At 72.5% G+C, this 99767-nt stretch carries 92 protein-coding genes, 1 tRNA gene and 2 pseudogenes; 31 read left to right on the top strand and 64 right to left on the bottom strand.

From position 1 onward, the window contains the following. Nucleotides 1–7: 7 nt before the first annotated feature. From B124_RS05800 to galU, 6 genes are all read right to left on the bottom strand, one after another. Complete coding sequence (locus B124_RS05800; RefSeq protein WP_496501545.1) at nucleotides 8–1225, bottom strand: SepX/GlpR family protein; 1218 nt, start codon at nucleotides 1223–1225, stop codon at nucleotides 8–10. A gap of 123 nt (nucleotides 1226–1348) precedes the next feature. Further along, complete coding sequence (locus B124_RS05795) at nucleotides 1349–1927, bottom strand: GNAT family N-acetyltransferase (protein ID WP_496501544.1); 579 nt, start codon at nucleotides 1925–1927, stop codon at nucleotides 1349–1351. A gap of 35 nt (nucleotides 1928–1962) precedes the next feature. Beyond that, on the bottom strand, nucleotides 1963–2496 hold the full coding sequence (locus tag B124_RS05790) for a MogA/MoaB family molybdenum cofactor biosynthesis protein (protein WP_496501543.1): 534 nt from the start codon (nucleotides 2494–2496) through the stop codon (nucleotides 1963–1965). After that, nucleotides 2493–2993, bottom strand: coding sequence for a cyclic pyranopterin monophosphate synthase MoaC (gene moaC, locus B124_RS05785; protein WP_496501542.1), 501 nt, complete (start codon nucleotides 2991–2993; stop codon nucleotides 2493–2495). The genes B124_RS05790 and moaC overlap by 4 nt, the downstream gene beginning before the upstream one ends. Nucleotides 2994–3115: 122 nt before the next feature. Next, nucleotides 3116–4426, bottom strand: coding sequence for a molybdotransferase-like divisome protein Glp (gene glp / locus B124_RS05780; protein ID WP_496501570.1), 1311 nt, complete (start codon nucleotides 4424–4426; stop codon nucleotides 3116–3118). A 101-nt stretch (nucleotides 4427–4527) separates the two neighbouring features. Then, entirely contained in the window at nucleotides 4528–5436 is a 909-nt protein-coding gene (gene galU / locus B124_RS05775; protein ID WP_496501541.1) for a UTP--glucose-1-phosphate uridylyltransferase GalU, read from the bottom strand. A 30-nt stretch (nucleotides 5437–5466) separates the two neighbouring features. Here galU and B124_RS05770 point away from each other — a divergent pair, with 30 nt between their 5' ends. Beyond that, the gene (locus B124_RS05770) at nucleotides 5467–6222 is read left to right on the top strand and encodes a 5-formyltetrahydrofolate cyclo-ligase (protein ID WP_496501540.1); all 756 of its coding nucleotides are present in this window, start codon (nucleotides 5467–5469) and stop codon (nucleotides 6220–6222) included. A gap of 29 nt (nucleotides 6223–6251) precedes the next feature. Here the strand turns inward: B124_RS05770 and B124_RS05765 are convergent, their stop codons facing one another. Continuing rightward, on the bottom strand, nucleotides 6252–8984 hold the full coding sequence (locus B124_RS05765) for a penicillin acylase family protein (RefSeq protein WP_496501539.1): 2733 nt from the start codon (nucleotides 8982–8984) through the stop codon (nucleotides 6252–6254). A 156-nt stretch (nucleotides 8985–9140) separates the two neighbouring features. Here B124_RS05765 and B124_RS05760 point away from each other — a divergent pair, with 156 nt between their 5' ends. From B124_RS05760 to mscL, 6 genes are all read left to right on the top strand, one after another. Continuing rightward, a complete protein-coding gene (locus B124_RS05760; RefSeq protein ID WP_496501569.1) occupies nucleotides 9141–10655 on the top strand; it encodes a potassium/proton antiporter in 1515 nt (504 codons plus the stop codon). A gap of 382 nt (nucleotides 10656–11037) precedes the next feature. Next, entirely contained in the window at nucleotides 11038–12306 is a 1269-nt protein-coding gene (locus tag B124_RS05755) for an MFS transporter (RefSeq protein WP_496501538.1), read from the top strand. 67 nt (nucleotides 12307–12373) lie between these two features. Beyond that, nucleotides 12374–12751, top strand: a complete 378-nt coding sequence (locus B124_RS05750; protein WP_496501537.1) for an FmdB family zinc ribbon protein — start codon at nucleotides 12374–12376, stop codon at nucleotides 12749–12751. Nucleotides 12752–12784: 33 nt separating this feature from the next. Next, nucleotides 12785–13633: an S-methyl-5'-thioadenosine phosphorylase gene (locus tag B124_RS05745; protein WP_496501536.1), complete on the top strand. Its 849-nt coding sequence runs from the start codon at nucleotides 12785–12787 to the stop codon at nucleotides 13631–13633. Nucleotides 13634–13990: 357 nt separating this feature from the next. Beyond that, nucleotides 13991–14725, top strand: a complete 735-nt coding sequence (locus B124_RS05740) for a hypothetical protein (protein ID WP_496501535.1) — start codon at nucleotides 13991–13993, stop codon at nucleotides 14723–14725. Nucleotides 14726–14839: 114 nt separating this feature from the next. Further along, a complete protein-coding gene (mscL, locus tag B124_RS05735) occupies nucleotides 14840–15352 on the top strand; it encodes a large conductance mechanosensitive channel protein MscL (protein ID WP_496501534.1) in 513 nt (170 codons plus the stop codon). Between the two features lie 92 nt (nucleotides 15353–15444). On the opposite strand, the gene B124_RS05730 is transcribed toward mscL, so the two are convergent. Next, nucleotides 15445–15603, bottom strand: a complete 159-nt coding sequence (locus B124_RS05730) for a hypothetical protein (RefSeq protein WP_496501533.1) — start codon at nucleotides 15601–15603, stop codon at nucleotides 15445–15447. 87 nt (nucleotides 15604–15690) lie between these two features. On the opposite strand from B124_RS05730, the gene B124_RS05725 reads away from it, so the two are divergent. After that, on the top strand, nucleotides 15691–16917 hold the full coding sequence (locus tag B124_RS05725) for a P1 family peptidase (protein ID WP_496501532.1): 1227 nt from the start codon (nucleotides 15691–15693) through the stop codon (nucleotides 16915–16917). A 271-nt stretch (nucleotides 16918–17188) separates the two neighbouring features. Here B124_RS05725 and B124_RS05720 read toward each other — a convergent pair whose 3' ends face one another. The 3 genes from B124_RS05720 to B124_RS05710 form a co-directional block, all read right to left on the bottom strand. Continuing rightward, nucleotides 17189–17911 carry an SDR family oxidoreductase gene (locus tag B124_RS05720; RefSeq protein ID WP_496501568.1) on the bottom strand — a complete coding sequence of 241 codons (723 nt, stop codon included), beginning with the start codon at nucleotides 17909–17911 and terminating at the stop codon, nucleotides 17189–17191. Further along, nucleotides 17839–18249 (bottom strand): hypothetical protein, encoded by a 411-nt coding sequence (locus B124_RS05715; RefSeq protein WP_496501571.1) that lies wholly within the window; start codon nucleotides 18247–18249, stop codon nucleotides 17839–17841. Before B124_RS05715 ends, B124_RS05720 begins: the two co-directional genes overlap by 73 nt. Before the next feature lie 165 nt (nucleotides 18250–18414). Next, entirely contained in the window at nucleotides 18415–19266 is an 852-nt protein-coding gene (locus tag B124_RS05710) for a sigma-70 family RNA polymerase sigma factor (RefSeq protein WP_496501531.1), read from the bottom strand. Nucleotides 19267–19358: 92 nt separating this feature from the next. On the opposite strand from B124_RS05710, the gene B124_RS05705 reads away from it, so the two are divergent. Then, nucleotides 19359–19730 (top strand): DoxX family protein, encoded by a 372-nt coding sequence (locus B124_RS05705; RefSeq protein WP_496501530.1) that lies wholly within the window; start codon nucleotides 19359–19361, stop codon nucleotides 19728–19730. Nucleotides 19731–19813: 83 nt separating this feature from the next. Here B124_RS05705 and B124_RS05700 read toward each other — a convergent pair whose 3' ends face one another. Continuing rightward, nucleotides 19814–20842 carry a sigma-70 family RNA polymerase sigma factor gene (locus B124_RS05700; RefSeq protein WP_496501529.1) on the bottom strand — a complete coding sequence of 343 codons (1029 nt, stop codon included), beginning with the start codon at nucleotides 20840–20842 and terminating at the stop codon, nucleotides 19814–19816. 455 nt (nucleotides 20843–21297) lie between these two features. On the opposite strand from B124_RS05700, the gene B124_RS05695 reads away from it, so the two are divergent. Beyond that, complete coding sequence (locus B124_RS05695; protein ID WP_496501528.1) at nucleotides 21298–22413, top strand: questin oxidase family protein; 1116 nt, start codon at nucleotides 21298–21300, stop codon at nucleotides 22411–22413. Nucleotides 22414–22431: 18 nt separating this feature from the next. On the opposite strand, the gene B124_RS05690 is transcribed toward B124_RS05695, so the two are convergent. The 3 genes from B124_RS05690 to B124_RS05680 all read right to left on the bottom strand — a co-directional run bounded on the left by B124_RS05690 (nucleotide 22432) and on the right by B124_RS05680 (nucleotide 25770). Further along, on the bottom strand, nucleotides 22432–23193 hold the full coding sequence (locus B124_RS05690; protein ID WP_496501527.1) for a dioxygenase family protein: 762 nt from the start codon (nucleotides 23191–23193) through the stop codon (nucleotides 22432–22434). 236 nt (nucleotides 23194–23429) lie between these two features. Then, nucleotides 23430–24944 carry an MFS transporter gene (locus B124_RS05685; RefSeq protein WP_496501526.1) on the bottom strand — a complete coding sequence of 505 codons (1515 nt, stop codon included), beginning with the start codon at nucleotides 24942–24944 and terminating at the stop codon, nucleotides 23430–23432. A 163-nt stretch (nucleotides 24945–25107) separates the two neighbouring features. After that, a complete protein-coding gene (locus B124_RS05680) occupies nucleotides 25108–25770 on the bottom strand; it encodes a TetR/AcrR family transcriptional regulator (protein ID WP_496501525.1) in 663 nt (220 codons plus the stop codon). A gap of 229 nt (nucleotides 25771–25999) precedes the next feature. On the opposite strand from B124_RS05680, the gene B124_RS05675 reads away from it, so the two are divergent. After that, a complete protein-coding gene (locus B124_RS05675; RefSeq protein WP_496501524.1) occupies nucleotides 26000–26428 on the top strand; it encodes an OsmC family protein in 429 nt (142 codons plus the stop codon). A gap of 97 nt (nucleotides 26429–26525) precedes the next feature. On the opposite strand, the gene B124_RS05670 is transcribed toward B124_RS05675, so the two are convergent. The 14 genes and pseudogenes from B124_RS05670 to B124_RS05605 all read right to left on the bottom strand — a co-directional run bounded on the left by B124_RS05670 (nucleotide 26526) and on the right by B124_RS05605 (nucleotide 40418). After that, nucleotides 26526–27833: a lytic transglycosylase domain-containing protein gene (locus B124_RS05670; protein WP_496501523.1), complete on the bottom strand. Its 1308-nt coding sequence runs from the start codon at nucleotides 27831–27833 to the stop codon at nucleotides 26526–26528. 48 nt (nucleotides 27834–27881) lie between these two features. Then, a complete protein-coding gene (locus B124_RS05665) occupies nucleotides 27882–28640 on the bottom strand; it encodes a hypothetical protein (RefSeq protein WP_496501522.1) in 759 nt (252 codons plus the stop codon). Nucleotides 28641–28785: 145 nt separating this feature from the next. Next, nucleotides 28786–29313: pseudogene (locus tag B124_RS05660) on the bottom strand (Rv1363c family protein); the annotation flags it as partial. An 11-nt stretch (nucleotides 29314–29324) separates the two neighbouring features. Further along, entirely contained in the window at nucleotides 29325–29855 is a 531-nt protein-coding gene (locus tag B124_RS05655) for a hypothetical protein (protein ID WP_496501521.1), read from the bottom strand. Continuing rightward, entirely contained in the window at nucleotides 29852–30394 is a 543-nt protein-coding gene (locus B124_RS05650) for an Rv1363c family protein (protein ID WP_496501520.1), read from the bottom strand. Before B124_RS05650 ends, B124_RS05655 begins: the two co-directional genes overlap by 4 nt. Beyond that, nucleotides 30391–31656 carry an MCE family protein gene (locus B124_RS05645; RefSeq protein ID WP_496501519.1) on the bottom strand — a complete coding sequence of 422 codons (1266 nt, stop codon included), beginning with the start codon at nucleotides 31654–31656 and terminating at the stop codon, nucleotides 30391–30393. Before B124_RS05645 ends, B124_RS05650 begins: the two co-directional genes overlap by 4 nt. After that, nucleotides 31653–33098, bottom strand: coding sequence for an MlaD family protein (locus B124_RS05640; RefSeq protein WP_496501518.1), 1446 nt, complete (start codon nucleotides 33096–33098; stop codon nucleotides 31653–31655). The genes B124_RS05645 and B124_RS05640 overlap by 4 nt, the downstream gene beginning before the upstream one ends. Further along, nucleotides 33095–34306: an MCE family protein gene (locus B124_RS05635; RefSeq protein ID WP_496501567.1), complete on the bottom strand. Its 1212-nt coding sequence runs from the start codon at nucleotides 34304–34306 to the stop codon at nucleotides 33095–33097. The genes B124_RS05640 and B124_RS05635 overlap by 4 nt, the downstream gene beginning before the upstream one ends. Next, on the bottom strand, nucleotides 34306–35331 hold the full coding sequence (locus B124_RS05630) for an MCE family protein (protein ID WP_496501517.1): 1026 nt from the start codon (nucleotides 35329–35331) through the stop codon (nucleotides 34306–34308). The genes B124_RS05635 and B124_RS05630 overlap by 1 nt, the downstream gene beginning before the upstream one ends. Continuing rightward, complete coding sequence (locus B124_RS05625; RefSeq protein ID WP_496501516.1) at nucleotides 35328–36359, bottom strand: MCE family protein; 1032 nt, start codon at nucleotides 36357–36359, stop codon at nucleotides 35328–35330. Before B124_RS05625 ends, B124_RS05630 begins: the two co-directional genes overlap by 4 nt. Next, complete coding sequence (locus B124_RS05620) at nucleotides 36356–37642, bottom strand: MCE family protein (protein ID WP_496501515.1); 1287 nt, start codon at nucleotides 37640–37642, stop codon at nucleotides 36356–36358. The genes B124_RS05625 and B124_RS05620 overlap by 4 nt, the downstream gene beginning before the upstream one ends. Next, nucleotides 37639–38520, bottom strand: coding sequence for an MlaE family ABC transporter permease (locus B124_RS05615; protein WP_496501514.1), 882 nt, complete (start codon nucleotides 38518–38520; stop codon nucleotides 37639–37641). The genes B124_RS05620 and B124_RS05615 overlap by 4 nt, the downstream gene beginning before the upstream one ends. Before the next feature lie 3 nt (nucleotides 38521–38523). Next, nucleotides 38524–39291 carry an MlaE family ABC transporter permease gene (locus B124_RS05610; protein ID WP_496501566.1) on the bottom strand — a complete coding sequence of 256 codons (768 nt, stop codon included), beginning with the start codon at nucleotides 39289–39291 and terminating at the stop codon, nucleotides 38524–38526. A 107-nt stretch (nucleotides 39292–39398) separates the two neighbouring features. Next, a complete protein-coding gene (locus tag B124_RS05605) occupies nucleotides 39399–40418 on the bottom strand; it encodes an ABC transporter ATP-binding protein (protein WP_496501513.1) in 1020 nt (339 codons plus the stop codon). 1028 nt (nucleotides 40419–41446) lie between these two features. Here B124_RS05605 and B124_RS05600 point away from each other — a divergent pair. The 5 genes from B124_RS05600 (at nucleotide 41447) to B124_RS05580 (ending at nucleotide 47943) form a co-directional block, all read left to right on the top strand. Beyond that, on the top strand, nucleotides 41447–42064 hold the full coding sequence (locus B124_RS05600) for a hypothetical protein (RefSeq protein WP_496501512.1): 618 nt from the start codon (nucleotides 41447–41449) through the stop codon (nucleotides 42062–42064). Nucleotides 42065–42181: 117 nt separating this feature from the next. Beyond that, the gene (locus B124_RS05595; RefSeq protein WP_496501511.1) at nucleotides 42182–43741 is read left to right on the top strand and encodes a DUF6801 domain-containing protein; all 1560 of its coding nucleotides are present in this window, start codon (nucleotides 42182–42184) and stop codon (nucleotides 43739–43741) included. A gap of 141 nt (nucleotides 43742–43882) precedes the next feature. Then, nucleotides 43883–44839 (top strand): hypothetical protein, encoded by a 957-nt coding sequence (locus tag B124_RS05590; RefSeq protein WP_496501510.1) that lies wholly within the window; start codon nucleotides 43883–43885, stop codon nucleotides 44837–44839. A gap of 276 nt (nucleotides 44840–45115) precedes the next feature. Next, the gene (locus B124_RS05585; RefSeq protein ID WP_496501509.1) at nucleotides 45116–46327 is read left to right on the top strand and encodes a PucR-like N-terminal domain-containing protein; all 1212 of its coding nucleotides are present in this window, start codon (nucleotides 45116–45118) and stop codon (nucleotides 46325–46327) included. 305 nt (nucleotides 46328–46632) lie between these two features. Continuing rightward, nucleotides 46633–47943 carry a PucR-like N-terminal domain-containing protein gene (locus B124_RS05580; RefSeq protein ID WP_496501508.1) on the top strand — a complete coding sequence of 437 codons (1311 nt, stop codon included), beginning with the start codon at nucleotides 46633–46635 and terminating at the stop codon, nucleotides 47941–47943. Between the two features lie 53 nt (nucleotides 47944–47996). Here the strand turns inward: B124_RS05580 and B124_RS05575 are convergent, their stop codons facing one another. Next, nucleotides 47997–48461, bottom strand: coding sequence for an SCP2 sterol-binding domain-containing protein (locus tag B124_RS05575; RefSeq protein ID WP_496501507.1), 465 nt, complete (start codon nucleotides 48459–48461; stop codon nucleotides 47997–47999). An 80-nt stretch (nucleotides 48462–48541) separates the two neighbouring features. Here B124_RS05575 and B124_RS05570 point away from each other — a divergent pair, with 80 nt between their 5' ends. After that, complete coding sequence (locus B124_RS05570) at nucleotides 48542–49189, top strand: TetR/AcrR family transcriptional regulator (protein ID WP_496501506.1); 648 nt, start codon at nucleotides 48542–48544, stop codon at nucleotides 49187–49189. Nucleotides 49190–49282: 93 nt separating this feature from the next. Here the strand turns inward: B124_RS05570 and B124_RS05565 are convergent, their stop codons facing one another. The 3 genes from B124_RS05565 to tnpB all read right to left on the bottom strand — a co-directional run bounded on the left by B124_RS05565 (nucleotide 49283) and on the right by tnpB (nucleotide 53218). Then, nucleotides 49283–50161: a MaoC family dehydratase gene (locus B124_RS05565; protein ID WP_496501505.1), complete on the bottom strand. Its 879-nt coding sequence runs from the start codon at nucleotides 50159–50161 to the stop codon at nucleotides 49283–49285. A gap of 1 nt (nucleotide 50162) precedes the next feature. Beyond that, nucleotides 50163–51512, bottom strand: a complete 1350-nt coding sequence (locus tag B124_RS05560) for a 3-oxoacyl-ACP reductase (RefSeq protein WP_496501504.1) — start codon at nucleotides 51510–51512, stop codon at nucleotides 50163–50165. Between the two features lie 248 nt (nucleotides 51513–51760). Then, nucleotides 51761–53218: an IS607 family element RNA-guided endonuclease TnpB gene (gene tnpB / locus B124_RS05555; RefSeq protein ID WP_496501503.1), complete on the bottom strand. Its 1458-nt coding sequence runs from the start codon at nucleotides 53216–53218 to the stop codon at nucleotides 51761–51763. Nucleotides 53219–53475: 257 nt separating this feature from the next. On the opposite strand from tnpB, the gene B124_RS05550 reads away from it, so the two are divergent. Then, nucleotides 53476–55386 carry an AMP-dependent synthetase/ligase gene (locus tag B124_RS05550; protein ID WP_496501502.1) on the top strand — a complete coding sequence of 637 codons (1911 nt, stop codon included), beginning with the start codon at nucleotides 53476–53478 and terminating at the stop codon, nucleotides 55384–55386. Nucleotides 55387–55442: 56 nt separating this feature from the next. On the opposite strand, the gene B124_RS05545 is transcribed toward B124_RS05550, so the two are convergent. Both B124_RS05545 and B124_RS05540 read right to left on the bottom strand, forming a co-directional pair. After that, entirely contained in the window at nucleotides 55443–56426 is a 984-nt protein-coding gene (locus tag B124_RS05545; RefSeq protein WP_496501565.1) for a hypothetical protein, read from the bottom strand. 165 nt (nucleotides 56427–56591) lie between these two features. Beyond that, nucleotides 56592–56699: pseudogene (locus B124_RS05540) on the bottom strand (DUF2510 domain-containing protein); the annotation flags it as partial. Nucleotides 56700–56886: 187 nt separating this feature from the next. Between B124_RS05540 and B124_RS05535 the strand changes: the two are divergent. Beyond that, nucleotides 56887–57843, top strand: coding sequence for a LysR family transcriptional regulator (locus tag B124_RS05535; protein WP_496501501.1), 957 nt, complete (start codon nucleotides 56887–56889; stop codon nucleotides 57841–57843). A 34-nt stretch (nucleotides 57844–57877) separates the two neighbouring features. On the opposite strand, the gene B124_RS05530 is transcribed toward B124_RS05535, so the two are convergent. After that, nucleotides 57878–58660 (bottom strand): oxidoreductase, encoded by a 783-nt coding sequence (locus B124_RS05530; RefSeq protein ID WP_496501500.1) that lies wholly within the window; start codon nucleotides 58658–58660, stop codon nucleotides 57878–57880. Between the two features lie 151 nt (nucleotides 58661–58811). Then, on the bottom strand, nucleotides 58812–60968 hold the full coding sequence (locus tag B124_RS05525; RefSeq protein WP_496501499.1) for a DUF6351 family protein: 2157 nt from the start codon (nucleotides 60966–60968) through the stop codon (nucleotides 58812–58814). Between the two features lie 182 nt (nucleotides 60969–61150). On the opposite strand from B124_RS05525, the gene B124_RS05520 reads away from it, so the two are divergent. Both B124_RS05520 and B124_RS05515 read left to right on the top strand, forming a co-directional pair. After that, nucleotides 61151–62017: a peptidoglycan recognition protein family protein gene (locus tag B124_RS05520; RefSeq protein WP_496501498.1), complete on the top strand. Its 867-nt coding sequence runs from the start codon at nucleotides 61151–61153 to the stop codon at nucleotides 62015–62017. Between the two features lie 53 nt (nucleotides 62018–62070). After that, nucleotides 62071–62143 (top strand) — tRNA-Arg (locus B124_RS05515). An 89-nt stretch (nucleotides 62144–62232) separates the two neighbouring features. Here the strand turns inward: B124_RS05515 and B124_RS05510 are convergent. From B124_RS05510 to B124_RS05465, 10 genes are all read right to left on the bottom strand, one after another. Beyond that, nucleotides 62233–63435 (bottom strand): site-specific integrase, encoded by a 1203-nt coding sequence (locus B124_RS05510; protein ID WP_496501497.1) that lies wholly within the window; start codon nucleotides 63433–63435, stop codon nucleotides 62233–62235. Next, nucleotides 63435–63659, bottom strand: a complete 225-nt coding sequence (locus B124_RS05505; RefSeq protein WP_496501564.1) for a helix-turn-helix domain-containing protein — start codon at nucleotides 63657–63659, stop codon at nucleotides 63435–63437. The genes B124_RS05510 and B124_RS05505 overlap by 1 nt, the downstream gene beginning before the upstream one ends. Then, complete coding sequence (locus tag B124_RS05500; RefSeq protein WP_496501496.1) at nucleotides 63659–64672, bottom strand: AAA family ATPase; 1014 nt, start codon at nucleotides 64670–64672, stop codon at nucleotides 63659–63661. Before B124_RS05500 ends, B124_RS05505 begins: the two co-directional genes overlap by 1 nt. Then, nucleotides 64669–65562 carry a bifunctional DNA primase/polymerase gene (locus B124_RS05495; protein WP_496501495.1) on the bottom strand — a complete coding sequence of 298 codons (894 nt, stop codon included), beginning with the start codon at nucleotides 65560–65562 and terminating at the stop codon, nucleotides 64669–64671. The genes B124_RS05500 and B124_RS05495 overlap by 4 nt, the downstream gene beginning before the upstream one ends. 86 nt (nucleotides 65563–65648) lie before the next feature. Continuing rightward, a complete protein-coding gene (locus B124_RS05490) occupies nucleotides 65649–66011 on the bottom strand; it encodes a hypothetical protein (protein ID WP_496501494.1) in 363 nt (120 codons plus the stop codon). Between the two features lie 10 nt (nucleotides 66012–66021). Further along, entirely contained in the window at nucleotides 66022–66213 is a 192-nt protein-coding gene (locus B124_RS05485; RefSeq protein WP_496501493.1) for a hypothetical protein, read from the bottom strand. A 17-nt stretch (nucleotides 66214–66230) separates the two neighbouring features. After that, nucleotides 66231–66482 (bottom strand): hypothetical protein, encoded by a 252-nt coding sequence (locus B124_RS05480; protein WP_496501492.1) that lies wholly within the window; start codon nucleotides 66480–66482, stop codon nucleotides 66231–66233. Nucleotides 66483–66623: 141 nt separating this feature from the next. Continuing rightward, complete coding sequence (locus B124_RS05475; RefSeq protein ID WP_496501491.1) at nucleotides 66624–68702, bottom strand: cell division protein FtsK; 2079 nt, start codon at nucleotides 68700–68702, stop codon at nucleotides 66624–66626. 94 nt (nucleotides 68703–68796) lie between these two features. Next, nucleotides 68797–69972 (bottom strand): hypothetical protein, encoded by a 1176-nt coding sequence (locus B124_RS05470; RefSeq protein WP_496501490.1) that lies wholly within the window; start codon nucleotides 69970–69972, stop codon nucleotides 68797–68799. Next, on the bottom strand, nucleotides 69969–70739 hold the full coding sequence (locus B124_RS05465) for a hypothetical protein (RefSeq protein ID WP_496501489.1): 771 nt from the start codon (nucleotides 70737–70739) through the stop codon (nucleotides 69969–69971). The genes B124_RS05470 and B124_RS05465 overlap by 4 nt, the downstream gene beginning before the upstream one ends. Before the next feature lie 318 nt (nucleotides 70740–71057). On the opposite strand from B124_RS05465, the gene B124_RS05460 reads away from it, so the two are divergent. After that, the gene (locus tag B124_RS05460; RefSeq protein ID WP_496501488.1) at nucleotides 71058–71846 is read left to right on the top strand and encodes a GntR family transcriptional regulator; all 789 of its coding nucleotides are present in this window, start codon (nucleotides 71058–71060) and stop codon (nucleotides 71844–71846) included. Nucleotides 71847–71851: 5 nt separating this feature from the next. Continuing rightward, on the top strand, nucleotides 71852–72610 hold the full coding sequence (locus B124_RS05455) for a glycosyltransferase family 2 protein (RefSeq protein WP_496501487.1): 759 nt from the start codon (nucleotides 71852–71854) through the stop codon (nucleotides 72608–72610). Nucleotides 72611–72887: 277 nt separating this feature from the next. Here the strand turns inward: B124_RS05455 and B124_RS05450 are convergent, their stop codons facing one another. Further along, nucleotides 72888–73481, bottom strand: a complete 594-nt coding sequence (locus B124_RS05450) for a DUF3800 domain-containing protein (RefSeq protein ID WP_496501486.1) — start codon at nucleotides 73479–73481, stop codon at nucleotides 72888–72890. Between the two features lie 372 nt (nucleotides 73482–73853). Between B124_RS05450 and B124_RS05445 the strand changes: the two genes are divergently transcribed. Genes B124_RS05445 through B124_RS05435 form a run of 3 tightly spaced genes read left to right on the top strand, consistent with a single transcriptional unit; the run spans nucleotide 73854 to nucleotide 75203 of the window. Beyond that, nucleotides 73854–74675, top strand: coding sequence for a GntR family transcriptional regulator (locus B124_RS05445; protein ID WP_496501563.1), 822 nt, complete (start codon nucleotides 73854–73856; stop codon nucleotides 74673–74675). Beyond that, entirely contained in the window at nucleotides 74668–74844 is a 177-nt protein-coding gene (locus tag B124_RS05440; protein WP_496501485.1) for a hypothetical protein, read from the top strand. Before B124_RS05445 ends, B124_RS05440 begins: the two co-directional genes overlap by 8 nt. Then, nucleotides 74841–75203, top strand: a complete 363-nt coding sequence (locus tag B124_RS05435; protein ID WP_496501484.1) for a hypothetical protein — start codon at nucleotides 74841–74843, stop codon at nucleotides 75201–75203. The genes B124_RS05440 and B124_RS05435 overlap by 4 nt, the downstream gene beginning before the upstream one ends. Before the next feature lie 79 nt (nucleotides 75204–75282). On the opposite strand, the gene B124_RS05430 is transcribed toward B124_RS05435, so the two are convergent. Beyond that, nucleotides 75283–76206 (bottom strand): FkbM family methyltransferase, encoded by a 924-nt coding sequence (locus tag B124_RS05430; protein ID WP_496501483.1) that lies wholly within the window; start codon nucleotides 76204–76206, stop codon nucleotides 75283–75285. 152 nt (nucleotides 76207–76358) lie between these two features. Between B124_RS05430 and B124_RS05425 the strand changes: the two genes are divergently transcribed. From B124_RS05425 to B124_RS05415, 3 genes are all read left to right on the top strand, one after another. Then, nucleotides 76359–76931, top strand: coding sequence for a hypothetical protein (locus tag B124_RS05425; RefSeq protein ID WP_496501482.1), 573 nt, complete (start codon nucleotides 76359–76361; stop codon nucleotides 76929–76931). Between the two features lie 347 nt (nucleotides 76932–77278). Next, nucleotides 77279–77437, top strand: coding sequence for a hypothetical protein (locus B124_RS05420; protein ID WP_496501481.1), 159 nt, complete (start codon nucleotides 77279–77281; stop codon nucleotides 77435–77437). A gap of 502 nt (nucleotides 77438–77939) precedes the next feature. Then, nucleotides 77940–78755: a bestrophin-like domain gene (locus tag B124_RS05415; protein ID WP_496501480.1), complete on the top strand. Its 816-nt coding sequence runs from the start codon at nucleotides 77940–77942 to the stop codon at nucleotides 78753–78755. Nucleotides 78756–78778: 23 nt separating this feature from the next. Here the strand turns inward: B124_RS05415 and B124_RS05410 are convergent, their stop codons facing one another. The 5 genes from B124_RS05410 to B124_RS05390 all read right to left on the bottom strand — a co-directional run bounded on the left by B124_RS05410 (nucleotide 78779) and on the right by B124_RS05390 (nucleotide 84154). After that, a complete protein-coding gene (locus B124_RS05410; protein WP_496501479.1) occupies nucleotides 78779–79651 on the bottom strand; it encodes a geranyl diphosphate 2-C-methyltransferase in 873 nt (290 codons plus the stop codon). 16 nt (nucleotides 79652–79667) lie between these two features. Next, on the bottom strand, nucleotides 79668–80897 hold the full coding sequence (locus B124_RS05405; protein ID WP_496501478.1) for a family 2 encapsulin nanocompartment cargo protein terpene cyclase: 1230 nt from the start codon (nucleotides 80895–80897) through the stop codon (nucleotides 79668–79670). A 32-nt stretch (nucleotides 80898–80929) separates the two neighbouring features. Beyond that, entirely contained in the window at nucleotides 80930–82348 is a 1419-nt protein-coding gene (locus B124_RS05400) for a family 2B encapsulin nanocompartment shell protein (protein ID WP_496501477.1), read from the bottom strand. Nucleotides 82349–82762: 414 nt separating this feature from the next. Then, nucleotides 82763–83428, bottom strand: coding sequence for a TetR/AcrR family transcriptional regulator (locus B124_RS05395; RefSeq protein WP_496501476.1), 666 nt, complete (start codon nucleotides 83426–83428; stop codon nucleotides 82763–82765). A gap of 237 nt (nucleotides 83429–83665) precedes the next feature. Next, on the bottom strand, nucleotides 83666–84154 hold the full coding sequence (locus tag B124_RS05390; protein ID WP_496501562.1) for a hypothetical protein: 489 nt from the start codon (nucleotides 84152–84154) through the stop codon (nucleotides 83666–83668). 261 nt (nucleotides 84155–84415) lie between these two features. Between B124_RS05390 and B124_RS05385 the strand changes: the two genes are divergently transcribed. Next, nucleotides 84416–84958 carry a DUF1707 SHOCT-like domain-containing protein gene (locus B124_RS05385; RefSeq protein ID WP_496501475.1) on the top strand — a complete coding sequence of 181 codons (543 nt, stop codon included), beginning with the start codon at nucleotides 84416–84418 and terminating at the stop codon, nucleotides 84956–84958. Between the two features lie 146 nt (nucleotides 84959–85104). Here B124_RS05385 and B124_RS05380 read toward each other — a convergent pair whose 3' ends face one another. From B124_RS05380 to B124_RS05355, 6 genes are all read right to left on the bottom strand, one after another. Beyond that, nucleotides 85105–86190 (bottom strand): hypothetical protein, encoded by a 1086-nt coding sequence (locus B124_RS05380; RefSeq protein WP_496501474.1) that lies wholly within the window; start codon nucleotides 86188–86190, stop codon nucleotides 85105–85107. Continuing rightward, complete coding sequence (locus tag B124_RS05375; protein ID WP_496501473.1) at nucleotides 86187–88217, bottom strand: ABC transporter substrate-binding protein; 2031 nt, start codon at nucleotides 88215–88217, stop codon at nucleotides 86187–86189. Before B124_RS05375 ends, B124_RS05380 begins: the two co-directional genes overlap by 4 nt. After that, a complete protein-coding gene (locus B124_RS05370; protein WP_496501472.1) occupies nucleotides 88214–88999 on the bottom strand; it encodes a toll/interleukin-1 receptor domain-containing protein in 786 nt (261 codons plus the stop codon). The genes B124_RS05375 and B124_RS05370 overlap by 4 nt, the downstream gene beginning before the upstream one ends. A gap of 53 nt (nucleotides 89000–89052) precedes the next feature. Next, nucleotides 89053–90396 (bottom strand): helix-turn-helix domain-containing protein, encoded by a 1344-nt coding sequence (locus tag B124_RS05365; RefSeq protein ID WP_496501471.1) that lies wholly within the window; start codon nucleotides 90394–90396, stop codon nucleotides 89053–89055. Nucleotides 90397–90564: 168 nt separating this feature from the next. After that, on the bottom strand, nucleotides 90565–92322 hold the full coding sequence (locus tag B124_RS05360; protein ID WP_496501470.1) for an ABC transporter ATP-binding protein: 1758 nt from the start codon (nucleotides 92320–92322) through the stop codon (nucleotides 90565–90567). Continuing rightward, on the bottom strand, nucleotides 92319–95564 hold the full coding sequence (locus B124_RS05355) for an MFS transporter (RefSeq protein WP_496501561.1): 3246 nt from the start codon (nucleotides 95562–95564) through the stop codon (nucleotides 92319–92321). The genes B124_RS05360 and B124_RS05355 overlap by 4 nt, the downstream gene beginning before the upstream one ends. Before the next feature lie 273 nt (nucleotides 95565–95837). Here B124_RS05355 and B124_RS05350 point away from each other — a divergent pair, with 273 nt between their 5' ends. After that, a complete protein-coding gene (locus tag B124_RS05350; RefSeq protein ID WP_496501469.1) occupies nucleotides 95838–96590 on the top strand; it encodes a TetR/AcrR family transcriptional regulator in 753 nt (250 codons plus the stop codon). Between the two features lie 57 nt (nucleotides 96591–96647). Here B124_RS05350 and B124_RS05345 read toward each other — a convergent pair whose 3' ends face one another. The 4 genes from B124_RS05345 to B124_RS05330 all read right to left on the bottom strand — a co-directional run bounded on the left by B124_RS05345 (nucleotide 96648) and on the right by B124_RS05330 (nucleotide 99603). Then, a complete protein-coding gene (locus B124_RS05345) occupies nucleotides 96648–96989 on the bottom strand; it encodes a thioredoxin family protein (protein WP_496501468.1) in 342 nt (113 codons plus the stop codon). Between the two features lie 71 nt (nucleotides 96990–97060). Beyond that, nucleotides 97061–97471 (bottom strand): MerR family transcriptional regulator, encoded by a 411-nt coding sequence (locus tag B124_RS05340; protein ID WP_496501467.1) that lies wholly within the window; start codon nucleotides 97469–97471, stop codon nucleotides 97061–97063. 49 nt (nucleotides 97472–97520) lie between these two features. After that, nucleotides 97521–98168: a class I SAM-dependent methyltransferase gene (locus B124_RS05335; protein WP_496501466.1), complete on the bottom strand. Its 648-nt coding sequence runs from the start codon at nucleotides 98166–98168 to the stop codon at nucleotides 97521–97523. 64 nt (nucleotides 98169–98232) lie between these two features. Continuing rightward, on the bottom strand, nucleotides 98233–99603 hold the full coding sequence (locus B124_RS05330) for a radical SAM protein (RefSeq protein WP_496501465.1): 1371 nt from the start codon (nucleotides 99601–99603) through the stop codon (nucleotides 98233–98235). Nucleotides 99604–99767: the final 164 nt, after the last annotated feature.

The following is a 99767-nucleotide window of genomic DNA, read 5'->3' as shown; positions in this document are numbered from 1 at the left end:
GGGCGTGCTACTCGTTGGCCGCGCGGCGGCGGGGGGGGGGGGGGGTTGCTCCGGGGGCGGGGGTGGGGTTTGCGGGGTCGGCGGGTGGGGTTTCCGGGTGCGGTTTGCGGGGTTCCGCCGTGCTGGAGCGGGCCGAGCTCCAGGTGTCCGGGGCGTCGAAGTCCAGGCCCCGGGTGGCGCGGGGGGCCACCGGGGCGGTGACGTACGTGGGCAGCGGGACCGGTACGGGGTCCCAGCCGGCGTCCGCGGGGCGGTCGCGCTCGCGCTGCTGGTCGACCCACTCGGCGTGGTCGGTCTGCTCCACCAGCGCCCTGCGGTCCGCCTCGTACGCCGCCGCCGGGGCGTCGAAGGGGGCAGTGGCGGACGGGTCGCCGGCGTCGGTGCCGTCCCCGGCCTCGCCGTCGCCCTCCCGGGGGTCGTCGGTGCTGTCGTGCGGCCGGCGGGCCGCGGCTTCGCGGTCCTCGTGCAGGCGGCGGGCCGCCGCCTCGCCGCGGGCCTGGTCCGCGGTGAACGTGCGGCGGCGGCGCTCCTGGGTGCGTACGCGGACGACGTACGCCGTGAGCAGCAGGCCCGGGACCACGACGGCCCACAGGAAGCGGGGGCCGCCCACCGAGGCCGCCACGGCGCCCGCGGTCAGCGCCACGAACAGCAGCGTGAGCGTGCGCCTGCGGCGCGCCAGCACCCGTGCCCGCGCCCGGCGTTCCGGGGTCGTCTGGGGTGGCTGGTTGCGCGCGGGGGCGGGCGGCTCCGCGGCGGGGGCGGGGGCGTCTTCGGGGGCGGGCGCGCCCGCCTGTGCGTCCGTACGCCCCGCCGGTTCCTCCTCCGCCCTGGCCTTCGCCGCCGCTCCCGGGCGCGCCACCGGCGCCGCCGGGGTCTCCTTGCGGGTACGGCGCGGGCGCGGGGCGGCGGCGCGGGGGTCGGTGACGGGCACGGCAGCGGCCCGGACGTCCACCACGCCGGGGGCGGCGGGTGCGGCGTCCGGGCTCTCGTCGTCGTCTCCGGCGTCCTGGCCGGAACCGGAGACCGGGCCGGAGTCGGAGTCGGAGCCGTCCTTGTCCTGGGCACGGTCCGCCCCGCCCCGCCCGGTCAGCAGCCGGATGGCGGTGCTGAAGCGTTCCGTCGGACGGGCTTCGTTCAGCTCGTCCTGCCTACGGAGCCACATCGGCACCAAGTAGGCGGCCCAGGCCCCGACGATCATTGCGTAGATGAGGCCGCTGCTGCTCACGCCTTACACGGTAGAGGCCGCGGCGACAGCGCATGGGCCAATTGGCTCGGTGTGTCGCACCATCTGGCTGATATCTCGACCTTTTCTTCTGACTTTTTACGGACGCGATATCGAATCTTTGTTTTATTTCTCGGAGTGGTGCAGCCCTCGCCACCGGTTGACCAGCCCCTCCGGCACTTCCTCGGCCGTCAGCGCGAACACCAGATGATCGCGCCAGGCGCCGTCGATGTGCAGGTAGCGCGGGCGCACACCTTCTTCACGGAAGCCCAGCTTTTCCACCACACGACGGCTCGGCATGTTCTCCGGGCGGATGCAGACTTCGATGCGGTGCAGCCCCACCGTCCGGAAACAGTGGTCCACGGCGAGCGCCACCGACGTCGGCATCACACCGCGGCCCGCGAAATCCCGGTCGATCCAGTAACCGACGTGCCCCGAACGCATCGAGCCCCACGTGATACCCGCCACGGTCAGTTGTCCGCACAGCGTGCCCTCGTACTCGATGACGAAGGGCAGCATCCGGCCCGCGCTCGCCTCGCTGCGCAGGTGCCGGACCATCTGCCGGAACGTGGGGCGGCGGGTGTGCGGGGTGCCCGGGGGCGGCGGCGGGAGGGTGGCCTCCCAGGGGCGCAGCCAGTCGCGGTTGCGCTGGTTGATCTCCCGCCAGGCGCGCTGGTCGCGCGCGCGGATGGGGCGGAGGGTCACCGGTCCCTCCGCCAGCACCGCGGGCCAGGACGCGCTCAGTGGGCACCGCCGGGGTGTCTGGGGCGGTCGTCCGCCGCCCGCGGGGCGTCGTCGGCGGCGCGCGCGTGGTCGCCGCCGTGCACCTGGTCGACCGCGTGCGGCAGCAGTTGCGCCAGCACCGCGAGCCCGTCGCGTACGCCGCCCGACGAGCCGGGGAGGTTCACGATGACCGTACGGTCCGCGACCCCGGCAAGTCCGCGGGAGAGCGCGGCGGTGGGCACCTTCGCGTACCCGTACGCCCTGATCGCCTCGGGCACGCCCGGCAGTTGGCGGTCCAGCACCCGGGCGGTCATCTCCGGGGTGCGGTCGGTCGGCGAGACGCCCGTGCCGCCGGTGGTCAGGACCACGTCGTAGCCGGCGGCGACCGCCTCGCGCAGCACCGCCTCCACGCTCTCGCCGTCCGGCACCACCCGCGGGCCGTCCGCGGCGAAGCCCATCTCGGTCAGGCCCGCCACGAGCAGCGGGCCGCCCGTGTCCGCGTACACCCCCGCGGCTGCCCGGTTGGACACCGTGACCGCCAGGGCCCTCACGACCGGCTCCAGTCGCCGGACTTGCCGCCGGTCTTCGTCTCGACCCGTACGTCCGTGATGACCGCCGCCTTGTCGACGGCCTTGACCATGTCGACCACCGTGAGCGCCGCCACCGACACCGCGGTCAGCGCCTCCATCTCCACGCCCGTACGGTCCGTGGTGCGCACGGTCGCCGCGATCTCCACCGCGTCGTCCGCGACGCGGAGGTCGACGGTGACGCCGGACAGGGCCAGCGGGTGGCAGAGGGGGATCAGATCGGAGGTGCGTTTGGCGCCCATGATGCCGGCGAGGCGGGCGGTGGCCAGGGCGTCGCCCTTGGGCAGCGTCTCGCCGGGCGCGGTGCCGCGGAGCAGCTCGACGACGTGCGGCGAGACGAGGACCCGGCCCGAGGCGCGGGCGGTGCGCGCCGTGACGTCCTTGGCGGAGACGTCGACCATGCGGGCGGCGCCCGTGTCGTCCAGGTGGGTCAGGCGGCTGTGCTGGCTCTGCTGGCTCATGGCGTCAGGAGCTCCCGGGGTGAATGCGCGCGGAGCCACCGTACCTCCACGGCCTGCCGTTCGGCTCCGCGCGTCTGCCCTGGTGCGGCCCTGGAGTGGCCCTGGCGCCGCCCTGGAGCGGCTCAGTCGAGCAGGACGACGTCGACGGCCGACCCCGGCGTCACCTCCGTGGTCTCCTCCGGCACCACGACGAGCGCGTTCGCGCGCGCCAGCGCCGCGATGAGATGCGACCCGGCGCCGCCCACGGGGGTGACCACGGCGTCGGGCGCCGCGCCGCCGTCCGTGCCCCCCTGCTCGTACCAGCCGCGGAGGAACTGCCGGCGGCCGGGCGGGGAACTCAGCGGCCCGTCGCCGGCGAGGCGCGCCCGCACCACCGGGCGGTGCACCGGCTCCACGCCCATCAGCCTGCGGATCACCGGCCGGACGAACATCTCGAAGGAGATGTACGCGCTGACCGGGTTGCCCGGCAGCGCGAACAGCGGGGTGCGGTCCGCGCCGATGCGGCCGAAGCCCTGCGGCTTGCCCGGCTGCATGGCCAGCCGCCGGAACTCCACGCCGCCGCCCGCCTCGCCGTCCAGCTCGGCCAGCGCCTCCTTCACCACGTCGTACGCCCCGACGCTGACGCCGCCGCTGGTGACCAGCGCGTCCGCGCGGATGAGCTGGTCCTCGACGGTGGCGCGCAGGGTCTCGGCGTCGTCGGCAACGGCGCCCACGCGGTAGGCGATGGCGCCCGCGTCGCGGACGGCGGCGGTCAGCGCGTAGCTGTTGGAGTCGTGGATACGTCCCGGGGCGAGCGGCTCGCCCGGGGGCACCAGCTCGCTGCCGGTGGACAGCACGACGACCCGCGGGCGCGGGCGGACCCGCACCGTGCCGCGGCCGATGGCGGCGAGCAGCCCGATCTGCGCCGGGCCGAGCACCGTGCCGGCGCGCAGCACCAGGTCGCCGGCGAGGACGTCGCTGCCGCGGGTGCGGACGTGCCGGCCGGCGCCGGCGGGCGCGTAGATCCGCACTTCGCCGCCGGCGCCCGCGGGCGACTCGCTGTGCGGGCGCATGGCGTCGACCCTGCCGCGGCCCGTGCCGCCGTCGGTCCACTCCACGGGGACGACGGCCTGCGTGCCTGGCGGCAGCGGGGCGCCGGTCATGATGCGGGCGGCCTCGCCGGCGCCGACGTGCGGCAACTCGGCGCCGCCGCCGGCCGGGACGTCGCCGATGACGCGCAGCACGGCGGGGAACTCGTCGCTCGCGGCCTCGACGTCCACGGTGCGCACCGCGTACCCGTCCATGGAGCTGTTGTCGAACGGCGGAAGGGCGACGGCGGCGGTGACGTCCTCGACGAGGACGCAGCCCTGGGCGTCGAGCAACTGCATCTCCAGCGGCTCCAACGGGCGGATCTGCCGCAGTATGTCGTCGATGTGCTCCTCGACGGACCACATTCCGGAGGGCCGGCGCCCCGGCCGGTCCTCCCGCGGGGTGGTCTCCCCGGCGGTCTCCGGCTCCTGCTCTCCCGCCTCCGTCGCGCCCTTCACGGCCTTCCTCAATCCGCCATCTCCTCGGCGACGTACTTCCGCAGCCATGCGCGCAGGTCGGCGCCGAGGTCCTCGCGCTCGCACGCGAGGCGGACGATCGCCCGGAGGTAGTCGCCGCGGTCGCCCGTGTCGTACCGCCGGCCCTTGAACACCACGCCGTGCACCGGGCTGGCGAGCTCCTGGTCCGTCGCCAGCCGCTGCAGCGCGTCGGTGAGCTGGATCTCGTTCCCCCGGCCGGGCTCGGTCGTACGCAGCACGTCGAAGACCGCGGGATCGAGCACATAGCGGCCGATGACCGCGTAGTTGCTGGGCGCGTCGGCGGCGGCGGGCTTCTCGACGAGGCCGGTGACCCGCACGACGTCGCTGTCCGCGGTGGTCTCCACGGCCGCGCAGCCGTAGAGGTGGATCTGCTCGGGGTCGACCTCCATCAGCGCGATGACGCTGCCGCCGTGGTCGGCCTGGGCGCGCACCATGCGGGCCAGCAGGGGGTCGCGCGGGTCGATGAGGTCGTCGCCGAGGAGGACGGCGAACGGCTGGTCGCCGACGTGCTCGGCGGCGCACAGCACCGCGTGGCCGAGGCCGCGGGGGTCGCCCTGGCGGACGTAGTGGATGTTGGCCAGGTCGTTGGACTCCGCGACCTTGGCCAGGCGCCCGTCGTCGCCCTTCCTGCGAAGGGCCTCCTCCAGCTCGTGGTTGCGGTCGAAGTGGTCTTCGAGCGGTCGCTTGTTCCGCCCGGTGATCATGAGGACGTCGGTGAGTTCGGCCGAGACGGCCTCCTCGACGACGTACTGGATCGCGGGCTTGTCGACCACGGGCAGCATCTCTTTCGGCGTCGCCTTGGTCGCCGGCAGGAAGCGGGTGCCGAGGCCGGCGGCCGGGATGACAGCCTTGGTGATCCGAGTACGCGAAGAATCCATGTTCAGCACCATAAGGGTAGGTACGGACAAGTGAGCAGCGACCAGGCCAGAAAGGCGGCGTTGCGCCGCACCCTACTCGCGGCGCGGGCCGCCGTGCCGCGGGGTGAGGCGGAGGCGGCGGGGCGGCGGCTGGCCCGGCGGGCGCTGGAGCTGCCGGAGCTGGCGGGGGCGCGGACGGTGGCGGCGTACGTGTCGGTGGGGCGCGAGCCGGGCACGCGCGAGTTGCTGGAGGCGCTGCGGGAGCGCGGGACGGCGGTGCTGCTGCCGGTGCTGCTGGCGGACGGCGACCTGGACTGGGCGGAGTACGGCGGGCCCGGGGCGCTGCGGGCCGCCGGGCGCGGGCTGCTGGAGCCGGCCGGGCCGCGGCTGGGGCCGGAGGCGGTGCGGGCGGCGGAGGCGGTGCTGCTGCCGGGGCTGGCCGTCGACGGCCGGGGGCTGCGGCTGGGGCGGGGCGGCGGGTCGTACGACCGGGTGCTGGCGCGGCTGGCGGCGGGCGGGGGCGAGTCGGGCGAGGCCGGCGGCGGTGGTGCGGACGGCGGCGGTGGTGCGGGCAGTGGCGGTGGTGCGGGCGGCGGCGGGGTTCCGGGGCGTACGGGCGCGGACCCCCGGCGTACGGGAGCGGACAGCGGCGCGTCCGCCGCCGGCGCGCCGTCCGCCGCCGGGCCCGCCCTCGTCGTGCTCCTGTACGACGGCGAAGTGCTCGACCACGTACCCGCCGAGCCCCACGACCGCCCCGTGACCGCCGCCGTCACGCCCTCCGCGGTGCACCGCTTCCCGCGGCCGTAGCCTTCTTCCGGCCGCCGGGCCCGTACGCCTCACGGCGACAGCGTCATCGTGTCCTTCGCGGCCTCCTGCACCGCCTTGTCCGAGAACGGCCACTCGTACAGCTCGCCCTTCGCCCACGCCGTGGTCTGGTCCGTGTAGTTCGGGTGGAAGGCGTGCCCCGAGGCGCCGGAGAGGTTGACCCAGCCCGAGGCGTCGAGGTCCGCCAGGTCCACCACCATCCGCATCGACGGCACCCACAGCACGTCGTATCCGCCCGCCGCGTTCCAGCCGGTGGCGTTGACGGCGGCCTCACCGCCGCTGAGGTTCCACGGGCCGCGGTTGAGCAGCCACTGCACGATGCCCGGCCCCTCGGTGCCCAGCGTCTGGTTGCGCAGCATCAACTGGTGCAGCCGGCCCCAGGTCCAGGTGTCGATGTCCTTGCCGAGCTCGGCGGTCAGCTCCCAGCGGGCGTCGTCCATGGCGTGCGCGAACAGCTCGTCGCGGTTCTCGTCGAGGGGCTCGCCGCGGCTGTCGGTGGTCTTCCACCAGCGGTTGTCCTCGTCCTTGAGGATGCTCCGTACGACCTCGAACCACCGGTCGCCGCCGTCCGGCTGGGCGGCGTCCGCGTCGCGCTCGCCGCACTCGCGCACGGTGGCGGGGCCGTCGGGGTTCGCCGCCGGATTGGCGGGCGGCACGCGCAGGCACTCGCCGTCCGGGCGCAGTTCCTTGGGCATCTTGTCGCCGAAGGAGAGCTTGAGGATGTTGCGGAAGACGGCGTTGAAGTACGCGGCGGCGGAGGAGTCGGTGTCCTGGCTGTAGTCCCAGTCCTTCAGCAGGTCCTGGGCCTCGCGCACCATCGGGTCGTCGATCTCGATCTCCAGCAGCAGCGGGGTGAGGAGTTCGGCGATCTCGCTGTGGTTGTCGAGCTGCATGGTGCGCATGTCGTCGGGGGAGATCTTCCCGCCGTCCTTGATCTTCTCCTCGATCAGGCGGGTGATGCGCTGGCTGCGGGTGCCGTAGCCGGGGTCGGTGGTCAGCCGGTACGGGTAGTCCCGCTCGTCGATGACGGCCTGGTTGGCGGTGACGATGTAGCCGCGGTCGGGGTTGAGCTCCCAGGGCAGCGCCTCGAAGGGGATGTAGCCGTTCCAGGAGTACGCCGGGTTCCAGCCGGGTGCGGGCAGGCTGCCGTCGCCGCTGCCGCGCCGCGGGATCTTGCCGGGCGCCTGGTAGCCGATGTTGCCGTCGGTGTCGGCGTAGACGAGGTTCTGCGAGGGCACGGCGAAGTCGCGGGCGGCGGCGCGGAACTCGTCGAAGTCCGCGGCCCTGTTGATGCCGAAGACGGCGTCCATGGTGCTGGACGGCTCCAGGGCGGTCCAGCGCAGCGAGACGGCGTAGCCGTCGCCGCGGTCGGGTGCGGAGTTGCCCACGGGGGCTTCCTTGCCGACCTCCTTCAGCTCGTCGCTGCGGTCGGAGATCACGGGGCCGTTGCGCGTGGTGCGTACCGTGATGCGCTTGTCCTCGCCGTCCGCGACCTTGATCAGCTCCTCGCGGGTGCCGAACTCGCGGGTCTCGCCGTCGTACAGATAGCCGTCGTCCTCGACCTTCTCCAGGTACAGGTCGGCGACGTCGGCGCCCAGGTTGGTCAGCCCCCAGGAGATGTCGGCGTTGTGGCCTATGACGACGCCGGGCATGCCGGAGAAGGAGAAGCCGCTGACCTCGTACGGGCACTCGTCGCTGACCCTGGTGCACTGCAGGCCCATCTGGTACCAGACGGAGGGCAACTGCGCGGCCAGGTGCGGGTCGTTGGCGAGCAGCGGCTTCTCGGTGGTGGTCAGGTCGCCGGAGACCACCCAGGAGTTGGAGCCGATGCCGCTGCCGCTGGGGCCGAGGAGGTCGGGGATGTCGTCCATGGTCTTCGCCAGCGAGCCCATCTGGCTCCTGAGGCCCTCGGAGGCGGCGCTGTAGGTGTTCTGCGCGCCCAGGTCCCCCAGCCCTCCGGGCGCCGTCTGCGCCCCTGTGGCGCTGCGCGGCTCGTAGCCGCCGGCGGTGGCGGAGCCGCCTTCGACGATGGGCTTGTTGCGCTTGTACGGGTACGGGGGGTAGAGGTCGGCGATCTCGCCCTCGTCGAAGCGCTGGGAGAGCAGCGCGCGGTCTGTCTCGTCCTCGACGTTGGCCCGCAGGTCCCACGCCATCGCCTTCAGCCAGGCGACGGAGTCGACAGGGGTCCACTTCTCGGGCTCGTAGTCGTTGACGAACCCCAGGGCGGCGTACTCCGCGGACAGGCTGGAGCCGCTGTGGTCCGCCAGATAGGCGTTGACCCCGTCGGCGTAGGCACGCAGGTATTTCTTGGTCTCGGCCGACAGCTCCTCGTCGTACTCCTTCTGCGCCACCTGCCGCCAGCCCAGCGTGCGCAGGAACTCGTCGGTCTCGACCTGCTCCGCGCCGAACATCTCCGCCAGCCGGCCCGACGTCATGTGCCGGCGGACGTCCATCTCCCAGAAGCGGTCCTGCGCGTGCACGAAGCCCTGCGCGCGGAAGAGGTCCTCGGCGCTGTCCCCGTAGAGCGTCGGCACCCCGCGGGCGTCGCGCTTGACGGTGACCGGGGAGGTCAGGCCGGGCAGTTTGAGCGATCCGGTGGTCTGCGGGAAGGAGTCGCGCACCGTGCTGACGGCCCAGAACGCGGCGGCGCCGACGCCCAGCACGAGCACGGTGGCGAGACCGATCGCGACGAAGATGAGGCGGCGCCTCTTGCCTGCCGTGCGGCCGTTCTCGTTGACGGGCATGCCTGTCCTTCTGGAGCCAGCGGAGCACTTGCTGGAGCAACCTTAGGCGCCCGGTCAAGGGCCTCCGTACGGCCCCTGGACTGTCTCCGGAGCGGCAGCCGGACGGACACTCCGGGTAAATTCTCCGTCAAGGCATAAAAGACGAGAGGGAGAAAGCTGTCAGTCGAGGAACTCAACAAGCTCGCGCTCGTCGCCGCCCTGGTTCTGCTGGTCGCCGTCGCGGCGGTCCGGCTCGCGTCCCGCAGCGGCCTGCCCAGCCTCCTGCTGTACATGGGCATCGGCGTCCTCGTCGGCGAGGACGGACTCTTCGGCTACGTCTACGACGACGCCGAGCTCACCCAGGTCTTCGGCTACGCGGCGCTCGCGCTGATCCTCGCGGAGGGCGGCCTCAGCACGACGTGGCGTGAGATCAGGCCCGCGCTGCCCGCCGCCGTCGTGCTGTCCACCGCCGGCGTCGCGACCAGCGTCCTGGTCACGGCGGCCGGCGCGTACTACCTCGTCGGTCTGGAGTGGAAACAGGCGCTCATCCTGGGCGCCGTCGTCTCCTCCACGGACGCCGCGGCGGTCTTCTCCGTCCTGCGCAGGGTCCCGCTGCCCAAGCGGGTCACGGGCGTGCTGGAGGCCGAGTCCGGGTTCAACGACGCGCCCGTGGTCATCCTGGTCGTCGCCTTCTCCACCACGGGGCACGTGGAGAGCTGGTACGTGCTCCTCGGCGTGATCCTGCTGGAGCTGGCCATCGGGGCGGCGCTGGGGCTGGCGATCGGCTGGCTGGGCTCCCTCGCGCTGCGGCACGTGGCGCTGCCGGCCTCCGGCCTGTACCCGATCGCGGTGATGGCCATCGCCATCGTGGCGTACGCCGTGGGCGCTCTGGCGCACGGCAGCGGCTTCCTGGCGGTCTATCTGGCGGCGATGGTCCTGGGGAACGCGAAGCTGCCGCACTGGTCGGCCACCCGCGGCTTCGCCGACGGGGTGGGCTGGCTGGCGCAGATCGGGATGTTCGTCCTGCTCGGGCTGCTGGTGACGCCGCACGAGCTGGGCGACGACATCGTGCCGGCGGTGGTCGTCGGGCTGGTGCTGACCATGGTGGCGCGGCCGGCGTCGGTGATCGTGAGCCTGCTGCCGTTCCGCATCCCGTGGCGGGAGCAGACCCTGATGTCGTGGGCGGGGCTGCGCGGCGCGGTGCCGATCGTGCTGGCGACGATCCCGATGGTGAACGACGTCCCCGGCTCCGGCCGGGTGTTCAGCATCGTCTTCATGCTCGTCATCGTCTACACGGTGGTGCAGGGGCCGACGCTGCCGCTGGTGGCGCGGTGGCTGCGGCTCGGGGACGGCGAGGGGGCGTACGACCTGGGCATCGAGTCGGCGCCGCTGGAGCGGGTGCGGGGGCACCTGCTGTCGCTGTCGGTGCCGGAGCAGTCGCGGATGCACGGGGTGGAGATCGGCGAGCTGCGGCTGCCGCCGGGGGCGGCGGTGACGCTGGTGGTGCGGGAGGGGGCGAGCTTCGTGCCGGCGCCGACGGACGCCCTGCGGCGGGGGGACGGGCTGCTGGTGGTGACGACGGACGAGGTGCGGGACGCGACGGAGCAGCGGCTGCGGGACGTGGGGCGGGGCGGCAAGCTGGCGCGGTGGCTGGCGGCGGACGAGCGGGGGGCGGGGCGGGGGCCGGGGTAGGCGGGGGTGCTGGGGGTGCGGGGGTGCTGCGCCGTCGCGGTCTTCGGGCGCCGGGTGCGTTCGGTAGGGTCAGGGTGGAATTCGTACGAACAGATGTCTCTGTCTGATGCAGGGCCGGCGCGCCTGACGGGTGCGTACAGCGGACGGCCCTCGGTGCGTACCGACGGGCTCGCTCCTCGCCCCCTCGCGGGCATGCGTGACCGGCGCGGTCGGTGCACTACCAGGCAGCAGGAAGGACCGGGCCGTGTCGCGCCCGCCCCAGCCTTCTCCCTCGGGATCACCTTCGGGACCGCCTTCGGAATCGCTCCCTGGTGCGCCGTCCGGCGCCACCCCGGATCGGCACCACGCAGCGCGCGCCGGTGCGCGGCCCGGCTACCGTCAGTTGTTGCGCACGCCCGGTGCCCGGAGCTTCGTCCTCCCCGGCTTCGCCGCACGGCAGCCGTTCGCGATGCTCACCATGAGCATCGTGCTGCTCGTGGAGCACACCTCCGGCTCGTACGCTCTGGCCGGCACGGTGGCCGCCGCGGCGGGCCTGTCCATGGCGCTCTGCGCGCCCCTCAGCGGCACGCTCGCGGACCGCTACGGGCAGCCCGCGGTGCTGCTGCCCAGCGTGCTGCTGCACGCCGCCGCGGCGGCCCTGCTGAGCGTGCTCGCGCTGGCGGGTGCGCCGGGGTGGGCGCTGGTGGCGGCGGCGGTGCCGACGGGTGCGTCCATACCGCAGATCGGGCCGATGGTGCGGGCCCGTTGGTCGCATCTGTTCGCCGCCGGGCCTGATCCGCGTACCCCGTTGCAGCACACGGCGACGGCGTTCGAGTCGGTGACGGACGAGTTCACGTTCGTCGTCGGGCCGGTGCTCGCCGCGGCGCTGTGCACGGGGGTGCACCCGGCGGCGGGGCTGGTGGCCGAGGGGGCGCTGACGCTGGCGGGCGGGCTGCTGTTCGCCGCGCGGCGCCGGACGGCGCCGCCGGTGGGGGGTACGGACCGCACGGACCGCACGGGCCTGCCGCGGGGGCGGCGGGCGTCCGCGCTGCGGGCGCCGGCGCTGCCGGTGCTGGTAGCGGCGTTCTTCGGGGTGGGGGCGGTCTTCGGCGGCATGCAGGTGTCGCTGACGGCGTTCAGCGAGTCGATCGGCCGCCCCGGGCTGAGCGGGGTCCTGTACGGGGTCTTCGCCGCCGGCAACATGCTCACCGGCGTGGCCATCGGCATGATCCACTGGCGCGGCCCGGCGCAGCGGCGCCTGCTCGTCGCGTACCCGCTGCTGGTCGCCACGGCCTCCGGGCTGTGGGCCGTGGCGGAGCTGGAGTCCGCGGCGGCGCTCGGCGGCCTCGGCCTCGCGGTCGGAGTGTGCATCGCACCGGCGCTGATCACGGGCTTCACACTGGCGGACGCGCTGGTGCCCCCTCAGGCGCGTACGGAGGCGTTCACGTGGCTGTCCGGCGCCGTCGCGCTGGGGCAGGCAGCCGCGACGACGGCGGCCGGCCGGCTGGCCGACGGGCCGGGTGGGCACGCCGGGTTCCTCGTACCGCTGGCGGCGACCGCGCTCGCGTGCGCCACACTGCTGCTGCTCCGCCGGCGGCTGCGGCCTGCGTACAGCCACGTGACAATCACGGTCCGTGGCGGCGGTCGGCCGGCACCCGCGCCGGTGGACTGACGGGCGGGAATGCTGCATGATGAAGCGTCGTTAGCACTCAACAGTTGAGAGTGCCAGGAGGAAGCACGTGCCGACCTACCAGTACCAGTGCACCGAGTGCGGCGAGGGCCTCGAAGCGGTGCAGAAGTTCACCGACGAGCCGCTGACGGTGTGCCCCGCCTGCCAGGGGCGGCTGCGCAAGGTGTTCTCCGCGGTCGGCGTCGTCTTCAAGGGCTCCGGGTTCTACCGGACAGACAGCCGCAGCGGGTCCGGTTCGAGCGGGTCGGGTTCCGGCAAGTCCGGGTCGGGGTCGAGCGAGAAGAAGAGTTCGGAGTCGTCGACTTCGTCTTCATCCTCCTCGTCGTCTTCTTCTTCGAGTTCTTCGGGTTCGTCGACTTCCTCGGCGTCTTCGTCCTCTTCTTCCTCGTCGTCGTCCAAGTCGTCCAGCGGCACGTCCGCGGCCTGAGGGCGCCGATCCGGCTGCGGTTATCGTTGCGGCATGGCTGAAGCAGCGGCAGGACAGGCAGAGATCGGCGTCATCGGGGGGTCCGGGTTCTACTCGTTCCTTGAGGACGTCACGGAGATCGCCGTCGAGACACCGTACGGACCGCCGAGCGACTCGCTGTTCCTCGGCGAGATCGCGGGACGGCGCGTCGCCTTTCTGCCCCGGCACGGCCGTAAACACCATCTGCCGCCGCACCGGATCAACTACCGTGCCAACCTGTGGGCGTTGCGCTCCCTGGGCGTACGGCAGGTCCTGGGGCCGTGCGCCGTGGGCGGCCTGCAGCCGGAGCACGGGCCGGGCACGCTGCTCATACCGGACCAGATGGTGGACCGTACGAAGTCGCGCGCGCAGACGTACTACGACGGCGAGCAACTGCCCGACGGCTCCACGCCGAACGTCGTGCACGTGAGCCTGGCCGACCCGTACTGCCCGGCGGGGCGCGGCGCCGCGCTCAAGGCGGCGCAGGAGCGCGGCTGGGAGGCGGTCGACGGCGGGACGCTCGTCGTCGTCGAGGGCCCGCGGTTCTCCACGCGGGCGGAGTCGTTGTGGCACCGGGCGCAGGGGTGGGCCGTGGTCGGGATGACCGGGCACCCGGAGGCGGTGCTGGCCCGTGAACTGGAGCTCTGCTACACGTCGCTGACGCTGGTGACGGACCTCGACGCGGGCGCCGAGACGGGCGAGGGTGTCTCGCACGAAGAGGTGCTGGAGGTCTTCGCGGCGAACGTGGGGCGGCTGCGGGACGTGCTCTTCGACGCGGTGGAGCGGCTGCCGGCGACGGCGGACCGGGACTGCTTGTGCGCGGGGGCGTTGGCGGGGATGGACCCGGGGTTCGAGCTGCCGTAGCGGCCGGTTGGGCTGCCCCGAGGAGGCTTGGGCGGCTTGGGCGGCCTGGGGCGGCTTGGGAGCCTCGGGCGGCCGGGTTATCCACAACCGGGGAGTTATCCACAGCCTGGAGCGGGGAGGGCGGGGATCAGGCAGAGTCGAGGGCGTTACGGAACGCGATCGACTTGTCACGAACAGGTGGTGGCCCTCATGTCTGCCCTGGCCCGCTCTCTTCCCGGCTCTTCTCTGACTCCTCCTCCCGGTTCTCCCGGCGCTGACGCCGGCCTGCGGCAGGGCGAAGCGGGCGCCGGTGGCGGCGGGTGGGCCGGCGCGGTGGCTGCACGCGAGGCCGGCGCGGTGTCTTCAGGCGAGGACAGATTGGCGGCTGCACGCGGGGGCGGCGGGTGGGCGGCGGGGCCGGGGCCGTTGCCGCGGGGGGCGCCGCCGCCGCGCGGGGTGCCGCAGTTCGCGCCGCTGCGCCCGGCGCACGGGGCCCGGCTGCGGCGGGCCGTGTCGAGCCGGCGACGGCTGCTGGCCGCCCTGCTCGCCATGGTGGCGGCGGCACTGGCCGCGGCGCCGCGCAGCGACGCGGAAGGTCCGCCGCCCGCCGCCGCCCCGGACGGACCGGAGAGCGGAGCCCCCGGTGACGCCGCCGCCCCGGCCGCCGAGGGGCGGGACAGGGGCGGCACCGCCGGCGCGGAGGTGCTGGCGCCGGTGCGGATCGCGGACGCCGGGGCGGTCGGGCTGCTGACGCCGGGCGATGTGGTCGACGTGCTGGCTGCCGACGGCGAGGACGGCGGCCCGGCGCGGGTGGTCGCACGGGCCGCCCGGGTGGCGGAGATCCCGGGGGCGGTGGGAATTCCAGCCACGGAGCAGGGAGCGGACGCGACGGGGACGGCGGAGGCGGGGGGAGCGACCGGGGCGCCGGAGTCCGCACCGGTGCCGGGCGGGGCTGCCGCGCCGGAGGCCCCGGAGGGGCAATGGCCCTCGGGAGCACCGGGGTTGACGGCGTGGGAGGACGGGACGCTGGTGGTGCTGTCCGTGCCACGGACGGCGGCTGCGGCACTGGCCGGCACGAACGCCGGCGAACGGCTGGCGGTGACGCTGCGATGACGACAGATGCACGGATCGCCACCGATATGAGGGTGAGGATTGGACAATCCTGCCGTATCTCTGCCATACCTTGCTGGGTCGGCCGACCCGTCGAGAGTGAAGCGAGGAAGGGCATTGAGCACGCAGGGCGCCGGGAGCACCTCGGACAAACAGGGCGTCATCGCCGGGTTCAAGCAGTTCCTGATGCGCGGGAACGTGATGGAACTCGCGGTCGCCGTCGTCGTCGGCGCCGCATTCACGAGCATCGTGAACGCGGTGGTGAAGGGCGTCATCAACCCCGTCGTCGGGATCTTCGGCTCGAAGAACCTCGACAAGTACCACTCGTGCTTCAGCGATGTCTGCACGACGAGCCCGGAGGGAGAGGTCACCGAGGGCGTCGCGATCCTGTGGGGCCCGGTGCTGAGCGCCACGCTGACGTTCGTGATGACGGCGGCCGTCGTCTACTTCGCGATGATCCTGCCGATGAACAAGCTCAGGGAGCGGCAGGCGGCGAAGGCGCCGGCCGAGGAGACTCCGGTGGAGCCCACGGAGATCGAGCTGCTGACGCAGATCCGCGACGAGCTGGTGGCCCGGCGCAACGGGGTGCCGCCGAGCCGCGACGGCGGCACACTGCCGACGCAGAGGTAGGGCTGCGGGCGGCCGTCCAGGAGTTGCGGGACCGGACCGGGGCAGGGCCCCCGGGCGGGGACCGGGCAGGACCGTGACGGGCCCGCGCGGGATCAGATGTGGTGCGGCGGCTTCTCGTCGAGGAAGCGGGCCAGATCGGCGGCGCTCCCCTCGGCGGCGGGCCGCTCCCCCCAGCCCTCGTCGGTGTCGTCCCGGCTCGGCTGCGTCAGCGGATCGTCGAAGACGAGCGGGTTCTCGGGCGCGGTACTCATGCACCCCAGGGTACGCGGCAGCCCCCGCCGGTGGGCGGGCCGTACGGGCGCGGTTTCGGTGCCGCCCGGCGCGGCTAGGGTGCGGGCATGAGCGTGGACGGGATCACGGATGTGGCGGGGGTGCGCGTCGGGCACGCGTCGCGGGCCGGGGACGGGTGGCTGACCGGGACCACGGTGGTGCTCGCTCCCGAGGGCGGCGCCGTCGCGTCCGTCGACGTACGCGGTGGCGGACCCGGCACGCGGGAGACCGACGCCCTGGACCCGCGCAACATCGTGCAGCGGGTGGAAGCGGTGGTGCTCACGGGCGGCAGCGCGTACGGGCTGGCCGCCGCCTCCGGCGTGCTGACCTGGCTGGAAGAACAGGGCCGCGGCTTCCGGGTGGGGCCCGACCCGGCGCAGGTGGTCCCGGTGGTGCCGGCGGCGGCCCTGTTCGACCTGGGCCGCGGCGGCGACTTCCGGGCCCGCCCCGACGCCGCGATGGGCCGAAAGGCCGCCGCCGCGGCGGCGGCCTCGGCGCCCGGCGCCCCCGTCGCCGAGGGCAACGTGGGCGCGGGCACGGGCGCGGTGTGCGGGGCGATGAAGGGCGGGGTCGGCTCGGCGAGCGTCGTGCTGCCGTCCGGCACCACGGTCGCCGCGCTGGCCGTCGTCAACGCCGCCGGCTCCGGCGTCGACCCGGCCACGGGGGCGCTCTACGCCGAGCTGTACGGCGATGCCGGCGGCACCGTGGACGATCCCGCGAAGCCCGGCGGGGCAAGGGGTGGGGATGGGGGGCGGGGGGTCCCCCCCGAGGGTTCTCCGAGGGGTCGTGCGGGGGGTCCTGCGGAGAGCCGCGCGGTCGCCCCGGTGCCCGTGGGAGGCCGGCCGGCGGCGGAGGTGCATGCTGCCGCGGTGCGGCGGCTGGCCGCGGCCCGGGAGGAGACCGCGCGGCGGTTCGCCGTCTCGGCCCGGCCGCCGCTGAACACCACCCTGGCCGTCGTCGCCACGGACGCCGCGCTCGGCAAGGCGCAGGCGCAGAAGCTGGCCGGTGCCGCGCACGACGGCCTGGCCCGCGCCGTACGCCCCGCGCACCTGCTCTCCGACGGCGACACCGTGTTCGCCCTGGCCACCGGCGCCCGGCCGCTGCTGCCCCCGGGCGATGTCGCCGCCGACCCGGCGTTCGCGGTGCACCAGGAAGCCGGCGCCCTCAACGAGGTGTTCGCGGCCGGGGCGGACACCCTGACCCGCGCCATGGCCAAGGCGCTCCGCGCCGCCGAGAGCATCGAAGGACCGGGCGGCGTCTTCCCGTCGTACAGCGACCTCTACGGCCCTCGCTGACGGCAGTTCTCGACGTCGCACCTCCGGCGTCAGTCGGCGGGTAGCCGCGCGCGATCCGGCTGGTGATGTCTCGCGCTGCCCACCCCGCCACGCCCTCCGCGTCGGCGAGTTGCTGCAGGAGCACCACCACGGCACGCGCCTCCGAAGCTGTCAGCAGCGGCTCACATGCTTCCGGTGCGTCTGCGCCGAGCCACTCCTGCAGCCAAGCCTCGTCGCTGATCGTCATACCCGGAACAACGCGCCCCGGGCGGAAGGTCACCCAAGGGGAGGTTCAGCGGGGCATGTTCGCGGTCCCAGCCGGCGTGGACAGGAACTCACGCGCGCCGCGCAGCCGGGTACGGAGCACACTCAGGGCAGCGCTGCTGTCCAAGCGGATGTCCTGTGCTCCGGAAGTGCCGGTGTCCGCCCGCCGGCCGGCGGGCAGGGCCGCGGCGTCGAGGCCGTCGCGGCGCGCGATCAGCAGGCCGAGTTCGCGTCGGCTGACCGCGTCTGGCCCGGCTGCGTGACGGACGCCGGAGTGCGCGGAGGACGCGAGTTCCAGTATCGCGGCGGCGAGGTCCGAGACGTGCACCGGGCAGCGGATGTCGTCGGTGAACAAGGGCCCGGCGGCTCGTCCGGCGGAGAAATCATGGACGAGCTTCTCGTGCTTGGAGCCGCCGTCCCCGATGATCAGTGAGGTTCGGACGATGAGGGCGGCGGGGCTCACCAGGCGGACCGCGGTCTCGGCCGCGGCTTTCGCGGCGCCGTACGAAGTGATCGGATCAGGTGTCGCGGCCTCGTCGTAGATGGTCTGCGCGCCGGAGAACACCGCGTCGCTCGACACATGAACCAGCCGGACTCCTCGGTCGACGGCAGCAACCGCGAGCCGGCCGGGGCCTTCGGCGGTCGTCGCCCAGTCGCCTCGCCGCGCGGCTGCGTTGATCACCAGTCGTGGCCGCGCCTTGTCGAGCACCACGGCAATGTCGTCGGGATTGCGAACGTCGAGCGGGACCAGTCGATATCCGGGAGGGGCCCGGGGGTGGTCGTAAAGGTGCCGGTGACGGTGTGCCTGGAGGCTGCCGCCTGCCGTGCGAGTTCTCCGCCGAGGAAGCCGCTGGGGAACATCCCGGGCCACAGTTTCCGTCCGGCGTCGAGTGCTGCGCCGGGGTCGCCGAGGGCCCAGTGGACGCCGACGGCGTACAGCTCGACCTGGGCGGGGGAAACGGGAAACACCCTGCCGGGCGGCGGCATTGCCGGCAGGGCGCGGGCGGCTCTCCTCGCCTCGGTGATCATCGCGAGGGCCTGGCCGCGGTCGTCGGCGTGCGCCGCGTTGTACGCGGCGGTGCAGAGCATCTGGGCATATGCCGCGGCCGCTCTCGGGGTGGTGGGGTGCGTCTCGTTGGGCAAAACTCGGGCCAGGTGGGCGATTTGATCCGGTTTTGAGGGTGGAGTACCGCGCATTTGTCACGGTGACGTTCACCGGGGCGGGCTGGATGGCGACTGGAGCGCTCCGAGGGGTCAGGGTGTCGCCGACGGCAGTGCGAGCGTCGTCCGTGCCGGGAGCCGATAGATGTCGATCCGGGTGACCAGGCCGTTCCGGACGGTGACGTCGATGGTCGCCAGTGCGTGGCCGCCCGGGGCGATGACGTGGGCTGGTCTGCCGGCGAGGAGCAGGCGGGTCGTGGCGCGGATCCTGGTGGTGAGGTGTGCCGTCTCACGGGCCACCGCGGCGGCGCCGGTGACGACGGCCGGTGCGCCGGGCGGCAGGAGTGCGGGGTCCGCGGTGCGTACGCAGGTGTCGCTCATCAGGGAGAGCAGGCGGTCGAGATCGCCGCCGGCAGCGGCGGCGAGGAAGGCGTCGACTACGGCGGAGTCGGCGGGCGTGGCCGCGGGTGCGGGCTCGCGTCCCCCGATGCGTCCGCGGGCCCGGCTGGCGTGCTTCTTCGCGTTGGCCGGGCTGGTGCCGAGGATCTCCGCCACCTCGCGGAACGGCACGGCGAAGAGGTCGTGGAGGACGTAGGCCACGCGCTGCGGAGGCGTCAGGCGGTCGAGGACCACCAGCAGGGCGCGGGAGACCTGCTCTCGCCGTACGTAGTGCTCGTCCGCCGCGAGCCGCCCGTCGGGGAGCACGTCGGCGAGCAGGGGTTCCTCGCGGCGGCGCTGCCGCGTGCGCAGGTGGTCGAGGCAGACCCGGGTGAGTACGGTCGTCAGCCACGCTGCCGGGTTGCGAAGGTCGCCGGGGGCCGCGGCCGATGCCTTGAGCCAGGTGGTCTGCACGGCGTCTTCGGCGTCGTGCAGGGAGCCGAGCAGCCGGAACGCCAACGCCGTCAACTGCGGCCGGGCCGCTTCGAACTCCGCAACCGGTACCACCGGGTGTCACCTTTCCTCGGCAGGAGACGTCGGGGGGACGAGATCACCACTCTCACGTCCGCATGCTCACCAGCCGAGAAAGTCTTCCGCCCATGAGCGTACACACCGCCCTGTTCCGGACCGCCGTGATCGCGTGCATCGCGGCGAACACGTTCATCGCCTTCGCCGACTACGCCAAGGCGGAGTTCGTGCTGAAGAACTCCGCCGAGACCCGTGTGCCGCCCGGTGCGCTGCCCTACCTCGCGGCGCTGAAGCTGGCCGGCGCGGCCGGGCTCGGCGTCGGGCTGATGGGGGTGCCCTGGCTCGGCCTCGCCGCCGGCGCCGGTCTGACCCTGTTCTTCGTCGGTGCGCTCGCCGCCCACGTCAGGGCGCGGGTCTTCTGCAACATCGCGTTCCCGGGGCTCTATCTGCTCCTTGCGCTGGCGTCCGCCGCCTGGATGGCCGATGAAGCGGCCGGCGCGTGACCCCGCCCCGCGGGCATGGGCCCGCGGGCGTGGGGGAGCCCCCGGCGCCGGGGGGAGACACCGAGGGCTGCTGTGGGGCGGCGTTACGCCGCTGATTCGAAGCCCGTGTCGCGGGCGAGCTTCTTCAGCTCGACCAGCGCGTGCTTCTCGATCTGCCTGATCCGCTCGCGGGTCAGGCCGTGCTGCTTGCCGACCTCGGTCAGCGTGCGCTCGCGGCCGTCGTCGATGCCGTAGCGCGCCTTGATGATCGACGCCGTGCGCGGCTCCAGCCGGCCGATGAGGTCTTCCAGCTCCTCGCGGCGCATCATCACCAGCACGGAGTCCTCCGGCGAGTCCGCGCCGGTGTCCTCCAGCAGGTCGCCGAACTGGGTCTCGCCCTCGTCGTCGACCGACATGTTGAGGCTGACCGGGTCGCGGGCCCAGTCGAGGACGTCCGTCACGCGCTCGGGCGTCGAGCCCAGCTCGGCGGCGACCTCGGCGGGCTCCGGCTCGCGGCCGTGCTCGCGGTTGAACTCCCGCTGCACGCGCCGGATCCGGCCCAGTTCCTCGACGAGGTGGACCGGCAGCCGGATCGTCCGGGACTGGTCGGCGATGGAGCGGGTGATGGCCTGGCGGATCCACCACGTGGCATACGTGGAGAACTTGAAGCCCTTCTTGTAGTCGAACTTCTCGACTGCGCGGACCAGGCCGGCGTTCCCCTCCTGGATCAGGTCGAGGAGCGGCAGCCCGCTGCGCGGGTAGCGGCGGGCGACGGCGACGACCAGGCGGAGGTTCGAGCGGATGAACAGGTCCTTGGCGCGGTCGCCCTGGGCCACGATCGCTTCGAGTTCCTCGCGGGTCGCCGACGCGCTCGGCGCGTCGACCGCCTCGGGCTTCGCCTCGCCGGCGAGCAGCTTCTCGGCGTAGACGCCGGCCTCGATGTCCAGGGAGAGCTCGACCTCCTTCGCGGCGTCGAGCAACGGTGTCCGCGCGATCTCGTCGAGGTACATCCCGACGAGGTCGCGGTCCGCGATCTCGCCGCTCTGGGCGCGGGCGGCACGAGCGCCGCGGGCGCTGCTTGCCGCGCCGGCCGGGGTTTCGGCCTGGCGGCGGGCGACGGCACGGGTTGCCATGCGTACTCCCTTGCGAGTGAGTTCCGGTGTCCGTTTCACCCTGTCCAACGGCGAGAATCCGGACAGAATTCCCCTCAGGTGCCCCGATTTTCGGGATCTTGCAGTATGCTGCCCCGCCTCACGGCAGGCTCGGGCGCCGTACGGAGCGCCGTACGGGTCGGAGAGTGCCTGGTCAGGACCGGCGGGCGGCGGCTGTGAGCGCCTTGGGCCGGTGTCGGCCGCCGCGGGATCGTGAGATGCCCGTCACCTTCGCCATCGTGGCCTTCCCCCCTGGGCGGCGCCGTCCTGGGCCGCCCTTCCCCTGTGAAGACGGCGCGCACGGCCTTCTGGTTGCTCCCGCGGCCGGAAAGTGCGGGTGGGGCGCCTCAGGCCGGGTGCCTGGGACCGCAGACCTACGGGGACCTAGGGCCCGCGGCCGTTACGGACCGGGCGGCGGCGCACGTAGCGTCCCCGGCATGGAGACGAGCCGACAGGACACGAAGACGGGCCCGGGCGGCACCCCGGACGACAGCGGGGTGCTCGACGAGGCCCTGGAGCGGCTGCACGCCGCCGGCCCCGAGCGGCAGGGCTGGCTGACCAACCACGGGCCGATGGCCGTGGAGGCCCTGGTGCACGGCGACCGGGCGGCCACGGTGCACCGCTGGCTGGACCGCTACCGCGACAAGCTGGAGGACATGCCGCCGGAGACCCGGCCCATCGACCCCGCCGCCTGGCAGGAGGCGCTCGGCGATCCGGAGCGGCTCGGCGACTGGCCGGCGTACTTCACGCGCGAACTGGCGGCCCGCCCGTGGCGCGAGGTGCTGGCCGAATGGTGGCCGCGGCTGCTGCCCGGGCTGGCCGGCGCCGCCACGCACACCGTGATCCGCGCGGGTCATGCCGTACGGACCCTGCAGGACACCGAGGCCGCCGGCCTGACCGCCACCGGGCCCCGCGTCACCGAGCTGGCGCACGCCCTGGGCTACTGGGCGGCCCGCTACGCCCGCCTGCCCAGCGCCCCCGTCCCCGCCGGCACCGCGGGACCGGACGCCGCGCTGGCCGCCGTGCCCGCGGTGCCCGCGCAGTCCGGCGGCATCCGCGCGCGGCTGGCGCAGCTCACCGGGGAGTCGACGCCCGGCTGGCCGGCGGCGGTGAGCGCCCTGGCCCCGGCGGACAGCCCCGAGAAGGCCCGCGAGGCGCTGGCCGGGCTGGTGCGGGCGGCGGTCCACCGCTATGCGGCGTACGGCCACGGCGAGCCGGTGATGCTGGTGCACGCGGCGACCGCGCCGAACGCCGTGCTCCGCGCCCTGCCCGCGCTCCCCCGCGACCTGTGGGTGCCCAGCTACGCCGCCGCGTGGGCGGCGAGCGCCGCCGTCACCGCCGCGTACGGGCCGGCAGGACCGCTGCCCCCGGAGCGCGTCCCCGCGCCGCCGGCCGGGGGTGCGGCGGAGGTCGCGGAGGAGCTGCTGACCCGGGCGGCGGCGCACGGCGACGAGCACACGATCAAGTTCGTGGACACCGCGCTGGACGTCGGCGACGACACCGCGCGGGTCGCCGCGCTGCAGTCCGTCGCGCTCATCGACCCGGCGTTCTGACGCCCCCGGGGCCGGGCGTCAGCCGAACTGGAGGGAGCGCTTGGCGAGCCCCATCCAGAAGCCGTCGATGACGCTGCGCTGGGTGGGCAGGTCGTCCTCCGCGGCGCCGAGGGTGACGAACAGCGGGGCGAAGTGCTCGGTACGGGGGTGGGCCAGCCGGCCGGCGGGCGACTTGTGCGCGAAGTCCAGCAGCGCGTCCACGTCCTGCGCCGCCAGCGCCTCGCGGCCCCAGGCGTCGAACTCCGCGGACCACGCCGGCGGCCCGTCGCCGGTGTGCCGCAGCGCGGCGAGGTTGTGGGTGAAGAAGCCGCTGCCGACGATCAGCACGCCCTCCGCGCGCAGCGGCGCGAGCCGGCGGCCGAGGGCGAGCAGCCGCTCCGGGTCGAGGGTCGGCATGGAGAGCTGCAGCACGGGGATTTCGGCGTCCGGGTACATCTCCACCAGCGGCACGTACGCGCCGTGGTCGAGGCCGCGGTCGGGGAAGTCCTGCACGCCGTCACCGGGGGTGCGCAGCAGCTTGCGTACGGACTCGGCCAGCTCGGGGGCGCCGGGGGCGGGGTAGCGGACGCGGTAGTAGTGCTCGGGGAAGCCCCAGAAGTCGTAGACCAGCGGGACGGTGGCGGTGGCGCCGAGGGCGAGCGGGGCCTCCTCCCAGTGCGCGGAGACCACGAGGACGGCGCGCGGGCGGGGCAGGCCGGCGGCCCAGGCGGCGAGTTCGGCGGGCCAGACGGGGTCGTCGGCCAGCGGCGGGGCGCCGTGGGAGAGGTAGAGCGCGGGCATGGTGGGCACGGTGGGTCACCGCCTTCCGGTCCCGCGGCAGTGCTCGTCCCGGGACCTAAAGTTTAGACTTCAACCATACTCGCACTCCCGGGCGCCCGGGGCCCCCGGCGCAGACAGAGCGCAAGGCATCGCGCAGGCATCGCGCAGACACAGCGAAGGCCCCTTTCCGTCCCGCGGAACGGAAAGGGGCCTTCACTCAGCCCTGAACTCTCCCTTGAGTCAGTGCATCAGCCCGGTCAGTGGACCATCACCGGCGCCTGCACCTTGTCCTCCGCGCCCGTGCCGTCGACGGCCTTCTCGTGCCCCGACTGGGCCCGGGCCGTGACGAGCGTGTACGCGATGGCGGCGGAGACCACCAGGATGCCGACCGCCCACCAGATCGCCGTCGAGTAGCCGTGTACGGCCGCGGAGTTCGCGAAGCCCGTACGGCCCAGGCTGCGGGCCTCGGCGGCGTGCGAGGAGATCCAGTCGTTGGTGGCGCTGGCCGCGATGGTGTTGAGCAGCGCGGTGCCGATGGCGCCGCCGACCTGCTGCGAGGTGTTGACCATCGCCGACGCGACGCCGGAGTCGCGCGGCTCGACACCGTAGGTGGCCAGGGACATGGCCGGCATGAACGCCGTGCCGAGCCCGAGGCCGAGCAGCACGAGGGCGGGCAGGACGACCGCGGCGTACGAACTGTCGGGCTCTATCTGCGAGAGCAGGCCCATGCCGAGCGCGCCCGTGAGGAAGCCGGGCACGAGCAGCAGCCGCGGCGGCACGCGGGTCATCAGCCGGGCGCCGATCTGCGTCGAGCCGGTGATCATGCCCGCGATCATCGGAAGGAACGCGAGCCCGGTCTTGACCGGGGTGTAGCCCTTCACGATCTGCAGGTAGTAGGTGAGGAACAGGAAGACGCCGAACATCGCGATGATCGCGAGGCCGAGCGACAGGTAGACCCCGCCGCGGTTGCGCTCAAGCAGGACGCGCAGCGGCAGCAGCGGGTTCCGGACCCTCGACTCCACCGCCACGAACGAGGCCAGCAGCACCACGGACGCGGCGAACATGACCAGCGTCAGGGTGTCGGTCCAGCCGGCGGACTCGGCCCGGGTGAAGCCGTACACCAGCGCCACCAGACCGGTGGTCGCCAGCAGCACGCCCGGGATGTCGAGCGAGGACCGGTTCCGGCTGCCCTTCGGGTCGTGGATGACGGCCGCGGCGCCGAAGATGGCGACGGCGGCGAACGGGATGTTCACGAAGAACGTCCAGCGCCAGTCCAGGTACTCGGTCAGCACGCCGCCGAGGATCATGCCGACGGCACCGCCGCCGCCGGCGATGGCGCCGTAGATGCCGAACGCCTTGGCGCGCTCCTTGCCCTCGGTGAAGAGGACGGCGAGCAGCGACAGCGCGGCGGGCGCGAGCAGCGCGCCGAAGACGCCCTGCAGCGCACGGGCGCCGAACATCATGACCTGGCCGGTCGCGGCGCCGCCGAGCGCGGAGGCGAACGCGAAGCCGGCGAGGCCGGTGATGAAGGTGCGCTTGCGGCCCCACAGGTCGGCGATGCGACCGCCGAAGAGCAGCAGGCCGCCGAAGGCGAGCGCGTAGGCCGTGATGACCCACTGGCGGTTGCCGTCGGAGATGCCGAGGTCCTCCTGCGCGGAGGGCAGCGCGATGTTCACGATGGTCGCGTCGAGGACGACCATCAACTGGGCTACAGCGATGAACGCGAGGGCTTTCCAGCGCCTCGGATCCGGCTGCAGAGCCGTTTCTGGCATGGGGGTACCCACCATTCGAGTTCAGGGTTGATCGATGTACTGGTCAGGACAGGCCGGTGGTGACCACCGTGCAGGATCCGGAAGAACCGGAAGAGTCAGAAGAAGATCGAAGAAGAAGAGTCTCGGTGATCACAACAGACTCACCGCCAGCGGATCACCTCATTTACGTGCCCTTCTCCAGCAGACTCTCCAGGGTGGCTGCCCTGCCGGACAGCGTTGACCTGGCAGGATTCAGCAGCCCGTCGAGGAACAGGTCCAAGTGCCGGTGCATGTACGTGTCGAAGGCCACACTGCATCGCACACCGGGCAGGGGCCGGGTGAGCTGGGCGAGCGCGACCATCAGGTCACCGATGCCGACGTCCGTGCGGAGGGTGCCCTCGGCGCGGGCCCGCGCCATCAGGCTCTCCAGCGCGCCGTCGAGCCGCGCGCGGGTGGCGGCCACCTCGGGCGCCGTGGGGTCGATGCCGTCGGTGAGGAGCGAGCACAGCGAACCGATCCGTTCGTCGGCGCCCCGGTGCACGAAGTCCCGCAGCGCCGCGAACGCCTCGGTGTCCGCGGCGAGCGCGGAATCCGCCAGCTCCGCGATGCGGCGCATGGATTCCAGGGTCACCTGGAGGATGAGCTCGCGGCGGTCGGCGAAGTGCCGGTAGACCGTCGCGTTGCCGACGCCGGCGCGGCGGGCGATCTCGTCGAGCGGGACGTCGGAGCCCCACTCCACGAACGCCTCCCGCGCTGCGCCGATGATGCGTTCGCGGTTGCGGGAGGCGTCCGCACGCAGCCGCGGCTGCGTCTGCTCGGGGAGCGTGGCGCCCTTGCCCGTGCCCATGGTTGCCTCCCTGTGGCTTCCGGGGAATCACTCCCCGCTTGCGTTCGACACCTGCTAAACGGGGAAGCACTCCCCGCTATTTCCCGGCTTCGCTGTGATCTGCGCCACGAGGACCCCGGGCCGTGGGCCGCGGGCCGGACGCGCTGGCGCCCCGGCGCCGGTATCCGCCCCGGCACCGATAACTTGGGGCACGTACCGTCTTCCGCTCCAGACTCGGAGGCTGACCGCCATGGCAACCACCCGCACTGCGAAGACCCACTGGGAGGGCAACCTGCTTGAGGGCAAGGGGACCGTCGCCCTCGAGTCCTCCAAGATCGGCACGTACGACGTGAGCTGGCCGGCCCGCTCCGCCGAGCCCGGCGGCAAGACCAGCCCCGAGGAGCTGATCGCGGCGGCGCACTCGGCGTGCTACTCCATGGCCTTCTCGCACGGCCTGGCGGGCAAGGGCCACACGGTCGAGGCCCTCGACACCAGCGCCGACGTGACCTTCCAGCCCGGCGAGGGCATCACCGGCATCGTGCTGACGGTGCAGGCGAAGGTGCCGGGGCTGTCCGAGGAGGAGTTCCAGGCCGCCGCCGAGGACGCCAAGAAGAACTGCCCGGTGAGCCAGGCGCTGGCGGGCGTGAAGAACATCACGCTCAACGCCACGCTGGTCTGAGCCGGGGCCGTACGCAGCCTCCGGCCCGGCTCCGCAGGTGCCGGGCCGGGGCGCGGCTCTCCGGGCACTCCCGCACCGTGCCCGGAGCGCCGGCCGGTCAGGGAGTGTCCGACGGGTCCGGTGAGGTGGAGTCGTCCGGGCACGGGGACGTGCCGGGGTCGTCGGGGCTGGGCGAGGGGGACTCGCCCGGGTCGGCGGAGCAACTGTCGCCGGGGTCCGGGTCACCGGGGTCGCCCGTGTCGCCGCCGGAGTCACCGCCGGAGTCGCCGGAGCCGCCGGTCTCCCCCGGGTCGCTGGGGCTGGGCCCCGGGCTCGGCTCGCCGCCGCCGGAGTCGCCTTCGCCGCCCGAGTCGCCCGTGCCGCCGGAGTCGCCCGTACCGCCCGAGTCACCGGTACCGCCGTCATCACCCGTACCGCCGGAGTCTCCGGAGTCTCCGGAGCCGCCGGAGTCGCCCGTACCGCCCGAACCGCCGTCCGTCGGGCTCGGCTTCGGCCCGACCTGGATGCCGCCGCCCGTCCCGTCAGAACCGACGCCCGGCGTCTTGCGGCTGCCCTTCTCCGGTACGGAGCCGGCGTTGCCAGCGCCGTCGCTGTCCGGCAGCACACCCGTCCCGTCCGGCACCGCGTGCACGCCAGAGCGGTAGAACCCGAGCCAGGCCAGCACGGTGTTGAGGTAGTCCCGCGAGTAGTTGTAGCTCAGGATCGCCCGGTCCAGATCCGCCGCGACCGTCAGGTCCCGCGCGCCCGCGCACAGGTAGTGGCCGGCCGCCTGCGTCGCGTCGAAGACGTTGTCGGGGTCCGAGCGCCCGTCGCCGTTGCCGTCCGCGGCCCACGACGCCCAGGTCGACGGGATGAACTGCATCGGCCCCACGGCCCGGTCGAAGCCGGTGTCGCCGTCGTACCGGCCGCCGTCGCTGTCGGCGATGTGCGCGAAGCCGTCACCGTTGAGCACCGGCCCGAGGATGGGGGTGAGCGTGGTGCCGTCCGCGTCCACCGCGCCGCCCCGGGCGTGCCCGGACTCCACCTTGCCGATGGCGGCCAGCAGTTCCCACGGCAGCCGGCAGCCGGGGTCGCTGGCCGCGAGCCGCCGCTCCGCCTGCCGGTACGCGGCCAGCACGGTCGCCGGGATGCCCGACTGCTGCTCGATCACGGCGGGCGGCGTCGGCTCCGTGCTGACGACCGGGTCCATGCCCCGCAACGGCGGGATCTCGGTGTGGTACTGGCCGTCGCCCGGCGTGCCGGGCGGCAGCACGGGCACCGTGTCCAGCCGGTCCTGCGCCCCGCCGTCTGCCGCCCGGCCGGCGGGCTCGTCACCCGGGGCCTGCGAGGCGGTCAGCGCCACCATCGCCGCCGCCGCGAGCGCCGCCGTCGCCACGCTGTGGCGCATCCTCCTGAGTGAAGCCATGGACCTGCCTCCCGGCGGAAGTCGTGGGGTGTGGGGGGTGCCGTCGCGTCAGCCGAAGGTGTCGATGTTCGAGATCCGCCACCTGTCGCCGTCCTTCACCGCGTCCACCGCGACCATCGCGGCACCGTACGACGTCTCGTCCGTGTCCGTACGGGTGTTGCGCTGGTCGGCGAAGACCAGCACGCGGGCCGCGTCGTCGCCGGCCAGCTCCACCGCCGAGTCGGTCACGGTGGTGGTGAGGACGAGCTTCTGCGCCGGGGCCTGCTCGCGGACGTCCGCGAGCATCTGCCGGTGCTGGCCGACGGCCTTGCCGGTGAGGTACGTACGGGCCGCCTTCCGGTTCTCGTCGAGGTCGGTGTAGTCGACGGAGAACACCGCCTCCACCGCCTCGCCGACGCTGCCCTTGACCTCGCTGGTCAGCGGCGCGTCCACGAGAGCGGCGTTGCCGGCGGCCGGGTCGTCGCCGCCGCTCGCCCGCACGGCCGCGTAGGCGGCGAAGCAGCCGAGCAGCACGGCGGCGGCGCCCAGCGCCGCGGCAAGCCGCCCGCCGCGCGGCGCCGTTGCGGAGCCGGCGCCGCGCTCCCCGGTGCCGCGCCGCGGCCGGCGGGACGCGGCCGGTTCCTGCTTCCCGGCGGGCTCCCCCGGGCGGGCGGCGGGCCGGGGCGCGGGCCGGGGGCGGGGCCTGGCCCGTACGGCGGACGCGGGCTGCCGACGGCCCGCCGCGGGGGCACCCTCGGCGGCGCCTGCGGCGGGGGGTGTGGGTGCGGTGCGGCGGCGCCGGTTGATCAGGTGGCGGGTGGTCGACATCTGTGCGGTCCTCTCCGGAAGTTCACTGTCCGGCTTCGCCGGCCCGGCCCGAGTCCGGGCCCGATCCCTGGGCTGCTCCCCGGGCTGCGCCCTGGTCTGCGCCCTGACCGGAGCCCGGGTCCGGGCCCCTGCCCGCGCTCGCGTCCCCGCCCGCGGACTCGCCCGTCGGCGCCTGCCCGAGTGCGCTGAGCTTCCAGCCGTCGCCGGTACGGGTGACCTCGCCGAGCATCCGGCTCTCCTTGGCCTGCGGCTTCTCCCCCGGCGCGGCAACCGTGACCCGGACCGCGACCAGCACGTCCGCCCGGCCGGCCCGGTCGTCCAGCTCGGTCAGGGCCGCCGCCAGGACCTCGGCCGTGGTCACGGTCTTCGCCGCGCGCACCTGCTCCTCGAACTCGTCGCGCCCCTGCTGGAGCTGGGCGAGGAGTTCGCCGGTGGCGGAGTCCTCCCAGCGGTCGAGCCCCTCGTCCAGCTCACGGTGGTCGAGGGTGTTGAGGTTCGTCACGGCCTGCCGGGCGGCGGCCAGCGCGTCGTCCCGGGAGGCGGCGAAGTCCGCCGCGTCGTCGTCGGCAGCCGCGTACCAGGAGGTCCCGGCCCACGCCGCGAGCACCGCCGCCAGCGCCGCCGCCACGAGGGCCAGCGCCAGCAGGGGGTTCTTCCTCAGGCTCACGTCGATCCGCCCTTTCGCTAACGGGACTTCAGGTCGGTGATGCGCCACTGCCCGCCCTGCCGCTCGGCGGTCACGGAGAGCTGCGCGCCGGCGCTGGTCGGGTCCTCGCCCTTGCGCTCGGTGATCTGGTCGAGGAAGACCAGCAGCGTGGCGTCGTCGCCGTCGAGCCGGATCACCCCGGCGCGTACGACGTGGGTCGTCAGCGTCAGCTCCTGCGCGACGACCCGCTGCTGGATCTGCCCGAAGAGCCCGCGGTACTGAACGCGGGCGCGGCCGGCGAGGAGTTCACCGGCGTCCCGTGCGGTGACGCCCGGGTCTTCCGGCGTGTACGAGAACACCTTGCTGAGCGCGTTGCTGACGGCGCCGGTGACGGCGGCGGTGCCGGTGGTGTCGGTCAGCGCCCGGTTGGCCACCGCGTCGTCGCCGTTGAGGCGCGCGGCCTGGACGAGGAGTCCGGTGCCGGCGAGGAGCAGCGCGACCAGCGCCGCGACGCCGCCGGCCCGCCAGCGGCGGCGGGCGGCGACCCCGGCTCTGCTGTCCCGGCTCATGTCCCGCTCCCCTCCACGGTGATCGCGGTGAGCGACGCGATCTTCCAGCCGTCCGCCGTCCGCTTGAGACCCGCCTCGAACCGCTTGCGGTCCGTACGCGCCCCGTCCGCCCCGCCGTTCGTCTCGACCCGCAGCGTGGCCAGCGCCTTCGCCGTGCCCGCGCGCGTGTCCAGCTCGGTGACGGCGGCCTCCGTGACCGTCGCGCGGGCCGTGCTGCCGGAGCGGTCGAAGGCGTCGGCGCTCGCGGCCCGCGACCGGCGCAGGTCCTCGTGGAGCGGGCCGGTGGTGGCGTCCAGCCAGCGCGCCAGGCCCGCGTCGGGGTCGGCGGCGTCGATGCTGTTGAGTGTCCCGACGTGCTCCTGGCTCGCGGCGAGCACGCGGTCGCGCTCGCGGCCGAAGTCCAGGTCGTCGCGGATCGCGGCCTCGGCGTAGCGCCAGGCGGAGAAGCCGGCGAAGGCCAGGACCAGCGCGACGGCGAGCGCGGTGACGGCGGTCCGCCGCCGCGGGGTGCCGCGGACGTCCTGCGGTCGGGTGCTCATCGCGCCTCCTCGAGGCCGAGCAGCCCGGCCATGTCGGTGGGCCCGTCGCCGACCGAGGGCAGCCCGAGCGCGCCGGGCAGGGCGCCGGGTGCCGCGCGGGTGCCCGGCCGGTCGTCGGCGAGGCCGGAGCCGGGCTGTGCGGGCTCGGGCACACCGCCGCCGCCCGGGGAGTGCGCGGAGCCGCGCACGCCCGTGCCGCTGGCGGCGGGGGCGGTGCAGCGGGCGGCGGTGTTGAAGCCCGCGGGGCTGGTCGTCAGCCCGTTGCGGTACGTCGTGGAGCCGTACCCCCGGGTGCAGGGCAGCGGGTCGAAGAAGCTGAGGGCCAGGCCGAAGCGCGCCCCGTCGGAGGTGATGGCGGTGGAGCCGGCGGCGGCCACCTGCGGCAGTTGGACGAGGAGCTGCTCCAGGCCGTCCTGCCGGGTCACGGCGATCTCCGACGTGGTGAGCAGGTTGGCCAGCAGCACGCTCAGGCTCGGGTCGAGGTCGCGCAGCAGCCCGGTGACCTGGCTCGCGGCGCCCGGCCCCGCCTCGACGACGCGGCGCAGGTCGCCGTCGGAGCGCTCCAGTTGCGCGGTCAGCTCCTCGGCGCCCTCGGCGAACTCCTTGAGCGCCTCGCCGGAGTCGTTCTGCGTGCGCAGCACCGTCTCGCCGTCGACCATGAGCCGGGTGCTGTACGGCAGCGCCTCGTCGGCGGCCTGGATGAACTCGCTGCCGGTGTCCAGGAGCCGCCGCAGGTTCTCGCCCTGCCCGGCGAAGGCGTCGCCGAGTTCGTCCACGACGGTGCGCAGCTCGGCGGTGTCGACGGCGGTGGCGAAGGAGTCGACGCTGGTGAGGAGGTTGGTGACGGGCGCGGGTGTCGCGGTGTGCTGGCGGCCGACGACGGCGCCGTCCGCCAGGTACGGGCCGGACGTGCCGGCGGGCTTGAGGTCGATGTACTGCTCGCCGACCGCGGAGTAGTTGGCGACGTCGGCCGACAGTCCGGTGGGGATCGGCGGCGCCGAGTCGCGGATCTGCAGTTCGGCCTCGACGCCCGTATCGGTCAGCTCGATCGCGCCGACCCGCCCGACCGACACCCCGCGGTAGGTGACCTCCGCGTGGGTGAACAGCCCGCCGGTCTCGGCGAGTTCGACGCGGACCGTGTAGTAGCCGCGCATGCCGACGTAGCGTCCGAGGTCGGCGTAGCGCACGCCGACGTACCCGATGACGAGCACCGCGACGACGGCGAAGACGATGTTCTTGACGATGACGGACCTGGTGATCACCGGTCCTCACCCCCGGGCGGCTGGCTGCTGCCCGGCGCCGCGGGCGACTCCGGCTCCGTGGCGGGCGGGCTGTCCGTCGGCGACGACGCCGGCGGCGTGCCGGTGCCGTCCGACGGGTCGCCGCCGGGCGGCGCGGACCCCGGGTCCTGTGTCCCGGTGCCGGCCGGCGCCGGATCGTCCGGGTCCGGGGACGCGGACGGCCCGGCCCCGGGCGCCGTGGGCGCCACGGACGGCAGCGGCAGCGGCAGCGCCAGGGCGGTGCCGGGCGGGGCGGCGAGCGGGTCGGTGGTGGTGCGCGGTCCGGTGGCGCCGGGGACGGACTCCTCGGTCAGCGGCGGGATGAGCTCCGTACCGCGGGGGGCGGTGACGTTGAGGTAGATGTTGAGGTAGTCGCCCTTGACGCCGTTCAGCACCTCGTCGGTGAAGGGGTACGTGAACAGCACCTCCAGGGAGTCCGGCAGCGTCTGCCCGGCGTCGGCGAGGTTCTTCAGCACGCGGCCCAGCGCCTCCAGGTCGGCGACCATGTCCTCCTTGCTCGCGTCGATGGTCTCCACCGCGACGTCGGAGAGCCGGTCCAGCGAGCGCAGCATGGTGACCAGCGCGCCGCGCTGCTCCTCCAGCACCTTCATGCCGGGGCTGAGGTCGTCGAGCACGACGCCGATCTCGGTCTTGCGGGTGGCGAGCGTGGCGGACAGCCGGTTGATGCTGTCGAGCGCGTCGGTGATGCCTTCCTTGTTGTCGTCGAGGCTCTTCACCAGGGTGTCGACGCGCTTGAGCATGGAGCGGACCTCCGGCTCGTTGCCGTCGAGCGCGTCGTTCAGCTCCCGGCTGATGGTGCGCAGTTGCTCGATGCCGCCGCCGTTGAGGAGCATCGACAGGGCGCCGAAGACCTCCTCGACCTCCGGGTTGCGGTTGGTGCGTGCGAGCGGGATGTCGGGTTCGCTGTCGTCGTCGGGGGCGTCGTCGGGGTCGGGGAGTACCGCCGTGGTCACGTCGCCGGGTGCGGTGCCGAGGTCGCCCGCCTGCTGCGCGTCGACCGGCTGCTTCTCCGGCGGGGCGAGGAGTTGGACGTACTTCTCGCCCAGCAGGCTCGACTGCTCGATACGGGCGTACGCGCCGGCCGGCAGCCGCACGTCGCCGTTGACCTTCATGGTGACGATGGCGGTCCACCTGTCGTCGGCGACCTCGATGCCGGTGACCCGGCCGACGGCCACGTCGTTGACCCGTACCGCGGACTGCGGCACGAGGCTCAGCACGTCCTCGAACTCGGCGGTGACCTCGTACGGGTGGTCGCCGAGGTCGGCGCCGCCGGGCAGCGGCAGGTCCTGGATGCCGGTGAACTCGACGTCGGCGCTCTCGTAGACCTCCATCACCGCGAAGGGGGAGGCGAGGACGAGCGCGGCGGCCGTGATCCCGGCGGCCGTCCTGACGCGCACTCTCATCGCCCGCCTCCCTGCTCCGGCGTGCCGTACACGTCGCCGACCGCGGGCAGCGGCAGCCCGGGCAGCTCCGCCCGCCGCTCCGCGGGCGCCGGTACGAGCCCCTCGGGGCCGGTGGCGCTGCCGCCGCCGGCGCCGGCCAGGCCGGCGTCCGGCGGGCCGCCCATGCTCAGCTCGTTGAGGTTGCCCCGGCCGTCGATGGTGCGCTTGCCGGGGTTGTACGCGCGCAGCAGGTTGTCGGTGGCCAGCGGCGCGGTGTCCAGCGCCTCGGCGAGCGAGGCCCGGTTGTCGACGAGGACGCGGGTCAGCTCGGCGAGCTTGCCGACGTTGGACTTGAGCCGGCCGCGGTTGTCCTTGATGAACCCCTGCACCTTGCCGAGCGCCCGGCCCAGCTCCTTCAGCGCCGCGGCCAGCTCGTCCTTGTCCTCGGCGAGGAAGGTGCCGACGTCGGCGAGCTGCTGCTCGGCGTCGCGCACCTGCTTGTCGTTCTGCTTGAGCATCGTGGTGAAGGACTGGAGGTTCTCGATCGTGCCGAAGAGGTCGCCGCTGCGGCCGGAGAGCGTCTGGGTGGCGTCGCCGAACCGGTCGATGCTGTCGCCGATCTCCTTGCCGTTGCCGTCCAGGTTGCGGGCGCCGGTCTCCAGCAGCCTGCTCAGCTCCCCCTCGGCGTTGGCGCCGTCGGGGCCGAGGGCGTCGCTGAGGTCGGTGAGGGAGGCGTACAGCTCGTCGATCTCCACCGGGGTCGCGGTGCGCTCGACGGGGATCTCGTCGCCGTCGGCGAGTTCGGGCCCGCCGGTGTAGGCGGGGCTGAGCTGCACGTAGCGGCCGGAGACGACGCTCGGCGCGATGACCGCCGCCTGCACGTCGGCGGGCGCCTTGACGTCGTGGTCGAGGGTCAGCTCGACGCGCACCCGGTCGCCTTCGGGTTCGACGGAGTCCACGGTGCCGACCTTGACGCCCAGGATCTTCAGGTCCGAGCCGCTGTACAGGCCCACTCCGGAGTCGAAGTACGCGGCGACCGACTTGCCGTCGGGGCCCGTCAGCGCGGTGACACCCCAGGTGCCCGCGCCCGCCAGCACCGCGGCGGTCACCAGCAGCGCGACCGCCCTGCGGCCCCCCAGCCGGCCCTCCAGCCGGCCCTCCAGCCGGCCCCGCAGCCGGCCGGCGGCGGCGCGGATCCGCCGGGCCGCGCCCGTTCCAGGCCGTGCCATCATCGGCCCCCCTTCGGCTTGGGCGGCATGCACCCGCGGCTCGGCACGACGTCCGGCGCGTACTCCTTCGGCACGATCCCGCACAGGTAGCTGTCGAACCACCGCCCGTTGCCGAGGGTGTTGCCGACCAGCCGGTAGTACGGACCGGCCGTGGCCAGCGCCTTGTCGAGGTGCTTCTCGTTGTCCTGGAGCACGCCGGTGACGCGGTCGAGCGCGTCGAGCGTCGGGCCGATCTGCTCCTGGTTCTCCGCCACCAGCCCGTCCAGCTCCCTCGCCAGGTCACGGGTGCCGGTGAAGAGGGCGTGGATCGCGTCGCGCCGGCTGCGTACCTCGGCGAGCAGGTCGTTGCCGTCCTTCAGCAGCGTCTCGAACGTCTCGTTCTGGTTCTTCAGCGTCTTGGTGATCTCGTTGCTGCCGTTCAGCAGCCGGGCCAGCTCGGCGTCCCGGGAGGAGATCGTCTGCGACAGGTCCGCCAGCCCGTTCGCCGCCTTGCGCACGTTCGGCGGGGTGTCCTCGAACGTCTCCGAGATCACGGTGAAGCTCTCCGCGAGCGCCTCGGTGTCCAGCTCGCCGACGGTGGACGACAGGTCCTGGAACGCCTGCGTGACGTCGTACGGGGACGTGGTGCGCGCCACCGGGATCGGCTGGTCGGCATCCTGCCGGGCGTCGCCCAGCGGGTCGACGGCCAGGTACTTCTCGCCGAGCAGCGTCTCGATGGCGATGGCGGCGGTGGACCGGTTCCCGATCCAGGCGTCGCGGACCGTGAAGCCGACCGCGACCCGGGGCCCGTCGAGCCCGACGGAGTCCACCTCGCCCACCTTCACGCCCGCGACCCGCACCTCGTCGCCGGAGCGCAGCCCGGCGGCCTCGGAGAAGTGGGCCGTGTACGAGGTGCCGCCGCCGACGCCGGGCAGCGCTTCTGCGCGGCAGGCCGCGAACCCGGCCAGGGCGAGGACCAGCAGCCCCACCAGCGCCACGGCGACGGGGTTGCGTTCGCGTACGGGCTTGAGCTGCGGCATCCTCATCGCTCACACCTCGGCGGCAGCACGGTGATCCCGGTGGGCGGTTCGCTGCCGTCGGACATGCTCACGCCGGTCACCCGCGCCTGGCAGAGATAGAGGTTGAACCAGGAGCCGTACGAGGACAGCCGCCCGATCGTCGCCATCTTCACCGGCGTCTGCTCCAGGAAGTCCTCCACCAGCGGCACGTTGTCCGCCAGCCGCTCGGCGACCCGGCCGACCTGGTGGATGTCGTCTTTCAGCGGGGCGCGCCCGTCGCGTACGAGACCGGCGGTGCTCGTCGTCAGGTCGCCCATGGCGTCGACGGCCTGGAAGAGCGGCTCGCGGTCGTCGGCGAAGCCGGACACCAGGTCCTGGAGGGTGACCAGCAGGTCGTTGAACTCCTTCTCGCGGGTGTTGACGGTCTCCACCACCTCGGTGAGGTTGTCGATGACCTCGCCGATGACCTGGTCCTTCGCGGCGAGCGTGGTGGTCAGCGAGCCGACGGTCTCGACGAGGCTGCCGACCGTCCCGCCCTGGCCCTGGAGCACCTGGACGATCTCGTTGGCGAGCTTGTTGGTGTCCTGCGGCGACAGCCCCTGGAACAGCGGCTGGAAGCCGTTGAAGAGCTCAGTGAGGTCGAGCGCGGGCCGGGTGCGCTCCAGCGGGATCGTGTCGCCGGGTGCCAGCGACCGGCCCACCGGGCCCTCGCCCTGCTCCAGGTCGATGTAGCGCTGGCCGACCATGTTGAGGTACTTCACCGAGGCGTTGACGGAGGCGGGCAGCTCCCGCCCCTCGCGTACGGTGAACTCCACCCGCGCGTACCGCCGTCCGCTCAGCTCGATGGACTCGACCTCGCCGACCTTCACGCCCGCCACCCGCACGCTGTCGCCCTCGACGAGGCCGGTGACGTCGGTGAAGCGGGCGCTGTAGCCGTCGGTGGGGCCGACGCCGGTGTTGGCGATGGAGAAGGCGAGCGCGGTGGTGGCGAGCGCGGTGACCACGACGAAGACGAGGGACTTGATCAGCGGCCCCGCGAGGCTTCTTCTGTTCAATTCAGCCGCACCTCCGTCCCGCGGAAGACTGGTCCGGCGAGCACGCTGGACCAGTCGGGCAGGCTGGCCGGCGGGCTCTCGGTGCCGGCCGCGAGGAGTTCGTTGACGAGCTGGTTCTCCTCCGGCGAGTTGGGCAGCCCGAGGCCGCCGTCGCCGGTGGCGAGCGTCTTCGCGGACTGCGGCCGGCCCGCCGCGGCGCCGCTGTGCGCGGGGGCGCCGGTGTACGGGACGCCGTAGCACCGCGGGCCGCCGCCGGCGTCGAAGCGCGGGGTGTCCCGGCCCGGTACATACTTGCCGCGGGCGGGCTCCACCTCGACGTCCACGTGCAGGCCGGGCTTCTTGGTGCCCTTGCCGAGGGCCTTGTCCATGACGGGCACGAAGTCGGCGAGGGTACGCAGCGTGCAGGGGAACGACGGCGCGTACTCGGCGAGCTTCTCCACCGTGGGCCGGCCGTCGGCGGACAACTGGATGATGTTCTCCTGGTTCTGCTCCAGGAAGGTGTCCAGGTCCTGCGACGTGGTCGTCAGCGTGCCGTAAAGACCGCCCAGCTCCTCGGCCTTCTCGGCGATGGTGCTGCTCGTCGTCGTCGCGTCCTGAAGCGCGTTGACCAGTTCGGGGACGGTGTCCGCGTACAGGTGGCCGAACTTGACCAGCTCGCGGATGTCGCGGTTGAGCGTCGGCAGGTGCGGGTTCAGCTCCTTCAGGTGCGCGTCCAGTCGGACGAGGGTGTCGCCGAGCTTCCGGCCGCGGCCGTCGAGCGCGTCGGCCATGGCGGTGAGGGTGGCGGACAGCTTGTCCGGCTTCACGGCGGTCAGCAGCGGCAGCACGTTGTCGAGCACCTGCTCCAGCTCGATGGCGTTCTCGCTGCGGTCCTGCGGGATGACGCTTCCCTCCGTCAGCGTCCCGGCCCCGGCGGCGCCGTCCGCGGGCGGGACCAGGGAGACGAACCGCTCGCCGAAGAGCGTGGTGGGCAGCATCTGCGCGGTCACGTCCGCGGGGATCCGGTCCAGTTGGCCGGGCTTGAGGGCGAGCGTCAGCCGGGCCGTCCGCCCGCCGTCGGCCGCGGTGATCTCCCGCACCTCGCCGACGACGACGCCGCGCATCTTCACCTCGGCGTACGGGTGCATCTCGTTGCCGACGCTGCCGGTCTCGACGGTGACGGTCGCGGTGTCGGTGAAGTCCTTGTTGTAGACGGCCACCGACAGCCACACCAGCAGCGCCATCACGAGCAGGAACACCAGCCCGGCGACCCTGCGCCCCGTCGTTTCCCACCGGCCGCTCATCCGGACACCTTCACCGTGGTCGTGGTGCCCCAGATCGCCAGGCTGAGGAAGAAGTCGGTGACGGCGATGAGCACGATCGCGGTACGCACCGAGCGCCCCACGGCGACGCCGACGCCGGCGGGGCCGCCGGTGGCGCGGAAGCCGTAGTAGCAGTGCGCGAGGATCACCATCACGCTGAAGATCAGCACTTTCAGGAACGACAGGAGCACGTCGGTCGGGGAGAGGAAGAGGTTGAAGTAGTGGTCGTACGTGCCGGCGGCCTGGTCGTTGTAGAACACCGTCACGGCGCGCGAGGCGAGGTACGAGCTGAGCAGCCCGATGCCGTAGAGCGGGATGATGGCCACGACCCCGGCGATGATGCGCGTGGTGACCAGGTACGGCATGGAGCGCACCCCCATGCCCTCCAACGCGTCCACCTCCTCGTTGATCCGCATCGCGCCGAGCTGGGCGGTGAAGCCGGCGCCGACGGTGGCGGACAGCGCGAGGCCGGCGACGAGGGGGGCGATCTCGCGGGTGTTGAAGTACGCGGAGACGAAGCCGGTGAAGGCGGCGGTGCCGATCTGGTTGAGGGCCGCGTAGCCCTGGAGGCCGACGACCGTGCCGGTGAACAGGGTCATCGCGAACATCACGCCGATCGTGCCGCCGATGACGCCGAGGCCGCCGCTGCCGAAGGCGACCTCGGCGAGCAGCCGCTGCACCTCCTTGAGGTAGCGGCGGGCGGCGCGCGGCGCCCACAGCAGGGCGCGTACGTAGAAGATGAGCTGGTCGCCGGCCTGGTCGAGCCAGGAGAGCGGGCGCTTGAGGAGCCGGCCGGGCTGCAGGCGGCGGGGGGCCGGTTCGTACTCCCCCGCCGTGCCGTCCTTCTGGGCCAGGGCCATCGCTCAGCCTCCCTTCGGGGGGACGACCTGCAGGTAGATCGACGTCAGGATGGTGTTGACGAAGAACAGCAGCAGGAAGGTGATGACGACGGACTGGTTGACGGCGTCGCCCACGCCCTTCGGGCCGCCGCGCGGGTTGAGGCCGCGGTAGGCGGCGACGATGCCGGCGATGAACCCGAAGATCAGCGCCTTGATCTCGCTGATGTAGAGGTCGGGAAGCTGCGCGAGGGCGGAGAAGCTGGCGAGGTACGCGCCGGGCGTGCCGCCCTGAAGGATGACGTTGAAGAAGTAGCCGCCGAGCGTGCCGACGACCGAGACCAGCCCGTTGAGCAGGACGGCGACGCCCATCGTGGCCAGCACCCGGGGCACCACGAGCCGCTGGACGGGCGAGACGCCCATGACCTCCATCGCGTCCAGCTCCTCGCGGATCTTCCGGGAGCCGAGGTCGGCGCAGATCGCCGAGCCGCCGGCGCCGGAGATCAGCAGCGCCACGATGAGCGGTGACGCCTGCTGGATGACCGCGAGGACGCTGGCGCCGCCGGTGAAGGACTGGGCGCCGAACTGCTGGGTGAGTGAGCCGACCTGAAGGGCGATCACCGCGCCGAAGGGGATCGACACCAGGGCCGCGGGCAGGATCGTCACGCTGGCGATGAACCAGAACTGCTCGACGAACTCGCGCAGTTGGAACGGCCGTTTGAAGGTCAGCCGGGCCACCGACAGCGCCAGCGCGAACAGCTTTCCGACCTCGCGCAGCGCACCGGTGCCGGGCACGGACCAGGCGGGGCGTACGGGCTCGGGCTCCGCGGCGGCCTCCGGCTCCTCGCCGGGGTCGGGCTCGGACGGCTCCGGCGGGTGCGGTACGGGCGGCAGGGTCGTGGTCACGGCCGCTCCTCCGGGGGCGCGGGCATGGTCAGCGTCTGCGCGTGGGCGATCGAGCTGCCGATGCCGGCGACGATGGCGTTGCGCGCGGCGGTCGGCAGTTGCGCGAGCATGCCGAGCACCCGCTCGCGGTGCCGGTCCACCGCCTGCCGCGGCGGCATCCCGGGCGACGGCTCCAACTGCGGCACGATCTCGCGCGGGCCGCCGGTGGCGGGCGCCGAGGCGTCGAAGCCCTCGGCGGCCAGCGTCGCCGCGTCCTTCTCCTCCGACATGCCGATGGGGCCGAGCCGGCTGCCGCTGAGGAACTGCGAGACCACGGGCTCCTCGCTGGTGAGCAGCACCTCGCGGGGCCCGAAGGTGACGAGGTTGCGGCGGAAGAGCATCCCGATGTTGTCGGGGACGGTGCAGGCGATGTCGATGTTGTGCGTGACGATCAGCATCGTCGCGTCGATCTGCGCGTTGACGTCGATGAGCAGTTGGGAGATGAACGCCGTACGCACCGGATCCAGACCGGAGTCCGGCTCGTCGCACAGCACGATCTCCGGGTCGAGGACGAGCGCGCGGGCCAGCCCCGCGCGCTTGCGCATGCCGCCGGATATCTCGCCCGGGAGCTTGCCCTCGGACCCGCCGAGGCCGACGAGGTCCATCCGCTCCATGACGATGCGGCGGATCTCGGACTCCTTCTTGCGGGTGTGCTCGCGCAGCGGGAAGGCGACGTTGTCGAAGAGGCTCATCGAGCCGAAGAGCGCGCCGTCCTGGAACATCAGCCCGAACTTCTTGCGGGCTTCGAAGACGTCGCGCTCGCGGCTGCCCACCATGTCGACGCCGTCGACCAGCACCTGCCCCTCCTCGGGCTTGAGCAGCCCGATGAGCGACTTCAGGAAGACGGTCTTGCCGGTGCCGGACGGGCCGAGCATCACGCTGACCTCGCCGGCGGGCAGCGTCAGGGTGACGTCGCGCCAGATGTTCTGGCGGCCGAAGGACTTCGTCAGGCCGTCGACGACCACTTCGATTCCCATCACAGCCCCCTGGCGGGTGCGCAGCGCCGGCCGTGTACACCGCGGCCGGTCCCGTCAACTCCGGTGCGGGCACAGCACAGCACAGCGAACGCCCGCGGGCGCCGGTCACAGGCGACGACTGGCATCCGGTGACAATCCCGGGGCACGCCCTTGTCTCCGAGTGAGCAAAGAGCGGCGGGCCGGGCCGGGTTGCCGCGCGACGCGTGTTCTGCCGTGCACATGCGTGCATCACTCCATGAGCGGTCCTGCAGCAGCCGGTGCGGCCTCTGCGCCTACGGGATCCACGCTGGCGGCGGACCCGGTTTCTTCGGTGCGGCCTTGCTGGGGGACGGGCTGCACGAGCACCTGCGGGGGGAGACGCTACGCACGGGTAACCGGGGAATCAATAGCCGTGGCAGGGAAAGTCGCCACCCCCTTACCAGCGGGTATTTTCTTGTCGTCTGCTGAGCAATACGCCCCACCGGATTGTCACCGGATGATAATTCCCCACCCGCCGGGAACGATCGCCCCCGCACCCTGGTTCCTCAACGCGTGACAACGAAATCGGCCAGGCGAAAAACAAGGCTCCCGACGTGCGCGACGCGCGGGCGCGGACGCGCGCTATAGGACGGCACCGCTCTGACCAGCACGGGCTGCGGACCGGCACACGGCGCACGACTCCGGCTGTCCGCAGGTTCACCCCCCTGGCGGGAAGCGTCACTTGCTGATTTGTCAGCGACTGCGCGCCCGACCGCCACATGATTGTCACCGGGTGACAGTGATTTGACAGAAACGGCACGACCGCGGGGCTTCTTGGCTAGATTCCCGGCGAAGGTGTTGTGCCCCCTTGCGGATGTGGCTACGGTACCCGTCAGTAGCTGAGAGGTTGGCATATTCAGGCGTACGGGCCTGCAAAAATAATGCCGGCGAACGCTCGGAACCCACGAGCACAGTGTATGCATTCATTGTGCCCCCCTATCGCGGAGCGCTGAATCTCGGCTGCGGCACTGCCATCCTGTCCTGCAAACTCGGAGAATGCGAGGACGAGAATGAGCAAGATCCGCAAGTTCGCCGTCGGAGCGGCCGTTGCGGTCAGCTCCATCGCCGTCGCGGCCGGCCCGGCCGCCGCCGACCCCTCCACCGTGTGGACGGTCGGTCCCAACAGCCCGCAGGCATTCAGCGCGGTGTCGAGTTCGACCAAGCTCGAACTCAACGGCATCCTGCTCACCTGCACGAACTCCACGGCCTCGGGCACCCTGTCCAGCGCGACGGGCAACCCGGCGACGGTCGGCACCATCACGTCCGTCGCCTTCAACAACTGCACGAGCCCCTTCGGGTCCGTCACCGTCCAACCGGTCACACCCTGGTCGCTGGTTGCCGAGGACTACAGCGGCGGCGTCACGAAGGGGCACGTCGGGAACGTCACCGCCCACCTTTCCGTCCTGGCGTGCACCTTCGACGTCGTGGGCAAGGCGTCCGGGAACTACAACAACGCCACCGGGCAACTGACCGTCGACAGCGTGGTCGGTGACCTGGAGGTCGCGAACTCGGTGAACTGCGGGGGCATCGCCAACAACGGCGACAACCCGAGCTTCGACTCCGTCTACGACGTCACAATCTCCGGCGGCGGCTCCCCGACCATCGTCGGAACCAACCCGCCCGCGTGAGGACACCTCGCATGACTCACGCCTGACGTGAAGCTGCCCGGCCCTCTTCCGACGGCCGGGCAGCCCAGGTCTCAGCAGCCGACGCCCCGCCAAGGTCCGGAAGGGATCGAGCAAGTCGTGACCGAGAGCGTTGCGGTGAACAGCCGCAGACCACGCATCACCTCGCACGCCGGGGCGGTGATCGCCGCCCTGCTCGTGGCCGCGGCGATCCCGGCCGAGAGCGCCGCGGCGGGGGCGCAGCCCGTCGACACGGAGATCCCGTACACCTGCCAGTTCCCTTCCGGCGGGCAGGACGTCGCGGTACGGATAACCGCCGAACTGCCGGACCGGGTGGACGCCGGCGAGGAGATCCAGCCGCAGGAGGTGGCCGTCGAGATCCGGCTCCCAGAGTCCGCGCTCTCCGACGTCTCCGCGAGCCGGCCCGCCGGGCTGAGCGCACAGGTGTCGCTCGGCACCGCCATCGCGCAGGGCCAGGACACCGCGGAGGCGGAGTGGACGGCCGCGACCGAGGGAGACGTTCCCGTTCCCGGCACGGGTGACGTCACGCTCTCCGCGCCGGGCCTGGCACCCTCGATGACGACGGGGACGCCGGGCGACCTGACCGTCGCGGCCGGCGACCTCCGCATGGACATCACCGCGAGCCCGGCCGCGGAAGACGAGGCGGCGGCGCACGAGCCGCTCTCCGTGGCCTGCTCTCCGGTGGAAGGCAGCGACGTGCTGCTGGCGAGCATTTCCGTGGCCGGCACCCAGGACGGGTCGAGCCCGCCGGCCGGCAGCCCGCCCGGCGAGGGGGGCCCCGACGACCCGGACGACCCGCGCGACGGCACGGACACCCTCACTCCGGAGAACGAGGCGGGCGAGCCGGTGTCCCCGCAGGCGCCCGGGGAACCCGAGGCAGACGCGCCGCCGTGCCCTTCGGATGTCACGGACATCCAGTCGATCTCCGCGTACATCACCGGATTCTCGAACGTCAAAAAGCTGAACGGCGCGGCCCAGTTCCCCCTGATGTGCAGCCTTTTCCTGCAGTACGCGCCCGAACTCAGAATCGAGTTTCCGTGGGCCTACATCCACGGCACCGGTGACGGCGAGCTGATGTACAAGGGGCGTGCTCAGTCACCCCCGGTGAAGGCCACCTTCCTGACTTTCGGCTTCATGCCGACGACCGCCACCATGGTCTTCGAACAGACCGGGCCGATAAGGGTCGTCGCCGACTCGAAGACCCACCTTCTGGACGTCACCCAAGGTGAGGCCACGGCCATCATCAGAGTCCCCCTGGAGATCCACATCATCGACGTACGGGTCAACGGGACGCCCTTGGACGTGGGGCCGGACTGCAGAACCTCCGGACCGGTCTGGTCCCAGGATCCCGATCCGGCACAGGACACCAAGGACCACATGGTGCTCTCCGGATTCACCTTCCGGAATCCGGACGGCAGTTTCGACGGGTACACACTCGGCAACGGCGGCACCCTGCCGGGAGTTGTCACCATCCCGCGCTTCGAGGGCTGCGGCGCGGAAGAGGACCTCGACGAGCTGTTCACCGCCTCGGTCTCCGGGCCCGGCAACTTCGTCAAGCAGACGCAGGGCGGGGCCTGCTCCTGGCGGACGCCCGACGCCGTCGGCGGCGGCTGCACCGAGGATCTCAACCCCCGGGTCATCCCCCGGGCCGAACGCTGAGGTCAACCGGCGTCCGGCCCCCGTACCGGGGGCCGGCACCGCACAGGTCACCATCCAACTGTCCAGGCGCCCATGCCCGGTTGTGCGGACGACCCTTCCCATGACCGGGGGCACGGAGTGGGCCCGACCGGAAAGGGAAGCATGAGAGCAGTCAGAACCGGGATGAAGGCGTCGCTGCTGTGTGCACTCACGGCCTTCACCGCCTTTGTCTCCTTGGGAATGTCCACGGCAAACGCCGCTTCAGTCGCCGAGCTGAACGGCTCCTGGGGCCCCTTCACCCGCTGTCCGGTCGACGACCCCAGAATGCTGGCCGCCGACGGCGATGAATTCGTCGCCCAGTGCGTGTCCTCGGCCTCGGCCAGCGGCACCGTCAAGCTCGGCAACACCGAGGTGACGGCCGGGGATTCCGACCTGCAGTTCGGCCTGGTCCAGAACACCGCGGCGGGCACCTTCGAGGTCATACCGCCCGAGGAGGGCGCGCTCGTCGCCGACCCGGCCACCGTGCCGGGCGGTCTGATCGGGCTGATGTGCCCGAGCGACATCCCGCTGGTCAGTCAGTTGTGCGAATCGATCACCAACTCCGACCTCAACCGCATCACGGCGACGATGGAGTCCGCGGGCACCCCGACGGACTTCGACCTGCTGGCGGGCGCGACCACCGGCAAGCCGATCGTGACCCTGCCGGTACGGATCCACCTGGAGAACCCGCTCCTGGCCGACGACTGCTACATCGGCTCCACCTCGAACCCGGTCCTCCTCCACCCGGCGAACATCACCGCCGCGTCCTTCGGCGCGAGCCGCTTCGACAGCGACGGCACCCCCAACCCCGCGCCGGACGCGGCGATGACCCGGATCGAACTGCAGGGCGCCGACCAGGGCGACTCCGCGTTCTCCGTGCCGGGCGCGAAGGGCTGCGGCCTGCTCGGCCTGATCGACCTGGCCGTCAACCTCAAGACCGGGCTCCCCTCGGCCGCGGGGAACAACGACCTCGTCCTGAACGACGCCTCGACGTACATAGCCGCCCTCACCGCCCCGGGCCTGGTCGTGCCGGACGACGGCAAGCTTCTCTCCCAGTACTGGCACTCCGCGGTGCGGTAAGCGCGCTCACGCGCCGCGGACGGTGGCCGGTCACGTGAAGTGGCCGGCCACCACCTCGCGTACCGGAAACACGTAGGCACAATGCCTCGGAACCGGGAATCAGAAAGCTTCCCTGCCGTGCCGTTCTTTCTTGTCAGTTACGCAGCGTTCCGCCACCGGAGTTTGTCGCCGAGTGCGCAAGCCCGCCCGTTCCTCTCCCCGCACGGCCGCCCCGGACCGCATGCTGGCAGCGGAGCCCGGTCGGTGCTCCGCCCGGGGCGGGAGGAGTCACCGCAGATGCCAGACGCAGGACCCGCCGCCCGGTTTGCCGAGCCGCCCGAGCCGCTGCCGCCGGAATTCGCCGCGATCATGCGGCCGGAACTGCCCAGCCTCGTCGAGGAAATCGCGGCGGAGATCGGAAGGGCGATCCCCGAATACGACCGGTTGCTGGCGGGCCCGTACGGGGAGGTATTGCAGCAGAGCGTCGAGCAGAATCTCTCCGCATTCGTCGAGCAGGTGGCGAACCCGAAATCCACGGCGGGCCGCATGGACGAAATGTGCCGCAGGCTGGGGAGGTTCGAGGCGTACGAGGGCCGCAGCTTCCAGTACCTGCGCTCCGCGCTGCGCATCGGCGCCCGCGTGGCGCTGCGCCGCGCGAAGACGGTGGGCGCCCGTTACACCATCTCCCCCACGCTGATGGCGATGTTCGCCGACGCCGTCTTCGCCCATGTGGACGCGACCGAGGAGCTGTGCCGCGAGGGCTACCGGGAGGCGCAGTCCGGGCCCGAGGACACCGGGGCGCGGCGGCGGCGGCTGCTGCGGCTGCTGCTGGCCGGCGGCACGGTGCCGCTGGCCCATCCGGCGCTCGCCGAGCTGGCCGACGGGGCGCGCTGGCCGCTGCCGGAGGTGGCGACGCCCGTCGCGCTGGCCGGGGACCGCGGCCCCGACACCGGGCCGCTCCACCCCGACGTGCTCGCCGAACTCGCCGACCCGCAGCCGCACCTGCTCGTGCCGGGACCGCTCACCGGGGAGCGCCGCGCGATGCTGGCCGCGGCGCTCGCCGGCTGCCGCGCGGCCATCGGCGTGACGGTGCCGCTCGCCAGGTCGGCGGACTCGCTGCGCTGGGCCCGGCAGGCGCTGGTGCACGCGGAGAGCGGCATCGTCCGCGACGAGCCGGTGTTCGCCTGCGCCGACCACCTGGTGACGCTGTGGCTCACGGCCGACCCGGCGCTCGCCGAGGAGCTGGCCCGCCGGCGGTTGGCGCCGCTGGCCGGCCACAGCCCGGTGCGCCGGGACCGGCTGGTCGACACGTTGCGGGTCTGGCTGACGACCCGCGGCACGGCGGCGCGGATGGCGCGGCTGCTGCACGTCCACCCGCAGACCGTGCGCTACCGGCTGCGCAGCCTCCACCAGCTCTTCGGCGCGCAGTTGGACGACCACGACGAGCGGTTCGCGGTGGAGGTCGCGGTACGGACGCTGCAGTTGCGGCAGCGGGGCGACGACGGCTGAGCGCCGCACGGGCGGCCCGCGGGTGGCCCGCGCCGGAGGCGGGGAACTGTCACCGGCTGACAAAAGATGCGTACGAACGCTTGCCCGGTGAGTAGTGGCGCATCCACTCTGTGTGGGCTACAACTTTCCTTCCGGTCCAGACCAGCCATGCCCACCCCGCGGGCACCGGTGCGCTCCCGGGCGCCCGCGGGTCTTCATCCGAACTGTGAGCTGCCGGCACCACCGTGCGGCAGGGCACCTGACTTGCCACACCCCCCACCGGGTCGGTGTCCCCATGCCACGCCGGCGGCGTGAGGGGTTTACCTATGCCGTCCGACGTGCAGGCGATCGCACTGGCCGAGCCGCCCGAGCCGCTGCCGCGGGAGCTGGCCGCGCTGATCCGGCCCGAGTTACCGAGCCTCTACCGGGAGATCGTCGCGGCGATCCGCGGCGCGGTGCCCGAGTACGGGCTCACGCAGGGCGAGGCGTACGACCGGGCGCTGCGGCTCGGCGTCCGGCAGTCGCTCAACACCTTCACCGACCGGGTCGCGACGCCCCGCAAGCGCGCCGCACACCTCGCGGAGGTGCACCGAAGACTCGGCCGGTTCGAGGCGCAGGAGGGCCGGAGCCTCGACGCCCTGCAGTCCGCGTACCGCATCGGCGGCCGGGTCGCGTGGCGGCGCGCGATGGTCGTGGGCGAGCGCAACCACCTCGCCTCGCAGATCATGAACGCCTTCGCCGACGCCCTGTTCGCCTACATCGACGAGCTGTCGCAGTTGGCCAGGGAGGGCTATCTGCAGGCGGAGGCGGACTCGGCGGAGCGGCTGAAGAGCCTGCGCAGGCGGCTGCTGCGGACGCTGGTCGCCGAGCCGCCGGTGCCGCGCCACACCATCGAGGACATCGCCGCGCAGGCCCGCTGGCAGTTACCGGAAGAGGTGACGCCGGCCGCGCTGGCGCCGGCGGAGCGGCTCTCGTCGCTGACCGCGCTGCCCGACGACGTACTGGCCGACACCGCCGGCCCGCACCCGTACCTGCTGATCCCCGGCCCGTTCGACGACGAGCGCCGCGAGGCGCTGGACGTGGCGCTGGGCCCGGTCGAGGTGGCCGTGGGCCTGACCGTGCCGCTGCACAAGACCGCGGACTCGCTGCGCTGGGCGCGCCAGGCGCTCGACATGGTCGAGTCGGGCGCGATCCGTGACCCTTCCCCGGTACGGGTCGAGGACCACCTGCTCACCCTGTGGCTGCTCACGGACCCCGCTCTCGTGGAGCAGATGGCCGGCCGCCAGCTCCAGCCGCTGGCCGCCGTGACGCCCGGCCGGCGCGAACGGCTGGTGGAGACGCTGCGGATCTGGCTGACGACCCGCGGCACCGCGGGGCGCATCGCGGAGCAACTGCACGTCCACCCGCAGACGGTGCGCTACCGGATGCGTACGCTCAGCCAGCACTTCGGCTCCCAACTGTCCGAGCCGGACCGGCGCTTCGCGCTGGAGGCGACGCTGCGGGCGCTGTGGCTGCGCGACCAGGCGGACCTGCCGGCCACGGGCCCGGTCACGAGCCCGGTCACGAGCCCGGTCACGAGCCGGGTCACGGGCTCCGTCCCGGGCCGGGTCACGGGGCGCGCCGAACCGCCGGGCTGAGGCACGCGGGCCGGGGCCGGCGGACCGGCCGCGCGGGCGGCGGCCCGCCGCGCTCAGCCGGCCTTGGGGATGTCGAACATGCCGGTCAGCTTCAGCGCGAGCGCCACGTCCCCGGTGACCTTCAACTTCCGCTTCATGAACAGCTTGACGGGCCCGGCGTTCCCGGACGTGACCTTCAGGAACTCCTCGTCGCCCATCTCCAGCGTCACCCGCGGCCGGTCCTCGCCCCGCCCCTCCCGCACCGCACAGGCGCCGCCCGAGACGGCGACGTCGTAGACCACCTCGGTCACGCCCGCGATCCGCCAGCGGATGACCGCCTGAAGGTCCCCGGCCCGCTCCGGCCTGAACTGCTGCGCCATGCGCCCGAAGACCTCCCGGATGACCCGGCCGCGCAGCGCCTCGTCCCGGGCCAGTTCCCCGATCTCCCGCGCGGACAGGCCCTTGACGATGCCCGCGTACTCCTCGGGGGACACCGCGGCGAGATCCAGGCCCGCCAGTCCCGACGTGTCGTCGGCCATCTGCACACCCCATCTTTCTTACCGAACAGTAAACTTACTGGAGAGTTAAATATAGGAGCGGGCGGAGTAGGCTCGCAAGCGTGACCGAAAAGCGCAGGCAGCGGCTCCCCCGCCAGGTGCGGGAGCAGCAGATCATCGACGTGGCCGTACGGGTCTTCTCCAAGCGCGGCTACCACGCGGCCTCCGTGGACGAGATCGCCGAGCTGGCCGGGATCTCCAAGCCGATGGTCTACCTGTATCTGGAGTCCAAGGAAGGGCTCTTCAACGCCTGCCTGCGGCGCGAGGCGACCCGGCTGGTGGCCGCGTTCCAGGGGGCGGCGGACGGGGTGCTCGCGCCGGAGCTGCGGCTGCGGGCGGGGCTGCACGCGTTCTTCACGTTCGTCTCCGAGCACCGCGACGGGTGGGTCGTGCTGCACCGGCACGCCGCCGAGTTGAGCGCGGCCATCGCCGCGGAGTCGGCAGGGGCGCGGCGATCGGTGATGGCCGAGGTCACCGCGCTGGTACGGACCGCGATCGAGGAGAACGGCGGGCCGGCCCGACTGGGGGACGAGGACGCCGAGTTCGTCGCGCACGCCATCGTGGGCGCGGCGGACGCGCTGACGGACTGGATGGCCGAGCACCCCGCCGAGTCGCCGGAGGGCATGACGCAGCGGCTGATGAACATGATCTGGGTGGGCATGCGCAACGTGCTCGGCGGCGAGACGTGGACGCCGCCGGCCGGAGCGTGACCGGACCGCGCACCCGGACCCGTTTCCTGCCCTCCTGCCCTCCTGCCCTCCTGCGCCTGCCGGCCTGCCCGTTCGGGTCCCCGCGCGGCAGCGTCAGCACAGGGGCGTGACCGCGCCGCGCAGGTGCTCGCGGGCGCCGTCCGCGGCGCGTACGTCGAATACCCAGCCGTCCGGCGCGCGTTCGGCGTGTTCCGTACGTTCTGCCCGGAAGCCCACCGTCGCCGGCAGCAGCACCGGCGCGCGGAACGCCACGTCCACCGCGTACGCCTCCGGCAGTCCGGCCGCCAGCGCCGCCAGGCAGCGCGCCTTGGTCCACATCCCGTGCGCGATCGCCCGCCGGAAGCCGAACAGCCGGGCGGCCAGCGGGTGCAGGTGGATGGGGTTGCGGTCGCCGGAGGCGGCGGCGTACGCACGGCCCAGCGAGCCCGGCAGGCGCCAGCTCTCCTGCCGCGCCGCGCCGGTGAACTCCGGCGCGGCGGCCTCCGCAGCCTCCGCGGCGGAAGACTCGCCCGTGCCGGGGCCGCGGCTGAGGTACGTGCTGGTCGAGCGCCACACCGTCTCGCCGCGCAGCCGCGCGTGGGCGGTGACGGGGAAGGCGGTGCCCCTGGGGTGCGGCTGCGCCGGGCCCGTCGCGACGGCGTACGTCAGCCGCTCGCCGGCGCCGACGGGGTGCAGGTGCTCGACGCGGTTGGCGAGGTGGACGAGACCGGGCAGCAGGAAGGGGAAGTCGCGGGCGGCCATGAGGGACATGGCGAGCGGGAAGGCCACGACGTGCGGGTACGTGGCCGGGAGCCGGCCGTCGTCGGGGAAGCCGCAGACGGCGGCGTAGCGCCGCAGCCGGGCGGGGTCGGGGCGGACGTCGGGGAGCACGAGGCGCCGCGCGGGGACGGCACTCCCCCGGCGCTTCGGCACCACCGCCCTGCCGTACAGCGGCAGCAGCCGCGGCGCTCTGCTCAGCTCCCGTGTCTCCACCTCACGCCCCCAGCAGCGACTGGCCGCACACCCGCAGCACCTGCCCCGTCACGGCCCCGCTCCCCGGCGCCGCGAGATACGCCACCGCCTCCGCCACGTCCACCGGCAGGCCGCCCTGCTTCAGGCTGTTCATGCGGCGGCCAGCCTCGCGGACGACCAGCGGGACGGCCGCGGTCATCCGCGTCTCGACGAACCCGGGCGCGACCGCGTTGACCGTCACGCCGCGTTCGGCCACCGCCGGGGCCATCGCCCGCACGTAGCCGATGAGGCCCGCCTTGCTCGCCGCGTAGTTGGTCTGGCCGACGTTGCCCGCGATGCCGCTGATCGAGGAGGTGCACACGATCCGGCCGTCCGCGCGCAGCAGGCCCTCGCCGAGGAGGCGCGTGGTGAGGGTCTCGACGGCGGTGAGGTTGACCTCGACGACCGCTGACCACTGGTCGGCGCTCATCCGCCCCAGCGTCTTGTCGCGGGTGATGCCCGCGTTGTGCACGACGACGTCGATACCGCCGTGGTGTTCGTCCAGGTACGCGGCGAGCCGGTCCGCGGCGTCCGGCGCGGTGATGTTCAGCTCCAGCGCGTCACCGGCGACCCGGGCCGCCGTCCGCGCCAGCTCCGCGCCCTGCACGGCGACGTCCAGGCACACCAGCCGCGCCCCGTCGCGGTGCAGCGTCCCGGCCACCGCCGCGCCGATCCCCTGCGCCGCGCCCGTGACCAGCGCCGTCTTCCCGGCCAACGGCCGCTCCCAGTCCGCCGTCCGCGGCACCTGCGCCGCGCCGGTGACGCGCAGCGCCTGCCCCGAGACGTACGCCGAGCGCGCCGACAGCGCGAAGCGCAGCGTCGACTCCACCCCGCCCTCCGCGCCCGGCGCGACCAGCAGCAGGTGCGCCGTCGACCCGCCCCGCAGCTCCTTGCCCACCGACCTGGTGAACCCCTCAAGCGCCCGCTGCGCCACCGCCTCCGCGGGCCCCGCGGCGTCCTCGGGCGGTGTGCCGACGACCACCACGCGCCCGCAGGGGGCGAGTTCGCGGACCCGGGGGTGGAAAAAGCCGTAGAGCTCCCGCAGCCGGGCGGAGGAGCCGATGCCGGTGGCGTCGAAGACCAGCGCCCCGGCCCGTACGGGCGGCTCGGCGGGCGCGTCCGCGCCCGTCACCTCCGCGCCCGCCGCGTCGAGCAGTTCACGCAGCGTCTTGTGCATCCGGCCGCCCGCCGCGCCGCCGAGCACCACAGGACCGCGCGCCACGGGCTGCCCCGGCCGGTACCGCTCCAGCCGCGCGGGCCGCGGCAGCCCGAGCCGCTTGGCGACGAAGGCGCCGGCTGTGCCGCTCGTGAAATTCAGGTAGCGATCGGCCATTGGCTTTCCCCTTACGCCTGAGTAAGTTTACTCCGGAGTAAGGAAGCGTAGGAACGGACCCCCCGCGGCACAAGCGCCCGCGGGGAAGCGCGGGAGGGAGCGCGGCGATGACGATACCGGCGAAGACGGGCGGGCGCGGCGGCCCTGGCGTGCGCCGTGTCGCGATCGTCGGCGGCAACCGCATCCGTTGCTTTGAGCTGCAGTAGCTCTCAGCCTTCCGGGCATTTCTGCCCGGGAGGTCCGTCTCGTCACCAGAGCGTGAGGGCTCCGGCTTGGGTACGGTCTCTCGTTTCCGTCTGCCGCTGGTGCGGCAGGGCTGCGCCACCTGCCCGCCCCGCCGTGGCCTTGCGGCGGCGGCGGGTGGCACGGGTCTTATGGTCGGCTCCGCGAGGCTTCGACACCGCCGGGGCGGTGTCCTGGTCTCCGGCCACTCCGGTACCAGTTACTGCGGCCGCCGCGAGGGCGACGAGGTTGCGTGCGGCGTTGGCGTCCCGGTCCATGACCAGGGGGCATTCTTCGCAGTCGAAGATCCGGATATGCAGCGGCAGCTTGGCTTTCGTCGCGCCGCACCCGGAACAGGTCCTGGAGGAGGGGAACCACCGGTCGGCGGCCAGGATGCGGCAGCCGTTCCGCCGGGTCTTGTAGGTGAGCTGGCGGCGGATCTCCCCGAAACCGGCGTCGGCAATGCGGCGGGCCAGGCGCCGGTTCCGGAGCATTCCGGCGACGTTGAGGTCCTCGATCACGACGATGCCGTACTCGGCCGCCACGCGGGTGGTGAGTTTGTGCAGGGCGTCCTCACGGAGGTTCGCCACCCGGTGGTGCACGGTGTTGCGGGCGGCGTTAGCCTTCTCCCACCGTCTGGACGGCTTCTGGCCGGTTCTGCGGTCCGGGCCCTGGCGGCGGGAGACGGTGCGGGAGGCGCGGCGCAGCTGCTTCAGCGCCACCTCCAGGTGCCCGGGGTTGGGTACTTCGCGGATCTTGCCGGTGCTGTCGGCCATCACCGCCAGGGTCTTCACGCCCAGGTCGATGCCGACCGCCGTATCGGGGTGTGCGACCCGTTCCAGGTCGCGCTTGGCCTCGGTCTGGAGCGAGACGAACCAGCGGCCCCGCTCGTGCCGGACGGTGGCCGAAAGGATACGGGCCGTCCCCGCCCGGAGGCGGGCGAGGAGGTTACCGGTGGGCTCGTGGACACGGATCTTGCCAAGCCTCGGGAGGGTGACGTGCCTGCCGTCCGTGTCGATGCGGATGGTGCCGGTGGTGAACCGGCACGCCAGACGCGCCTTGCGCTTCACCTTGAAACGCGGCATCCCCACCGCACGGCCCCTGCGCCTGCCCTGCTTCGACTGCACATAGTTGTCGAACGCGGCGGCGGCGTTCGACAGGCCGGTGGAGTACGCCTCCTTGGAGTTCTCCTGCCACCAGGCGGCAAACCTGGGGTCGGTGCGCTTGGCGGCGTTGAACACCATGCGCAGCGCGGGCAGCGACCACGGCCGCCATGGCGTCAACTGCTCCTCACCGATCCCATAGGACTCCTCCGCGCGGCGCTGCCACCACGACGCCATCACCCAGCCCACAGCCCAGTTGTAGGCGGCCCGCGCCGCACCGCAATGCGAGCGCAACGCCTGCTCCTGGGCAGTGTTCGGGTCCAGCGCGAAACGGTACGCCTGCACCACGAAACCCGGCCGCGGCCGGAACCTCCCACTCACTCGGCACCCTCACCCCCAGCTTCGGCAATCCCCCACCGCACCCAACGAGCATCACCCGCAAGGGTCACGCATTCGACGAAGGAACTCCCGCTCCAATCCGGGGAGGTCAAACACCAGACCCGCACCGGCAAGAGCACGCCATGACCCACCGCCCCAGTCCGAGGACTCCAAGCCACCACCACACAAGCCGACACAGACCGAGACCTACTGACGGACTGCCCAGCAAGCCTGAACCTCCGCTACCCGAAGGAGCGAACATGGGCGTACGAAAGGACCTCAAGACCGCGCAGAAACGCTCGGACCTCGGCGAGCGCGCCCCCGTGGAGGTGACCACCGGCAACGGCGTCGTCCGCCAGGCCGCCGTCCCCGCGCTCGCCGCGCCGCACCCCGCCCGCGGCAGCGCCGTCGCCGACATCCCCTACACCAACGCCGCCGAGGACCCCGGCGCCGTGGTCATCCGCCGCAAGACCGGCGGCCGTTGGGTCCCGGTGACCGCCGCGGCGTTCGCCGAGGAGGTCACGGCGGTGGCCAAGGGCCTCGTCGGCGCCGGGCTCGAACCCGGCGGCCGGGTCGCGATCATGTCCCGTACCCGCTACGAGTGGTGCGTGCTGGACTTCGCCGTCTGGGCGGCCGGCGGCCAGTCCGTCCCCGTGTACGCCACCTCCTCGGCCGAGCAGGTCGCGTGGATACTGGAGGACTCCGGCACCCGCTTCGTCGTCACCGAGACCGCCGCCAACGAGCAGACCGCCCGCACCGCCGCCGCGGATGCGCGCATCTGGCAGCTCGACGCCGGCGGCCTCGACGACCTCAAGGCCCTCGGCCGGGACGTACCCGACGAGACGGTCGCCGAGCGCCGCGCCGCCCTCACCCCCGGCACCATAGCCACCCTCTGCTACACCTCCGGCACCACCGGCCGCCCCAAGGGCTGCGTCCTCACCCACGGCAACCTGCACGCCGAGGCCGCCAACAGCGTCGAGCTGCTGCACCCCATCTTCAAAGAGGTCACCGGGCAGACCGCGGCCACGCTCCTCTTCCTGCCGCTGGCCCACATCCTCGGCCGCACGATCCAGATCGCCTGCCTGTCCGCGCGCATCGAGCTGGGCCACTGGCCGTCGATCAAACCCGACGAGCTGCGGCCGGAGTTCAAGGTCTTCAAGCCCACGTTCCTCGTCGGCGTCCCCTACCTCTTCGAGAAGATCCGCGACACCGGACGGGAGATGGCCGAGAAGCTCGGCCGCGGCTCGTCCTTCGACCGCGCGGACCGCATCGGGGTGCGCTTCGGCGAGGCGCACCTGAACAAGTTCCTCGGCACCGGCAAGGGCCCGGGCCTCGGGCTCACGCTGGCCTGGGGCCTGTACGAGCTGCTGGTCTACCGGCGCATCCGCAAGGAGCTGGGCGGCAAGCTCTCGTACGCCATCAGCGGCGGCTCCCCGCTCGACCGCGACCTCAACCTCTTCTTCTACGCCGCGGGCATCGTCATCTACGAGGGCTACGGCCTCACCGAGACCTCCGCCGCCGCCACCATCACCCCGCCGCTGCGCCCCCGCCCCGGCACGGTGGGCCGGCCGCTGCCGGGGACGGCGATCCGCATCGCGGACGACGGGGAGGTGCTGGTCAAGGGCGGCATCGTCTTCGGCGAGTACTGGCACAACCCGGCGGCGACCGGGGAGGTGCTGGCGGACGAGTGGTTCGCGACCGGCGACCTCGGCGCGCTGGACGACGAGGGCTATCTGACGATCACCGGCCGGAAGAAGGACCTCCTCATCACCACCGGCGGCAAGAACATCTCACCTGCGGTGCTGGAGGACCGGCTGCGCAGCCGCCCTCCGGTGGGGCAGGTGCTGGTCGTGGGCGACAAGCGGCCGTACGTGGCGGCGCTGGTGACGCTGGAGCCGGAGGCGGTGGCGCACTGGCTGGCGGTGCGCAAACGGCCGCGGGACACGCCGGTCGCGAAGCTGCGGGACGACCCGGAGCTGCGGGCGGAGGTGCAGCGGGCGGTGGACTTCGCGAACGAGGCGGTGTCGCGGGCGGAGTCGATCCGCGGGTTCGTGATCGTGGAGGGGGAGTTCACGGAGGAGAACGGGCTGCTGACGCCGTCGATGAAGGTGAAGCGGCACGCGGCGGAGGAGGCGTACGCGGCGGAGATCGAAGGGCTCTACGAGGGGTGAGCCGCTGCGGTGACCCGCCCGCCCGGGTCACCGCCACCCGCTCAGTCCCCGCCCGCTCACCGCCGCGTGAAGCTCGCCGGCTGTCCGCCACCGCCGGGGAGACCCGCGCCGCCCTCGGCCTCCTCGATGCCGTCCGTGATCTCCTCCAGCTCGTCCAGGCCGGGCGCCTGGGAGCCGATGTCGAAGCCGGCGCGGATGAGGACCATCGTGTCCGGGTTCGCCGGGGACGGGAACGCGAGCGACTGCACGTAGCCGTCGTCGCCCTCCTGCGTCACGACCTTCCAGCGCACGAGGTAGCCCGTCTCGCCGGCGACCTCGACCTCGCCGGACTCCACCTCGTCGTGCGAGGTGATCCCGCCGTACGACTCCTCGCCGTACGACGCCTCGGCGTTGGGCTCGATGTCCCTCTCGGCGACGCGCTTCGGGCTGGTCGCGTCGATGCCGAGGGCGAGGGCGGGCACGGAGTTCAGCCCGCCGCGTACGCAGGTGGTCTTCGGCGCCGTCGGGCACTTGTACTCGCCGACCGACACCGACGCGCCGATCTGCGAAGACTGTCCCTTCCAGCCGTCCGGCACCGGGATCTTGATGCCGCTGGCCAGGTCGGTGGCGAAGCCGTCCTCGCTGGGGATCTCCAGCGGCGGCTGCCCGCCGTCGGGGTCGTCGGGGTCCTGGCCGCCGTCGTCGGGGTCCTGCGGCCCGGGCGACCGGTCGGGGCCGCCGCCCGGGCCGCCGCCGGAGCCGCCGTCCGAGTCGCCCCCGGAGCCGCCGCCAGGACCCTCGCCGGGGCCGGGCGAACGGGGCTCGCCGTCCGGCCCGTAGACCACAGGACCGCCGCCGCCGGCCTCGTCGCCGTCGTCGCCGCCCCACAGCGCGTACCCGCCGGCGATGCCGCCGCCGACGAGCGCCGCGGCGGCCACGCCTATCGCGATGCCGACCGCGAGCGGGCGCCGGCCGGTCCAGCGCTTCTTGCCGTACGGACCCTCGGGGCCGAGCGGTTCCGCGTGCCCGCCGGATATGACTTCCGTGGGGGCCTCGTGCATGCCGCCGGGCGGAGCGTCCTGCGGGACTGCCCCGGGGACCGGGGGCGCCGCGGGCGCTTCCGGGCCCTTGCCCCCGTCGGCGGCTCCGCCGGACCCTCCGGGCCCGTCAGTCCCGGTGTCCCCGGCGTCCCCCGCGGGGCTCTGCGCAGGGACATCTGGGGCGACAGCAGCGGGCCTGACCTCGTCCGTCCAGCCTTCACCGTCCCACCTCCGCTCCCTCGGCGACTCGTCGTCGCTGCGGTCCGGGTCGGGATACCACCCTGCGGGTGCCATGCCACTCATGCATGCAGGCTATCGGGGCTCCCTGAAAACCGGATGAGAGCGGTCTGAGCCATGTGCCTGTCCAACTGCGCAATCTCTCAGCTTGCTGGTTCTCCGGGCTCGGAAGGTTCGGGATGAGAAGTCTGTTGAGGCGAAGAGGCGGGGGGGTACGGGACCCCCCCGGGAGGAGCGGAAGCCGATGAGCCTTCGCCAGTTCGAGTACGCCCTGGCAGTTGCCGCGGAGGGCTCGGTGACGGCGGCGGCGGAGTCGCTGCACGTCGCCCAGCCGTCGATGTCCCAGCAGATCCGCAGTCTGGAACGCGACCTCGGCGTGACGCTGTTCGCCCGCACGCCGGCCGGACTGGTGCCCACCGCCGTCGGCCGGGCGTTCCTGCAAGAGGCGGAGGTCGCGGTGAGCGCGGCGCGGCGGGCCAGGGCAACGGCCAGGGCCGGAGCGAGTGACCTGGTGGGAGAGCTGGTGGTCGCGGCGCAGCTCGGCTTCGGCACGCGGCAGTTGCCGGGTGCGCTGAGCGTGCTGCGGCGCCGCTTTCCGCGGCTGGAGGTCACCGTTTTCGAGGAGTCGAGCTCCGCTGAGCTGGACCGGTTGTGCCGCAGGGGCGTGCTGGACCTCTCCCTGATGGCGGCATGCGAGCGGAGCCCCGCGGACGCGCACCGCCTCGGCGAGGAGGAGTTCGTCGTGGTGCTGGGCGCCGGACACCGGCTGCTCGCCGCCGAGCGGGTCGGGCTGCGTGAGCTGGGGGGCGAGCCGTGGGTCAGGTTCGATCGCGATAGCGCGCTCGACGGCGTGCTGCTGAACGTGCTGCTGAACAACGATCTGACCCCTGCCACGGCCGCCCGCGTGTCCCAGACGGCGACGGCCGTGCGCTGGGCCGCCCACGGGCTGGGGGTGACGCTCGTCCCGGCCTCCGCGGTGCCCCGCGGTTATGAGCACCTCGCGCGTGCGGTGCAGCCGGCCGTGGCCCAGCCTGTCATCGCCGTGGTCCCCTCCGGCGCGAGCCCGGCGGCGACGGCTCTGCTCACGCTCCTGCGCCAGGAGACCTGGGACAGCTCCGCTTCCTTTCACCGGTCAGGTGCCGGGACCGGTGGGCTTCACGATGAGATTCCCGCGGCGAACGCCGCGAACAGTTCGTCCTGAGCCGTGAATTACGGAGGTGCGAATTGCGGCGGCGTCAGTTTCTGGGGAATTCGCCGCCGTCCACGGAGAAATAAGCCCCGGTGAGCCAGCTCGCCCGGTCGGACACGAGGAACAGCACCGCGTTGGCGATGTCGTCGGGCTGGCCGACGCGCCCGAGCGGGGGTGTGGCGCTCGCGACCGATTCCTCCGATTCCCCGTCCTCGCCCGCCCACCGCTTCCGCGTCTCCTCGCCGCCTGGGGTGGCGGTCCTGCCGGGGCCCAGGGCGTTGACCCGGACTCCGAACGGCGCCAGCTCCGCGGCCAGCGCCCGGCTGTAGCTCTCCAGCCCCGCCTTCGCCGCCTGGTAGTGCGCGAACACGGGCAGCGGCGGGAGGAGCGCGGCCGTGGAGATGTGCACGATCGCCCCCGAGCCCCGTTCCCGCATCCCCGGTGCCAGCAGCGCGTTCAGCCGCACCGCCGCCAGGAGGTTCAGGTCCAGCGTGTCCTGCCAGTCCTCGGCAGGTATCGACATGGCACTGCCACCTTCGCTGGCCCCCGCCCCGCCCGCGTTGTGGACCAGGATGTCCACCCCGCCGAGCGTCTCCCGTACGGCCCCGGCCAGTGCCTCCGTACCGGCCCGTGTCCGGATGTCGGCTGTCACGAAGTCCGCCCCCTCCGGCGCCGTGTACGTGGTCGACCTGGCGGTGGCCAGGACCTGGGCGCCCGCGTCCAGGAGCTGGCGCACGACCGCCGCTCCGATTCCGCGGGAACCACCCGTCACCAGGGCTCGCATTCCCGTGAGTTCTCGCTTCTCAGACCCGTTCTCGACCGTGGTCATGCCGCTGTTCCTCTCGATTGCATGCTCGTTCTCCCGGCGCAACAAGAATCAACGCGGATTCACGGTACGCCGGGAAAAGAACGAGCAGCAAAGACGAAATGCCAGCAGGCGCTATAGGGAATCCCTATGGCAGGGTCGTCACGTGTCGCGGTCAGAAGGAGAGCCAGGTACCCGCAAGACCCTGCTGCCCCACCCCCGCCCGGGAGTAGTCGCAGACGCCCTCGCCGAAGACGGCCAGCAGCCGCCGCCACTCGGCGTCCGTCCACGTCACGCCGTACTCGCTCGCGTACGCATCCCGCCGCGGCGGCTCCGTACGGCACTTGATCACGTCCGTGGCGATGTCCTCGCCCGCGACCTCGCGCGGGAAGGAGTTCGACGGGTAGAGCCGCTCGCAGGTGCTGTCCGGGTCGCGGTCCAGCGCCTCGGCGACGAACCGGGGCTCGGCGTCGCGGGTGTTGCACCCCTCGCGCAGCTCCGCGGGCTTCGCCGCCACGATCTTGTCGATGCGCGGTGCGGCGGAGCTGTCCGCGGCGAGGTCGGTGAGCCAGCGGTCCATCATCGTGATCGAGTGGCGGACCAGCGGGCTGGCGGTGCTCTGGCCGCCGTAGCGGCTGTCCTCCATGACGGTGACCATGTTGGCCGAGGTGCCGTTGGCCTTCTGCAGCCGCTTGCGCACGGACAGGTCGTAGTAGCGCAGGTGGGTGTCGCCCTCGGGCTTGTCGTCGACGTACGCGCGGTAGGTGATGATCGGCACGTCCTTCAGGCCGCCGCCGCCGTTGGTGAGCCGGCCGGTGCGGTACGCGATGCGGGTGGCGACCGGGTCGGCAATGGTACGGGCGGGGACGATGCGGGCGTCGTGGTCGTAGCCGCCGACGCGCTCGTTCAGCTCCAGGAACTGCTCCTTGTCGATGGTGCCGTCGGCCAGGGCGCCGAGGCCGTACTGCACGCCGACGTTGTCGAGCGGGCGGCGGGCGAAGCCGGTGCGGGGGTCCGGGCCGTAGACGTTGATGGCGTGGTCGTAGAGGTCGCAGCGCGCGCCGCCGGGGTTGGTCTCCGGGTCGTACTGCAACTCCTCCGGCAGCACCCCGCAGTTGCCCGTCGGGTCGATGCGGGCGGCGTCGCCCCGGGTGCCGGTGGCCACCGCGTACGAGGCGAAGCCGGTGACGGCGCGCTTCTGCTCCTCGGTCCAGGCCACGTCGGTGCCGCCGGCGAAGTACTCGGTGAGCAGGCGGGTGTCGGTGACGCGGTTCGTCATCGCGAAGCCGACGTCGGGGAAGGAGCAGGCGGGCAGGATGCCGTCGAGGATGCCGGGATAGTTGTCGACGATCTGGTACGCCTGGTACGAACCGCCGGAGCAGCCGAAGCCGATGGTGTGGTCGACCGGCCCGTACGCCTCGGTGAACCGCTCCTTGACCATCATCGCGGTCTCGGCGGCGGTGAGGTCGTGGCAGTTGGCGCCGAAGACGTTGAGGGACGACGACATGACGGCGTACCCGCGGCCGAGCATGAAGGCGTCGGTGACGCCGCCGGTGGTGTTGCCCTGCCGGTACCAGCCGCCGATGCAGCCGCCGCCCAGGGTGTAGACGGCGCGGCCGTTCCAGCCGGCGGGGCGGGTGCGGGGGTCGGGGGCGGGCTCGGCGAGGGGGTCGTGGAGGACCGTGGACTGGTAGATGGCGCGGTTGGCGGTGCCGGTCTCCATGCGCACGATGAACGGGACGGTGCGGCCGGTGGAGGTGGTGGTCCGGTCGAGGTCGGCGGGGTAGGCGGTGGCGCCGGCGGGCCAGGCGGTGTAGACGCCGGCGGTGTTCCGGTAGAAGTAGTCGACGCGGGTCTTCGCGGAGCAGTCGGCGTCGAGGGGCGCGCCGAGGGTGCCGCCGACGACGGGCAGCCGGAAGGTGCCGGTCTCGCAGACGAAGGGCTGCTGGTGCGGACCGGAGAAGACGGGGCCCTGCGCGGGGTGGCCGGTGAGCGTGAGTTCGGCTGCGGGGTGGCCGGGAGCGGTGGCGGTGACGGTGTTGGGCCCGTCGCGTACGCCGTCCACGACCCCGGAGAGGGCGCCGGGTCCGTCGGGAGCGAAGAGCGGGGTGACGTCCCGCCCGTTGAGCTCGATGCGGACGTCGCCGGGTTCCGGGGCGGTGACGCGGAGCAGGGCGTCGCCGCCGGTGACGGAGCCGGGGCGGCCGGAGAGCACGTCGACGTCGAGCGGTGCGGCGGCCTGGGGCGCGGCGGCCTGGGCGGTGAGGGGGAGGGCGAGGAGGGCGGCGAGTGCGGCGGAGAGGGGGACGAGCAGAGCACGGCGTGGGCGCATGCAGGGTCCTCCGGTTCGTAGCGGCCAACACTTGACCGTACGCGCTCAATATCATTCCCCGAAAGATGCCATCCCCCGCCCCACAGGCCCGCCCCATTCCGCACCGCGGTCACGGTGCGTGAGCCTCCGACCAGAGCAGTCCGGGAGGCGGGATCGGGCGCGAGCCCTCACGCTGGACGAGTATGAGAAGAGCGCGAGGTTCTGGCATACCCCGGCGCCCGTCGCACTGGGCGGCCACCGGAGCCGGAGCCGCGATCGCGGCGGGCCTGACCACGCTGGCCCTCGCCGGGACCCTGCCCCTGCGCGCCGACCCCGGCCCGGACACCCCGGCACCGCACACCTCCGTCCACCGCCTCTCCCTGGCCGACGTGCTCCAGCCGCCCATCGTCACCCGCGAGCAGTGGGGCGCCGATCCGCGCCTCCTGGACCAGAAACCGCACTACGCGGACGCCGCGCACGCCGTGGTCCTCCACCACACCGGCCACTCCAACGACAACGACTGCGCGGACAGCGCCGCCCTCGTACGCGACATGTACGCCACGCACGCCGTCGCCAAGGGCTGGGGCGACCTCGGCTACAACTTCCTGGTCGACAAGTGCGGCACGATCTTCGAGGGCCGCAAGGGCGGCGTGGACCGCCCGGTGATCGGAGCCCACACCCTGGGCCTCAACAAGGGCACGACCGGGATCGCCGCGATCGGCACGTACACGGAGGGCGTGCCCGTGCCGAAGCCGCTGCAGAAGTCCGTGGCAGCGCTCATCGCCTGGAAACTCGGGCTCACCGGCACCACCCCCGCCGCCCGCGCCCGGCTCGTCTCGACGAGCAGCAGCAGCCGGTTCCCGAAGCGCAGCCACGTCAGACTGCCGACGGTTTTCGGCCATATCACGGGGTTTGAGACGGATTGCCCCGGGGAGGCGCTTCTGCAGGCGCTGCCCACGCTGCGCAAGGAGGCGACCCGCCTGCAGAGCGAGGCGAAAGCCGTGGTCCACAAGCACCGCCAACAGTACGGAGACGCGGCCGGCGTACGCCCGGGAAGGCAAACCCGCTGAGAGCCGAAACCCGGGCAAGGTACTATGCCGGAGAGCGAGCCGGCCTCGGCCATGCGCCTGTAGCTCAGGGGATAGAGCGTTCGCCTCCTAAGCGAAATGTCGCAGGTTCGAATCCTGCCAGGCGCACAGAGCTTGAGCAGCAAAAATGCCCCCTCCAAGATCACGGAGGGGGCATTCTCGTGCCCGTTTACGCCAACCGGTACGCCAACGGGCGGTCAGGAGAGCTGGTCACCGAGGCGCCGCAGGGCCTTCCGCTGCTCGTCCAGCGACGCGTGGGCGTAGACCTTCATCGTCACTCCGATATCGCTGTGGCCGACGATCTGCCGCACGATGTGCGGCGGCACCCCGAGGTCGAGCAGGAGCGAGACGGCCGAGTGCCGGAGGTCGTGAAACCGGATCTCGACCCCGAGGCGTTCCCGGAGGGGATGCCAGCTCCGCCGGAGGTTGTCCGGCTCGACGGGTGTCCCTACACGAGTCGTGAAGACAAGGCCGCAGTCCTTCCACACCTCACGGGCGGCGGCCCGCTCCCACTCCTGCCGCTCGCGATGCCCGGTGAGCGCCTTTGCCACGATCGGAGGCAGGGGGATGGTGCGCTCCGACGACTCCGTCTTGGGCCTGACGAGGGTCAGCCGTCCCTCGACGCGCTGCAGCGACCGATCCACGGTCAGCGTGTCCCGGTCGAGGTCTACTGCATCCCAGCGGAGCCCCAGGATCTCGCCCCGCCTCATCCCCATGACGAGGGCGAGCACGTACAGGGCGTAGAAGCGGTCCCGCTCCGCTTCCCGGAGCAGGCGGCGGGCCTCGGCGACGCTGAGCCCCTTTCCCGAGCTGTACGCGGGCGTGGGCACCTGGACGAGCTGGGCCACGTTCCGCACGATCAACTCTTCGCGGACGGCGTTCTGCAGCGCGTTGCGCAGCACGGCATGAGTGAACTGCACCATGCGGCGGGAGAGGAACGAGCTGCAACACTCCCCCGCCGCGCAGCACTCCGGCTCGTCCCGAGAGGCGTCCCGGCCGTGCTTGCAGCACTGGCACTCGGTGGACACCCGCCGGAGCCACGTGCGCACTTCAGCGGCCCGCAGCGTCCGGAGCTTCTTGCGTCCCAGACCGGGGATGAGGTGGACCCGTACGACGCTCTCGTAGCCCTGGTACGTCTTGGGGCGCCGGTTCGGCCGGACCACGGTGGCCAGCCAGTAGGTCAGGTACTCCTCCATCTTCGCGTTCGTGTCCGGCACGGGGATTCCCTTCGAGTCCTGCGCCTGCAAGCCGGTGAGCTTGTCGCGGACTTCCTCGCGCGTCTTGCCGTAGACGGAGACACGCTTGCGGACTCCGCTCCTCGTCGTGACATACGCGCGGCCGTGGTACGTCCCGTCCTTGCGGCGGGTGATGCTGCCTTCGCCGTTGGCACGCTTGGCCATCAGGAACCGTCCTCCATTCGCTGACGCATGTAGGTGTCCACTTCGCCGGCGGGGATCCGGCGTGAGCGGCCGATCGTGAAGCTGGAAAGCTGACGGGACCGAATGAGGTCGTAGACCTTGCTGCGGCTGATTCGGAGCGCAGACATCACCTCAGGGACGGTCAGCGCTCCGAGGGCGGGGACGGCGGAAGACTGCGCGGTGACGCTGTGACGGGTGTGACTGATCACTCCGGTGCCTCCTCCTGGTTCGGGACGACGTAGCCGCCGGACTGCCGGATGAGTTGGACGTCGTTGGCCATGCGGGCGCAGGTCTGCCGGACGAGGTCCGGGGCCAGGCCGGTGGCCTGGGTGATCTGCTTGGGTTTGGCGCCGGGGTGGTCGCGGACGTAGCGGAGGATGATTGCGCGGGTCTGGTTGAGGGTGTGGTCGGCGGCGGGGCCTTCGAGGAGCTGCCAGGCACCGGCCTGGGAGTGGAAGCGAAGGGCGTATTCCGCTTCGTCCACGTCGCGGCCAGTGACGTGGAGGACGCCGTCGGCTTGGCCGCGGGAGCGTTTGAGGACCAGCGTGGCGTCGGCGGCGCCGGCCAGGCCGTTGGTGCCGGAGACTTCGGTGAGGAAGTCGTCGGAGCCTGCCTTGCGTACGTGGTGGACGAGGACGACGGCGATGCCGTAGTGGTCGGCCAGGCGTTTGGCGTGGCCGACCGCGGCGTAGTCGGCATCGTAGGCGGAGGTGCCGGGGGCGGAGGGGCCGCGCATCTTCGCGAAGACGTCGATCACGATCATGCGGGCGTCCGTGTGCCGCTCGACCCATTGGGCGATTGCCTCCCCGCCGCCCTGTGGGAGGGGTGGGCAGGAGGTGGCGAGGGTCAGGGTGCCGGGTGCGGGGGTGGAGTCGAGGAGCTTGCGCATGCGGGTCTGGAGGCGTCGCGGGGTGTCCTCCAGGGCGAGGTAGAGCACGGGGCCGCCGTCTACGGGGATGCTGTCCATGGCCTGTCCGCCGGCTGCGACGGCGAGGGCCAGGCCGAGGGAGAGCCAGGACTTGCCGACCTTCGGCGGGCCGGCCAGGAGGTTGACGCCCTCGGAAATGATCCCGGGGACCGCCCAGCGGGGCTCCGGGAACTCCGTGGCCATCAGCTCGTCGGCGGTCCAGGCGGTACAGATGCGCTGTTGTGCTGGCTGCAGTGGGGTGGGCTCCGGGCCGGGTGGGACGGAGTGCAGGTGGGGCAGGGTGGCGCTCATGCTGCCCTCCGGGCGACCGTGCGGGGCCGGTTGGCGCCGGCCCGTAGGCCGGAGGCGATGGTGCGGTGGGCGGCGCGCTCGTCGAGGCCGACGCCTACGGCGGCGGAGGCGAGTAACGCGGTGACTTCCCCGGCGGGCAGTTCGCCGCCGGCTACGAGTTGGCCGAGGGCTACGGAGGCGCGGTAGAGGGCGGTGTTGCGGGTGCCGACCGGGGCGCCGGTGACGCGCTGCCACTCCCCCTCCATGGCGCTGCGCAGGTACGCACTCAGCCGCCGCGGGCCCAACTCGGGCAGCGGTACCGGGCGCTGTGGCGGCAGCGGGGTGGGGGTGAGGAGTTTGGTCAGCCAGTCCGGGAGTGGGGCGGGCGGGGCGTGGTGGAAGACTGTGTAGCGGGTGCGGCCGATGGTGCTGTCGGCGCCGACGATGTACCCGCCGCCGGCCCGGGTGTCGATCTTCCAGCCGAGTTTGCCCGCTGTGTTGCGTAGTCGGGTGTCCTTAGGTGCGGTGAAGTACAGGTGTGTGCCGCCGCTGACGGTGCGTACCGCGTAGGTCTGGGTCGGGAGCTGCTCGCTGTGCTCCTCGGCGAGGGCGGCGAGCATGTCCGCGCCGGCGACTACGCCGTCGGGCGTTCCCGGCGGTGGGGTGTCGTGGTCGTGCTTGGGTACGTCCAGGTCGATGACGACCAGCCGGGAGGGGCCGGTGGCGATGCCGAGGTTGTACGCGCCGGTCGACCAGCAGCGGGTGATGCGCGTGCGGTCGACGGTGGCGCGCTGCTCCCACTCGGCGACGGCGGGGCGCTTGGCGCCGGGGACGAGGGGGAAGACGTGCCAACCGCGTTCGGCCGCCGCGATTGCGGCGCGGTGCAGCGGGTGGGTGGAGCCGTAGGGCATCCTGAGGACACCTCCTGATTCCGGATGGGATGGGAGGCCGGGGCAGCGGGCTTCGTTGGCCCGTCGGCCGCTGCCCCGGGCCCTAGTCAGTCGCGGTCGGCGTGCGCTGCGGCGTACTGCTGGCGGACGTAGGCGCGGAAGTCCTCGTCCGTGGCCAGTTCTTCGCCGCGGAAGCTCAGACCGTGGAACGTGGCGTCGTAGTCGGCGAACTGGCGGGCCGCGCGGCCCGCGGCGGCGACCGCCTCGGCGACGGCGTCGGGGGTGAGAGTGGTCTCCTCGCGGAGCGCGATGCGGTCCAGCAGCGCGGCTTTGCGGAGCCAGAATTCGCGGTCGACGCCGTGGCTCAGCGGGTATTCGCGCAGAGAGCGCAGGATCCAGGAGATTTCCCAGGCGATGGTGGGGGCGTTCGCGTACGCGCTGTCCGTGGTGCTGATCTCGGGCTCGTTCATGGCGTCCCCCTCAGCCCACGTCGTTCACGGCGTCGGCGAGTGCGGTCATGATCTGGTCGATGGAGTCGGCGGCTCCGGTGCGGGAGAGGTAGAAGCCGAACATGAGCGCCACGGCGGCGGAGGCGACGCCGACCGCGCGGAAGCGGATCAGCAGCGCCAGTAACAGGCCGAAGAGGGCGAGGGCGGTGATCGTGATCGTCACTTCGGGCTCCTCTGGGGTCAGCGGGTGCCCTCGCGGCGGATGCCGGAGAGGGAGTTGTAGACGTGGCGACCGAGGCGGATACGGCGGCCCCGGCCGTGGCAGGGCCGGCAGTCCCGGCCGCGGACGAGCCGCCCGCGGCGCGTCTGGCGCATCCGGAAGCCGAAGCCGCGGCAGCGGCGGCAGCTTCCGAACGGGCTGATCGCGCAGAGCGCGGCGTAGCAGAGTGTGATGATGAGGAGGCCGGGCATAGCGGAGAGCAGGGAGGACACAACAACCCCTCTTAGGGCCGGAATCAGGGAATGGGAACCAGGGCCGCTAGACGCTAGTAAGCAGGTCAGCAGCGGATTGAAGTGCTAGCGGGGGTGCTAGACCTAGCAGGGGTGCCCGCTAGGTCTAGCGGCGTCCGCGGGTCAGGCAGCGGCTGCTTGTCCGTCACGTTCCGCAACCGCGCGGAGAACGTCGGCGCGGCGGATGCCGCGGCGGTTGGCGCCCTTGCCGTCCTCGGTGGTGCCCCAGACCTGGACCGTGCGGATGCCGTACGGGCGCAGGGCGGCGGTGAGTTGGTCTGTGTTCCACTCGCCGTAGACCTCTGGCCGGAGGTCGGCCAGGCGGGCAAGCACGGACTCGTTCCAGAGCTTCGGCTTTGCTGCCGGGATGGCGGCGGCCAGGTCGCTCAGCACGTCGTACGAGGACGCGGGATCGGCCTCCGGCTCCTCGCCGAGGGCGTGCCCGGCGAGGGTGCCGGCGCGTTCCCGTGCGGCGCGGGCGCGTAGGGCGATCTCGTCGGCCTGCAAGGCGTCGATGTTGGCGGCGCGGACGATACGGGCGTCGGCGCCTTCGCCAAGGAAGTAGCAGATGCCCTTGTCGCCCCAGGCGAACATCGTGGCCCGTACGCCCCGCTTGTGCGCGCCGGTGCCCAGGACCATGTCGTTCTCTACCTGGCCCATGACCTTCAGGCACCAGCGGGCGGAAGCGTTGGCACTGATCGCGGTCGGGATGCTGTCCTTGTCCGGCCGCTGCGTCGACAGCAGAAGCACGATTCCCAGGGCCGGGCCGCGCTTGACGAGGTCGGTGCAGATCTCCTTGAACTCCGCGCCATATTTGTTGTCTTCGAACCACACCTGACACTCGTCGACCCCCACCACGATCGGGTGCAGCCCGAGGGAGCGTTTCGAGGCCAGCTCACTCGTCACCTTCGACTCCGGGCAGACGTCGCGCGGGAGCGATCGGATCACCTTCGCGCGGCGGCGCAGTTCGCCTTGCAGCTCGCGCATGTTGGCGATGGCGTACCCGATGTCTTCTGGCTCGTCGCCGGCCCGGTGGCGGTACGCCACGCGGCGGCCGAGGGGGTCCAGGTCGCCGGTGCCCTTCAGGTCGTACGTGTGGAGTTCGGCACGCGGGTCCAGGGCTGCGATGAGGAGGAGCAGCCGAAGGAGGAACGTCTTGCCCATCCGCGGGATGGCGCCGATGACGCCCGCGATGAACATGAGCGTCACGCCGACCCACCGGCCGCGCTGGTCTGTACCCCAGGACACGGGACGGAAGAGGTCCACCGTGCCGGACTTCGCCAGCGGCCAGGGCTCCTGGCGCGCCTGCGACATGTCCTGGTCACCGACCCACAGCCGCAGGCGGCCGGTGTGCTCGTCCGGAACCGGCTCCGGCCACACCGTGCCCAGGGGCCGGCGCAGGCCGGACGCCAACCTGTCGCGGCGCTCGATGACATCGGTGACCGTGACGCCATACGGCAGGTCACCCTCGGCGAGCCATCCGGGCCCGTCGCGCGTGATGGGCGCCGAGAACGAGAAGCCGGCGCCACCCTTCGCCTGCGCCTGATTGATCGCCTGGATACCCAAAGAGCCGATGGCACGCAGGACGATGTCCGACGTGAGCTTGGTGGCCTTGGGGATCTCTACGGCACGGTGAATCACGGGGGCGTCGACCGGCTGGCCCAGCCAGCCGAGGGCCGTGGCGACCACGTAGCCGGAGAGGGCCAGCAGCCACGTGGGCGCCAGGACGTATAAGGCGAGTGCGGCGCCCAGTCCCGTGGCGGAGGCCATCAGGGCGACGACCGTACGCCACCTGACGCGGCGGTCGCGCTGCCGGGAGAGCTTCAGGTAGTCGTCGATGTCCTCTTTGCTCGCGGCGGCGCTGCGGAAGGGCTGGCCCTCGGCGTCGGTGACCCAGCGCAGCGCGCCGCCGACGAAACGGGCCGCGCCACGCGGCAGTTGGAGCGTCAGCCGGAGCTGATACCACGGCGTGCGCACCGCGTGGTACGCCACCACGTGCCAGCCGTACGCGGCGACACCGGAGCCAGCGGCCTTGAACTCCCGCCAGGAGCGGGCCCAGGGCGGGACGACCGGCCGCCGCTTCGAGCCGGTGAACCGGTCCATGAGCCGTACGGCGGAGGAGCCGCCGGGCCGATCGACCAACGTGACCTCGTCGGGAGGAGAGTCTTCCGCCCTCTCCTCGTTCTCGTCATCGTGCTTCACTGAGCCTTCCTTCCGGTTCGGAGGGAAGCCGGGGCCCGGCCCTACCCGCCAAAGCAGCGGCCGGGCCCCGGCGGTGAGCGATTCAGGAGAGGCGCTACGGCCGCCCTGCCGCGGCGGGCCGCGGGCCGTGTTCGGCGTCGAGCCGCACGAAGACGCCGTGCACGTAACTCGGCGCGCGGGTGGCCCGCTTCGCGGTCTCGCGTACGGTCAGGCCCTCGGCCCAACCGTCCTCAATGACCCGCTGCGCTTCCGCGGTGCCGAGCTTGTCCGGGTCCGGGTCCGGTTCCGGGGCGTGTTCAGGTGAACGGCCACCCCCGTTCAGGGCAGCGCCGAGGGTGAACACGCCTGGCCGGCCCGCCTGCCGGATGCTGTCGGTCGCCCGCCGCATCTGCCCGCGCACCTCCTCGGCGAGAGCGGAGGCGACCGGATCGCCGGGCTCCTCCGTCCACGGGGAGGCAAGCGGCACCGTCGCCAGATCAGCCGCATGTCGTTGCGCGGCGAGCAGGTCGAGCAGCTTGCGCCGCTGCTCCCGGTCCGCCCCGACCGACGCCTTCGCCACCGCGGCGGCCAGCCGCCGCGCGATGCCCCGTCCGCGCCGCGCCGCCCGCTGCTCCGGCGGCAGAGCCGCCAGGCGCGCCGCCAGCTCGACCGCACGAACGGTGGTGCGGTCCCGGCTGATCTGCGCCGCGTTCCGGTCCCGTTCGGTGATCCCCAGCCGGGACAGCAGCCGCTCCCGCAGCTCCCGCCCTGCCACGGCGAGCACGCCGCGGGACTCGGCGCCGGGCTTGCGGTGGCGGAGTTCGATGCCCATGGCCAGATGCCAGAGCACGGCGGCCATGACCGGCCCGACGAACGCGCGGACCGTACCGCCGAGCGGCCCGGACTCGGCGTACGCGGGGATGACCTGCACGCCCGTGATGAGCCAGACGAGGAGCCCGGGGGCGCCGGGTGCCTTCAACGGGCCGTTGAGGTTCTGCCGCGCCAGGAGCGCCGAGGCGAACAGCCCCAGCTCCGCGGCGGCGAACATCGCCGCCCGCTCGCCCGTGCTGCCCATGCCCAAGTAGTCCTCGGCGAACCGCCAGGACGTATCCGCGGTGTACGCCGTGCAGCTCGCCGCGGCCAGCGCCGCAACCCGCACGGCGGGAGTGTCGAGCCTCGCGTACCGGGCCAGCCGGCGCAGCACGAGCCAGAGGAGCACCAGCCCAAGAAGCGCCGCCGCGGCGGCGATCATGACATCCGGCCCTGCGGGGATGTGAGCCGCGGGCGTCATACCGCCCGCCTCAGCCGCGGCGTCCACCGCCGGAGACTGCCGTACCGGCGGAGCCGCGCCGCGTAGCGGGCGTTCGACCGGGCGACCTCGTCATCGGCGCCCTGCTCCCGCAGGTCGGCCAGGACGTCGTCGGCGGCGGCGAGCCGCGCCGCCCGGTCCTCCGCCGGCTCGACCGGTTCGTCAGCCGCCGGGCCCAGGAACAGCCGGCGGAAGTCCTCGGCCCACGTGGTCTCGAAGCCAAGCGTTAACGCCTCGGACTCGATGGCGTCCAGGGCCGTTGCCTGGCCGCCGTCTTCAGCACGCATGATCTGTCTGCCTCCTTGGTGGGATGGGGGCGAGCCGGGCGGCGGGCTTCGTTGGCCCGTCGGCCGCCGCTCCGGCACGAGTGGTTCAGATGCGGAAGCGCCGCGGCCCCGTGATCCGCTGCAGCCCGCGGTGCGTGGTCGCCACAGCGGTAAAGGCCCGTGGCCGGCCAGGACCGTCAGCGCCCACCCGGCCCCGATCTGCTGCGCGGCCAGGCAACTGACGCACGTGGCAAACACGGCCACCACCAGCGCGAACAGCGCCACCAGCCCCCGGGCGGTCGACGCGGGCGCGGACCGCCGGGCGGCGACCGTCAGACCGTCCGGCGCCATCGGCCGGACGCCGACGCCGGGGAAGTCGACGAGGACGAAACTGCCGGCGCCGTGAGAGGCGACGCCCACGACGGCGCCGAGGGCGTTGCTGCCGCCGTGCTCTTGAACGATGTCACCGATCGCGAGCCACATGGGAACCCTTCGCGTGCAGTAGCGGACGGGGTGCGTCGATCACTCGGCGAAGCGAGTAATCGATGACCTCCGACGCCGCTCGGCAGCGTCGTCGAAGATCAAAAACACTCGTTCGCTCGTCACGCTGTGGAGTTCTCAAGGTACAGACCGTTCAAAGCAACTCCTCAAGAGATCAAGTCATCAAGTCCTCTTTAGGAGTGCCTTGACTATGACGTACGTCGCTCAGCTCGTCAAGTCCTCTTTAGGAGCGCTAGGCTGGTGTCAGGTAAACAGCGCCCTCCACCTGGGGCTCCGAGGCGACGACAAGGGACACGGGCCGTGGCGAAGGAATACGAGCGCATCGCGAACGACCTGCGCAGGTCGATCCGCGACGGCGACCTGAAACCCGGCGACCGGCTCCCCTCCGAAGCGGAGTTGGTGGAGCAGTACGGGAAGAGCGGCCCGACCGTGCAGGCGGCCCTGCGCGTGCTGCAGTACGAAGGCTTGATCGACAAGCAGCACGGCAGGGGCAGCTTCGTCCGGCGCCCGCGGAGCACGGTGCTGCGGACCAACGGACGCCACCAGTGGGAGAAGGACCGGGCCCGCGAGCCGGAGGACCGCCGGGAGAAGACCGGGGCGACCGAGTACGACACCGGCCTGCAGGTCGATGACCTGGTCTTCCACGCCTCCTACCGGGAGACCGAGGCGACGAAGGACATCGCCGAAGCCTTCGGCATCCCGGAGGGCGCGGCGCTCGTCGAGCGCACCTACCGCACCCGCTACGCCGCCGAGCGGGCCCCGTTCGCGCTGGTCACCTCGTACCTCGTCCGCGACATGGTCGCCGGGAACCCGGACCTCCTCGACGAGACGAAGGAGCCGTGGCCGGGCGGCACGATGAACCAACTCCACACGGTCGGCATAGAGCTGGACCGCATCGAGGAGCGCTACACCACCCGCCCGCCGGCCCCGGAAGAGGCCGAAGAGCTGGAGCTGCCGCCGGGGATGCCCGTACTCCTGGCGCGCAAGGTCTCGTACGACACGAACGGCCGGCCGGTGGAAATCTCGGACATCACGATGCCGGGCGACCGGACCCACGTGCACGTCGTCACACCGCTGGACCGGTGGTGAGCCCGATGACCCGCCGCATCTCCGTCGTGACCGCCGTCCACGCGCCGTCAGCCGCGTACCTCCAAGAGGCATACAAGTCCCTGGAGACACAGGAACTCCCCGCAGGCTGGGAGTGGCACTGGTCCATCCGCGAGGACGGCACGGGCGAGGAAGTAGCCCCCCACATCCCGGACGACAGCCGGGTCACGTTCCGCCAAGGCCGCGGCGGCGGCCCCGGCGTCACACGCACCATGGCACTCGCGGAAGCACACGGCGAGTACGTGAAGGTGCTCGACGCCGACGACCAGCTCACGCCCGGCGCCCTGGCCCGGGACATCACCGTCCTCGACGCCAACCCGGACGTCGGCTGGACAACGTCGCGCGTCCTCGACCTCCTCCCGGACGGCTCCACGGCCGGCTTCGACCAGGACCCGGACGACGGCCCCCTGGAGCGCGGCACGGTACTGGAACACTGGGAGGCCCACGACTTCCGCGCCCAGGTCCACCCGGCAACGCTGTGCGTACGCCGTGACCTGCTGCTCGCCCTCGGCGGCTGGATGGCACTCCCGGCATCGGAGGACACGGGCCTGCTCCTCGCCCTCAACGCGGTCAGCCGCGGCTGGTTCATCCGCGAGCCGGGCCTGCTCTACCGCAAGTGGCCAGGCCAGATGACCAGCCAGGCACCCCACAGCAACGCGGCGGAGCTAGAAGCCCGCATGTCCGTCATCGCGGCCAGAGCCCACACCCTGACGGACTTCAACTGGACCTCCCCGATCACCGGCTGACCAGCCCCGCAGTCCAGCTCGAAGCAGACACACCAGAACACGCGCCACAGAGGCGCCGCGCCTTGCCGTGCACCCATTCGAGTCGCCGGAGCCTCGCCGCGAGGGTGTCCGCCCGCCGGCAGGGCTGGTCACGCACGCGCGTAGGCGCGCCTGACACACGTCATGTCAGGTGGTAGCCTCAACGTGAGCCGGCGGTCGTGGACCGTTGGAAGTGGAGCCAGGTGACCTGGGGCAGACCGGGAGCCTGGCTCGGCGCTTTTCAGGTCCCGTGTCGGGATTAGCCGCAGTCCACCCGGAAGTCCAGCACCGCGTCACCAAGAGCAGCGCGGAACTCTCCATGCCCTAACCGTTCGGCTCGGCAGGCACCGGCGACGATGTCAGCGACCCACAGCAGCGGCTCGGCTCCTCCGTGCAGGTGATCGATGCGAAACTGCGTCCCCTTGGGGAGCGCGTAGCGGGCTCGCTGTACGGTCTCGATGTCCCTGGCGTTGAGCTGCGATTCCCGGGCTTCCGTGTACAGGTAGGTCACCCCGAAGCCGTGGAGCTGCAGGACGAGTTCCGCCAGACACTTGCTGCGGGCTCTCTCCTGTTTACGCGGCGGGACAGGGGCTCCGATGCTCACCACGTGCAGGCCACCCAGACCAGCGACCGCCGCCACCGCCTGCTTGCGCTCGCGGGTGTCCATCTCAGTCCAGTGGATCTTCGCGGTCACCCGCCGACCACGCAGCCGCTCCATAGCATCCCGCGCCTCGTCCAGCGACTCAGGCTCGATGATGACAGCGGCAATAACGTAGAACCCTGAAGAGTGGTCCTCCTGGAACGACTCGTCGGACCAGGCCGCGCGCCGCACCTTGTGGTCCGCAGTGTGCACTCAACGACTCTACGACGACTCGCAGTTCACCCGCTCCGGGTTGCGGACAACCGACCGGTCTCAGGCGGGGCGGACATACCTACGTCTGGTCGGCGGCTGGTTGAGTGAAGCCGACCCCTTGCGCAACCGCGAGGGCCGCGTACCTCCAGCATCCGGGACCTGCCGCGCCCGCACCGCCAGGTCAGCAGCCACTGTCACCGGCACCACGGCTCGCGGCTTGACTTCCCATCGCAACTCCTTAAGATAACTTAAGGAGTTGCGATGGCTTCTCCTCCCCGAACGCTCATGAGGGAGGAACCTCCTCATGCCCACTCGCGGACGCGGCACGGGACTTCCCCGTTTCACCCCTGTTGCCACACGAGCCGATTGGAGGTGATCACGCGCATGGCGACCCACTACCGGGACCTCGCGGAGCACTTAAAAGACGAGATCAGCCGGGGCAGCTACCAGAACGGCAGGAGACTGCCGGCCGAGGACAGACTTGCGGAGCAGTACGGCGTCAGCCGCCCCACGCTCAGGCTCGCGCTCGAACAACTCCAGAACGAGGGTCTGTTGGACAAGCGCCAGGGCAGCGGAAACTTCGTCCGCTGGCCGGCGGAGCGGCTGATCTACCCCGGTACGGCAGGCACGACGGACCAGCACAGCCTGACCGTCAAGGTCAGCACAATGGAAACAACGGCAGACACCTCGGTTGCCGCCCTCCTTGAGACAACGGAGGGCGCGAAAGTGGTGACGTACACCTATCTCGCCCGTCTGGGCACTCGCCCCCGGAGCCTGACCCGGAGTTACGTGCCGGCGCGGCTGGCCGCGCTGCTCCCGCGGGACCGGCCGCGGCTCCCCTGGGGACACGACATCCGTCAGCAGTTGATCGAGTCCGGTGTACGACTGGCGTCCAGCACAGAACGGCTCGTAGCGCGCCTGCCGACATCCGCCGAGGCGCGCACGCTGCGCGTCAGCCTGAGAACAACCGTGCTGGTGGTCGGACGGACCCTCAGCGATGCTTCCGGCCGGGTGGTCGAAGCGGCGGTGATCGTCCTCCCGGGCCAGTGCACAGAGGCAGTCTTCACCACCCACTTCGGACTCAACAGCGACGAAGGCGAATCCCCCGCACCGCCAGCAGAGCGGAGCAAAGCGGTCGAACTCATCCACAGCCCCAACCCGGCAGAGAGCGACAAGGAGGTATCACGTGGCTGACGACGCCGGCAATGAAGTCGAAGGCGAGACGTGCGAAGGGTGCCTGTGGTTCGCCCAGGAGTTGCGCAAGGCGCGACGTGAGTGCGACTGGAGCCGGGAGACGGACCTCCGCGTCTTGCGGAAACGGCACATCGCGCGTCGCCACGCAGAAGTGGAGGCGCAGACGTGAACACATCGCACTCCACACTCCGACTGCTGCCCTGGGCCAACGAGCTGGGAAAGCCCTGCTACGCGGAGGAGGGCGGATCGGTCTCGCAGTACGCCGACTTCGTGGAGAGCCAGCAGCTCGACACGGGCAACGACGTCTTACGCATGTCCAATGACCTACTCGCGGAGGAGGCGAGCGATACCGAGCTGAGGTTTGTCGCACAGCGACTCAGCGAGTGTCTGCGCGACGCCCTGAGGGTTGCCGAGTCCCGAGGCATGCGGCTCAGCGCGCTCAACGACAGGCTGGACCAGGAGAAGCAACGCCGCACCCAGTGGCACAGGGCGTGGCGCCCGAGGATCCGCACGGCGCTGAAGCGTTGACGCCCGTAACAGAGCAGACGACAGCAAAGGGCCGGCCCCGCCGCATCTCGTGCGTCGGGGCCGGCCCCCGTCCGTCAACTCACGGCAGTTCCTCGGCGTCGACCCGCGAGAAGATCAGATCGCTTTCCCCGTCGACCCGCCCCCGGAGCCGCGTCGGCACGGCCGGCGGCTGTCGCAGCGCCGGGGGGTAGCTCGCCGGGGCGTAGTCGTTGGCCAGCCGATAGGCGTGGAAGCCGGCCCGCGTCATGGTCTCCATCAGCTCGTCTACGGAGTCGCCGAGCTGCGCCATCCGCTCCGGCGTCACCTCGATGGTGATCTCCGCATCGGGCCGGAGCTGGTCCAGCAGCGGAGCCATCCCCCGGGCAACCTTCCCCTCGGCGCCTTCGACGTCGACCTTGATGACGCGCGCCTGCGCAATCTCGGCCCCCTCCAGCAGCTCCGGCAGCGGCCGGGCCTCGGCCTCGAACGACGACTCAACCGGCCCGTCGTACGGAACGATGCTGTTGGCCCCGGTGTTGATGGAGCTGGCCAGGATGAACGTCAGGGTCTCCCGGCGGTCCGACACCGCGGCGTTGACGGCTCGTACGTTGCCGAACCCGTTGAGATCGACGTGCCCCCGCAACCTGCCGTAGAACTCCGGCGACGCCTCAATGGCCACCACCCGCCCGGCATCCCCCACCAGCCGCGCGGCCAGCATGCTGAAGTACCCGACATGCGCGCCGACGTCCACGAACGTGTCCCCCGGCCGCAGCCTGCGCTGAAGCCACCCGGTCATGTGCGGCTCCCACACACCGAACAGGTACACGTACCGCTGAATGAGATCCCGCGTATCGACGGCGAACCGCGCCCCGAAGCGCGCCTCCGTCACCCGCTGCCGGGGATGATCACGCAGGTACGGGTTCAGACAGCGCGCGGCCAGCGCCGCCTTCCCCACCGGTACCGGAGCATCGCGTACGTACCGCCGACCGAGGGTGACCAGCGTCTCTGCGACCGTGCTCCTCATTGCGCATGCCTCTCCACCAGGGGTCACCCCGAACGATAACGCCGCCGCCGAGCAGCCCCAGGACTGGCTCAGGACACCGTTCCCCGGCACCGGCCCGTTCCCTAGAATCCCCAAGACGTCTTGACGAGTCTGGCCGGGGAGGGCGGAACGACGTGGAGGCGGCCCAGCAGCTCTTAACGATCTCCGCGGTCCTCGTCGGCGCTGCGATGACCTACGTGACCAACACCCTCGCCGAGCGCCGACGACTCCGCCACGAGCTGCACACCCGGTGGGATGACAGGAAGCTGGACGCCTACGGCGACTACATCGACCAGGTCCGCGCCTGCGTCTTCCTCGCCTCCTCCCTCTACCAGCACCGAGAAGGCATGTACGAAGCCGAGCGCAGCGAACAGGACCTCACCAAGGAGCTGGCCGAAGCCACCCGCCTACGCGGCCGGGCCTTCGAGCGCATCATGCTCCTCGGCGGCGACCGGGTCGTAGAAGCTGGCCACGAGGTCAACGCCATAGCCCAGGAGATCGACTGGCAAGCCACCGGCCGCACCACGGGAACGCTCGCCGAGTGGCGCCAACGCCACCGCACAGTGTTCCAGCGCATCAACGCCTTCCACGACACCGCCCGCGAAGACCTAGGAGTCCTCGGCCGCGTCACCGGCCAGCAGCATCCCCCACGCGATCTGCTGCTCCCACCGGCACGACGTGAACAGGACAACGGCGGAAGCACCTGAGCCCTCGGGCTCACGAGGAAGCGGGAGCTGCAACATCCGGGGCGTCACAGCAGTCACGGCGTCACAGGATTCCTCACTTCCTCGGGGGCAGCGCCTCACTCTGATCACGGAACCGTCGCTCGTAACCGAAACCGCAATACCTGCCTGTTACAGCTCCCCTCTTGGCTGCCGCGTAAGCGGAGTGGCGTAGCGAGCACCAGAAGCCGTGACACAACGCCAGGTCAAGCGCAAGTTGCGGGGCTAACCCCTTCGCCTCCTACCTTCCTGCCCATCAGGCCCGCGCAGTGTCGCGGCACCTCGCCCGCATGCGGTCCGTAGCTGCATGCCAGAACCTGGAGGGCGGCCAGATGGCCAAACAGATCACGACGAAGCAAGCGCCGAAGGAGCGGCCACTCCTGCGTGTGCGGTTCGGCTTCAGGCTGACGGTTTCACTGCCACGACGCCGGGACCTTACGGTCGTCATGCCCCTGCTGGGCGTCCTCATCACCGTGTTCCTGATGCGTTGAGGCAGTAGCCCCACGCTGCACGTGGGAGCCTTCCACCGCTTCGCGGACATGACGCGCCCCTACTCGGTGGCCAGCCTCGCCAAGGCGTGCAAGGGTGCGGCCACCGGGCAGGGCGTACGCCAACCCATACGCCAACAGTGGCGTACGACCGGAGACAACGAGAGATACAGAGGACCCCCCTGGCCAGGCTCTAGCAGGGCCGATACCGCCTCCTAAGCGAAATGTCGCAGGTTCGAATCCTGCCAGGCGCACACCTTGCGGCCGGGTGCGCCGGCTCCGCGGAGCTGGCACACCCGGCCTTCCGCTTCCGTTGAACCAGAGCCCCGCGCGGGGCGATTCCCCTCGATCAGCCCATGGCGAATCGTTCCGCCACGGCGACGGCGGCCCCGCCGCTTCCTCTGCGTGGACCGGTTTCCCCCATGATGCCCCGTAGTGCCCGGGTATTGCGGCGGCTGCGGGGCCGGACCCGCATGCGGGTCCGGCCCCAACGGAAGAAACCTCCATGAACCTCTCCCTGACCGTCGCCTTCACCCTCGGTGCCCTGATCATCGGACTGCTCGCCAACAAGTACCACCTGCGGCGCACCGAGGGGGGAAGGGACGACGCGGAGCCCGTCAGCGATCTGGTGAGCCCGTTGGAGACCCTGGCCGTCCTGCTGGTGGCCTTCGTGATCGTGGTCGCCGCCGAGTCGTACACGATGGCGGACGACGCGGCCGATCTGGAGGCGACGCGGGTCAATCACGTCTTCGACCTCGCCGAGTTCACCGCGGAACCCGAAGCCCGCGAGGTCAAGGCGACGTCCGTCTGCTACACCCGCGCGATGCGCGCCTACGAATGGCCCCTGATGAAGGACCAGGGCGGCGCCTCACCGAAGGTTAAGGTGTGGGAGCGGGAGTTCCGCGCCTCCTTCAGGAGGATCGACGACGGCGAACGGCTCGCGCTCTTCATCGAGGCCGACGACCAGCGCTCCCAGGCCCGGCACGAGCGCATCGTCGAGGCCGCGCCCTCCATCCCGCGGGTCGTCTACTGGTTCATGGTGGTCTCGCTGGCCGCGACCATCGGCGCCTTCGCCTTCAACCTCCCCCGCCGGCGCACCGCCTCCCACTACACCCTGCTGATCACGCTGTCCGTCCTGCTCACCGGGTCCCTGGTGGTGATCGATGACATCGACTACCCGTTCTCCGGCCTGGTGTACGTCACAGACTCCGCCATGGCGGAGACGTCCGCGGTCATCACCAGGGAATACCGGCAGGCGTACCCGGACGCCCCGCTCCCCTGCGACAGCCGCGGCAATCCCCATTCCTCCGCCGCGGCCTGACGCCGGCGGGGCGGTGCGCAGGGTCAGACCCGGTCGGCGGCGATCAGCAGGTACTGGAAGCTGCCGCTCTTGTACGCGGCCAGGAACGTGTCCTCGATGCCGGTGGCCAGCTCGGACTGGGCACGCAGCTCCCAGTACGGGATCGTCGCCGCGGTGAGGTCCACCACGGTGTTCGGCACCAGCCGGTTGTTCGCCATCTCCCTGAGGTAGGCGGAGCGCGGGTGGATGTGGCAGATGTAGTGGGCGTTGATCAGCGACACCTCGCGGGACGGCAGTCCGTAGGCGTCGTTGTAGCAGCCGGTGATGGTGACGTACCGGCCGCCGGGTTCGAGGAGGCGGGCGTACTCGGCGAACAGCAGGGACAGGTCCACGTACATCGTGGACTCGTTGTTCCAGATGCCGCGGAACGCACCGGTCTCGAAGCCCGTGCTGAGCATGTTCTTCAGGTGGAAGCCCACCTTGTGGCCCACGCCGTGCTTCTCGGCCTGCGCGTTGGCGAAGGCCACCTGGGTTTCGGAGATGGAGATCCCGTCCACCCGGCAGCCGAACCGCCGGTGGGCGACCAGGCTGCCGCCGCCCCGGCCGCAGCCGGAGTCCAGGAGGCGGTCGTCGGGGGTGACGGTGCCGAGGTGGTCCGCGAGGTAGTCGGCCTGGGCGCACTCCAGGCGGTGGAGTTCCGCGGTGATGCGCGCGTCGCGGGTGTCCGCGGGGGCCTGGAGGACCGACCAGTCGACCTCGCCGATGCCGTAGTGGTGGTGGTAGAAGCCGTCGACCTCGCCCAACCGGAGGTTGACGGGATTCCGCTCCTGGTTCCAGTACTCGGCCACGGATGCCTGGTACGGGCTGACGGCCGCGGCCGGCGTGGCGCTGGCGTGCTGGGCTGTGGTGGTGGTCATGCAGGTGTCTTCTCTCTCACCAGTATGAGGGCAGGGAGTAGCGGTAGGTGTTGGTGTGGTGCCATTCGTGGTTGCCCGCGACCCAGGCGGCCAGTGACGTCGTGTAACGGGCCACGACCGGGTTCTCGGCGGAGAGGGCGGCGGATTCGTCCTCGAAGGCGTGCATGATCTCGTTGTGGATGTCGACGGCTTTCAGGTAGGCGTTCTTGAGCCCTTCGCCCTCCTCGGCCGCGATCACCACCGGGAGGTTCAGGTGGTGCTCGTCGACGGCCATCTCCTTGGTGAAGGAGTACAGGTCGTTGACGAGCGTGGTGGCGTTGCAGGCCAGCGCGGTCACCCGCTGGATTTCGGGCCGGGAGTAGAGCTGCTCGGGCAGCTCGTAGCCGTCCACGGCGTCCACGATGGACAGGCAGGGGCGGAAGTTGTTGAACTGCCGCATCACCAGGTACTGCCACACCGGCGGGGTGGTCTCGGTCTGCGCCCAGGCGGCCTCGGCGAGGTACCCCAGGTGCAGGCGCGCCAGGTCGTGGATGATCCGGGTGGCCTGGCTGGGCGTGGCGACCTCCCGGTACGCCCGCATCGCACCGTCGTACGCGCGCAGCGGGGCGTCCGCGCCCAGCCCTTCCGTCCACTGCTGCTGGTAGCCGTCCGCGGTGTGCAGGGGGTCCAGGGCGCTCTGCGCGATGATGAGCCGGCTGCCCAGGCCTACGGGGGAGCCGCCGTAGTCCTCGCAGTAGCAGTCGTCCACGACGTTCTCCGCGACGAGCAGTCTGCCCGCGGCTTCGAGGCGGTCCAGGTCGGCCGCGGCCGGGTGCTGCAGGACGACCGCACGGCCGAACTGGAATCCCTCGAAGTCCCCCGCCCATGCGGCGGGAAACAGGTCGAGCTCCTGGGCCCAGGCTTCGAGCCGCCGGTCCACCTCGGCGACCTTGGCCGGGTCCGCCGGCACCGCGGGCGGGCAGTACAGCCCCGGAATCGGGTCACCGGCGCGGGGCCCGCCTTCGGCCGCGGAGCCGGACGTGCGGTCGCCGGCGGGCTCGCCGTTCCCGGCGGGCGGCGGGTCGGGCGGCGGCGGCAGGAGGGCCCGTGCCGCCGCGGTGCCCAGACCCGTCGGCCCGCCGGGCGGCCACGGCGCCGGGCCGGCCGGCCGTACGGGTCCTGCCGCCGGTTCCGGCGGCGCGGCGCGTACCGGGTCCGGCGGCGGGGGGACCGCCGGGGCCCCGGACATCCGGGACAGGATCGACACCGTCTGTCTCCTTCACTCGCCGGACCGGGCGGTCAGCCACGCGGGTGTGCCTCGACGTTCTCCAAGACGCCGATCGCGTCGGGGACCAGAACGGCGGCGGAGTAGTAGGTGCTGACGAGGTAGGAGATGATGGCCTTCTCGTCGATGCCCATGAACCGCACGTTGAGGCCGGGCTCGACCTCGTCCGGCAGGCCCTTCTGGTGCAGGGCGATGACGCCCTCGTCGTCCTCGCCGGTGCGCATGGCGATGACCGACGAGGTCCCGTGGTCCGAGACCGGGATCTTGCCGCACGGGAGGACCGGCACGCCCCGCCAGGCGGGGATCTGGTGGCCGTCGATGTCGACGGAGCCCAGCGCGATGCCCCGCTTGTTGCACTCCTTGCCGAAGGCCGCGATGACACGCGGGTGGGCGAAGATGTACCGGGTCCCGCGGCGCATGCTGATCAGGTCGTCGAAGTCGTCCGGGGTGGGCGGGCCGGCCTGGGACGGGATGCGCTGGTCGAAGTCGGTGTTGTGGAGCAGCCCGAAGTCCGGGTTGTTGACCATCTCGTGCTCCTGGCGCTCGCGCAGCGCCTCGATGGTCAGCCGCAACTGCTGCTCCGTCTGGTTCATCGGCTGGTTGTAGAGGTCGGCGACCCGGCTGTGCACCTTCAGCACGGTCTGCGCGACGCTCAGCTCCAGCTCGCGCGGGTTGAGTTCGTAGTCGACGAACGTGGTCGGCAGGGTCTGCTCGCCCTGGTGGCCGGAGAGGAAGCTGACGTCGGCCTCACCGGACCTGTTCGTCGCCATCCGCGCGCGGGTGCTGAGCTGCTCCACGTGCGACCGCAGCGCCCCGTACTGGTTGGAGACCGCCTTGTACGCCTTGTGCGGCAGCGCCAGGACCGTCGTCCCGGTCACCGCGCGCGCCGTGAAGTCCCACGCGCCGTCCACCCCGGCGAGCACCCCGCCGCCGAAGCTGTCGCCGTCCGACAGCCGGCCCACGATCGCCTCGTCCTCGTACTGCCCCGGCGCGACCTCCTCCACCTTGCCGTGCGCGATCAGGTAGACGTGATCGGCCTTCCGGCCCCGCTGCACGATGACCTGACCGGGCTCGTACTCCTTCTGGACGAACTTGTCGGCCAGCGCGCCCAGCGCCGTGAGGTCGTCGAACCCGCGCAGCAGCGGCAGCTCGGTCAGCTCGACGGGGACGACGCGGACCTTGGACCCGTTCTTGTCGAACGTCACCTTCCCGTCTCCGACGGTGACCGACAGGCGCCGGTTGACGCGGTAGGTACCGCCGGGGACGTCGACCCACGGCAGCTTCCGCAGCAGCCACCGCGAGCTCTTGGCCTGCATCTGGGGTTCGGACTTGGTGGTGGTCGCGAGGTTCCGCGCTGCCGCGGTGCTGAGGCTGAGCTGTTCCTGCGCCTCCAGTACCACCGCGTCCGCTGACGGACGCGTCTGAACAGTCATGGGCTGTCTCCCTGAGAGTGTGCGCGACGAACTGGCCAACTTCAGCAAGGCAGGTGTCAGCCAGCGACTGAGATCGATCACTTTCTGTGCTCTTTGGTAACGCATAGCGACAGAAGGCACCAGCAGGCGCGCCTGCGGGCACGCGTCCCGTACGCCTATGCCTGGCCGCTATGCCTGGCCGCGCAACACGAGGCCCCCGACCGGAACACCCCCGGTCAGGGGCCTGGAGTTCGCCGGCGGCGGAGCGGAATCCCCGACGGGCGGAAAGCTGTTCGTGTGGTTATGCGGCAAGCGCCGGGCGGCTCGGCGCGGATGACGGCGCGCCGCCGGACTGCGCGGCGGGGCGCGCCGCCGGTGCCGACTCCTGGCGCTGGTCGAGCACTTGAACCGGCGGGGTGTCCGCCGCCGCCGGGCTCAGCGGTCCTCGGAGGCTGGCGGCAGGATCGCCGCTGCTGTTTCGCGTGCGTACAGGGCCGGGGCGCTGCTGCGGGAGATCGCGGCGAACGTGAGGGAGCCGGAGTACAGGACCAGGAAGCGGTTCGTGACCGCGTCCGGGTCGGGGGTGCCCGTCGCGGCGATCAGGCCGCGGAGGTACGCGCTGACCGCGAGCTGGTGGTCGCGGACCGCGGCGGCGGCGCGGGCGCTCTCCGCGCCGACTTCGTTGAAGGCGTTCGTGAACGGGCAGCCGCGGAAGCCCGGTTCGCCGAACCACCAGTGCAGCCAGCCGAAGACCGCCAGCACCCGCTCCCGCGGCAGGCCCGTGGCCTCCTTGGCGACGAAGTCCGCCAGCGCGCCGCGCACCCAGCGGTCGCGGCGCCGCAGGTACGCCTCGATCAGCTCGTCCTTGGAGGCGAAGCAGCGGTAGAGCCGCTTGAGGGAGACGCCGGCGGCGTCGCGGATACGGTCCATGCCGACCGCGCGGATGCCGTGGGCGTAGAAGAGTTCGTCGGCGGCTTCGAGCACGCGCTGCCGGGCGGCTGCGTCCTCCGCGCTCTCCGCCTTGTCCGCGTTCTCTGCGTTCTCTGCGTTCTCTGCGTTCTCCGCGTTCTCCGGGTTCTCCGGGTTCTCCGCGTCGTCCATGTCCCCTGCTCCGTCCCGCCCCCGTCGGCGCCGTCACGTCGCTGCGTCGCTGGCCCGCTCACCACGTACCGGCGCTCACCCGATCCGGTTGCGGTGGCGTCCGGCCGCTTGAGAACGGCCGTTCTCGACATTACCCTCTGCCTGGAGAACGGTCGTTCCCCGGCCGCTCGGCACCGCCGGCGGGCCCGGAACAGGGGACCGGGCCCGCCCACCGCGATAGCTGCTGGCGGAGCAGCGTCAGCAGCGCTTCTCGGACGCGGCCTGGTGCGGCAGCGGCGCGCCTTCGGGGCGCAACGTGCCGACTGCGGCCGAGCAGTCGTCCACGGTGGCGGTGCCGTCCGTCCAGAACTCCTGCCGCGTGGTGTCGGAGTGGTAGATCTTGCCGACCACGGAGTCCTGGTCGTAGCTGAACACGCCGAGGGTCACGTCGTAGGGCTTCGCGCCGGTGTGGAAGCTGTCCCACACCCACAGGTAGCCGTAGTTCGCGTCGCACGACGGCGAGTAGAACTGCTTGACGGAGGCGATGGTCGTCCCGCTCCGCTTGATGTAGCCGGTCGCGCCGATCTGGTACGCGTCGTCGCAGACCCCGGCGGCCTGCGCCCGCTTGCTCTCGGGGTTGCCCTCGGCGGTCGGAGTGGTGCCCGCGGCCCGGTCGCTGGCGCCGGCGGGCGACGGCGCGGGTCCGCTGCCCGCGTAGGCGGCACCGGCGGGCGTGAGGACCAGCACGGTGGCGGCGGCAGCCAGAGCGAGCTTCTTGAGTCGGGTGAAACGCATAACTGTACTCCCTTTTCTGGACACAGAGGGATTTCAGAAGCATACGGCTCATGCCCCGGATACCCGGTAAGACCCGTGACGCGCCACGGGGGTTGTAGCAGTTTCGGCCGCAATTCCCCACGGTCGTCGGGGTCTTGGAGCGCAGGTGCGTCACGGGGCGCGGACGCGCCGGGGATCGCCCTCGGCGTACGCCGGCGGCGCTAGAGTGAGGCCGTGACCTCCCCCGCGGATGACCCATCGACGCTGGTCGGCGACGACGAGCGGGACAACGGCGCACGCCGGCTGCGGGACGCGTACGCCGAAGGCCGTCTGACCCGCGAGGACATGGACGCGCGGCTCGACCGGGTGCTCACCGCCACGACACAGGGCGAACTGGCCGCGGCACTGGCGTCGTTGCCGGCGGAGGACGAGGGCAGCACCGCCACGATCGGCGCCGCCGGCGGGCGGATCCGGCGCAGCGGAGCCTGGCGGGTGCCGCGCACGCTGCGGGTGACGTCGGCGTACGGGCGGGTGCAGCTGGACCTGTCGCGGGCGGTCATCGAGCACCCGGTGGTCGACATCGAGTTGCAGGTCGGCACCGGCAGAGCCTCGATCACGGTGCCGCACGACGCGGTGGTCGACCTCGACGGCCTGCAGACCGGCTGGAAGGACTCCGCCTACAAGCCCCCGCGCCGGGCCGCCTCCGGGGGACCGACGATACGGATCTCCGGGGTCATGGGCCTGGGGCGGCTGACGGTACGGCACGCGCGCCGCTGACCGGCCGCGCCCCGGCTGGGCTCGGCTGGGGCGGCGCGGCGTGAGGAGCGTGCCGGCTTGATGCCGTGGCAGGAGAGGTGGAGCAGGAGGAGGTCGTTGCGGCTGCGGTCGCGGAAGAAGCGCTCGACCGCGCGCATCACCTCTGTTCAGCCTGCCTGCGCGAAGGGGCCGTCCTCGTCGGCCGGTGGCCCGGGGGCGGCGAAGACGCGGAGGAACCTGTCCGCCTCGTCCGTCTTGCCCGCCGCCCGCACCCACTCGGCCACGCGCGCAGCCAGGAGGGCCATCTCGGGCTCCTCGCTGCCCAGCCCGAGCCAGCTCATCAACTGCTCGGCGACGCACTCCTCCGGTGAGGCGGCCGGCTCCTCGGCCTGGGAACCGGCGCCGTACTCCGGCCCGTACACGGGCTCGGGCTCCTGCTCCTGTTCCCGCTCCTGCTCCTGCTCGGGCGCGTCCAGGAGGGCGCGGAAGGGCGGGGCCACCTCGCTGTTGTTCGCCGCGGCGGACAGTTGCGCCAGCAGCCCGATGCGCTCCACCGTGCCCTCCACCTGCTCGTCGTTGCGCGCCAGCCACCAGACGACGGCGCTGCCGGGGTCCTTGAGCACGTCGTCGGAGAGGTACATGCGCTTGTTCCGCTCGTAGTTGCGCTCGTGCTCCCAGACGTCCTCGTCCTTGCGTACGTTCGACAGCTTGCTCAGGCGCTCCCGGTCGGAGTCCGACAGCGCGAGGCCGACGTCCTTCGCCATGGCCAGCACGCGGCCCGAGGCATCCGGCTCCATGACGCTCAGCACGCCGCTGAGCTGGTGCTGCGCCATGGCGGGCGACCGCGGGGACTGCCGGGCGGCGAACTCCCGGGCGCGCAGCAGGACGGCGTGCACCGCGAGGCCGCAGGGGTCGAAGTGCGGGCTCTCGCACCCCTGCGGGATCCAGCGCACGGTGGCGGAGAAGAGGAAGTCGTAGTCGGGCACGGCGCTCGGCAGCGGAACGTCCGTGACGCGGTGCTCCTGGCGCGGCGGGGGCGGGATCGGCAGGTCGGGCTCCAGGGTGTGCTCGGGCGGGATCCGGCCGCCGCGGGGTGCGCCGGCCCGGACGGCGGCGAGCGCGCCGGTCAGCGCTGCGCCGCCGAGGGCGGGCCAGAACCAGCGGGGCCAGCCGGTGGCGAGGCCGGCGATGGTCAGGACGAGCAGGCAGATGACGGTGAGGAAGACCGTCAGGGTGCGGTGACCGGAACTCATCGGAAGGTCTCCTTCGGGTCGTCGGGGCCGGCGGGCGAGGAGGGGCTCCCGGCGGGCGGAGGGCTGGGTTCCGAGGCCGGGGGGCCGAGGCCCTGGGCGGTGTCGAGGCTGCGGCGGTAGTGCTCCGCCACGTCCCGGCGCCGCACGCTGTCCGTGCCGGGTGCCAGCGCCCACTGCTGCGAGAGGACGTACGTACGGCCGGCGGCTGCGGGATACGGGGCCGCGGCGGCGGCCAGTGTCGTGAGCAGCGCGTCGCGGTGGGCGGGGGCGCAGGCGGCCTCCAGCCAGGTGCGCACGCGCGGCGCCCACTCCTCGTACGGGCCGTACGCGAACACGGCGGCCCAGCACTCCCCGAGCCGGCTGCGCGCAGCGGTGCCGGTGAACAGGCCGGGGCGCAGGGCAACCGCGTCGGCGAGGGCGAGGAAGATGCGGGCCTCGTACGGCCACCGGAAGCCGGTGGGGCCGATGCCGTGGGTGGTGAGGCGGGAGAGCAGCAGGGCGTAGAGGCGAGGTTCGCCGGTCGCGAGGTCGAGGAGGGCCACGAGCGCCGGGCGGCCGTCGCGGTCGTCCTCGGCACGGGCCAGGTGGTGCAGCCGGACGAGGGCCTGGTCGGGGTGGCTCACAGCCATCACCTGGGCGCAGACCACGGTCAGGGCCAGCCGGTACGTCCTGGACAGCTCCCGCTGGCGTACGTCGGTGAGGATCTCCCGCCGTATCGCGCGGCCGTGCACGTCGTGGTGCAGTCCCTCGGCGAGTGCCTTGGCGGCGTCGGGCAAGAGCCGGTGGGTGCCGTTGTCCGTCCACTCCCGGGCGAGCGAGAGCAGTTCCTCGGGGTGGCCGGTGCGGAGCGCCTGCTCGGCGAAGCGCTCGACGAACCGGTCCCGTTCCCCGCGGTCCAGCCGCAGGTCCCGTACGCAGCGCACGACCCAGGTGTGGAACGCGGGCCACAGGCCGGGGAAGTAGGACCAGAAGTGCGCGAGCACGGTCCGGACGCGGCGGGGTTTCGCGAAGCGCACCCGGCCGTCCGGTCCCGTAGGACAACCCAGCTTGCTCAGCTCGGTGCTGAGGTCCGTACGGTCCAGCCGGGGGCGTTCGTCCTCGGGATGGCCGGCCTCTTCCAGCAGGACCGTCACGGCGTGGTGGATGGTGTCCGGCGTGGCGCCGTGGAGCATCGCGACGGTCAGCGCCAGGGCCCGCTGCCGTCCGTCCGTCAGCTTGTCGACCCACGCGATTCCCTCCGGGTCGTCCTCCCTGAGCTGTGCCAGCTCATCCGGCCACCAGTCGCCGAACGATCCGGCGGGCGCCGCGTCCCGGGCGCGGCGGATACCGTCCGCCAGCCGCGCCACGTCGCGCATGGGGGCGTCGGCCAGAAAGCCGGCCAGGCCGGGCGCGGCGAGTGCGGCCGGGGGCGGGGTGAGGTCCGCGCGGCGCAGGTAGCGCATGAGCACGTGGTCGGCTCGGGGGCGGTCCAGACGCACCATCAGCGGGCGCAACTCCGGGGTGAGGTAGTCACTCAGGTGCGGGGAGAGCACGACGACGAGACGTGCGCCGCGCTCCTTAAGGACGGACCGGTAGGCGGACAGCTCCTCCTGCAGCTCGACGAAACGGGTCGCCTCGACGTCGGACAGGTCGAGCAGCAGGCGGTCGTCGTCGGCGACGGCCCGCCGGTCGAGCGTCCCCCGGCCGTCCTCGCCGTCCTCCGGGTCGACCTCGTGGATGCCGGTGCCGGCGGCCGGTTCGTACAGCAGCATCTGCGCGGAGGTGTGCCGGCCGGAGCCCGGCTCGCCGCAGAGGACAGCGAGGCGGTTCTCGCGCAGCAGGCGGCGAGCCTCGCCGAGGCCCCGGGGCGGAACGAAGCGCTGGTGGACGAAGGCGAGTTGTTCCTCGGCGATTTTGCGGGGAGGCTTGCCGCCATGACCGAGGCGCTGGGACGCCTCGGCCATGGCGGCGACGTAGATGTACTGGTCGCCGGACCCGCTGTGGGACGGGCCGTGGGCCTGGCCGACGTAGGTGCCGTAGTCCGTCATCGGTCGTTCTCCCGGCGGCGGCGCGCGGGGCCGAAGTTCTGGTTGATGCCGCCGTGGTCGCTGCCGCCGACGATGTTGCCGTCGCCCGTGACCTGGGGGCCGTCGATGCGGTCGCCGTGGACTTGGTCGCCGGAGCCGGTGTGGAACGGGGCGTTCGCCTCGCCGACGACGGTGCCGATCCGGCCGCTGATGTTGCCGATGCCGCCGTGCTGGCCGGTGTTGTGCATCCCCGGGGGGCTTGCGGCGTCGTCGGGCGCGGGTGCGGCGGGCGGCTTTGCCAGGGCGGCGGGATCGTGATCGGCGTCTACGAGCCCGGGGACCTGCTTGGCGAGCTGGTCGCCGATGAGCGCGAGGTCGTGGCGCGCCGTGCGTAACGTGAAGCGCAGGTACTGGCAGTCCGCCAGCGCGACGATGCTCTCGGGCAGCCAGCCGGGGTCGAGTTGTTCGGTGTTCCGGCCGAGAAGGACGGGCATGACGGCGACGCCGTGCGCGAACGCCTCCTCGATCTCGCGCCGCACCCAGTCGTCCTCGTGGTCGAGCGCCCTGGTGCCCGGCCGGTCGGGGTGCTCGGTGTCCGTCCAGCCGTTGCCGATCAGCGCGAGCAGGACGCTGCTGCGGCGTACGCCCCTGGTCAGGGCGTACTTGTAGTTCTCGCCTGCGGGGATGGACTGGGCGGCGAGGAAGACGGTGCCGTCGCCGAAGCGGCGGGTCAGCTCGTGGTAGATCGCGTAGGCGGCGTCCTTTCCTTCGCTGGTGCGGTAGTTGATGAAGATTTCGGGCATGGCGGGACGTCCTTTCGTGCGGTTGTTGTCGGTGGTGGTCGTGGGGCGGTCGGTCAGCGGGTGGCGCGCGGTGCGGCAGTCGTCAGGGCCGCGGTGAGGTCGGGGCTCAGCTCCCGTACGGCGGCGTTGCGCGGGTGGCGGCCCAGGATGCGGGCCGTGCGGCGGAGGTCGGCGGCGATGGTGGCGGAGTGGACAAGGCCGGCGTGGGCGAGGAGGGGGCGCAGGACGTCGCAGGCGTGCTCGACCTGGCCGGACGCGGCGTGCGCGAGGGCCAGGCGGACGCCGGAGCGGGTGCGGCTGCGCACCGCGTGGGGCGGCATACGGGCCGTCTCCTGGGCGAGGTAGTCGGCGGCGCGCTGGGGCCGGCCGAGGTGGTACAGGCACCAGCCGGTGTACAGCGACACCACGTCGGGGACGTGGGAGGAGCCGATGACCGGCTCGGCGGGGTCCGGCTTGTCGAGGGCGAGGAGTTCGCGGGCCCGGTCGAGGCGGTGCATGGACGCGCTGTAGTTGCCGTCGAGGGCGTGGCCCTGCGCTTCGAGCTGGGCGGCGAGGCCGCGGATACGAGGTGGGGCGTCGCCGTCGCGGGCGTGCTCCGCGAGGCCGACCGCCTGGGCCACCTCGCCGCGGAGCAGGCTGACGAGGGCGCGCCGGACCAGGCCGTACGCCGCAAGGTGGCGGTCATCGCCGGCCTCCGCCAGCTCCACGGCCCGGTCGGTCCACCACAGGGCGGCTTCGTCGTTGCCGGCTTCCTGGGCCATCCACCCGGTGTACTCGGCGAACCGGGCGGCCAGGAGCAGCAGTTCCCGCCGGGTGTGCGGACCGGAGCGCAGGGCGAGCTGCTCCGTGGTGTGCGTCTGGGCGATCAGCGCGGGCAGCAGGAGCGCGGGGGCGGCCGTCTGGCCGAGGCGGCGGAACTGGTCGAACACCGCCCGCGACGCCTCGGTCAGCGTCGTTCCCCCGGCGTCGGCGGAGCCGCGCACGCCGTCGGCGTCGAGCGCCGTGACCGGGCCGGCGTCGTGCGCGTCAAGCGCGAAGACCGGGGCGGTGCCGCGGTCGGCGCCGGCGGCGGCGTCGTGCCGCCCTGCCGTCGACTCGAACCGGCTCGAACCGTCCTTGTGCATGCGCAACGACCACACCTCACCGCCATGGCTTGCAGGAGAGCGCCGGGGCGGCACGGCGCGCTCAGGCACGAGAGCGGCGAGCGTGCCGCCCGCGCCGAGCGCGGTGTCGCACCACCGGGCGAGCTCGGGCGTGGGACGCTTCTGCCCGGTCTCGACCTTGCTCAGATGGCTCTTGCTGTAGTGCACCAGCGCGGCGAGACGATCGAGCGTGAGCCCCGTCGCCAGGCGCTGCCTGCGGAGTTCGGGCCCGAACACGTGCGTGCGCTCAGGCATCCTGCCTCCCGTGACCGTGCCGCTGTCGCGGCTTCCGATCGCCGGCACCAGTCAGCGTGCGGCATCGGACTCGGGTGGAACAAGGCGAATGTGGTTGTTTCCCGTTTCCCATACGCAGAGTGAACGAACGGGTCTCCGCGCGTGTCGAGAGTCCGCCCAGGCCAATCGTCAGAGGGCTGCGGGGGCGGGTGGAGTGGCGGGTGGGGCGGCGGGTGGGGTCGTGGCCGGGGTGAGGGTGGCGTGGTGGAAGGCGGCGTAGCGGCCGTTGCGGGCCAGAAGGGCGTCGTGGGTGCCTTCTTCGGCTATCCGTCCGGCGTCGAGGAAGACGATGCGGTCGGCGCGGCGGACCGTGCGCATGCGGTGGGCCACGATGACGACGGTGCGGCCGGCCATGAGCCGTTCGATGCCCTGGTGGACGGCTGCCTCGTTCACCGGGTCGAGCGCCGAGGTGACTTCGTCCAGCAGGACGACGGGGGCGTCCTTCAACAGCGCGCGGGCGACGGCCACCCGCTGGCGTTCACCGCCGGAGAGCGCGGTGCCCCCTTCGCCGACTTCGGTCGCCCAGCCGCCGGGGAGGCGGTCGACCACCTCGTCGAGCCGGGCGGCGGTGGCGGCGGCGCGGACCTCGGCGTCGGTGGCGCCGGGGCGGCCGAGGCGGACGTTGTCCTCGATGGTGCCGTCGAAGAGGTAGACGTGCTGGAAGACGATGGCGATCCGGGACATCAGGGTCTCGGTGCCGATCGCGCGGACGTCCTGGCCGCCGACGCGGACGGCGCCCGCGTCCACGTCGTAGAAGCGGGTGATCAGGTGCAGCAGGGTGCTCTTGCCGGCGCCGGACGGGCCGACGACGGCGAGGCGTTCGCCTTCGGCGACGGTGAGAGACACGCCGTCCAGGACCGTACGGTCGCCGTGGCGGAAGGTGACCGCGTCGAACTCCAGGGAGTGGCCGGCGGGCTCGACGGGGTCGGCGGCTTCGGGGAGGGGTTCCGTGCGCAGCACCGTGTCGAGCTCCGCCACCACGGTGCGCGCGGCGCGGAACTTGCCCGCCGCGTCCGACAGGGACAGCAGAGGGTCCGCGCAGCGGGCGGCGAGGACGAGGACCGCCAGCACCTCGGCCGTGGCGGCGTCGCCGTTGAGGGCGAGATAGGCGCCGAGGGCGAGGAGCGCGGTGAAGAGCGCCTGCACCGTGAGGGCCAGGCCCAGGACGCCCGGCAGCACGGACAGCGTGGTGCGGCGGGACGAGCGCTGTACGTCGTGCAGCGCGTCGTCCAGCAGCCGGAACCGCTCGGCGGACCTGCCGCCGGCGCGCAGCACGGGCTGGGCCTGGAGGTACTCGATGACGCGGCTGGCGGCCTCCTGGTCGCGCGCGGCGCGCTCCTCGTCGGCGGCGGCCATCGACCGGCTCGTCCAGATCTGCATGCCGGCGACCACCGGTACGGCGACCAGCGCGGCGAGCCCCAACTGCCAGTTGAAGACGAGGATGACGGCGACGATCGTCAGCGGGGTCACGGCGGCGGAGACGGACGGGGCCAGCAGGTGCGCGACGACGCTCATGGCCTGCAGCACGCCCTGCCCGGCGAGGGCGGAGACCTCGCCGACGCGGCCGGCGCTGTACCAGCCGACGGGCAGCCGGGCGAGGTGGTCGCCGAGCCGGTGGTACAGCCCGCGCAGCATCTCGACGCCGACGCGGAAGCCGGCGAGGTCGCTGGCGAACCGCAGCACGCCGTAGACCGCGACGACGGCACCGAAGGCGGTAAGCCACGGCCAGGCGTCCTCGGGCGAACTGCCGAACAGCGCACGCAGCACCGGGACGAGCAGCGCGTAGGACAGCCCCTCCACGACCGCGGTCGCCAGCATCAGCGAGACGGTGCGACGCATCGGGCGGGCGTGCTGGTGGCCCAGCACCCGCAGCAGGGTGGGGATCATCGGCGCTGGTCTCCTTCCAGGACGGCACCGGTGGGTGAGGTGGAGTGGAGCTGGGCAGCGGTCGCCGCCCCGGCGGTCTCTATGGCCTCGGCCGTCCCGGTCCGGTCCGCCGCGGTCCCGTCCGTCCCGGTCTCGTCCGCCGCAGTCTCATCCGCCGCGGCCCGGTGGGCGCGCCAGAAGTCGGCGAACTTACCGCCCCGGGCCAGGAGTTCCGCCGGGCTGCCCATCTCCGCGATCGCCCCGTCCGCCAGCATCACGACGCTGTCGGCCTCCGCGACGGTCTCCAGGCGGTGGGCGATGATCAGGATCGTCCTGCCGTCGCCGCTGGACGCCACCAGGGCGCGGCGCACCGCCAGTTCGGTCTGCGGGTCGGCGAAGGACGTCGCCTCGTCGAGGACGAGCACGGGGGCCGCGGCGAGCAGGGCGCGGGCGAGGGAGAGGCGCTGCGCCTCGCCGCCGGACAGCTCGGCCTCGTCGCCGATCAGCGTGTCGTAGCCGCGGGGCAGTTCGAGGATGCGGTCGTGGATGTGCGCCCGGACGGCGGCGCGGATGACGGCCTCCCTGTCGGCGCCGGGTACGGCGAGGGCGATGTTGTCGGCGACGGAGGCGCGCAGCAGGCGGACGTCCTGGAAGACGAACGAGACCGTGCGGTACAGGTCGGCACCGGCCATGTCGCGCAGATCGACGCCGCCGAGGCGGACCGTGCCCCGGTCGGGGTCGAAGAACCGCGGCAGCAGTTGGACCAGGGTGGACTTCCCGCTGCCCGAGGGGCCGACGAGCGCGGTGACGGTGCCGGGTTCGAGGACGAGGTCGATCCCGCGCAGCACCTCGCGCCCGGGGTCGTAGCCGAAGCGGACGCCGCGCAGCTCGACGCGGTGGCCCTGCGGCGTGCGCGGGTGCGCGGGCTGGGGCAGCGGCTGCACGCCGAGCACGTCCCGGATGCGGCCGACGGCGCGGCGGGCGGCCTGCAGGTCCTCGAAGGCGTGGCCGAGGAGGGCTCCGACGGGGGCGGTGAGGCCGAGGCCGAGGAGGAGGAACGGCAGGAGGTCGGCGGGGGCCAGCGACCCGGCGGTGACCATGGAGGTGCCGCCGATGAGCACGACGAGCAGCACGAACGGCGGAGACAGCGCCATCTGCATGCCCGCCCCGATCGGGGAGATGCCGTGGACCATCCGCTTGAAGGTGTCGGTGAAGCCGTCGACGGCGGTACGGAACGTGCGGTGCGCGCGCTCGCCGCCGCCGAACGCCTTGACCTCCGCGATCCCCTGCACGAACTCGACGGACGCGCTGGAGATCCGGCCCATGGCCGCGTCGTATTCCTCCTGGTCGCGCACCCGCGCGGGGAGCATGAACAGCGGGACGTGCGCGAGGGCGAGGACCACGGGGATGAGCGTGATGAGCGTGAGCCGCCAGTCGACGGTCAGGAGGTAGGCCAGGGAGGCGGCGGGCACGACGAATGCGGAGATCAGCTCGCTGGGCGCGTGGGCGATGAGCGGGTGCATCGACTCCACGTCCTCCCTGACGACCTTCGCCAGCTCGCCGGTCCTGCGCCGGGAGAACCAGCCGATGGGCACCCGGCCCAGGCCGGCGGCCAGCCGGCGGCGCAAGGACAACTGCACCCGGCCGTCCAGGAGATGACCGACGCCCGACGAGGCGGCCGTGAACAGCAGCCGCACGAGCAGCCCGGCGGCGCCCACGGCGACGGCCGTCCAGGCGCGGTCGTGGTCGACGGGGCCGGAGGCCAGCAGCGTGCGGCCGAGCTCGACGACGGCGAGCAGGGGCACGAGGCCGGCGAGGGCGCCGACGACCTGGAAGAGCACGACGGCGGTGAACCCGCGGAGGTGGGGGCGGAGAAGCCCGGAGACCGTACGGCCGGGGCGCGGCAGCGCCGCGGTGGCGATCACGACCGCCACCACCAGCAGCGCCGCGCACAGCGTCAGACCCAGCGCGTACCCGTCGTTGAGGGCGGCCGGTGTCCGGGCCTCGCCCGTGCGGTGGTGCGCCGCGGTGCCGAGGGCCGCCAGGCCCAGGGCGGCGCCCAGTTGGCGGGCGCTGTTGAGCAGGCCGGAGGCCATGCCCGCCTCGTGGGCCGCGACGCCGTCGGTGGCGACATTGACCAGCGGGCCGAGGACGAGGCCGAAGCCGACGCTGGCCGGGATCGACGGCCCGAGCGCGTCCACCACGTACGAGCCGTCCGCGTCGATGAACCCGTACCAGGCGAAGCCCGCCGCCGTCAGCAGCCCGCCGCCGGCGAGCAGGAGCCTCGGCGGATACCGGTAGCCGAGCTTCACCGCGAGGACAGAGCCGGCGACCACCCCGAGGGCGAACGGCAGGAACTGCACCCCCGTCTCCGCCGGGCCGTTCCCCAGCACCCGCTGGAGGTAGAGCGACATGAAGTAGAACGACGAGGCCATGGCCGCGCCGATCACCAGCGTGTACGTGATCGCGCCGAGCACTGCGCGGTTGGCGAGCAGGCCGAGGCGGATCAGCGGGTCGCGGCTCGTGGTCCGTTCGACCAGGACGAACGCCGTCAGCAGGGCGAGGGCGACGGCCAGCGTCGTGACCGTGACGGCGGAGGTCCACGCGTGCCGGTCCGTGCGGACGATGCCGAACACCAGCAGGGTCATCCCGCCCGTCGCCAGCACCGCCCCGAGCACGTCGGGGCGGCCTCTGCCGCGGTCCGCGCCGCCGGGCGGCCGGGCCCCGTCGGCCGCGACGCCGCGCCAGGTCATGGCCAGCGCGACCAGGGCCATCGGCACGTTCACGAACATCACCCAGCGCCAGCCCGCGTACTCCGTGAGCACCCCGCCGATCAGCACCCCGAGCGCCCCGCCGGCGGCGTTCGTCGCACTCCAGATGCCGAACGCCCGCACCCGCGCCCGCCCCGACGGGAACGTCGCCGTCAGCAGCGCCAGCCCCGCCGGGGCCAGCGCCGCGGCGCCGACGCCCTGGGCGGCCCGCGCCGCGACCAGGTGCCCCGGCTCGGTGGCGAAGCCGCCGAGGAGGGAGGCGACGCCGAACAGGCCGAGGCCGATGAGGAGCATCCGCTTCTGCCCGTACCGGTCGGCGGCCTTGCCGCCGAGCAGCAGCAGGCCGCCGAAGGTGAGCGCGTACGCGTGGATGACCCACGTCAGGCCCACCTCGCCGAAGCCGAGGGCGGCGCCGATCTCCGGCAGCCCGACGTTGACCACCGACAGGTCCAGCGACACCAGGAACTGCGCCACCGCCGCCGTGGCGAGCACGAGGCCGGCACGCGCCCCCTGCGCGGACCCGCCCGGCCCTCCCCGGTCTGCCGCCCCCTCCTGGCCCGCCGCCCCTTCCCGGTCCGCCGTTCCGGCCCGGTCCCCGTCCCCGTCCCCGTCCCCGGTCATGATTCCTCCCGTGGTCCAGCCGACTTCCGGAACATGTTCCGGAACACGTTCCTAAACGTACACCACCCCTCAGACAACGCCCAGAGCAAGCCTGCTGACCTGGATTGATTTCCCGGATGAGCCCCGGGGCAGCATGATGGGACGGTGCCCGGACAACGAGACCGCCGACAGCCCGCCTCCCCGCCCTCCGGCCGCACCGGCCGGCCGCGGTCGACGTCGCGTGCCGAGATCCTGGCGGCGGCCCGCCGGGTCATCGACGAGGACGGCTGGGAGACGCTGACCGTCCGCCGGCTGGCCGCCGAGATCGGCATCGGGACCACGACGCTCTACCACCACGTACACAACAAGGACGACCTGGTGGTCGAGCTGGTCAACCAGCACCTCGGCCAACTCGCCCTCCCGGAGCTGCCGGACGACCCCCGCGAGCGGATCGTCGTCGCCGCCACGACGATGCACGACGCGCTCACCAACTGGCCCTGGGCGGCCGAGGCGCTGACCGCGGACGGCTTCATCGGGCGCCTCGGCGACTCCGCGCTGTGGATCGTCGAGACGATCGTCGCGGGGGCGGTGGCCGCCGGCTGCACGCAGGCGCAGGCCGTCGACGTCTTCCGGGGGATCTGGTACTACACCGTCGGCGAAGTCCTCGTACGCGCCCGCTCCGAGCGCCGCCGCGCCGACGTCGGCTCCGCCGACCTGGCGTTCAGCCTGCGCCGCCTCGATCCGTCCCGCCAGCCGCAGTTGGCGGCGATCGGCGAGATGTGGCGGGAGCGGTCGGCCCTCGACCTGTATCCGAAGATGCTGCGGATCATCGTCTCCGGGCTCCTCGCGGAGGCCGGCCAGCCCGTCGAGCCGGCCGGCCCCTCCAGCCCGGCCGGCCCCTCCAGCCCGGCCGGCTAGTCCGGCACGGCGGCGACGGCCTCGGTCTCCACGAGTCGGCCGGCGTGGTCGCCGGGGTCAGATCACGCCGTCGAGGTCCCGCAGCAGGCGGGCCTTGGAGCGGGCGCCGACCACGGAGCGTACGGGCTCGCCGCCGCGGAAGACGAGCAGCGTCGGCACGGCCAGGACGCCGTGTGCGACGGTCGTGTCCGGGTTCTCGTCGACGTCGAGGCGGACGGCCATGACCCGGTCGCCCAGCTCGGCGGCGAGCGCGCCGAGGACGGGGGTGAGCTGCTTGCACGACGGGCACCACCGGGCGGTGAACTGCACCAGCACCGGCACGTCCGCGCGCAGCACCTCGTCGGTGAACGTCTCGTCCGTCACGTACGGAACGCCCTGTGTGGTCTGCGTCGTTGCCATGGCCCCTCTTCCTCCGTCAGGTCTCCGTCAGCTCTTCGCCAGGTCGCCGTCAGCTCTTCACCGGCACTTCCTCAGCCGCCGCACAGCGGCGCGTCCGTCCCGGCCCCGCCCGCCCCGCACGGCGCCGGCAGCGCCTCCGCGCGCGCCAACTGCGCGGTCAGGTGGTCGCGCGCCGCCCGCAGCGCGCCCATCAGCCCGTCCAGCTCGGCGATCTTCCTGCGGTACACCGCGCGCGCGTCGGGGCACGCGTCACCCGCCGCATGCCCGGCGCGCAGGCACTCCACGAACGGCCGCGTGTCCTCCAGCTCGAAGCCGAGGTCCTGCAGCGTGCGGATCTGCGCGACGAGCCGCAGCGCGTCGTCGCCGTACACGCGGTGTCCGTTGGTGCCGCGGTCGGCGGCGGGCAGCAGCCCGCGCGACTCGTAGTAGCCCAGGGTCCGCGTGCTGACCCCGGCCCTCTCGGCGAGTTCCCCGATGCGCATACAGCCGACGTTAGACGTTGACGCCGACGTCAGGACAAGCGCCGGACCGCTACGCCCCCGGCCGGCGGGCGAGGACGTAGGCGCGCGTCGTCTCGGGCTCCTGCGGGTAAGGGGCGCGCTCCAGCGTCGCCTCGACGGCGAAGCCGGCCACCCGGAGCAGGCCGGCCACCGCCGGCGGCTCGAGGAAGCGGAAGTCCACGTCCACCGGGTGCCCCCACCAGTCGTCCAGGTGCCGCACCTCGGTGCCCGCGTGGAACGAGACCAGCAGCCGCCCGCCCGGCCGCAGCACGCGCCGGGCCTCGGCGAACGCGGGCGCCAGCTCGTCCGGTTCGAGGTGGATGACCGAGTACAGCGCGACCGCCGCGCCGAACTCGCCGTCCGCCGCCGGCAGCCGCAGCAGGTCGCCCTCGCGGAACTCCGCCTCCGGGTGCTCCCGCCGGGCGAGCGCGACCATGCCCGGCGACAGGTCGACCCCGACCGCCCGCGCCCCGTGCGCCGCGAGCCACCCCGTGACGTGCCCCGGCCCGCAGCCGAGGTCGGCGACCGGCGCGCCGTCCTCGGCCTGCTCCAGGAGCGCCGCGAGCAGCGCCCGGTCCAGCGGCTTGTGCGTCAGCTCGCCGCCGACGGTGTCGAGGTACGTCTCCGCCACCGTGTCGTAGGTGGTCCGTGTCCTGTCGTGGTCTCCCGCGCGCGCCATGCGGCACAGCATCCCACCCCGGGTGCGGGGCGATCACCCGGGTTTCCGCGCACCCGGGCCCCCGTCACGTCCGCGCCGGGACCGCCGCCTCGGCCGCGTCGTCCGGCAGCGGCATCGAGTCCATGAAGGAGCTGACGGAGAACACCGCGCGCCCCGCCCCCGGCGGCCCGTACCCCGGCGGGGACGACAGCCCGTGGGTGTCCAGCGCGTCCTGGTACGTCTCCAGCAGCCGGATGTGGTACTCCAGCGGCGCGCCCTCGGGGTTGGCCTTGCCCAGCGGCGTCGTGGGCTCCGGGCACCAGGTGGTGAACCGCGGCACGACCCCGTGCGACATGAAGAAGTCCAGCCCCTCGCGCGTGGATGCGATGGCCTCGTCGACCGTCGTGAAGCCGAACGGCTCGGCCATCTCCACGCCGGCGACGAAGTTGGGGATGACGTTCGAGGGCCCGAAGACCTCGGCGGAGTCGAGGATGCGGCGGTGCCACTCGTCGCGCCCGACGTAGCGCTCCTTGCCGGGGCAGTACAGCTCGAACAGCCGCCGGTCCCACACCTCGAAGTTGGGGTGGTAGATCTGCGCGCCGTAGTCGTGGAAGCGCTGCACGTCGGCCTTCGGCAGCGCCTGGGCGACGACCTTGCCGATCCAGCGGCCGGGGAAGCGCTCCTCGATGGCCTTGGCGTACTGGCCGTAGAAGTCGGCCTCGTCCTTGCCGCCGATGTGGCGGGTCACGGCGCCGCCGGTGAGGGTGTACGCGGTGGAGGTCTTCGCGGTGTCGTACCGGTCGATGATCTCCAGCGCCTCCAGTACCTCCTCCACCGGCTTCACGCCCGTGTACGGGCGGCCGGCGGCCCTGTGCTGGCGCCAGTTGTGGTTGATGTCGCAGTACTGGCACTCCTCCTTGGCGCCGAAGTACTGGCAGACGCGGAAGACCGTGAGGTAGATCAGGTAGCCCCACTGGATGGTGGGCGCGACCTCCATGACGGACTTGCCGTTCGCGAGCTTGTGCCGGTAGTAGTCCGGCATCGGCGGCAGGCCGACGTCGGCGATGCGGACGCCGTCGAGGTACAGGCCGAGGGCGCCGTCGTCGCCGGGCTTGACGCGGTACGGGGACGCGGGGTTGACCCGTACGGAGACGACGGTGCGGCGCAGGTCGTACGGGCCGCCGGTGAGGACGACCTCCTCCGGCGGGCGGTTGAGGGCGGCGGCGCCGAGCTCGGGGAGCGTGCCGTGGTCGAAGGAGAAGATGAAGTACGACTTCGGCTTCACCTCGCCGGAGCCGTCCTCGCCCGCGCCGCTGAGCGCGGAGTCGTCGAAGGCCATCCCGCCCCGCAGCAGGTCCTCCTTGATCACGGCTTCCCTGGGCACGTGAGGGAAGCGGGCCATCAGGCCCTCGACCAGGTCGGTCCGGCTGCGGCTCGCTGCGGTGTCGGTGTCCATGCACTTGCTCCTTCCCGGCGTCCGTGGCGGAGCGACGCCGCACCCTCCATTGAACACGGGCGCCCGGCCCAGCCCGGCGGCGGGGGCGCAGGGGGCCGGTTTTTCCTTTCGGGTGAATTCGGGTGGCGGTGTACGGGCCGCTCCCGGTGGGCTCAGGCGTTCGC

This window comes from Streptomyces sp. CNP082 (genome assembly GCF_059570535.1).
The sequence above is the reverse complement of the archived record's forward strand: the minus strand, read 5'-3'. Positions and strand labels throughout refer to the sequence as shown.

What these genes read in the sequence shown, in the direction of transcription:
- B124_RS05665 (WP_496501522.1), bottom strand. Translation starts at nt 28,640, where the DNA reads ATGTCGACCACCCGCCACCTGATCAACCGGCGCCGCCGCACCGCACCC.
- B124_RS05410 (WP_496501479.1), bottom strand. Translation starts at nt 79,651, where the DNA reads ATGACCACCACCACAGCCCAGCACGCCAGCGCCACGCCGGCCGCGGCC.
- B124_RS05620 (WP_496501515.1), bottom strand. Translation starts at nt 37,642, where the DNA reads ATGAGCGGCCGGTGGGAAACGACGGGGCGCAGGGTCGCCGGGCTGGTG.
- B124_RS05560 (WP_496501504.1), bottom strand. Translation starts at nt 51,512, where the DNA reads ATGGCCGATCGCTACCTGAATTTCACGAGCGGCACAGCCGGCGCCTTC.
- B124_RS05335 (WP_496501466.1), bottom strand. Translation starts at nt 98,168, where the DNA reads ATGGCGCGCGCGGGAGACCACGACAGGACACGGACCACCTACGACACG.
- B124_RS05360 (WP_496501470.1), bottom strand. Translation starts at nt 92,322, where the DNA reads ATGATCCCCACCCTGCTGCGGGTGCTGGGCCACCAGCACGCCCGCCCG.
- B124_RS05420 (WP_496501481.1), top strand. Translation starts at nt 77,279, where the DNA reads ATGGCCAAACAGATCACGACGAAGCAAGCGCCGAAGGAGCGGCCACTC.
- B124_RS05415 (WP_496501480.1), top strand. Translation starts at nt 77,940, where the DNA reads ATGAACCTCTCCCTGACCGTCGCCTTCACCCTCGGTGCCCTGATCATC.
- B124_RS05345 (WP_496501468.1), bottom strand. Translation starts at nt 96,989, where the DNA reads ATGGCAACGACGCAGACCACACAGGGCGTTCCGTACGTGACGGACGAG.
- B124_RS05495 (WP_496501495.1), bottom strand. Translation starts at nt 65,562, where the DNA reads ATGCCCTACGGCTCCACCCACCCGCTGCACCGCGCCGCAATCGCGGCG.
- B124_RS05380 (WP_496501474.1), bottom strand. Translation starts at nt 86,190, where the DNA reads ATGAGTTCCGGTCACCGCACCCTGACGGTCTTCCTCACCGTCATCTGC.
- B124_RS05365 (WP_496501471.1), bottom strand. Translation starts at nt 90,396, where the DNA reads ATGCCTGAGCGCACGCACGTGTTCGGGCCCGAACTCCGCAGGCAGCGC.
- B124_RS05685 (WP_496501526.1), bottom strand. Translation starts at nt 24,944, where the DNA reads ATGCCAGAAACGGCTCTGCAGCCGGATCCGAGGCGCTGGAAAGCCCTC.
- B124_RS05575 (WP_496501507.1), bottom strand. Translation starts at nt 48,461, where the DNA reads ATGGCCGACGACACGTCGGGACTGGCGGGCCTGGATCTCGCCGCGGTG.
- B124_RS05375 (WP_496501473.1), bottom strand. Translation starts at nt 88,217, where the DNA reads ATGACGGACTACGGCACCTACGTCGGCCAGGCCCACGGCCCGTCCCAC.
- B124_RS05600 (WP_496501512.1), top strand. Translation starts at nt 41,447, where the DNA reads ATGAGCAAGATCCGCAAGTTCGCCGTCGGAGCGGCCGTTGCGGTCAGC.
- B124_RS05525 (WP_496501499.1), bottom strand. Translation starts at nt 60,968, where the DNA reads ATGCGCCCACGCCGTGCTCTGCTCGTCCCCCTCTCCGCCGCACTCGCC.
- B124_RS05590 (WP_496501510.1), top strand. Translation starts at nt 43,883, where the DNA reads ATGAGAGCAGTCAGAACCGGGATGAAGGCGTCGCTGCTGTGTGCACTC.
- B124_RS05690 (WP_496501527.1), bottom strand. Translation starts at nt 23,193, where the DNA reads ATGCCCGCGCTCTACCTCTCCCACGGCGCCCCGCCGCTGGCCGACGAC.
- B124_RS05545 (WP_496501565.1), bottom strand. Translation starts at nt 56,426, where the DNA reads ATGCACGAGGCCCCCACGGAAGTCATATCCGGCGGGCACGCGGAACCG.
- B124_RS05605 (WP_496501513.1), bottom strand. Translation starts at nt 40,418, where the DNA reads ATGGGAATCGAAGTGGTCGTCGACGGCCTGACGAAGTCCTTCGGCCGC.
- B124_RS05520 (WP_496501498.1), top strand. Translation starts at nt 61,151, where the DNA reads ATGAGAAGAGCGCGAGGTTCTGGCATACCCCGGCGCCCGTCGCACTGG.
- B124_RS05400 (WP_496501477.1), bottom strand. Translation starts at nt 82,348, where the DNA reads ATGACTGTTCAGACGCGTCCGTCAGCGGACGCGGTGGTACTGGAGGCG.
- B124_RS05580 (WP_496501508.1), top strand. Translation starts at nt 46,633, where the DNA reads ATGCCGTCCGACGTGCAGGCGATCGCACTGGCCGAGCCGCCCGAGCCG.
- B124_RS05635 (WP_496501567.1), bottom strand. Translation starts at nt 34,306, where the DNA reads ATGGCACGGCCTGGAACGGGCGCGGCCCGGCGGATCCGCGCCGCCGCC.
- B124_RS05630 (WP_496501517.1), bottom strand. Translation starts at nt 35,331, where the DNA reads ATGAGGATGCCGCAGCTCAAGCCCGTACGCGAACGCAACCCCGTCGCC.
- glp (WP_496501570.1), bottom strand. Translation starts at nt 4,426, where the DNA reads ATGTGGTCCGTCGAGGAGCACATCGACGACATACTGCGGCAGATCCGC.
- B124_RS05370 (WP_496501472.1), bottom strand. Translation starts at nt 88,999, where the DNA reads ATGCCCGAAATCTTCATCAACTACCGCACCAGCGAAGGAAAGGACGCC.
- B124_RS05470 (WP_496501490.1), bottom strand. Translation starts at nt 69,972, where the DNA reads ATGACGCCCGCGGCTCACATCCCCGCAGGGCCGGATGTCATGATCGCC.
- B124_RS05535 (WP_496501501.1), top strand. Translation starts at nt 56,887, where the DNA reads ATGAGCCTTCGCCAGTTCGAGTACGCCCTGGCAGTTGCCGCGGAGGGC.
- B124_RS05715 (WP_496501571.1), bottom strand. Translation starts at nt 18,249, where the DNA reads ATGCTCTGCACCGCCGCGTACAACGCGGCGCACGCCGACGACCGCGGC.
- B124_RS05530 (WP_496501500.1), bottom strand. Translation starts at nt 58,660, where the DNA reads ATGACCACGGTCGAGAACGGGTCTGAGAAGCGAGAACTCACGGGAATG.
- B124_RS05455 (WP_496501487.1), top strand. Translation starts at nt 71,852, where the DNA reads ATGACCCGCCGCATCTCCGTCGTGACCGCCGTCCACGCGCCGTCAGCC.
- B124_RS05650 (WP_496501520.1), bottom strand. Translation starts at nt 30,394, where the DNA reads ATGAGCACCCGACCGCAGGACGTCCGCGGCACCCCGCGGCGGCGGACC.
- B124_RS05765 (WP_496501539.1), bottom strand. Translation starts at nt 8,984, where the DNA reads ATGCCCGTCAACGAGAACGGCCGCACGGCAGGCAAGAGGCGCCGCCTC.
- B124_RS05705 (WP_496501530.1), top strand. Translation starts at nt 19,359, where the DNA reads ATGAGCGTACACACCGCCCTGTTCCGGACCGCCGTGATCGCGTGCATC.
- B124_RS05670 (WP_496501523.1), bottom strand. Translation starts at nt 27,833, where the DNA reads ATGGCTTCACTCAGGAGGATGCGCCACAGCGTGGCGACGGCGGCGCTC.
- B124_RS05640 (WP_496501518.1), bottom strand. Translation starts at nt 33,098, where the DNA reads ATGAGAGTGCGCGTCAGGACGGCCGCCGGGATCACGGCCGCCGCGCTC.
- B124_RS05465 (WP_496501489.1), bottom strand. Translation starts at nt 70,739, where the DNA reads ATGTGGCTCGCGATCGGTGACATCGTTCAAGAGCACGGCGGCAGCAAC.
- galU (WP_496501541.1), bottom strand. Translation starts at nt 5,436, where the DNA reads ATGGATTCTTCGCGTACTCGGATCACCAAGGCTGTCATCCCGGCCGCC.
- B124_RS05725 (WP_496501532.1), top strand. Translation starts at nt 15,691, where the DNA reads ATGAGCGTGGACGGGATCACGGATGTGGCGGGGGTGCGCGTCGGGCAC.
- B124_RS05745 (WP_496501536.1), top strand. Translation starts at nt 12,785, where the DNA reads ATGGCTGAAGCAGCGGCAGGACAGGCAGAGATCGGCGTCATCGGGGGG.
- B124_RS05700 (WP_496501529.1), bottom strand. Translation starts at nt 20,842, where the DNA reads ATGGCAACCCGTGCCGTCGCCCGCCGCCAGGCCGAAACCCCGGCCGGC.
- moaC (WP_496501542.1), bottom strand. Translation starts at nt 2,993, where the DNA reads ATGAGCCAGCAGAGCCAGCACAGCCGCCTGACCCACCTGGACGACACG.
- B124_RS05395 (WP_496501476.1), bottom strand. Translation starts at nt 83,428, where the DNA reads ATGGACGACGCGGAGAACCCGGAGAACCCGGAGAACGCGGAGAACGCA.
- B124_RS05330 (WP_496501465.1), bottom strand. Translation starts at nt 99,603, where the DNA reads ATGGACACCGACACCGCAGCGAGCCGCAGCCGGACCGACCTGGTCGAG.
- B124_RS05500 (WP_496501496.1), bottom strand. Translation starts at nt 64,672, where the DNA reads ATGAGCGCCACCCTGCCCCACCTGCACTCCGTCCCACCCGGCCCGGAG.
- B124_RS05550 (WP_496501502.1), top strand. Translation starts at nt 53,476, where the DNA reads ATGGGCGTACGAAAGGACCTCAAGACCGCGCAGAAACGCTCGGACCTC.
- B124_RS05510 (WP_496501497.1), bottom strand. Translation starts at nt 63,435, where the DNA reads ATGGCCAAGCGTGCCAACGGCGAAGGCAGCATCACCCGCCGCAAGGAC.
- B124_RS05655 (WP_496501521.1), bottom strand. Translation starts at nt 29,855, where the DNA reads ATGAGCCGGGACAGCAGAGCCGGGGTCGCCGCCCGCCGCCGCTGGCGG.
- B124_RS05730 (WP_496501533.1), bottom strand. Translation starts at nt 15,603, where the DNA reads ATGAGTACCGCGCCCGAGAACCCGCTCGTCTTCGACGATCCGCTGACG.
- B124_RS05585 (WP_496501509.1), top strand. Translation starts at nt 45,116, where the DNA reads ATGCCAGACGCAGGACCCGCCGCCCGGTTTGCCGAGCCGCCCGAGCCG.
- B124_RS05680 (WP_496501525.1), bottom strand. Translation starts at nt 25,770, where the DNA reads ATGGGCACGGGCAAGGGCGCCACGCTCCCCGAGCAGACGCAGCCGCGG.
- B124_RS05340 (WP_496501467.1), bottom strand. Translation starts at nt 97,471, where the DNA reads ATGCGCATCGGGGAACTCGCCGAGAGGGCCGGGGTCAGCACGCGGACC.
- B124_RS05490 (WP_496501494.1), bottom strand. Translation starts at nt 66,011, where the DNA reads ATGAACGAGCCCGAGATCAGCACCACGGACAGCGCGTACGCGAACGCC.
- B124_RS05430 (WP_496501483.1), bottom strand. Translation starts at nt 76,206, where the DNA reads ATGAGGAGCACGGTCGCAGAGACGCTGGTCACCCTCGGTCGGCGGTAC.
- B124_RS05615 (WP_496501514.1), bottom strand. Translation starts at nt 38,520, where the DNA reads ATGGCCCTGGCCCAGAAGGACGGCACGGCGGGGGAGTACGAACCGGCC.
- B124_RS05675 (WP_496501524.1), top strand. Translation starts at nt 26,000, where the DNA reads ATGGCAACCACCCGCACTGCGAAGACCCACTGGGAGGGCAACCTGCTT.
- B124_RS05695 (WP_496501528.1), top strand. Translation starts at nt 21,298, where the DNA reads ATGGAGACGAGCCGACAGGACACGAAGACGGGCCCGGGCGGCACCCCG.